Below are 102393 nucleotides of genomic sequence, written 5' to 3' on the forward strand. Positions count from 1 at the left end.
AAAAACATAAAAGATCTGTATCCGCAGAACTATAAACAAATTATGCTCAAATCAAACACGTAGTCCATAGGACGGATACAACATATCAGACCATGGTTGATCCATGGAAAGCGATGTCTCTCTCGTTCGGAAACCGCTAATATACCCACGAGAAGGCAAGTGATTCGCCCATTCTGAGGAGATTGTGTATCTTCGCAGATATATTCTGTCCAAAGGGGTGGGCTTCACTTAAATTCTTCGGGGGAACTCCCTGCCTCGCGTAGGTCGGGAGGAGGCTCTTAGCGGTGCCACGATCGAAGGATGTGAAGTCCACCTTTTTGTTTTTGCATCCAATATGAGACTCGTTAAGAACTTAACGAGTTATGAAAAGAAAACCTAATCCAAACCAACCTACCCAACGTTTCAATAAGTTAGAACGTTCACATTACTATTACTACATAGGCCAGTTACATTCCCGTAAATGCCTCTTCAAAAATATTATCCGTAAGCCTGAATAGCTCTGGTTAAAATCTCTTTGAATACCTAACAGGATTTTTAACCCAACCTATTCAATTTAAATGAACGATAAATACGTAACGGGCTTGCTATGCCTTAAGATTAAGCTTTTGAATATCATCAAAACGCTGATTAATAAATATTTACAAAATAAAGATAAAAGACATAACCGCTTGATGTTAGATTGTGTGCCTGCCGTGGGACGAATAACAAAGTCTAGGGACGAACAGCCTGTTTACAGTACTGATCTGGGACGAACGACTGCTAGGAGGGACGAACGACTTCTTTTGGCTGGCGCGCGAAGACGGACCTTAGTGATGAGTGATGAGTTATCAGTGAGGAGTTTGCCCGTTACCTACGCCCAGAGATGTTTAGGTAGGCTTCGGATATTTTCGTATAGGCACCTCCAATGGTTCGGCATAGCGACGTGGTACGTTGAGTGCGTTTGGTGGAATGCAGATAAAATAGGTCAAAATGCAGAAAAAGCACTCCAAATTGCAGAAAAACCAGGACAGAATGCAGAAAAAGCAGGATGGAATACATTAGCCCCTAGGCGAAATGCGTTGAATTTAAGCTGTGCATTCAGACGTTTGTTTTTCGTTTTTACGCATATGCTGGGACGAACTAACTCGAGCAGGGACGAACGACTTATTTTGGCTTGCGCACCGAGGCGGGCGCCCCTAGTGATGAGTGATGAGTTATCAGTGATGAGTTTGCTTCTGCCCGATGTAGGGCGAAATGTAGGTGAAATATGGCGAGATGCACTTACTGAAAGGCCAAATGCATCTGCTGGCAGGCGAAATGCAAAAAAAATACGGCGAAATGCAAAGAAGTTTAGGCGAAATGCACGATTCAGAGATGAACGACCTATTAAAGGCCAGGCCTTGCGCGCCCTTAAACCTTATGCCTTTTACCTTATAACCTTAAAGATATTGTTCTGTGTTTGTTTGGCACACGCCCAGCAGTCCTCCGCCCCGGAGGCTGCCCACGGCGTGGCTTTATCCTCAGATTCTATTAAGCCTTTGCAAATAGGAGATACCATTCCCGATGAATTATGGAACCTGCCGCTAAAAATAGTAGAAGTAGGGCAGGAGGGAAGTCCTACGATAACGCTTGCCGACTACAAAGGTAAACTCATCATCCTCGATTTTTGGGCCACTTGGTGCAGCAACTGTTTAGCAGCTATTCCAAAGGTTGAGGATTTACAAGAGCAGTTTCAACAGGTGTTACAGGTTTTACCTTTAACCTATGAGAATGCTGTCACGGCTTTGCCTACCATGCAACGAAACGAGTGGAAACTACCATCCATCATGAAGGGCGAAATCTTTAAAAAGTATTTTCCGCACCGCTTTATTCCGCACTATGTGTGGATAAAGGATGGATATGTTTATGCGATAACGGCAAGTGAAGAGTTAACCGCCAAAAACATACAGAAGGCATTACATTCTACAGCACCCGTTTTAAAAGAGAAGCGCGATCTAGCCCGAAACCCGTTCATACCTATTGATCGCTATGCCGCAGAGCAAGGTGCCAAGATATGGAAGCGTTCTGCTCTTACCGGCTTTATTGAGGGTACGGGTGGTTCCGGCCATCATATAAAGGCAGATACGCAGGTGTTCTACCAGTTTAACAGGCCTATTGTGGATATCTATCGTGGGGCACTGGCTTGTGATTACAACCGGATATTGATAGAAACGACCGATTCTGCAAAGGTGTTAAACCGTGACTTTAAAAAGGAAAATCTATACGCCTATCAATTACTGCTGCCACGTCAGGCGGATGGTCGATCAATTCAACAATATGCGGTGCATGACCTAAACACGGCCTTTGGTCTTCATGGGCATTGGGAGCCTAAAAAGCGAGCGGTTTACTCCATAAAGGAAATGAGCAATAGAAAGAGCACCGTAAAAGACGGGATGCCGCTGAGCAAGCTGTTAAAGCAATTAAATTATGCTCCGCAATGGCGTACTGACCTGCCTATATTTTTAAGTGAATGCGCTATAGATAGGCATGTTAGCTTACCAGAGGCTGGTTTCGTGTTGAGAGACAATATACCCAAATTGAAAGATGTGCTGGCTGCCAACGGCTTGATATTACTGGTGGAGCAGCGGCAGATACCGATGTTTATTTTAAGTGATAACCGTAATTAATTTATAACCCTAAACCATATGAAATTCTGGATACTATTTTTATCAATTTACTTAGCTGCTATGCACAATGCCGCTGCACAGCAGGAAATTGTAAGAGGTTTGGTGCTTGATAGCCTGAGCGGTGCTGCACTTCAGGGTGTAACGCTTCGCGCCGAACGCAGTAACACCACGGTGCTAACGGATAGCTATGGCCGCTTTTCTATAGGTGTTTCGCTGCCTGATACCATCCGCGTCAGTTTGGTGGGCTATGCGCCTTTTAAGTTGGGGATCGCTGGTCCGCATGAACTTTTACGGATTACACTTCTGGCGCAAACGGCTGTGCTTGATGAGGTGGCTATAGTAAGCACGGGCTACCAGCGTATACCAAAGGAGCGGGCTACCGGCAGTTTTGATTTGATAGACAATGAACTGCTAAACAGAAGCGTTTCGCCTGATTTTTTAACTCGCTTGGAAAACCTGAGCCCGGGATTGCAATTTAATAAGGGCGATGCGGCTGACACAGACCCTTTCCTGATCCGGGGAAGAAGCACTATCACAGCGGATGCCCAACCTTTGGTTGTACTGAATGATTTTCCTTATGATGGTGACTTGGCTAATATCAATCCCAATGATATCGAAAGTGTGAGTGTGCTGAAAGATGCGGCGGCGGCTTCTATATGGGGAGCCAGGGCGGCTAATGGTGTTATTGTCATTACAACAAAAAAGGGAAAAACGACTAAGCCGCGCATTGAACTGAATACCAATGTAACATTACAAGCTAAACCTGATGTCTATAATGTGTCTTGGATGAGCAGTGCCGATAGGATAGATTGGGAACAGCGCTTATTCGACCTGGGTTATTACGATGGTGCTAAATTAGGCAATACCTTAGCGCGGCAGGTAACCGCTATACCGGAGGCTGTTGAGCTTATGATAGCCAATGAAGCGGATTTAGCAGTTGCGTTGAACGAGCTACGACAGCAAGATGCCCGCAGGGATATCGAGCGGTATTTCTATCAAAATAGCATTAATCAACAGTATAACCTAAATATCAGTGGCGCGCAGGATAAATTGACCTATTTTTTCTCGGCAGGCTACGATGCCAACCGTTCAAATCTGGTTGGACAACATAACGAGCGGATATCGCTGCGTAATGCTACTACCTACCGCTTAACAGATAAACTGCAACTGCAAGCGACGATGCAGTACATCCAATCGGAGGAGGAGCTCGGCGATAACCCGGGAATGAACTCAGCAATTGGTTATGGCTTGAATGGCTTAAGCCCCTATACCCGCTTGGTGGATGAGCATGGCTTGGCCTTGCCTGTTCATAGTTATTACCGTAAAGGCTTTATTGATACAGCGGGTGCCGGAAACTTTCTGGACTGGAATTTTAGGCCTTATGATGAAATCCAGTTCCAACGAACGACGAACAATATCCGGGATATTTTAGTGAATGGTACAGCCCGCTACGAAATTTTAAAGGGCTTACAGGCAGAGGTACTTTATCAGTACCAATACCAGCAGGACAAAAATCAAACGGCTACGGACGAGCAGTCTTTTACAGCACGGAATCGTATCAATAGGTTTACGCAGATCAATCCTGCTACGGGCACCGTCACTTATCCGGTACCGCTGGGTGGTATGCTTCAAACGTCGGATAATGAAATCAGAAGTCATCAGGGCCGTGCGCAACTCAACTTTACCAAATCCTGGCATGATAAGCATCATGTGGATGCAATTGCCGGAGTAGAAATTAGAAGTAAGCAAACGGATGGGATGAGCTATTTTTATTATGGTTACCGCCCACAGTATAACGCGTTTAATGTAAATGTCGATTTTGTGAACACGTATCCTCTTACAATCTCAACAGGAAACTCGCGTATTCCCTCCGGTAGTAATGGACTGGTCAGGTTGACGGATAACTTCTTTTCTTTATACGCAAACGGGGCCTATACTTATCATGATAAATACACCTTCTCTGCCAGTATGCGAAAGGATGAGGCAAATCTTTTTGGCGTATCTAGTAACATGCGTGGTACACCACTCTGGTCGCTCGGTGCGAAATGGCAAATCAATCGAGAGGCTTGGTACACGTTGGATTGGCTGCCGGTACTTAACCCACGTGTAACCTATGGGGTGAATGGTAATATTTCAAGAGCTGCATCCGCTTTAACTACAGCTTATCTCTATTCCGGTGGTACCACGCATCGATACCCGACGGCTACAGTAGTGAGGCCTCCGAATGATCAGTTGCGCTGGGAACGGGTTAAGATGTTGAACCTGGGCCTGGATTTCAGTTTGAAAAGGAATGTTTTGTCAGGTAGTATAGAATATTATGATAAGACGGCGACCGACCTGTTGGCTCAAACACCTACAGACCCCACCTTGGGCTTTTCATCAGTCTTTGCCAATGTGGCCAGTATGAAGGGTAGGGGCTGGGATATACAGCTGAATAGTTTGAATTTGGACAAGGCTTTGCGCTGGCAAAGTAATCTAATTTATAGTTATTCCGTCAACAAGGTGACGGAATACCTGATGCCGGTAAGTAATGTTGGACGAAGCTATGTAACAGCTTTAACAGCGGTGCAACCCATCATTGGGATGCCGCTTTATACAGCTTATAGCTTCCCTTGGGCAGGCCTTGATCCGGAAACGGGTGCGCCGCGCAGCTACCTCAATGGGGAGGTGAGCATAGACTATAACGCTATCTATAATACTACAAGCTTAGATGAGTTGCAATATCATGGTCCGGTGCAACCTGTGCATTATGGTGCGCTCCGCAACACGTTTTCTTTTAAGGAATTTACGCTCTCTTTTAATATCAGTTACAAATTTGGTTACTATTTCAGAGCGCCTACGGTTATCAATAATGCTATTGTAGCAGGTTGGGATGGACATGGTGATTACGCTCTGCGTTGGCAAAAGCCGGGTGATGAACAGCAAACCCATGTGCCTGCCATGATTTACCCTGCCAATGTAAATCGGGATAACGTATATCGATATGCTTCGGTGCATATACTAAAGGGGGATCATATTCGGCTAGAAGATGTCAACTTTTCCTATACCTTCCGGCGAGCTAAAAAAATGCCTTTCCAATCTATGCGGCTCTTTGTGTATGCTGCCAATTTACCGGTGTTGTGGACGGCTAATAACCGCGGTATTGATCCTTATTTTAATAATGTGCCCAGAACAGCTGGCAGCTTTGCCTTGGGTATGAATTTAACCTTATAAAAATAAACAGATGAGTAATTTATATGTAATCGCCTGCCTACTCCTTTTAGCGGGATGCAGCAAATCTGAATTTTTAAGCGAGAATCCTAATCGCTCGCAGATTGTGCCGACAACTTTGGACGACTTTCAAGCCATATTAGATCGGGATATTGAAATGAATGGCGTGGGTAGTACCGCCCGTGGCCCGGTACCGGGGATAGGTGAAGCTGCGTCGGATAGTTATTACGTTACGGATGCAGATTTTAATGGAATGCTACAGCCTCAAATTCAAAATTATTACCTATGGGCTGCGGAGCCATACGTTGGCGATGCCGTGTACGATTGGGATTATCCCTACTTAGTGATTTTTTCTGCGAATGTGGTGCTGAAAGGATTGGAAAATTTGGCTCCTACGTCTACAGATGTTCGGCAATACAACATGGTCAAGGGCCAGGCTCATTTTCATAGGGCACATGCATATTTTCAATTGGCACAAATTTTTGCCCCTCCATATCACAAAGGCAATTTGACCGGTAAGTGGGGGCTCCCGCTGCGGTTAGAGGCAGATTTAAACGAACCCGTCAAAAGAGCTACATTGCAAGAAACCTACAATCTCATCCTTAATGATTTATCAGCGGCGAGAGAACTGCTAGCCGCTGATATCCAAGTGAAGACGAGGGCTTCTAAACAAGCCGCATTTGCGTTGCTTGCACGAACGTATTTAATTATGCAGGAATATGAATCTGCTTATACCTATGCTGATAGCTGTTTACAGCTTATGGGCAACTTGCTCGACTATAATGAAATAAACGCCGAGCTTTCGTATCCCTTCGTTGCCGGCAGTCAAGAGCATAGGGAAGTGATATTTTCGTGTAATATGATCAGCCGCCCATTAATGTCCTATCCTTTTCGCCCAACTTTTGCACGTGTAGACAGTGTTTTATATGCATCCTATGATGAACATGATTTACGGAAAAAAGTGTTTTTTAATCAGGAAGAGAATGGTGTGAGCTTTAAAGGCAGTTATGATGGCAGAGAATATAATTTTGCAGGATTGGCAAGCGATGAGGTTTATCTTATCCGAGCGGAAGCAGCGGCGAGGTTGGGCAACACTGAACAGGCCTTGAATGATCTGAACCGATTGAAGGCTGCCCGGTGGGAGAAAAATGTGGCCTTCCAGCCGTATTCGGCAACTAGCCAAGAGGAGGCGCTAGCCTATGTGCTGGCAGAGCGTAAAAAAGAATTGCTGTTCCGTGGCTTGCGCTGGTCGGATTTAAGGCGTTTAAACCTTGAGGGTAGAGCGATAAGCATAGAACGAATGATAGACGGCAAAATGTATGCGCTGCTCCCTAATGATCCGCGGTATACCTACCCGATACCGAATGAAGTGATTGCTTTCCATCCGGATATGCCGCAAAATGAACGGTAAAAAAGCGGCCGTTCTTGCCTGGCAAGACGGCCGCCGACCGGCATAGAGGACACTAAGGATTGGCTCTGTAAACGACATCCTGGGCCCCGCTTGCAGATGAATCATCCAGTTCAGCTGGATTCTGCGGCTCGGTAAAGCCAAGTGCACAGATTGTTGGACCAGTTGGGTTACAATCTTCATGCTCGTTCTGCATGTCTTCAGAATAGTTGCCGGCATTATCACGGATATACCAGTTCAATTCTTGAGATTGTTCAGCCACCCGTGGTTCTTCTGCTGTAAACGACATTAGCGTTACGGCAAAGGCAAGTGCACCTGCTCCTAAGAAGTAATTCTTCATAACTTAAGAATTAAGTGAGGGGTGAATGATGAATTAACAACCTATGCCGGCCCCTTCACCCTTCCGGTCGGCATAGATTATATTGTTGGTATGTTGTTTATTGATAAAGTATGTTGAAAGGCCCACAGCTGCTATAAGCAAAAAGGTGATGTTGAAGTATAGTTGCCCTTCCCAGCTGATATCTTTCACAATAGATATACAAGAGCACGGCAGGTATTCAAATAGGCCAAGCAGTACAGCGCTCACATAGCTTGTGAAAAGAACCATTAAAAGGGCGGCGCTGAGTAAACCAAAAAATCTCTTTTCTGGAATTGTCAGCAGGATAATCACAATAGTCAGCACTGACGGGATGACATAGCTCAGCACGCTAGACAATACCGGGCTGAAAACCTGCCGCTGCATTTTTGACTGAAATTGTTCGAAATGATGTATTTGGTCATAGAGAAAGCAGGCGAACATCGCAATCAATAAAAAACAGATAATGTTTATGATAGTCTTGTACTTTTTCATGTTTGCTTCTCCTTTCTTATTTAACCAGCGGCCGCCGATCGTTTTGTCATGCCCAGATCGGCAGCCGGCCGGTAATGGAACTATGTCTACAAGCGGTTTAGCAAGCCTTCGTTTCCATAGAAGCAAAACTACTAAGCTAATGGACTCAATATTGGTGCGTTATACACCATTATTGCTGTTTATTTTTTCGTAAGTAGTTCATGAGCGAGCGGTAGTAGGTTCTTTTGTTGATGTTTAAAAAGCGTAAACGTTGCTGCATGGTTAACGGGTGGATTTGTTTAGGTAAGTACTGCATGCTGACGTCAAAGCGTTGGTGAGGTTTCATCTTCATGATCTTGAGTAGTTGCGTACGCTGATTGATTTTATGTTGTTTCAGCACATGCAAAAGTTCGGCGAAAGCGGGCCGTGTACGTTGTGCATCCTGTAAATGGAAGATCGGTATTTCAAGGATTGAACTGTTTTCCAGAAAACGGATAGCAAGTTGGTTGCTCCGTTTACTGAATGGATGCTTCGTGCCGACAAAATAATCGTTCGCAGTGCTTACCCAATAGATGGTTTCCTGTGTATTGGGTGGAATGTCCAAGCCTGCCACCGTTCCTTCCAATACAAAGCACCACCGCAATTTTACTTCGCCCTTCATGATATAATACTCGTTTTTACTGTAGGTAAGCACACGGGCATGTTGCCGGATAAATTGCTTGTCGTCCCAGTTTAGGGTAACGTATTTCCGCCAGAAGGTAAAGAATCGTTCCATGCTGATTGATTTGCCTGTGAAACTAATGCTAACCTTCGGTTAAACGCTGGCCGCTGCGCAGCCTGCTGGATGGGCTGCGTGAATGGCCTTGTCGATTACGTGAACGTTTTCCGGAGGGCTTATGTGGCTAAGGGCTGTTTCTATGCACCGGTTCTGCCTTTTTGCGCTGTCGGTGAACTTTCTTTCCGTTTTTCTTGCAAATTCAAATCGTCGATCGCAGTAATGGTGCCACCGGCCGGGGTGCCCGGGCGTTTTGCCAACCCGCTAAGCTGGCAAGTACAACTTAAATTTTCAATAGGATGAAAAGCAATCAAAAATTAGCCTTTAGGCCCAACATCGCAGCGCTGACTGAGCCGCTGTCTTTAGCAGTTTTTATGGACCGCTTTGTTTTCCTCGACGATAATGACGATGACGGCGGATCGAAATGTGATATCGAGATTTTGTAAGGGTGAACGGGGTCATGCCCCTTTTTCGGGGCATGCCTCTTTGCTTAATTGATAACCGAATACGATGATAAAGCAATATAGAATTGAGAAAGCCATCATAGAAGAACGCTATGATAGCTTTAGCCTCGCCAAAGCCAATGACCGGACGCTGTACCATTACGCTTTTTTTAGTGCTAACTTGCACCGTTTTCTGCCGCACATCCCTTGGCATGAGCATGCGAGGCTCTTTAAAGAGATGGCTCTTAACCAGTCCCTCAGCTTGCTGGATATGCAATATGCAACGGTATTTGCCGATAATACGCTGCAGACGGCGGTGGAAAACTTAAGGGATCAACTACAGGCGCAGCCGGGGATTGTGGTGACTTTCCATACGGGCTCCTACCGCTTATTGAATTTCCTGTTGACTAAAGCGGGCGTGCCTATTTCTTTGGTGGTGTCTAAACACACTTATATGAAGGAGGGAGAGGCTTTCCGCGAAGCGTTCCGTAAATTAGGGAATGGGACCGGGCATTTCGACCTCATTGTGGCGGAACAGCCGCAAGCCTTGTTGAGGATGGTGCGTAGTTTGAAAGACGGCAATAATCTGCTGTTGTATATGGATGGCAATACAGGCATGCGGGCAAGGCTGAATCAGCTAGAGGAGATTAGTTGGTTCGGTAAGCCTCTTTTTGTCCGTCGGGGCGTTCCTTATTTGGCGCATGCTGCGCAGGTGCCGATTTATCCGGTGTTGAGCGAACGGGGGGCAACAGGCGTGGACTTGCTTATTTTGTCGAAAATTGATCCCGCAGGCTTCGTTCAGCGGACCGCCTTTATCGCAGAAACCTGTCAACATTTGTATGCTTTGTTGGAGGCTGTCTTGCAAAAGCAGCCGGAGCAGTGGACTTGCTGGCCCTATATTCACCGAAACTTAGGGCCTTCAATTTCAGGTAATCCCTTAAGCGAGCCGGAAAATCAGTTGTCTTGCTGGTCTGTATTTAAGTTTGGCTCGGACTGCTATCTTTTCGATAAAATAAATTATCAATTTTTCATGATTACGAGCGAAATGTATAAAGATTGTGTGGAAATGTGCTTATAAAGTGATATTATTCTCACTTTTTCTTTAATTTATTATCGATTTTGTGTTAATTAATCATTAAAAATCGATTTTATGAAACAATCTTTACGAATTTCTAAATCCAGACACCTGTTGTTTTGGTCTTGCTACGTCCTTATTTCTTGTTTAATCAATAAGTGGAAATTTCCTGCTACTTCTGTCTGGCCGGTACTGGGACTGAATTTATTTTTAGTGTTTTGTTTTTATGTATTGGTGCATGCTTTTGACCGTATCATGTCGGCAAGGCCTAATATCAAGGCTTGGCTCCTGTTGCTACGCGATATTTCGCTGCTGGCTGTGGGCGCTTTTGTGTTATTGGAGTTGCTGTTCCCAGCGCTTGGCCTAACCTTGGAAAGGCCGGGAGCGCGGGTGACCTGGTTGAAGTTTTTGCGCGAGGTGCTAATCGGTCTGTTTCGCTTTGGAATGTATGCTCTGGCTTATGTGTATATGAAACGAAGTGTAGAAAAGGAGAAAGATAAACGTTTGTTATTGGAAGTAAACCTGCGGCAAGCGCAAGAGAAACTGGAACTGGAGCGACTGAAACAGCAGGAGGAGAAGGAAAAATGGCTTTATGAGATGCGCTGGCAGTCGGCCCAGATTTATCCACATTTCCTGAAAAATAGCTTTTCACTTCTTTTGCTGCGTGCTATGAAGCATAATGATCCACCACTGGAACAGGCGGTACGTAGTTTGGCTGCTATTATGGATTATGCGTTGGAGACCTCGCGTACGCAAAGCCTGTTGGTTAGCGTAGAAAGGGAGTTGACTTATCTGGACTATATGTTGCGCTTGATCAGCTTGCAGCAGGGTAGTGAAGAGGTGGTGCAATGGCGGTATAATGGGATTTTCGCTGGCCAGCAGATTCCACAGTTTACTTTGCTGACCTTGATAGAAAATGCTTTGAAGTATGGTGAGATTTCGCGCAAGCATCCTTTGATGGTAGAGACGCGGCTTAGCAACGGACGGTTCTGTTTTTCGTGCACCAACCGGAAAAAGGCTGTAGTGCGCAGTGAAAAGGCTGGATTGGGTCTTGCCAATTTACAACGACGCGGTAATATGCTGTTACAGCAGGATTTCGATCTGCAGGTGACAGACGGAACCGAACATTTTACTGTTGAGTTGAGTATTGCCTATGCCAAATGAGAAACATGCCCGGGTAACGGTAATGATTGTGGACGATAATCTGCATGAGGTGCAGTTGCTAAAAGTGTATGTAGAAAGACAGGAGGAACTGGAGTTGGTGGCTATGGAAACCGATGCATATGAAGCGCGCCGTTTCTTACTGGAAAACCGGGTGGATTTACTTTTACTGGATGTAGATATGCCGGGAATGGACGGGATTAGGCTCTATGGCTCTTTGCCAGACCCACCTTTGGTGATTTTCTATACGGCGCATGACTGCTTTGCGGTGGATAGTTATGACTTAGGTGCCGTGGATTTCTTGGTGAAGAATATGCATTATGAACGTTTCTTGAAGGCAATTAAGCGCGCCTTGGCCGAATTGGGGAAGGTAAGCGAGCCAGCACCCATGCTGAAAGAGATACCGGGTGATTATCTGTTTCTCTATGACCGGGATTTAAAAATGGAATCGCGCGTACCCCTGAGCGAAATTGAGTATGTAGAGGTTAAGAATCATGCACTGGTTTTATATTTCAGGGAAAGTACACGTGTTTACAGTAGTTCGCTGAAAGCGAATCTGCCTATTTTGTTGGGTGCCGGTTTTATTCAGGTGAACCGAAGTTATGTGGTGCGCAAATCTGCCGTTTACTCAACGGATGGCCATGTTGTCCACTTGTGGAATAGGCCCGAAAGGCTTTCGCTTGGAAGAGCTTTTGCGAAAGCTTTTATGGAGTTTTATCATGGAAGATAGGACTGACGCCTATTGAAGTAAAAAGAGCAAATGATGTTCTTCCAAGTAGGCTGTCCATTCCCTGAACAGCCTTATGTCGAGGTATGCGGCGCTGATGGCCTTTTCGCGGGGGAGAGACAATAGCTCTTGAATATGGTGTAAGTTTAGGGTTTTGCAGCGTTTTATGAAGGCATCGCTTAGTGCGTGATCCGTAATGAGGCTGTGTTTGAATTGCTGGAGATTGAGGTATGCGGTCATGATAAAAAAAATAGCGGGTCATCGAATTTCCCGCTTCTGAACCGTTGCGACACGGCTTTACACAAAGAAACCGATGCCCGCATGCGCGGGCAATCAGTCTATTTTCCTTCGTGTAAAGTTTTATAAGTCGCAATATTTCAGAAACGAGTAAAATAGCTGTTGCTAAATATTATATGTTAAAAAAATACGTCTATATCATTCTTATCTATTAATTTCTTTGCTTCAAAGGTAGTCATATTTCGCATCGGAGGCAAGGGAGATTTTTTAAACCTAAGATCGTTATACCACTCATGATTACCCAAAAACTAGATATATTGATTGAAATTCTACAGGAAGTCCGGCGACTAATGGAACAGCTGGCTGACCGGCGTACAGTGTCCCAATCGACCAGCGAACCATTTTTGCCCATTAACCAACAGGCTTCGCCAAGCCGCGTATTGGACAACGCGGATATCAAACAAATGCTGAAAATAGGCGATACGAAGCTGTATTACCTCAAAAAGAAAAAGATCCTGAAGCCTTATAAGTTGGATGGTAAGGATGTTTATTTGGAGCATGAGGTAATTGAAGCGATAAGGGGAAGTGGTGGGTTTTGAGTTTTAAGTTCTAGGTTATGGGTTCTACGTTTTAAGTTCTACGTTGTAGGGTTTTAAGTTTTACGTTTTAAGTTCTAGGTTTTAGGTTTTACATTCGAGGTTGTAGGTTTTACGTTCTACGTTTTAAGTTCTACGTTCTGCGTTATAGGTTCTACGTTGTAGGTTTTTAAGTTTTACGTTTTAAGTTCTAGGTTTTAGGTTTTACATTCGAGGTTGTAGGTTTTACGTTCTACGTTGTAGGTTTTACGTTTTAAGTTCTAGGTTTTAGGGCGGTGGCAGAAGCAAGAGTTATAAGTAGCAGGGGCAGGAGCAGTGGTAGGAGGATAATCGTAGCAGGAGCACTAAAGAATTGAGAGTTGCCTGTTAGTAGTTGTTAGTTGTTAGTTGCTCTTGTGTTGTCAGTTGCCAGTTGTCTGTTGCCGGTGTGGGCATTGAGCAGTATTCCACTCTTTTAACGATATTAAAACAGCCGTTTTTTCTCCCTTATGGTTGCTCAAATATTGTACATTCATTGGTTCGAAGATAACATAAGATAGGACACAAGCCCTTTTTGACACTGGAAGCTACTGTAAACCTACTGAAATGGTACTGGTTGGTACTGCGTTCACACAGAAAAGCTACTGAGCAGGAACTAGCTTGACACTGGTTTGGAACTGCGCCGACACTAGCTTGGTTATACGAATAGACTTCTTTAACACTTCTTTAATACCAAAAGCGAATGGCGCGAGTTTGTTAACTCTTGGCAATTGGACGTTACACAACTTTTTCATAAAGCTTCTACTTTATTCATTTTTCTTCATGATTATTCACAAGGTGTTGATATCCATTGATTTATGTTGTTTTTTGTTAACCTTTGAATCGTAATCGACGCGATTGGTACCAAAAAGCGATTGCACAAATGGTTTAATTTTTAATTCTTTTAAAATTTTATGTTATGGCAAAATCCAGAAATAATGTGGTTATGCGTGGAGCAAGTGGTAAGGTCGGCAATATGCTTGTTTTCCGTCAAAAGGCGGGGAACACCATCATTGCTGATGTTCCGAAGATCGATCCCGATCGGGTACCTACGGATGGTCAGCGTACGGTCCAGGAACGTTTTGCCGATGCGGCCTTCTATGCAAAACGCGCGATCAGCGATCCTAATCTGAAGGAACGCTATCAGCAAAAGGCGAAACCGGGACAAACGGCTTATAATGTGGCTTTCAAGGATTATATGACGGACCCGGAAATCAGAAGGGTGCTTACCGATCGCTATGTGGGAGCCATTGGCGATGAGATCACGATACGTGTGCGGGATGTACTGGAAGTAAAGCAGGTGCATGTGGATATTGTGAATGGTAACGGTGAGGCGATTGAGGATGGCTTCGCAGTGGCTACCGATGATACGGCCACTGAATGGGTTTATACGGCTACGGCTAGTAATGAAGCCCTGAATGGCTCGGCTGTTACAGTCACCTTAGTGAATACCCCGGGTAATATGTCGTCGACAATTGTCGAACTGTAACATTCGTTAAAGCAGGCGGCCTTGGCCGCCCTGCTTTAATCGAATAATGAACTTGCCTACCGAACAGGTAGGTAACCAATAACAAGTAAAATAACGACTATGGAAAATTTCATCATCATTTATAGAAAGTATCTTTTAATAACGCTGCTGATAGCCAGTATTTTGGCTTACATCGCTTATCAACCGCTCATCCGCTTAGTGGACATCACAGCTGCACCCATCGATTATGGGGTACTGAGTGCCGTTTTAGTGGCGGCCATAGCTGTGCTGAGTTTCGTACAACTGTGCCTTTGGGTGCTCCATCAGCATTGGCCGTTTTTGGGGGAATATGCTGCCGAGCACTTTGAACGGAACTTTAAATCGCTGCTTTCCTGGCAGAAGATTGGTGTTTACTTGGGGCTCTTACTGGCTTTTTTGTATGCTTTTGTAATGGCTTTGGGAACGGTACTTTGAAGCACCAAAGTACCCAAAGTGCTTGGCTGGCTTACTACCTTGCAATTCGTGGCCACTTGTCCGTTCGCAAAAGGAGACACGCCCTGCAAAGGCTATCGCTTCGTTTGTCTTTTGCTTTAAGGTGTTAGCTACGCGTGAAAATATGTTTAGGGACAAGTCCGGCTGCCGATTGCTGTGTCCGTAAGCCTAGGCCATTTCGGATGATCAACGTTAATGCAAACTTGGCTCTGGTGGTAGGGCAGGACGGCCTCACGGAGTGAGCGTCAAGAAGATTTAGGATAGCCTAGGAAAAAATCATGTGAAGAAGCGAAGCATGGCCTGTGCTATGGCGCGGCTCCACAGGATTGAGGATTAGGCCTAAATCTTTAGCGAAATACGTGCAGCCTTGATCTTTATTCACTTGGGTTTATTTTTTCAAAGGTGTTCATGAGCTCGAAGCAAGCTTCTCGGTTTTGATTCTTTTTCCATCAAGTGGCTGTTGCACAACTCACGTTCGTTGATAACTTATTTTGATAAGGTTATGGAATAACAGTAAATTGGGATATGCAAGGAAAAAAGACCTATCAAGAGAAACTGTTCATCCAATTTCAACTTTCGGACTATGTTCCGGCGGATAATTTTTATCGGCGTCTAAAAGAGACTTTGGATTTTGAGTTTCTGTACGCGACTACATCTAAATACTATGGCAGCGAAGGCCAGAAAAGCATCGATCCGGTGGTTTTTATGAAACTGATGCTTGTAGGTTATCTGGAAAACCTCAACAGCGATAGGCGTATTATCTGTACCTCGAAGTTGCGCCTCGATATCCTTTATATCCTTGATTACGATCTTGATGAGGAGTTGCCATGGCACAGCACGCTGAGCAGGACCAGACAACTGTACGGCCAGGAGGTGTTCTCCGAACTCTTCAGGCGGGTGCTGGGCCAATGCATCGAAAAGGGAATGGTTTCGGGCAGGCGGCAGGCTGTTGACGGCGTCTATGTCAAAGCCAATGCCTCACTGGATAGTATGGTGCGCAAAGACATACTCGAAGATGCGGAGCGTTATGCAAGGGAATTAGAAGAAAACGAAGAAGTACACGCTCCCCGCAGCGTGGAAATGAAAAAGACAAAAGATCGTCACTACCCTTTACTCAGGCCCAAAAAGAATGCCCATAACGATACGCATATCAGTCCTTCCGATCCCGATGCAAAGATGGCGGTAAAGACAGGAAAAGCCATGGCCCTGAATTATCTGGGACAGGTGAGCGTGGATACAGCTTCGCATGTGATTACCCATATACAGGCCTTTACCGCAGACAAAAATGATAGCCAATGTCTTCCAATCCTTTTGCCGCAGCTTGTAAGGAACCTACAGGAACACGGGCTTGATCCGGAGGAGCTTGTGGCGGATACGGGCTATAGCAGCGGTGAGGCGCTTAAAGCCCTGCAGGAGAACAACATCCGGGGATATATTCCTAACAGACCTCATTTCATGTATGAAAGGGAAGGGTTCTCCTATAATCGGCAGGGGGATTTTTATACCTGTGGGAATGGCAAACAGCTTAAATATGTTGGGACCTTTAAGAACCAGCGCTCTTTCAACAGGGAATACCGTATAGGCGTCGGGGAATGTAGGGAGTGTCCGGTAAAAGAGATGTGTCCTGCATATAGGAAAAATAAGGGTACCTCCATAAAGTCAACCATAGACAAAGACTACTATGATCAGATGCATCTGCGCATGCAGACAAAAAAGGCGAAGATCCTGATGAGGAAACGGCAGAGCACCGTGGAACCTGTTATTGGCACTCTGGTCAATTACCTGGGCATGAAGAAGGTCAACACCAAAGGACTTGCACAGGCAAATAAGTGTATGACCATAGCCGCCATTGCCTACAATCTCAAAAAAATGCTCAAGTTCAGCCCGAAAAACTGGATTAGTAACCTGCAAAGAATAAAACTAGCCGGAAAAAGACTTTCACAGCTCATTTTCAATCCGTCCAGTATGTCCCTTATCCGCCCCGGCCTAGATACTTTGCCAACTTACTAAAATGTCAAAAGACACTAAATAAATATTCCTCAAGTCCCAATCCTTAAAATCTCAAAAGAAACAGGTAGCGCAACAGCCACTCAAGGGAAAAAGAATAAGAAATTTTTAATGTGTTAAAATGAAAAAGAAAATAAATCCTTTAATAATTATATTCAGTGTCTTGATTATAAAAACAGGGCTGTCACTATGGCTTCCATTGCTTGGTGATAGCAATAGGCATGCTACGCCCGATAGTTTGGCGAAGCAAGATGATATGCTTGCGGAAAAATTTCCCATAGAAACTACCCGTTTGAGGGTAAAGAAAATTTACGACAGTCAACTGGGGGTACGGGAGGCGACGGGCCGTAACGACGGGCCGCAAGTGGAAGCTTATCTAGCCTATACAGGCCTAGGAAAAGGGCATGCCTGGTGTGCGGCTTTTGTTTGCTGGGTGCTGGGGCGGGCGGAGGTAGACAACCCCAAGACAGCCTGGGCCGCCAGCCTTTTTCCGCAAGATAAATTGGTGTGGCCTCGTGCGAAGGCGCTGGCAAGGGGATCACGAACAACTAACAACGAAAAACCAATAACGAAAACAAGCTGTGTGTTCGGCCTCTACTTTCCCTCCCTCAAACGGATCGCCCACTGTGGCTTTATCGATAAATGGGGCGAAAAGGAGGTGATTACCGTAGAAGGGAATACGAACGATAATGGCAGCAGGGAAGGGGATGGGGTATATAGAAAGCGTCGGCCGATCAAAAGCCTCTATGCTGTGGCCGATTGGATAGGAGGGGAGACACGATGAAAATCTATATAGTCATTGGTGCAGGACTTCTACTTTCCTGTACTTCCTCGAAGCTTAAAACGAAGTATTCCACCAGCGAGACCACTTCTGCACGAAGTGATTCAGTGCGCAGTGAAACTAGCTGGCGCCGCAATAGAGCCGAAGGGTATGCAGAATATGACGCTTTATGGTGGTTAAATGGCAATGTCCGTTGGCATCCGGATAGTGGCCTCGCTGCCGATGAGATGCTGCTGCGGTATCGGGGCGAAGCTTGGCGGAAGGCGGATCTGCTGGATAGTCAGCAACGGTTCCATGGGATGCTCAATGTGGTGCAACAGGAGACTTCCACAACATCCCAGGAGAAGCAAAAAGGGCAAAAAAGCGGATTTCGTTTACCTTGGTGGGCGTATGTGTTGCTTTTGCCAATGTGTCTTTATGTATGGAGAAGGGTAAGTCGGCACTAGCTACAGTCGTAAGTCTTTGTGTTCTTTCGTGAAACTAATACATAAAAATGTTGTATATAACAAAAAAATGTACATAAAATAGTTATATATAACAAAAAGTCGTACTTGTTTTCGTATATTTGTGTATGAAAAGACAAGTGCTGACATATTTGCAGACGTGGAAAGACAGTTCCGACCGGAAACCACTTATTATCCGGGGCGCTAGACAGGTGGGTAAAACCTGGCTGATGAAAGAATTTGGAAGGCAGGCTTATGAGCAGGTAGCTTACGTGAATTTGGAAAGTAACGCCATTGCTAGAAGCCTGTTTGCTGCCGATTTTGATATACAACGTATTATTTCAGGGATACAGATCGATACCGGTGTGGTTATTAACGCTCAAAACACACTGTTGATTATAGATGAGATTCAGGAATTCCCAACTGCAATCACTGCGCTCAAGTATTTTCAGGAGAATGCCCCGCAGTATCATATTGTTTGTGCAGGCTCGCTATTAGGCGTTGCATTAAGCCGAAATACTTCTTTTCCTGTCGGAAAGGTGGATTTCCTTGATTTATATCCACTCAATTTTTATGAGTTTCTGGACGCGGTGCAGCAAACGTCTTTAAAAGAGCTATTGGTACAGGAAAACTGGGAACTCATTCAAACTTTCGCCCCGAAATATACAGAGCTGTTACGTAGCTATTATTATATTGGAGGTATGCCTGAAGCAGTTTTGGCTTATTCCAAAAGGCAGGACTTTATGGAAGTTAGGGCTATCCAAAAGCGTATCTTGTTAGCTTATGAACAAGATTTTTCTAAACATGCACCCAACGATATAGTACCCCGTATTCGAATGTTATGGAACTCAATTCCAGCACAGCTCGCAAAGGAGAATAAAAAGTTCATTTATGGAATCATCCGCCAGGGAGCCAGAGCCAAGGATTATGAATTGGCATTGGCGTGGCTTGTCGATTGTGGTTTGGTAAAACAGATCTTTAACGTTTCTAAGCCTGCGGTGCCGCTCAAGGCTTATGAAAATTTCGGTGCTTTTAAGCTGTTTATGGTCGATGTGGGGTTGTTGGGAGCAATGACAGACCTAGACGCGCGTACACTTTTGGAGGGTAATGCGATCTTTCAAGAATTTAAAGGAGCCCTTACCGAGCAGTATGTGGCGCAGCAATTGATCACACGCAGCGATTTGAGTATCTATTATTGGTCTCCGCAAAATGCCCGGGCCGAAATTGATTTTTTAGTGCAACTTGCGGGTGAAATCATTCCTATAGAAGTGAAGGTGGAGGAAAATTTACAGGCTAAAAGCTTACGGGTTTATTATGATAAATTTCAGCCTAAAATAGCCGTCAGAACTTCCATGAGCGATTATCGCAGAGAAAGCTGGTTGGAGAATATTCCCTTATATGCCATCCTTGGTTTTCATCGTTAAGCTTTAATCATAATTTTTAGCGTAAACTACTACATAAAATATCGTATATAACAAAAAATACGAATAAATGTTTCCAGCTTAACACCTTATACTTCGTTCGTTGTTGATTTTCATCACCGCCGTAAATCAAGGTTTTGTTTACTGATTTTGGGCTTGCTAGATCGCCGAAATAGTCCATATTGGCGAAGAGTTTAGGTGTAATGGTTTGGGCGGCTTTGACTTTGAATTTTGAAAATGCATGAAATTTATTTTGAATTTACATGGAGTAAACTTTGAAAATACATAAGATAAATTTTGAATTTGCATAGCAAATAGTGTGGTTTTTTCAAAAACACAAGCAAGTTTTGAAAGTGGGCCATTAATAAAAAAAGCTTTTAACCAAGACAGAATGAAAATTCCATCTGCCTTGGTTAAAAGCTATCGGCACCAACGTTTACTGTTATAAATCCCTATCGGTATTCAGTCTGCTTTTATTGCCGATGGGCTCTGCTTCCACATCGGTTTTACGTACGCTGTCCCGAATGGTCTCCTCTTTTTCTTCCACCTCTTTTTCTAGATTAACTTCTTCTACCACTCGGGCTTCCTTAGACACAACAGGGACTTCCTCGTGTTCGGTAATTTCTATCGAGCCTTCGGGGAAGGCGTTAAAATCGGCCTCAGTAGCCGGTCGCGTTAGCTATCGCTCCTGTTTTTCCAGCTCACCTTATATTTTGTTGTTTGTTCTCATCAGACTTGCTAGATCGCCGAAATAGTCCATATTGGCGAAGAGTTCAGGTGCAATGGCTTGGGTGGCTTTGACTTATGTTTTTCAAAAATATGAACAAATTTGAAAATACATGAAATTTATTTTGAATTTACAGGGAGTAAACTTTGAAAATACATAAGATAAATTTTGAATTTGCATAGCAAATAGTGTACTTGTTAATAGGTCATTCCGAACTGCCAAAGAGGGACGGTGTTCAAAAATCCTGATTCGATATCGTCTTTTACAATGTAACCTTTTTTAGCACCCTCGAGCTGTTTCTGGTTTTTGGTTTTTCCGCCGATTTCGAAGATCACATCACCGATTTGAAAGTCTCCCACAGTCGAAGCTAAGACGTCGTGCTTAACCCGTAGTTGGTTTAAAAAAAACGTTTCCCGGATATTGCCGATATTCGGAGAGCTTTCCGCTAAATTGTAAACGAGATTGGGATTATCCAAATATATTTTATCGACTTTACCTAAACCTCTTATTCCTCCGGTGTCATCCCGCAATTGGGCGATCATCCCGGCTTCTTCTATATACAGGCAATAATCAGCGATGTTGTTTCTGCTGGCGGAGAGCATAGTGGCAATACTGGAGAAATTGGGTTTGAAAGGAACGCTCTTCGCAATGATTGCTAAAAGTTGTTTCATTTTTCTTCCCGTTGCCACGTTCATATCGGCAAACAAAGGAATATCGGACTCCAAGGTTTGATTGATTGTCTGTTGCAGTCGTATATCAAAATCGCCTTCTAAAGCAAATGGGTAATATCCTCTTCTTAAGTACTGAGCAAAGAATTTTAAGGGATGTTTCAAATCCGGTATTTTTACCTGATGCGTGAGGATGTCTTCTAAAGAATATACATCTGCGGAAATTTGGTGAAACAGTTGTAAATATTCTCTGAATGACAGGCCTTGCATATGGTACATGACAGCCCTACGACTTAAATCGGAAGCGCCTTTATTAATATCCAATACAGAAGATCCTGTAAAGACAACCTGCAATTCGGCATAATAGTCATAAATTAACTTGAGCTCTTTTGACCAGTTTTTATATTTATGGATTTCGTCTATAAAAAGGTGTTTTCCCCCCTGTTTGACGAAGACGTCGGCTAAGTCTATTAACTTGTGATCGGCAAAATAAAAGTCCTCAGCGGTAACATAAAGTGCTTCTGCCGGATTCAAATTTTTCTTGATGTATTGTAGGATGAGCGTAGTCTTACCGACGCCTCGCGGTCCGGTAAGGCCGATCATTCGGCTTTCCCAATTTATTTCTGCATAGGTATAGCGAAGAAAGCTTGTATCAATAGCCTGTAAAAGCTTATGAAAATATTCCAATAATTTCTCCATAGCAGTTAATTTTCACAAAGATAGCTATTTTGCACTGTAACAGTGCAAATTTCAGTAAAAAGTGCACTGTAACAGTGCAGAACGAGTATGGCTATTTATATAATCTCATCACTACCGTAAATTAAGGTTTTCTTCACGGGCTGTGGGCTTGCCGGTTCATCGAAATAATCCACGTTGACGAAGGGTTTAGGTGTAACGGTCCGGGTGGCTGTTACTTCGAAAACCTCAAAACCATTAATATACCGCACCTTACAAAGATGGGGCAGGAAGGGGCCGATAAGAATAGAGGAATTGCCCGATGATTCGTGTTATTTTCCCGCCTTGGTAGCTTGGTGGAGCAGGGCCAGCTGTTTCTTATGTTAATAAGTCATTCCAAGTTGCCAAAGAGGGATGGTGTTTAAAAATCCTGATTCGGTATATTTTCTGAAAAATGATATTTCGTAATCAGCTTAAACCGATTACAAGTTTATAAACAAATTTTTGAGTGATATATTTAATAAAAAAATGTATTTTTGTATACAAAATGAAAGAAGATTCACTTGCAAATAAAGTGTATAATGAGATTCGTAAAAAAATTTTGGCGAATCAATTGGTAGGTGGTGCCCGCTTGAAAGAAAGCTCATGGGCGGAAAAGTTAAATGTTAGCCGTGTTGCCGTTCGTGAAGCGCTAATTCGGCTATCGGGTGAAAATCTAGTGGAATTCGGTGAAAAGGGTGGATGTTTTGTTAGAAATATGACCGCTGAAGATGTGCGTGACATCAGGGAATTGCGTGAAATTTTCGAAGTAGGGGCGCTGAAATTGCTGTTTAAGAAAATCGACAAAGATATTATTAAAGAGCTGGAAGCAATTTGTGATGATTTTACCTCCATGACAGAGCGGGGGTATTATAGTGGCGCCTGCGAAGCAGATGTGCGTTTTCACGAAACTATTATGGAGCGATCTGGAAATAAACGTCTATTGGCTCTGTATAAAAACAGTAATATTCCGTTGTTCCATTTGAAATTAGGTAATTCGCTGAGCCATATGGATGACTATAAGCAAACGGATACGGAGCATCGTAGAATTGTGCAAAGCCTGAAATCCGGAAACTTTGACGATGCGTTAAATACGCTTATTAACCACTTGGACCGAGGTGAAAAAGAAGCACTTGAACTAATCTAATATAAAAGCCTGAAAAAATGAGTTTGCGAACCGCTTCCATGAAGCGGTTTTTTCATTTAAAATAATCCCAAATATTTTTATGTATACAAAAATATTATATATTTGTATACAATTCTGCTTAACTGATTATAGCCAATAAACTGTCGGAAAACATTTTAAAAACAAACATGTGCCAAGCTATGCGTCCTTTTGTGCTTTTCAGCTTTCTGTCCATTATCTGTGGGTCTTGTCAAATTGGCAATTCCCCCTTGATGTCAGGCAAACTTGTAGGTGTCTATAGGCTTGATACGACCGCCGTTCGGATCGATGCCTTGGCCGAACATCTCGATGTTCCTTGGGAGTTATGTTACGTGGGGAGCGATGAACTTTGGTATACGTTGCAATCCGGTGAAGTTTGGCGTCTCAATTTGCGTGATAGCACAAAACAGCGTTTGTTGTTAATCCCTGAGGTTTACCGATACCGCACCTTGGGCCTGCTCGGAATGACGGTTCACAAGTCCGGGGAAAATACACAGGCTTATCTGATTTATAATAAACAATTGGACAGCGCACATATTGTCAGTCGTCTCGTGCAATATACATTGCGTGGGGATTCGCTGGTTCAACCAAAGAAACTATTGGAATGGCCGGGTAATACCGGACATAATGGTGCGCGCGTTGTTTATGGTGCCGATAACAACTTATACCTAAGTGCTGGGGACCGGGCAGAAGGCCTGCTTGCGCAAGACTTGCTTTCGCCGAATGGGAAAATTTTACGACTGAAACCGGATGGACAAATACCCGTTGACAACCCCTTTACCAATTCATATGTATGGAGTTATGGGCACCGAAACATTCAGGGATTAGCTATTGGTCGCAACGGAAAGCTCTACGCTTCTGAACACGGGGACGCAATTGAAGACGAAGTAAATTGGATTCAAAAAGCGAAAAACTATGGATGGCCCCTAAGAGAAGGGAAGGTTTACGCACCACAAGCGGATTCAAGCAGCAATCGGGATTTCACGGATCCGCTCGAAAGTTGGACGCCTACCGTTGCACCGGCGGCAATGACCTATTATAAAGACGGTCCAATTAAGGAATGGCGCAATTGTTTATTATTGGTGACATTGAAGGGGAGTGCTTTGTATGTGCTGCAGTTGAATGAGGAAGGGAACCGTGTTGTAAAAGAGCAGGTTTATTTCAAAAATAGTTTTGGCCGACTTCGCGGAATCTGTGTAGGCCCGGATGGGGCGGTGTATGTTACAACGAGTAACCGTGATTGGAACCCCGCACCGGGATATCCGAAAGTATACGACGACCGGATTTTGCGCATAGCTGTTGCACACACAAGTAGTTTGGGAGGTGTGATCAAGCCTGCCATGCAGGTAGTAGAAAAGCGCGTGGATGCTGCGGCACTTTATCGGAATTATTGTGCTTCCTGTCATAAAGAGAATGGATTGGGTGTGGAAGGGGTATTCCCTCCATTAAAAGGGAACCCGATTCTAAACCGCCCTACGGATTTGTTTCATGTGGTGTTTAATGGGAAATCGCCCGGTGGGAAGATTATGGGAAAAACCTATGATCAGGCCATGCCGGGCTTTTCCTTTTTAAAGGATGAAGAAGTGGCTGAGATACTCACTTACATTTCACAAACATTTGGCAATAACTCAAATGTCTTTTCTGCTACTCAGATAACAGAAGAGCGAGAAAAAAGGAAGAAATAAAATGAACAGACCTAATAATAAGCTAGTCCTAACCCCTTTTATATGAGAACTAATCAATTTATTTTGTTAATCGGCATATTCAGTATGCTGTTTGCGACAAACCTTCATGCATGGGCGCAAGGTACCCAGGTAGTGGAAGGATATGTCATCAGCGCAACGGATAAGGGTCCTTTGCTTGGTGTAAGTGTGCATGCTACCGGTACGGCCGTAGCAACCAAAACGAATGAGCAAGGGTATTTTTCGCTTCAATTGACGCTGCCAAGCGTCCTACGCTTTTCCTATTTAGGATATACAACGAAAGAACTTGAGGTGAAGGAGGTGGGTAATCCGCTTCGTATCCTATTGGAAAAAACTTTTGCTAATCTTGATGAGGCTGTGGTGGTGGGCTATGGAGCCGTTAAACGGAGCTCTTTGACGGCGGCTGTTACTAAAGTAGAAAACAAGGGCCTCGACGAAATTCCAACCGCCCGACCCGAAGTTGCACTACAGGGAAAACTAGCAGGTGTCAATATTTCGCAGACCAGGAATGCGCCCGGCTCAGCACCGATAATCCGCATTCGAGGTGCAGGTTCTATTTCGGCGGGGAATGATCCCTTAATTGTGGTGGACGGTTTTCCAGGTGCCAGTTTTAGCAACATCAACATGAACGACGTGGCATCAATTGAGGTGCTTAAGGATGCCTCGTCTGCTGCTATCTACGGATCGCGCGCGGCGGGAGGTGTAGTGATTGTAACCACCAAGTCCGGAAAGCAGGGAAAGCCTGTTCTATCAGTTAATGCGTTTGGCGGTTTTTCAAAGGCGAAGCTCCACAACGATTGGCTCAACGTGAACGAGTATTATGATGCTATCACGAAATACCAGAACCGCGAATATGCGTGGATTGGTGGCGACACATCAATTCCAGTGTGGGGCGATAGCAATCGTCCGGCGGGTTATCAGGTGAGTCCTGCCGTACTGAATGGTACGGATGTGAACTGGCAGGATGCGGTGATGGAAACAGCTCCTTTTCAAAATTATGATCTGGCGGTGAACGGAGGAAATGACAATATCAATTATTATATATCCGGCATTGTCAGGGATCAGCAGGGAACGCTACGGAATACTTGGTACCGAACCTATGGTGCCCGCGCCAGCTTAAATATCAAGGTAAATGAGCGTGTCGACCTGGGGCTAATGCTGAACCCCAATTATGCAACAAGCCGTATCGCACCCAATAATATGATCGACTATGCGAAATACCCTCCATTTGTGGCAATCCAAAACCCGGATGGTACGTACCCAACCGCTAGGAGTTATTGGGGTGCCGCGGTAACCAGTCAGGCAAATCCAATGGCCATACTGGAAGGGACCAATTATCGAGCTAATACCCTAAACACCATTGGTAATTTTTATGCTTCTGTAAAGCTGGCGGAAGGTCTGCATATCAAATCTACCATAGGTACAAATATGTCTTATAACATAACCGATCGGTTTCAAGCGTCCTGGGCGTCTAGCTCAAGTACATCGTCAGGTTCTGCCATTGATTCGCGTACCATTAGCTTAATCAATGAGAATACCATCAATTATCAAAAGACTTTCGGAGCTGATCACGATTTCGGCGCATTAGGGGGAGCTTCTTATCAACACAACTTCTCCAGGTCGATGACAACATTGGCCGTTAACGGCTCTTTCAATAATGACATTATCCAAACCTTGAATAATGCAACCATTAACCCGGTAGGTACCAATACCCTTAAATCAGAATGGGGCCTCGTTTCCTATTTCGGCCGTGTTAATTATGGCTTCAAAAATAAATACCTGTTTACTGCCTCCATCCGAACGGATGGATCGTCCCGTTTTGGCCCCGATCGTAAATGGGGATGGTTTCCTTCGGCCTCTGCTGCATGGCGTATTTCCGGTGAGCGTTTTATGGAAAACTTAACCGTGTTGAGCGACTTAAAGTTACGGGCGAGTTTCGGGACTACCGGAAATATGAATATTGGTGACTTTGCGTATTTAGGTACGATAGGCGGCGGTATCTATACGGTAAACGATCAGATTACCAACTGGCAGGCACAATCGACCTATGGCAACAGTAGGCTGGGATGGGAGAAAACACGGGAGCTTGACTTTGGTGTAGATATCAGTTTGTTCAATAACCGAGTGACCATTAATGCCGACTATTACCGAAAACGTACTGATGGATTACTTTATGCCGTATCAATTCCTGGTATTACAGGTTTTACATCTTCCCTTTCGAATGTCGGTGAGGTGGAAAATAAAGGCTTTGAGATTGAGTTGAACACCAAAAACCTAGTGGGTGATTTTAAATGGCAAACCAGCTTTAATGTGGCGGCTAACCGGAATAAGGTGTTGAGTTTGGGTGGCGTAAACGAACGCATCACAACGGATGGCTATGGGATGAGTTGGTTGCTACGTGTGGGCGAGCCGATGTTTTCTTACTATGGGTATAAACAAACGGGTGTGATCCAAACGGCCGAGCAGCTCACTTCGGTGCCCGTAATGGCAGGTTCTAAACTGGGGAATCCAATTTATGATGACCTCAACGGCGATGGAATCATCAACCAGAATGACAGGGCAGTGCTGGGTAATTTTATGCCCAAGGCTACCTTTGGGATGACGAACAGTTTCTCTTACCGAAGCTTTGATCTCTCTTTTACCATCCAAGCTTCGGTGGGTGCAAAAATATACAATTTCGAGAATCAGTTTTATCAAGGATCGGTACTGGGTGCCATGCGGCAATCGCTGATAGCAGATCAGTGGTGGTCTGTGGATGACCCCGGCGATGGTTTGCACCCTGCTGTGTCGTTGAGTCAGCTTTCGTTCAACGCAAATTCGGATTACTATATCGAAGATGCTTCTTTTCTGGCCGTTCGCAATATCAATGTGGGTTATAATTTTCCGGTGGCTATCAGCAGAAAAATTGGATCCAGTAAGCTCCGTCTATTTGCTTCAATTAATAATGCTTTGTTTTTGACGAAGAAAGAGTTTCATGGCTATAATCCGGAAGGTTATACGGCTGGAGAAGTGGCCGGAATAAATAGTAAGCCGGGCTATAATATTGGTTCAGAGCCTATTAACCGGGTATATACCTTTGGTGTGAACTTGGGTTTTTAAGAAGATAGAAATTAGATAATCAGCATTAAAATAAGCAATCCATGAGAACAAATTATATCATAATGAGCTTGTGTTTATCGCTGCTGGCGTTTAGCGCCTGCCATGATGAACTCTTAAATCCGGTGCCCGAATCATCGCTAACGAATGTGAATTTTTATCAGTCTGCGGATGATATAGATCAGGCGGTACTGGGTATTTACGGACAGCTGCAGTTGCGTAAACCTACGGATTATCAATTACTGGAGATTGGTACGGATAATCTCTATATGTCTACCAATACGGTGATTGCGGGAATTCCGGAAGTGGATGGACTAACGGTTTCTAGCAGTAACCCATTGGTACTAACTTTTTGGCAGAATACCTACAATGGTGTCTTTAGGGCCAATGCAGTATTGGCTAATATCGATACACCTATCGATTATCCTTCGGGTATGAAAGAGCAATATGTAGGTGAAGCGAAATTTATGCGGGCGCTTTTTTATTTTGACCTGGTGCGCGTTTTTGGATCGGTGCCGTTGGTGACAACGCCGATTTCGGCAGAGGAAGCGACAAATGTTGGACGAACTGATGCTGAGGCGGTGTATCAATTGATCATAGCGGATCTTACGGAGGCGGTAGATTTGCTTCCGCTTAAGGGCGCAATTGCGAGCGGACGGTGTAACCGCGAAACTGCATTAGGACTGTTAGCAAAGGTATATGTGACTAAAAATGATTGGCAGGCGGCAAAACAAACGTTGGATCGTTTTTTTACGGAGTTTGGATCAACCTTTAGTTTGGTGGAAAATTTTGGCAGCCTTTGGCAGGTGGCTACTGAAAATAACGCGGAAGTATTGTTTGCAATGAAATATACGGATGGAACCAATGGGCATAGTTTGTCTACGGCCTTTATCCCGAATGCCGGCGTACCGAACGTGGTGAGCAGGGGCGCAGAGATTGCACTTCCTTCCTGGAGTTTGCATAAACTGTTTGATGAAGAGGATAGTAGAAAAACGGCTACTATTGCAGAGCAATATGTGCCTGCATTATCGCCAAGTGATGACCCAATCTGGTATCCCTATGTCTCAAAATACGCAATAACACATACTTTTAATGCTTCCGGACTGGATTTACCAGTGTTACGTTACGCCGATATTATTCTCCTACATGCGGAAACCTTAAATGAACTGGGGCAGCTCAATGCGGCATTATCTGAGTTGAATAAGGTGCGGGTACGGGCTTTCGGGAATACAACACATAACTATACGGCCCGCGAGGTGGCAGGCCAGGATGAATTTACGGATGTGCTGCTCAAAGAACGTCAACTCGAATTTGCATTTGAAAATGAGCGCTGGTTTGACTTGGTGCGGAAGGAAAAATTTGTGCAGGTGCTGCAATCGGAAGAACGGAACTATAATCCTGCTAATGGGCAAGCACAGGTGGTTCCTTTACAGCCTGCTGCCTATATGCAGTTGTTCCCTATTCCGCAAGCTGAAATTGATCTGGTGGGTAGTAGTGTGCTTTCACAAAACCAAGGCTATTAGGTGTTTTGCAAATGCTTTAATTAATCAATCTAATAAAAATGAAAAAAATGCTACAGCGTATGCTGTTTTTCAATCTACTCTTACTACATGGTTTTGGTGGATTCGTGGCGCTCGCGCAAGAGGCTACGGTTAGAGGTACCGTCTATCACCGTGAAACCAGGGAGCCTCTTGCTGGTGTGAGCGTCAAAGTGGTGGGCAAAACGCAGGCTAGTAAAACGGACACGAATGGCACGTTTATGTTGCAGGCACTTCCTGCCGAAGCGCAGTTAAGTTTCAGTATGGTGGGTTTTGTGACGCAACAACTGCCTGCTAAAAGCAACATGGAGGTCTTTTTAGTTTCTGAGATGCAGGCGCTGGCAGAGGTGGAGATTGTGTCTGATGGCTACCGCACCAGTACCCGTGCGGCTAATGCCAGCGCTATTACTTCTATTGGTGGCGAGGCTTTTGAAAATAAGCCCTTTTCTACTTTTATGCAGTCGTTGCAAGGGCAATCTGCCGGAGTAACAGCGGTGCAGGCTAGCGGGCAACCAGGGTCAGATGTGGCCATCCGTATCAGGGGGCTGGGCTCCTTGTCGCTTTCTTCCAATCCACTAATTGTGGTTGACGGGATGATTGTGAATGCAGGTGTTTTAAGTTCTTATGCTAATTCTTCCAGTGCACTGGCAGGGATAAATCAGAACGATATAGCACGTATGGATGTTTTGAAGGATGCTGCTGCCACGGCCCTGTATGGTTCGCGGGGGAGTAACGGGGTAATTTTGATTACCACGAAAAGAGGTAATACCGGTAAAACGCAGGTGCGTTTGGATGCAGAACTGGGGGTGTCTAGCCCGATGGATCCTCCGGAAGCGGGTAAGCCGCTGTCGGCAACGCACTATGCGGAGCTTTTTAGAGAAACTTTATCGAATGGTGGTTACGCCCCAGAGCAAATCGAAACGTTGGCGGAGAGTTATGGCTTGAATAGCGGCCTGAGTAACCACTGGTATGATTTAGTGACGCGAACCGGCCGCCAGCAACAATACAATGTGAGCTTGAACGGCGGAAGCGATAAAGCGAAGATTTTTGCCTCTGCGGGTTATTTTGATCAGGAGGCCACTACCATCGGTTCTGATTTTAAAAAGATTTCCGGTCTATTTAACTACGATTACAGGATAAACGATAGACTTTACTTATCAACGGGGATTAATTTTTCTAATGTCGACCAAAATACACCAAATGGAACACAATATTCGGATAATCCGGTATGGGCTGCTCGGATGCTAAGGCCGTATCAACTGGCCTATAATGCAGATGGCTCGTTAAATACGGAGGTAAGCGGAAACACAAATTTTCCCGGTGTCTACAATCCTTTATGGATTGCTGCGCATGATAAAAAGCATTTAAGCGAGACACGCATATTGGGTAATACGCAACTAAAGTGGAATATCTGGGACAAACTGAATTATACAAGTTATTTTAGTATTGATTACAATACGGTAGAAGAGACCATCTTTTTGAATGGAACGATGGGCTTGGGCGCGTCTGTTGGAGGTTATGGAAGAAATTATTACAGGCGATATTTCAACTGGTTGTCGCGAAATCAATTAGACTATCGCTATGATATTCCAGGTTTTTCAGATTTTTACGTCACAGCGAGTGTGGGTTATGAGGCGCAGCGGTCTAAAGAATATTATCTTGCGGCCTTGGGTTATGGTTTCCCTTCCGGTCATGAAGACTTAACCGCACTGAGTAATGCTGCTACGCCTGCAGCCATAGTGGGGCAATACAGTAATTACGCATTCACTTCATTGTATGCTACAGGTGGAATTAATTATCAAAATAAGTATGCCCTGAACCTGTCTTGGCGACGGGACGGTAGCTCGCGCTTTCCAACTAATAACCAGCAGGCGAATTTTTATTCAATTGGCGGTACCTGGAACGTAGAAACGGAGGACTTTTTTAAGCGGCAAAACGTTTTTTCGTCCTGGAAAATTCGGTCTTCTTATGGTACAACCGGCAATGCTAATTTGGGTAATTATGATTGGCTCCCGCAATCCTCTTACAGCGGCAACTATGGCTACGCGGGCTACAACGGTCAGCAATACAATATCATCGGAAGCAGGAACCTCCGTTGGGAAACAGCTAAGAAATTTGATGTGGGTGCAGATATTGGTTTTGCCGAAGATCGTTTTGTGCTGACGGTAGATTACTATTACAATAACATCGATGGCTTGATACAGTCCGTACCTACTTCCTTAACCACGGGCTTTGCGTCTGCTAGTCAAAATATAGGAGCCATGGTAAATAAGGGTTGGGAGTTTACTGTAAAAGGTGACGTGTTGCGGGTGGGCAACTTCAAATGGTTCAGTAATTTTAATGTGTCGTTTAACCAAAACGTAATGAAGCGTACGGCAAATGCTGCAGGGCCAAGCGGTTTGTATTACTTGGGAGAGGGCTATAATTTTTATACTTATTATATGAAAGAGTTTGCCGGTGTGGATCCTGCAAACGGAGATCCCTTATACTACGTGGATGCTTCTCATGCGGAGACAACGAATAATTATGCCGAGGCACAGTTTTCTATTCTGGATAAACAATCTAACCCGAAGTCAACGGGTGGTTTTAATAATGTTTTTACGTATAAAGGCTTTTCACTGGGACTGGATTTTAACTACAGCTTCGGTAATTGGATTTATGGGGCTTCTGATTTGTATTTTACCTCGGGTGCAATCTATACTTATAATAAGTACCAGTTTGTGTATAACCGCCGTTGGACAACACCGGGTCAGGTAACCGATGTGCCGCGGTTCTCCACAACCACGGATTATTCTACCAGCACGTTCCGCTTGTATTCGGGCGACTATATCCGTTTGCGGAACGTGAGTTTGGGTTATGATTTTAAGAAATTGGCTATGTTTAATAAGTTAGGTGTTAGTAAGCTGCATGTATATGCAAGGGCTACTAATTTATGGACAATCCTGTTTGATGACCGCCTGCCTTTTGATCCGGAGGTGAGTTATGCGGGTAATGAGTATCAAAATATGTTGAAATATAAAACCTTCACCTTTGGTGTGAACATAGGACTTTAAGTTAAATATGAAGGAAATGAACGGAAAACATTTGATTGGCTATTTGCTGCTTTGCACGCTAACGCTTGCCTCTTGCAGTAAAAGTTTTTTACAGGAAGATCCCTCTACTTCGGTAGCGGTAGAAAGTGCTATCTCTTCTGAAACGGACATGCTGGAATCGGTAGCTGGACTGTACCGGTCTTTGGATAACTATTTTATATTCGGACGGAACTACCCCTTGTTTGGCGATCTGCTGGCCGATAATGTCTATCTGAGCAGCACCAACTCATCGCGCTTACTAATGCAGAATAATTATACCTGGACAATCGCTAATACAGAGCCGCGCACGTTTTGGTCGAATACCTATTATAGTATTCTGCAAGCGAATAGAATCATTGGTTCGAACCTTGATATAACGGAGAATGTGGCACAATTGAAAGGCGAAGCTTATGCCTTGCGGGCGCTTTGTTATTTATACTTGATAAATTGGTTTGCTAAACCTTACACGGTGGATCCAAATGCAGCTGGTGTGCCTTTGGTTACGGTTTCTACCAGTATTACCGGTCCATTAGTAAAACCGGAGAGGAATACCGTGGCTGAAGTGTATGATAAAATGATCAGTGATCTGGATAGCGCATTTCTGCTTATGCCGGAAACGACACCGGCAATCCATATAGCAAGTTCCAATTTTATAGCGAAGTACGCGGCCAAAGCATTGCAATCTCGTGTATTTCTGTATAAGGCAGATTATGAAAACGCACGGGACGCGGCTTTATCAGTGGTGCAGAACGGAGGTTATTCTCTAACAGATAGCCCGGGTGATTTTGCGGCGTATTGGGCGTCAACGGCGTCAAGGACCGATAAAGTGGAAACGATTTTTGAGCTCAACAATTCGGCTACGGCTAATAATGGCATTGAAGGATTAGATTTCATTTATGCGGCGCAGGGCCATGGTGATATGTTGGTCACAGATGATACGTATGCAATTTATCAGGAAACGGATAGCCGTAGGGCGCTTATACAGGATGGTACTCGTAATGGCATGCAGGCTTATTTTGTGAATAAATATCCAAATGTTACGGCAACGGATCGGGATGAAGTGAAGATGATCCGCTATGCGGAAGTACTGCTGACTTTATCCGAGGCTTATGGCCGTTTGGGTGATGAGGCGAATGCAAGGCTTTACTTGAATATGGTGGCACAGAACAGAGATCATAGCATCGCTCCTTACACCTATAGTGGCAATGAGTTGCTGGACGCGATTGTGTTGGAGAGGCGGAAGGAGCTGGCTTTTGAAGGTCTACGATTTTTTGACCTGACGCGGCTAAACCTTGATTTTACAAGACAGAATATGGGCACGAAAGCCTATTCTTATTACACCGACGTACTTCGTACGGATTTTAGGAGAATACAGCCCATACCGCAGGAGGAAATAAATGCCAATCCGAATATGACGCAGAATGCGGGTTACTAATAGCTATAATAAGGGAACAATATGAATAAAACGATTGCTTGTGCTTTGCTGTGTTTTGGGGTGGCGCTATGGCCACTAATGGCTCGTACACAATCTGTGTCCGTAAAGTTTTATAGTATGGAGCAGGTGCTGGTGAATAAAAAGCAGGTAAAGGTAGTTTCAGTAAACACGCGGTCTTTGAAAGAGCAGTGGGCACTTTCCAAAAGTGACGGTGGCCTAAGGTCTAAAATGGGGAAGCCTGACCTTGAGATTCCTGTGACAGTGCCTAAAGAGGGTTTGTATATTATCCGTACGAAGGCCATGCTGCCGGAGGGAAATCAAAAGGGCGAAACGGGAACTGCTTATTTGACTATGAAGTTAGCAGGTCAACGGCCTACCAAACGGATTCTTTTTGATAACTATAATGGTGGTGATCAGCGAGCGGGAATATTTGAATTGGAAGCAGGACGGCAGGTGCTAGAGCTTTGGTTGCCGCCAAAGGTACTCTTTGGTGGGATCAGTGTGGCACCTTATCAAGCGCCTGAAGTACCCGAGCCGGCACGTAGCTACGTGCCGAAGATACTACCTGGGGGTGGGCACCCGCGGCTCTGGTTTACAAAAGAATGCCTGCCTTTAATCCAGTCGCGGTTGAGCTTAGGAGAGAACCGGGCACGTTGGGAACAGGTGCAAGCACAGGCGAAAGAGCCGTTTCATTTTGCGATGGATCCGAAACAGGAGCAGTTTTACAATGAGGCTCTGGAAAAAGCAGCGGAGGCGAAAGCTTTTTATTATGCCATGACGGGAGATACAATCATTGGCCGAGAGGCGGTGCAATTAATGGCGGATTATTATACGGTATTGGAGTTTGGTAATGTGACCTACGGCGATATTAGCAGAGAAATTGGACGGGCGATTTATACGGGTGCTCTGGTATACGATTGGTGTTACCCTTTGCTGGAGCAGGGCGAAAAAGAGCTCCTACGTAAACATATGATGCGCCTGGCCCGGGATATGGAGATCGGTTGGCCACCCTTTTACGGAGTTGAAAGCATTGTAAATGGACATGGTAACGAAGCACAAATTTGTCGTGATTTATTAGCAATGAGTATTGCTATCTACGATGAAGACCCGCTTCCTTACCGATACACTTCCTATACCGTGCTGGAGCAATTGGTGCCCATGCGCGCTTTCGAATACCAATCGCCCCGACATAATCAAGGGGTAGATTACGGGGCCTATCGCTTTGGTTGGGAGATGCATGCGGTTTGGTTGCTATATCGAATGAGTGGACGACGGGTATTCGATGAGAATATTAAAAACCTGGCCTATTACTGGCTTTACATGCGTCTTCCAAATGGCGAAATGTTGCGGGATGGTGATATGTTCAGCCTTGTTAACAACAAAGGCCGCTTTTATTGGAAGCAGCCGCAGACAATGCTACTGGCTTATGCTTATGGCGATGACCCCTATATTAAGGGTGAATTTGAACGACAGGGAGGCCTGCCGGATAATCCCATACTTTTCCTATTGGTAAATGACCCAAACTTAAAGGCCGAGCACAATCTGCAAGCGCTGCCTTTAACGAAGACATCGGGCACGATCCTGGGCTCGATGGTGGTACGTACGGGCTGGGATAACCGGCCACAGAGCGGGGATGTCATCGCTGAAATCAAAGGAGGCGGCTATATTTTCGGTAATCATCAACATCCGGATGCAGGTGCCATCCAGCTATATCACCATGGTTTTTTGGTGGGCGATATAGGGTTGTATCTTTCCTATGGCCCGCCTTACGATTTTAATTTCAACAAGCGCTCCATCTCACATAGCATGCTTTTAGTACGGGATCCTAAAGAACCCTTGCTTTTCCGAACCGAGGCAAATGACGGTGGTGCACGTTTTAATCAGCGTTTTCCACGAACCCCCGAAGAAGTGACCTCAGATGCTTGGTTTGATAACGGTGTAGTATGTTCAAGCAGTTTCGGACCTTCCAGGATAAGTCCTCGTTTCAATTACTTTAAAGCTGATTTAACGGGGGCTTACACGAGTAAAGTTAGTTCTTATGTGCGAGGTTTTTGTTTCCTGAAATTGAACCGAAAGGACATCCCTGCCATTATAATCTTAACAGATGATATAACAAGTGCTGATTCAAGCTTTGCTAAGTACTGGCAGATCAATACATTGAACAGTCCGGATACGCTTGGCGATGGTTGGGTCTTACATAGCGAAGCGTCCGGTTTTCGAGGGAAAGCTTTTGTATCCATGCTCTTGCCAAAAACATCGGATCGGGAAGTTGATATTTTATCGGGTAAACGTGCCAACAGCACCTTTGAATTTCAATACGAGCCGAAATCGAGCAGACCCGAAGCCAATGCACACCGCATTATGGTTTCTCCCAAGAAAAAAGAAAAACACCATCGATTCATCGCCTTATTTCAGGTTGGCGGTGAGGAAACTGGAAAATTGCCCCTTCAATTTCAAGAGGAACAAGGACGTTATTCGCTCGTTATCGAAGATCAAGTGGTAAATCTAGGCGGTGGTTCTCACCTACAACAAGACCGGCTCGTGCTTACCGTTCCTTCGAAAAAATCACATTATCAGGTGTTGATTACGGATTTACAGGCAGGTTATTGGCATATAAAGACTGGAGCAGGTGATTTCTTTCGTAATGTGAAGGTGATGCCGGGAGAAAATACACTTCATTTTGAGGCGGACCCTGGTGTTTATCAGGTGATGCCCGGTAGATTATACCAAGAGGAGAAGTGATTCTCCTCTGTACTATATTAGGTTCTTTGAGCTATAATAGGGTATCGTATGGCCCCTTTCGCGCGACGATTTAGTTGCAACAACTGCCCTTTTTCCGCTTCGGTAACAATCAGGCCTAATTTACCTGATGGATCAAATGCGCAATTGGTTGGGTTGTTGCCGGGTAAAGGGATTCTTTCGATCGTGCTCCCTGTTGGGTCGAAAACGCGTATAGATCCGCTACCGTAAACCGCCACGTATAGATTGCCTTCATCGTCAAAGGCGATCCCATCGGGGCCAATAGGCCCGCCTGTGTTGGCAAATATCCGTGGGTTTTGCCAGCTGGCCGTTTCGCTGTGCCAGGTTCCTATCCAAAGGCGGTGCTTGGCAGTCTCGGCAATTACAAGTTGATTGCCATCAGGTGTGAAAGCCAAACCGTTTGGATATCGCAAGCTTTTTGCAACTATAAGGAGTTGCCCGTCTTGTTTGTAGCAACAGACGTAGGTATCGGCAGCATCAAGGCTTGATCCTGGGCAGGTAAATACCAAATTACCCAGATCATCAAAGGCGAGATCATTCGGCATGTTCAACGGTATGCCTTTAATGCTGCTGAGAACAGTTTCTAACTGCGTTGAAACAGGATCGTAAACCCGGATGGCGTTAAAACCCGCATCGCAGAACCATAAACGTCCCTGGGCATCGAAAGTTAAACCATTGGGCCGACCACCGGTATGCACGGTTATCAAGCCCTCGTTTGTATAGGCAAGTAATGATTCGCCCTGCTGTTCAACACACCAGAGGGTACCATCCGGCGCGAAAGCGGGGCCTTCCGGAAAACGGATGCCTTGTGCAAGTATATGTATTGAAAGCGGTGGATGTGCCATTTTTCTATCGATCGATTAAGATATTATAATGCTACAAAGAAAATAAAAATACAATTTTTTGTATACAAAAAAATAATATATTTGTATACAAAATTATTTTATCCCAATTGAAATATTAAAATCAATCATAAAAATAAAAAGATCATGGTAAATAAGAGGCAACGGTCTGCCGAGATACTGGAGACCAACGCGCAATGGATTCCCGGAGGAGTCGTGTCCCTTAATAGAAAATCAGAACCAAATATCTGTTTCGAAAAGGGAGTAGGTAGTAAAGTTTACGACGTTGATGGCAATGCCTATATTGATTACCAAGCAGGTTTTGCGGCTTCCTTTTTAGGCCATAATGACCAAGATATAAATGCGGCGGTAGCAGCTACCTTATCAAATGAGAGCCTGTTGATGGGTGCTGGGCCTACCGTACTTGAAGGCGAGTTTGCCAAACTTTTTTGTGAGGCAGTGCCAACGGTAGACAGCATTCAGATTACCACTACGGGTTCCGAAGCCACGTATCATGCTATACGCATTGCGCGGGCAGTTACCAAGCGAGACCATGTTATTGTGATGCAGGGAGGTTATAATGGTTGGCATAACGATGTTGCCTGTAATGTGATCAGCGCTAAACAGGATGTGGGGGTACGCGTGAGCCCGGGTGAGTATCCTTTTGATGCGGGCTCTGCAGGTATACCAAATGCGCATAAAAATTTAGTGCATATCGTTAATTACAACGACCTGGATTCAGTGCGTTACGTATTGAAACGTTATCCAATAGCTTGCATCATTCTGGAACCTATCTTACAGAACGTGGGAATAGTGAAGCCGCAGGCGGGTTATTTGCAGGGACTGCGTGCTTTGGCAGATGAAGAAGGTTTTCTGTTGATTTTTGATGAAGTAAAAACAGGTTTTCGACATGCTTTAGGAGGATATCAGTCTATCTGCGGCATTCAACCTGACTTGTCAACCTTTGGAAAAGCTGTAGCGAATGGTTACCCCATGGGAGTCATTGCCGGGAAAAAGAAATATATGGATTATTTTGTGCATCCAGAGAGAGCGGAGCGTGTATTGATAGCAGGTACGTATAATGCGTTTCCTTCTACCACCGCCGCAGGTATTGCTACGTTAAAAAAACTTGCATCACCCGAATTTGATGTTTATGGACATGTTAATGCTTTAGGGGATCTAATGGAAAACGGATTGAATGATATTTTGAGTAAATTAGGTCGACCTTTTTATGTGGCACGTCAAGGATCGGCTTTTTGTACCTATTTTATGGATCATCAACCGGTAGATTTTCATGATATTTTGGACCATCATGATTTTGACTTAGATAAACGCTATCGCCTTCAATTAATTGACAGAGGAGTTTACCATTTTCCGCTTCCAATTAAACAGGGTAGTATATCTTATGCGCATAGCCTGGCAGATATTGAACAGACATTAGAGGTTACAAAGCAAGTTATTGAAGCATTATATTAAAATGAAAATTACAAGAATTGAGACCTATGTTTGCCATGCGCGTATGCGTAATTGGATCTTTGTAAAGGTCTTAACCGACCAACCCGGTTTGTGGGGATGGGGCGAGGCTACACTTGAATGGCATACAAAAGCTGTTGTGGGGGCCATCGAGGATTTATCGCAATTACTTATCGGCGAAGATCCCCGGCGGATCGAACACCTTTGGCAGATGATGTACCGCCAGCATTTTTGGCATGGCAATGGCATCGTACGCGGTACCGCAATCAGCGGCATCGATATTGCGCTATGGGATATTGCCGGTAAAATACATGGTGTTCCCTGCCATGAGCTATGGGGTGGTCGCGTACGCGACTATGTACGTCTTTATTGTCATTTAGGTGGGGGACGCATGGAGGACTTTTATGAAACGAGCCCCGCTGATGCCAATCGTTTCGCAGCGCTTGCCGTTCAGGCTGTAGAACAAGGTTTTACGGCCTTCAAGTCAATGGCGGTTCCGGAAACCATGTCGTTGGAAGGTCTACAGCCGGTTAAGTATGCGGAAGCCTGTGTCCGCGCTATGCGTGACGCGGTGGGAGATCAGATTGATATTATGGTGGATTGTCACGCGCGTCCCAGCCCGCGTATGGGGTTGCTCTTTGCCAAAGCCTTAGAACCTTATAACCTTTATTTCTTCGAAGAGCCCTGTTGGCCGGAAACGATGGATGATATTGCGATGATTCAACGAGCGGTTAAGACACCAATTGCATCAGGCGAACGGTTGGTGGGCGTGTATGCTTTTCGCGAGATGCTCGAAAAACGCGCGGTTAGTGTTATTCAGCCCGACATTACCCATTGCGGTGGATTAACGGAGGCGCGTCGCATCACTGCATTGGCTGAAGCCTATCGTGTATCGGTAGCTCCCCACAATCCACAAGGACCTATCAGTACAGCGGCGTCACTTGAGCTGGGTTTTGCTACCTCATCTTATATCATTTGCGAGAGCGTTCATCAAGATGTTCCTTGGCGGAATGAAGTTGTAAATGAGGGGTTCTCCTTACAGGAAGATGGGCGATTGATCTTCCCTAACAAGCGACCTGGATTAGGCATCGAGATTAATGAAGAAGAGGTTAAAAAACATCCTTTCCAAACGGAAATTTTACAAAGAACTTTTTATAAGGATGGAAGTGTAGGCGATTGGTAAAATTGTTTCATGGAAAAAACAAAAGCATTTAAAGAACAGGTTGTCATGATTAGTGGCGGTCTTGGCGACATTGGACAGGCAATAGCAAAGGCTTTTGCCAGCGAGGGGGCCTACGTGGCTATAGGTGATATCCTTCCCGTAAACGAGGCCAATAAAGTACGCATCAACCTGGGCATTGCGGAAGGGTATTATCATTACCAACAAGTGGATGTGCGTGATGGGCAGGTGGTTGCAGATTGGGTAGAAGCGGTTACACAATATTGGAAATTGCCGAGTATCGCCATTGTCAACGCGGCCACGGTGACACTGAAGAATTTTCAGCAGCTAACGGATGTGGAATGGAATAATGAATTACAGGTGAACCTTTCGGGCGCTTATTTTTTTGCCAATGCACTTGCCAAGCGCCTGGAAGCTAAAGGGCAGCCCGGAAATATAGTGTTTTTGGGCAGCTGGGCAGCCCATGCGGTGCACAGCCATATTCCCGCTTACAGCGTCTCTAAAGCAGGGATCCGGATGCTGTGCCGTTCTATGGCCTTAGCCTATGCCTCTGTTGGCATACGGGTTAATGAACTGGCTCCGGGCTATGTAAATGCGGGCCTCAGCAAAGCTGTTTGGGAACGAGATCCTGATTTAGCAGCACAAGCGAAAACTAAAGTGCCTTTACACAGCTTGATCGAAACGGATGAGCTTGCATCGCAGGTATTATGGCTTTGTCATGCTCAAAATAAGCATATTACAGGAAGCACTTTTTTAATTGATGGCGGTCTTTCCTTGGTGAGCATAAGTGAAAAATGATGATCGAATAAGATGAAGAAACAGGAATTGGTAGATGCATGCCCCGGCTTGCAGGGTTTTTTTGGGCTAGCGGAGGCTGATATTACGCCCACACTAGATATCTATGCCCGTAATTGGGGTGCAGCAAAACAGGATCGATACCAAGAGATTCATCGGCCATTATGCATGCAATGCTTGGCCATTTCGACGACGAAAGATGCTAAAGCTCTTTTTTTGCTGACGGCTGATTTGGGCTGGTGGAAAAATGCAGCGGATGAACAGCGGATCAGGCAAGCAATTCTTTCAGCTTGTCAGCTCACTGAGGATCAGCTCTTGCTGTGTTTGTCGCATACGCATGCCGGACCTGTCATTTGCTCTACGGATTATGATAAACCAGGTGGCGAACACATTGTTCCCTACTTGCAATTATTAGTAGAAAAAGCCATTACCCTCATTAGACAATGCACTGAAAATAAGGTGTCGGCTAAACTGACATGGAAGTACGGAACCTGCGATTTAGCAGCAAATCGCGACCTGGACCTGGAAGGAGAAATGCTAGTGGGCTTTAATCCAGCGGGTGCCGCAGATCAGACCTTATTGGTTGGGCTCCTTGAAAAAGATAATGGTGAAAAGCTCGCCGTTCTGGTAAATTATGCCTGCCATCCAACTACCTTGGCGCATGAAAATATTGCGCTTTCACCCGATTATATAGGCGCTATGCGCGAGCTGGTAAGGGCGCATACAGGTGCCGCCTGTCTTTTCTTGCAAGGCGCCTCGGGCGAATTGGCTCCCCGAGAGCAATATGTGGCAGACCCGGCAATAGCAGATGCGCATGGACGTAAATTGGCTTATGCAGTTTTATCGACTTTAACGGGAATGTTGCCCGCCGGGGAAGCATTGCTTTATACAGGGAAAATACCATCCGGCGCTGACCTTGCTGTATGGACACGTGGTGAATACGAGATGCCGGATACGATAAAGGCTGTGCTGTTAACCGTTGATTTGCCACTAAAGCCTTTGGGTGCAGTGGAAGAAATAGAACAGGCCTGGACAAACTGTCAGGATCGGGTATTGAAGGACCGACTTTGGCGAAAATTGAACACGCTTCGTAGCCTAGGAAATGGAAATACAGCAAAAGCAAAGCTATGGATTTGGAAATTGGGAGCCGTGTTATTAGTTGCCCAACCCAATGAAACATATGCTTGCTATCAACAACAGTTACGGGCTGCTTTTCCGGATACAATACTAGCCGTGGTTAATATAGCCAATGGTTATATAGGTTACTTACCGCCCGCTAGCCTATACGCAAAAACGATGTATGCGGTGGAACAAACGCCTTATGCAAAGGGAGCACTTGAAATATTAATAAAATCGACCATTAGCGCCTTGCAAACCATTAAACCATGAACTTAAGCACACTGGATATAACCATCTTTTCTCTCTACATATTTTGTATTCTATTGCTCGGTTTGTATGCATCCAAGCAGAATAAACGAACAAAGCGGGATTACTTTTTAGCAGGGGATAAACTTCCGTGGTGGATGATTGGTGGTAGTATTATCGCGGCTAATATAAGCAGTCATCATCTGGTGGGTGCTATGGGTGCTGCCTATAGTCATGGTTTTGTGGCAGTTACCTTGGAGTGGGGGGCTATATTAATTGGTTTCAATGTGCTATTATGGGTCTTTTTACCCTTTTATATCCGTAACGGCTTTTATACGGTTCCCGAGTATTTGGAGAAACGATTTGGCCGATCTACCCGGGCTTTATACGGCATTCTTATTCTTTTCACGTATGTATTTGTTGAAATTGGCGCAGTACTCTATCTGGGCGCGCTCTCCTTATACGCTCTTTTTGATATTCCTATTTTATATAGTGTGCTCGCCTTAGCCATTTTTACAGGAATTTATACCATCATTGGGGGCTTAAGAGCGGTTATCTGGACCGAGATGGTGCAACTTTTAGTGCTGCTGGGTGGTGGCTTGGTATTGACTTTTGCAACGGTAAAAGCGGCTGGCGGTATTCAAACCATTGCTGCATCTTCTCGCCATTGGAAAATGCTGTATCCTGCTGATCATCCGGATTTTCCATGGACTATGTACCTTGGAGGACTATTGTGTATCAGTGTTTTTTATTGCGCAACCAACCAGTTTATTGTGCAACGTGTATTGGCTGCAAAAAATGAATGGCACGGGCGTATGGGTGTTGTTTTTGGCGATTACCTGAAATTTTTGGTACCGCTTATTATCACCGTACCTGCTTTGGTAGCACCGGCTTTTTTACCAACTTTAGAAAGGCCCGACTTACTTTTTGCGACACTTGTAGAGACATTGTTGCCAAGCGGTTTAATTGGATTGGTGATGGCAGGCTTAATTTCTGCTATTATGTCACATATCTCGGGTGCTATCAATTCTTGCACAACAATTTTGACGGTTGATTTCTATTTACCTTATATCAATAAAGAAGCAAACGATCGTACGGCCGTGCGGTTTGGCCGATTGGCGGGTATCTTGATTGTTTTAATCGGTATCGGTTGTGCGCTGCTGCTTATGCGGCATGCTGATAAGCCAGTTTTCCTTTACTTAATGAACTTATATGGACTGTTTACACCGGGTATCGCGACCATGTTCCTATTAGGTATTTTTTGGAAAAGAACCACTTCGTCAGGCGCGATGTCAGCGGGTATTTTAACTATCCCCCTTTCTTTATTGTTGGAATCCACATTTCCCGATATGCCATTTTTCAATCGTACGGGTGTTGTTTTCTGGTCATGCATGCTGCTATGCGCGGTAGTAAGTTGCTTAACAAAAGCGAAGCCTGCCGAACAGCTGCAAGGCTTGCTTTGGAAAAAAGAGGTGCTAAAACTACCAGAGGTAGAAAGGAAAAATTATGGCGGATGGAAAAATCCCTTTTATTGGTGGCTTTTAATTACACTCTTCGTATTATACTTCTATGTCCGATATGCATAAAAATAACTCAAAAAAAATAGTTGACATGAAAGCGCAGCCCTCTGGCCCCAAAGCGCTCAAATGGTTAAATGCCCTTGTTCCCGGTATTATTACAGCTGCCGTTGTTTTTGGTCCGAGTAAAATGACCATCACATCTAAAATGGGCGCAAGTTACGGCACATCCCTGCTTTGGATCGTTGTGGTAGCTATTGCGCTGATGGCTATTTATACCGGGATGGCCGCCCGTATAGGGCGGGCGAGTAAGCTTTCTTTTTTAGGACTTGTACGTCAAAAATGGGGGCAACCCGTTACCATGTTTATTGGTATTGGAATTTTTTTGGTAACTACTTCCTTTCAGGCAGGTAATGCCATCGGTGCGGGAGTGGCCATGGCTGAGCTAACGCATACATCTACAACAGCTTGGGTTATCCTCTTCAGTCTGTTAGCTATTACGATGCTCTTTTTCCGTTCTTTCTATAAGCTATTGGAAAAGGTGATGATCAGTATTGTCTTATTGATGTTATTTTCTTTTGTAACGACACTCGTGTTATCGCGCCCATCACCGGTGATTTTATTGGAAGGATTAAAGCCGAGTATTCCAGACGGTTCCATGCCCTTGGTTATTGCGTTTGTAGCGTCTTGCTTTTCGTTGGTTGGTGCGCTTTATCAATCGTATCTAGTGCAAGAGAGGGCTAAAAGCTTAAAGATGCAAGATAATCGGAAAGTGGAGGACAGAAGTTTACCCGGTGTTTTGCTGCTTGGTGTGATGAGTGCCTGTGTAATGATCTGCGCAGCGACGGTACTGCATACACGTGGAATGGCTATCGTGAGTGCAGCTGATATGGGTAAGTCACTTGAACCCTTATTTGGAAGTTTTTCAACCATTTTATTTTTAGTGGGGCTATTAGGGGCCGCTATTTCGTCGTTGATTGGCAATGCCACCTTGGGAGGGACCTTGTTGGGAGACGCTTTGGGTAAGGGTTATAGCATGAATGATGCAGGTATTAAAATGTACATCGCTGCCGTGATGCTTATCGGCGGAATCATAGCCATTTGTTTTGGTAAACTGCCCTTGGAACTGATTGTCTTTGCACAAAGCATCACCATTTTTGTGGTACCCACTATTGGCGTTGCACTATTTTCAGTAGCTAACGACCGACAAATCATGGGCGATCTGGTAAATTCGGGTTCAACTAAATTTTTTGCAGCCATCGGCCTGCTTGTTGTATTCTGTTTGGCGGCGATTCATCTTCAACAACTTATTTTCAATTAAATATATGGAAGCACTTAAACAACGGTACGAAACATTATTGGCACCTTCCGCTGCACTTATTAATGATCTAAAGGACATCGACGGAGATTTGCTGATTCTGGGTGTAGGCGGTAAAATGGGTCCTAATTTAGCACGTTTGGCCAGACAGGCACTGGACGAGGCGGGTAAAGCGGATGTACAGGTAATTGGAGTCTCTCGCTTTTCCGATACCCAACTGCAGCAGCAGTTGGAGGCTGAAGGCATTCGGACAATTGCTGCAGATTTGCTGAACGATAACGACCTACAAAGCTTACCTTTCGCGCCAAACGTGATTTTTATGGCCGGCAATAAGTTTGGAACTACCGGTAAAGAAGCCTTCACCTGGGCGATGAATGTCTTTCTTCCCGGTCGGGTAGCTGATAAATACAAAAATGCCCGAATGGTGGTGTTTTCATCGGGTAATATCTATCCATTTGTATCGGTTACATCGGGTGGTGCTTCTGAAAAAGTGGCTCCGGAGCCCATCGGTGAATATGCGCAATCTTGTTTAGGACGCGAACGCATTTTTCAATACCACGCACAACAGAATGGTACACCTATGTTGATCTATCGTTTAAATTATGCAAATGATGTCAGTTATGGGGTACTCGTAGAAATCGGAAAAGCAGTTAGAGACGGCCAGGCGGTTGATCTCACAACAGCCAATGTGAATGTCATCTGGCAAGGTGATGCAAATGAGTATGCCCTGCGAAGCTTGAAATACTGTAGTACACCGCCAAAAGTGCTGAACATCACTGGCCCTGAAACCGTATCGGTGAAATGGGTAGCTGAAATCTTCGGCGAATTTTTCAATCGTAAACCAACGTTTGAAGGTACAGAAGAAGGGGTGTCTCTGCTCAATAATGCGGCTGAGTCGTTTGCGCTTTTTGGTTATCCTCGTACGCCATTAAAAACCATGATCGGTATGATTGCGGCTTGGTTGGATGCGGGAGCACCACTACTAAATAAACCGACACATTTTCAGGAACGTGAAGGGAAATTTTAATTCATCGTATATGTTAACAAAGGAAAAAAGAGCGTTCTTACAAGAGGGAACAGTCATACCTGCACACCCCTTAGCTTTGACTGCCAAACTCGATGTGGACGAGGAAAAGCAACGGAATCTTACTCATTATTATATCAATAGCGGTGTCGGCGGCATTGCGGTAGGTGTCCACACAACTCAGTTTGAAATTCGTGATCCAAGGTTCAATCTATATGAAACCGTTTTGCGCTTTGCGGCCGAGGAAATAGCGGATGCAGGTTTAAACCGTCCTTTCATTAAAGTAGCTGGTATTTGCGGGCCTACGGCACAAGCGCTTCAGGAAGCTGAGTTAGCTATTAAATATGACTATGATCTGGCTTTGCTAAGCCTTGGCGGATTAAATGATTGGACGGATGACCAACTGATTACACATGTAAAAGCGGTTGCTGCCCGTATTCCGGTTATTGGATTTTACTTACAACCCGCCGTGGGAGGTCGTTTGCTTAGCTATCACTTCTGGGAGCAATTTGCGCAAATAGACGGGGTAGAAGCCATTAAAGTAGCTTCTTTCAATCGCTACCAGACTTTAGATGTGGTACGTGCTGTTTGTACTTCGCCTCGTAGTGAGGATATTGCCTTATATACAGGCAATGATGATAATATTGTAGCGGATTTGCTGACACCCTATAAATTTTTGATTGATGGTACCTGGAAAGAGAAGCGTTTTGTGGGAGGGCTGCTTGGACATTGGGCTGTTTGGACTGAAACGGCGGTGAAGCTTCATCAGCAGATTAAACATTGCATTGCCAATCAATACCAAGGTGTTGAAGATCTTTTAAGGCTAGGTGTGCAGGTTACAGATATGAATGCGGCGCTTTTTGATGTTAGCCATAATTTTAAAGGGAGCATCGCCGGCATTCACGAAGTATTGCGTCGAAACGGACTGATGGAGGGTATTTGGTGTTTGAGTCCAAAAGAGATTTTGTCTCCAGGACAGCTTGAAGAGTTAGATCGTGTTATAGCGGCTTACCCGCACCTTAGCGGTGCACAACCTTCGTATTGATAAGGTAGCCATGATAACAAAGCAGCAGATTGATCAACTGGTGGATCAGATTTTACCGCAGATGATCGGTATACGAAGACATTTTCATCAATTTCCGGAACTTTCTTTTGAAGAATACGAAACATCGGCTTTCATCAAAAACTATTTGAATGAGCAAGATATTCCTTGGAGACCGCTGGCCAATACAGGTATTGTGGCGACGCTAGATGGAAACAGGTCATCAGACAAAGTCATCGCCCTCCGTGCCGACATGGATGCCTTGCCTATTCAGGAAGAGAATGATCTGCCCTTCCGATCGGTTCGAAACCAGGTAATGCATGCCTGCGGACATGATATCCACTTGGCTTCTTTATTAGGCGTAGCGACCGTTCTTCGGCGCAATAGATCAAGGATGGCGGGCACGGTGCGCTTTATATTTCAGCCTGCAGAAGAAAAGCTGCCGGGCGGAGCGCAACAGATGATCAAGGAAGGTGCGTTGGAAGGCCCTGTACCAACTTGGGTGATTGGTCAGCATGTTATGCCCGAATTGCCTGTTGGCAGGGCTGCTTTTTATCCCGGTAATTATATGGCAAGTAACGATGAGATTTATATAAAAATCAAAGGGAAGGGAGGTCATGCCGCGCAACCTCACCAGAATATAGATCCGGTGGTAATTGCAGCACAATTAATTCTAAACCTTCAATCACTTGTAAGTCGCATTGCAGACCCCAGGATCCCCACAGTACTTTCATTTGGAAAAGTGATTGCTGAAGGGGCTGTGAATATTATTCCGGATGAAGTTTCCTTAGCGGGAACCCTGCGTACACTAGACGCCAGGTGGCGTATGCAGGCGCACCAGAAAATTAAAGAAATCAGTGAAGCTGTTACGAGTGCCATGGGAGGCCATTGTGAAGTACACATTGTGAAAGGTTATCCGGTGCTGCACAATGATCCCTCGCTTACAGAGAAGCTCAGCAAATTGGCTGAAAAGTACTTAGGCAAAGAAAACGTGGTGCCCATAGACGTATGGATGGCAGCCGAGGATTTTGCTTATTATGCGGAGCAGGTTCCTTCATCTTTTTTTCGCTTAGGGGTGCAGAGTGTTTCTGGTTTACACACCGCTACTTTTAATCCGGACGAAGGTGCCTTGCGCACTGGTATCGGGTTAATGAGCTTTATGGTTTGTAGTTTATTGGAAGGTCATGTCTCTTAATCGTCGGACTTTTATGCAGCAGGCCGCATTGCTGGGGTTTTATGCGGTGGCATCAAAGCCATGGATCAAAGCCATCCGGCAAACCGTTGATGGAAAGCGAATTGGTATCATCGGCCTGGATACCTCACATAGTATTGCTTTTACCAAAGCGCTGAATGCGGCTAATGCCGACCCGATTTATAAAGGCTTCCATATAGTGGCAGCCTATCCCTATGGCAGTAAAACAATCGCAAGCAGTGCAAATCGAATTCCCGCCTACATCGAAGAAGTGAAAGGAATGGGGGTGGAAATATTGCCTTCTATATGTACACTTTGTGAGGCGGTTGACTATATATTGCTGGAAACAAATGATGGCCGCTTACATTGGGAGCAAGCGAAAGAAGTAATTGATTTGGGTAAAACTTTGTTCATCGATAAACCGCTTGCTGCTTCTTACATGGATGGTAGCCGAATTCTTGCCTACGCTAAGCAAAAGGGTGTCCCCGTTTTTTCCGCATCTTCGCTCCGATGGGCAGATGGTATAGGCGAATTGCACGAAAACCGTAAAATCGGTGATGTCAAAGGTGCCGACACTTTTTCACCTTCACCCCTTGAACCCACGCATCCTGATCTTTTTTGGTATGGAATTCATGGGGTGGAGATGCTCTATGCTATCTTAGGTGCCGGTTGTACCGAAGTAAGCAGGATAACCACGGCGACTACCGATATTGTTGTGGGTAAATGGCCCAATGAATGTGTCGGAACTTTTAGAGGCATGCGGGAAGGGAACGCTTTCGGAGGCATTGCTTTTGGTGAAAAAGGTGTACAGCTAATAGGTGGTTATAAAGGTTACAACCAACTTTTACAGCAGATAGTCAATTTCTTTGAGACCGGTATTGCACCAGTCTCTGACCAAGAGATGCAGGAAGTACTTGCCTTTATGGAAGCAGCTGATTTAAGTAAGAGTGAAAACGGTCAGGCCGTGTCCTTGGCCGAAGTGTTAAAAAGATAAATCGAAATTTCGCGAAAACTTAATCGTATGTCGGAAACAGTAACTTCCGACGGATAAAAAGAATATGGGCCTCCCAAGATTTGAGTAGGCGCTAAAAGGTGTTTAACCAAACTATCCTTTTTGTGCTTGCAGCCGGCGTGTTGCAAACAGCGTTTCATTTCCGCAGGCAACTATTCCTGCTTCTTCTATATATCGGCAATGATCAGCAATATTGTTTCTGCTGGCAGAAAACATAGGTGCAATACCGTAAAAATTGAGTTTGAAAGGAACGTTCTTGGTTATGATCCCAAAAACTGTTTCATTTTTCTTTCCATGGCTACATTCATATCGGCAAACAAAGGAATATCAGATTCTAATGTTAGATTGATTATCTGTTGCAAACGTGTATCAAAATCGCCTTTAATGCAAATGGGCAATATCTTTTTCTCAAGTACTAAGCAAAGAACTTGAGCGGATGTTTCAAGTCCGGTATTTTTACCTGATGCGCCAAAATAGTTTCTAAAGAGTATACGTCCGCGAATATTTGATGAAGAGTTGTAAATATTCACTGAATGACAGCCCATTCATATGGCGCATGACGGCCCTGCGAATTAAACCCGAAGCACTCTTGTTAATGTTCAATACGTAGGGTGCTGTGGAGATAACTTGCAACTCTGCGTAATAATTGCAAATTAACTTGAGCTTTTTCGACCGGTTTTTATTTACAAAGCGTGCTATTCTGCACTCTTACAGTGCAAAATAGCACGCTTATGGATTTTATCCTGCCGGTTGAATGGGTTTAGGGATTTCCCGTACTTCTACCGTTCCGCCATATAACAAAACCGGGACGGATTTGGCTAGCTCCAGGGCCTGCTCTATACTTGCAGCACGTAGTACAACCTGGCTTACAACACGAAGATTGCCGGAAAGCACGCTTTCTTTTTTTACGGTTTCCCCTCCGGTACCTGATACAGTGTAGCTTTCTCCGGGAAAAGCAAAGCTGAGTACATACATGCCTGCTGCTTTCCATTGCTCTATCAAATTGTTCCATTGCACACCTGCCGATTTAACCTGCGCTTCACTATAGGTTTCGGGTACACGTACTAATAAACTGAATTGTTTCATTTCCTGGTCTTTTGCGGTTAACGTCAATGCTTGGGCTGACTGATTGAAAGTTCTGTAACTTATCAATGCCAGGCCTGCAAAGACGGCTAATAGACCTAGTTTCATATACTTTTTTATGCAAAGATGGCGCGTTGGAAAAAGCAATCCTTGTAAAAAATCATTGATTACCAAAAAGAAGGTGATTTGAAAAAATCAGTGGGTGTTTGCCCGGTAAATAGCTTGAAATCCCGGTTGAAATGGGGTTGATCGTAATAACCGTTTTCAAAGACCAGGTCAAGAAGCGATGCCGGATTAGGTTGATGAACAATAGCGTTCATTTTTATAATCTGCGAAAATTGTTTAGGGGAAGCTCCTGTTACTTTTCTAAACCGCTTTTCGAAGGCGTCTTGGCTGATGCATAAAGCCGCAGCAAGCTCCTTTATTCGGATATTTCCCCTTGTTGAATGGATTTTATGGATCGCTTCTGTTACCAATAGATCGGGAGTACGGTTAATCAGTATGGAGATTAAAAATTCCTCCATGCAGGCGATTCTCAATTGGTTGTTGCTCATTTCGGCTAGGCGCTCTTCCACAAGTGCTAGCGTGGCGGGTGGTATATAATGGTCTAAGGGAACGGTCTGCTCAAATAAGTCGTAAAGCGGTTGTCTGAAAAAGGCGGACAAGCCCTGTTCACTGAATGAGACAATAAGGGTGCCTGAGTTTTTCTTATAATGGATAAACCGAACGGACTTTCGCAATCCTGACAAGGCGATGTTTGGTAAATCGACGGAGCGGTCGTTGTTTATATACGATATTTGGCCGCTAAGACGAAAAGCTAAAGCAAATGAGGCATTAGGTACCACTTGGTTGGTTGTATCGTACTGGCTTTCAATGATTTTATAATCTTTTATAAATGGCTTTAATTGCGCCGTAGGTATGTACGTTGTGATTTTCATTATAGTGGTAGCCTGCGTCCGTTTTCGAATTCTATGATAAATATAGTGAATAGAAGGGAATTTACTCATTTCACAAACTCCTCACCGAATTGGCGGTTGCCGTTTTAATGGCTTGGAAGCCAACTGCGACAGTGCAAAAGGAGAAGCTACTTATAGCTTGCCGATATCCTTCCAACTTAATACGGTATATTTTGTGCGCTGTTGGTTCTCTTCACCGCCGTAAATTAGGGTTTTCTTCACCGGCTGTGGGCTTGCCAGTTCATCAAAATAATCCATGTTGGCGAAGAGTTTAGGTGTAACGGTCTGGGTAGCTTTTACTTCAAAAACTTCAAAACCATTGGCTTTTTTTAAGAGAAAATCAATTTCATGTTGATTACTATCTTGCCAAAAATAGGATTCCTGATGAAGATATTGATGTGCATTCTGCTTGATGAACTCCGCAATAACCATATTTTCAAAGATGTTACCTTTTAAGCGGTTCTCGAGCACTTCTTCTTGATGGCGAATACCCAATAGATGACACAATAAACCGCTGTCATAAAAATATAGCTTGGGACTTTTGATTAGCCGTTTGTTAAAATTTTCGTGATAAGGATTGAGTAAGAAGATAATATAGCTGCTTTCCAGAATAGAAAGCCAAGCTCTAGCTGTGGGTTGGCTAATATCGCAGGCGTTAGCCAATGCGCTGATATTAAGTAATTGGCCGGCGCGGCTGGCGCAAAGACCAAGAAAAGTGCGGAAGGTTTTTAAATCACGAATATTGATTAAGGTAGTTACATCCTTTTCAATATAGGTTTGGATGTAATTTGCATAAAATATATTCGGGTCGATTTCACGATCGAATATTGCCGGGTAAAAGCCCTTGAAACAGGCATCGGTATAGGTCTTGGACAATAACCGTGCGTTTTCCATTTCCTGTATATCAAAAGGTAATAATTTGAACAGCGCTACCCTTCCGGATAGGGTTTGCGTAATACTGTTCAGCAGGTGAAAATTTTGGGAGCCTGATAGGATAAATTGCCCCATTTTACCGGTTTCATCCACCTTTGATTGGATGTAAGAAAAAAGTTCAGGTGTTCGTTGTGCTTCATCTAAAATAACTTTTCCGTCATATTGTTGCAAAAAGCCGTTGGGATCTTCATTTGCAAAAGAACGGATGTCAGGATTTTCTAACGTTATATATTTATAATCTTTGAATAGATGCTTCAATAAAGTTGTTTTTCCTGATTGCCTAGGACCGGTAATTGCTAATACTGGGAACTTTTCCTTTTGGGCCATCAGGATACTTGAAACAGAGCGGTTTATGAATTTTTCCATCTTCTTGTTTTTTCAAAAATACGTAGTAATTTTGAAAATACATAAGATTAATTTTGAATTTACATGAATTAAACTTTGAAATTACATAGAATAAATTTTGAATTTGCATAGAAATCAACTATTGTAGTTCTTGCAAAAGTGAAATGTGAAAAATATACTTGCATATAAATCGTCTACTCATTTCGTAAGCTCCTCACCGGATTGGCGGTTGCTGCTTTAATTGCTTGGAAACCAACTGTGAAAAGCGTGATAATGAGCGCCAGTACGGCGGCGGCGATAAACACGAGCCAGCTGATCTCTACCCGATAGTCATAATTGCTAAGCCATTCGCCAAGATAGTACCAAGCCACGGGCACCGCGATGATGCAGGAAATGGTAACCAACAGTACAAACTCTTTTGAAAGCAGACGCAGTAAATTTGCGACGCTGGCACCTAATACTTTTCGGATGCCGATCTCTTTGGTCCGTTGCTCTGCCACAAAGCTGGCCATGCCGAACAGTCCGAGGCAGGAAATGAAGATGGCAAGTACAGCGAAATAAGAAGATAACTTGCCGATGCGTTCTTCTGTTTTGAACTTGTCGCCAAAAGCTTCATCGACAAATGAATACTCAATGGGAACGTCATCCACGTATTTCTTCCAAATATTTTCAATGGTGCTGATGGATTGGCTGGGGTTCTGTTTTGGATTTAACCTTAAGACAATGTTTACCATTGCGTCGTACGTGTCGAGGTGATAAAAGGTTGGCCGCACGGGGAAGAAAGGCGATTCTTGCAAGATGTCGTCAACTACGCCTATAATGGTAAAGCGGTCGTCACCTTGCCGAATCGTTTTTCCTACGGGATCTTTAAATCCCATAAACCTGGCGGCGGATTCATTGATGATAAAAGCCATGGAATCGGTAGCGAATGCTTTTGAAAAATCTCTCCCCGCCTTTATTTGCCATTGCACGGTTTTACCAAAATCAATGGATACCGAGTTGTTCGGAAAGTCGGTCGCCAAATCGGGGTCTTTGCCTTCCCAATCAAAACCACCGTTGCTATTCCATACCCCGGTAAGGAGTTGACACCCGGCCATTTCTTCAATGGCACCGGCGTTTTTCAGGTCTGTTCTGAAGGCTTCAAAATGTTTTCTCAGTTCACCTTCGAGGGGCAGGTTTATCAATCCCGTTTTGGTATAACCGACCGGTCGGCTTTTGGCATGCTGAATTTGCTGATAGACGATAATGGTACCGATGATCAGCATAATGGAAACCGTAAACTGTACAACCACGAGTACTTGGCGCGGCACCGAAGCAAATCGGCCAACTTTGAATGTCCCTTTCAGTACCTTCAAGGGTTGGAACGATGATAAATAGAACGCAGGGTAGCTACCGGCCAATAAGCCGGTGATGACTATAAAGGCCAGGCTGGTGCACCAGAATAGGGGGTTGAGCCAAGGGATTTCGATTTTTTTGTCGGCCACCTCATTAAAAGAAGGTAGGAATAAGATGACTAATAGCAAGGAGAGTACAAAAGCGATCAGCACGGTGATATACGATTCTGCAAAGAACCTGCCGATCAGTTGCAGGCGATGCGAGCCGACGGTTTTACGGATGCCCACTTCCTTGGCGCGCTTTTCGCTTCGTGCGGTCGTCAGGTTCATGAAATTAATGCAGGCCAATAGCAACACAAAGCCGCCGATGAGGCTAAACAATCGTACGTACTGGATACTCCCCCGGTATTGATACCATTGCGGAATTCATTATACAAATTCCATTTACGCATGGGATGCAAGAAAACCACCCAGTTAGTTTTCGCTTCGTCTTTCCCTACCTTATCTGACTTTACATGTTTGATTTTACGGGAAATATTCTCCATATCGCCCTGTTCGGTAAGCTGCACAAAGGTTTGGCTGAAGTTGCTGCCCCATGGTTTTTCCATTTTGTTGACCCAGGGGTTTTGAATAATCCATAAAGACCAGGGCAGGATAACTTTTACCTTATTGAAAGAGCTGTTGTTGGGTAGGTCTTCATAAACACCGGTTACCTTCACCTCTTGGCTGCGGTCTACCCTCAAGGTTTTTCCCATGGGGTCTTCCTCGCCAAATAGGGCTTGGGCCGCAGAGGCGGATAATAAAATAGAATGCGGATCATGTAAGCCGGCACGTGTTCCCTTCAGCATTTGTAAACTGAGCATTTCAGGGGCGTCTTCCTCGAAATAGATGCCTTCTTGGCTGATATGTTTGTCGCCCACAGAGAGCAAAGGGTTGAGTACCAGGATGCCTGTACCACATATTTGAAATCATTTCCGTATTTAGCCCGTAATTCCGGTCCCATCAATGCAGGGTTGGCGCTCTGTGTACCTATTTTACCGTTAAAATGGCATGTTGCATCACTTGCGCGATGCGATCATAGTTTTTGTGGTAGCTATTGTACGTGAGTTCGTCATATACCCATAAACCGATCAATATGACGACGGCCATCCCCACGGCAAGTCCCCCGATATTGATAGCGCTATACCCTTTGCTTTTAACCAGGTTGCGCCAGGTGGTTTTCAAATAATTTTTGATCATAGCGTTTATATTCCGCGACCGATTTCCGGTGTTTAGCAGAAGGCTATCATCAATTAAGCCAAAAATGTAAATGACTGATTTTGTGCTGTATAAGCTATTGATTGGTGGTCTAACTGTTCGATATTGAACACTCGCTGTTCATTTGTGGACGGATAGGTTTGATTGCATGATCTCATTCGATATTGGCAAACCGAGAACGGCCTCTTTATAAAAGGGTACATTGCACTATGATAGTGCAAAATGTTATAAAAAATGCACTGTCACAGTGCAAAATGGAGATAGAATCAATTCATAGAAAACTTAGCTACGGGCGAAAAGGCGAGCGAAATGATTATCAAGATGCTTTCGCATGGCATTCCGGAATACCTCGGGATTACCAACTTTTAAAATGTCAACCAAACCCCGATGCGAAATGAATGTTTTCGATTGAGAGGCTTTGGTTAATAAGCCGCTCGTATGTACATATTGAAACACCGGTAAAAGCATATGCTGGAAATCTTTCAGCATTTGATTGCCTGATATTTCATAGAGCTTCCCGTGAAAAGCGATTTCATCTATAATATTAAATAGGGTCGCGTCTGGATTCAAGGGCTCATTGGCAACAATTTTGTCCAATTCTTCCAGGTCGGTATCCGTAATACGTTCAAATAGTAAGTCCGCCATACCAACCTCCAGCACCAAGCGCATTTCAAATAAATCCCGTAAGGTTTTCTCAGCTAATATGCTCGGATGGAGCGATTTTTTTAAAGGTGAGAGCAAGTCCGGATTGGTGAGCACAGCACCACGATGCTTTTTCGAATCGATCAATCCTACCATGCGCAGCCGCAACATCGCTTCGCGGATAACCGTGCGGCTCACGCCCAAAATTTCAGCGAGCTCCACTTCTTTTGGAAGCGCATCCCCAACTTTCAAGCCCTTATTAATAAATAAGTCGATAATCTTCATTTCTACTCGATCGACCAGACTGGAAGTGTCTAATGTGCCAAATTGCTCTGAGATTGTGCTTTTACTGCTCATGGGGTGTTATGCTAAACTTGCAACAAAGATAATGAATTGCAATCGTTATTATGTTATACATATTATTGTTTTTTTCTTGCATATCATTTTTTAATCTCTATATTTGTGAATTATGTAATACTTAATACTTTTATACCTGAACTAGTAATTATGAGAGTAAACCTAAAAATCCACCTTGTAGCGATACTATGTACGCTGATAGTGGGCTATGAGCAAGCGTATGCACAGACGAAACGGATTGTCGGTCAGGTTGTTGATGCAACAACGAACGAAGTCTTGCCGGGCGTTACCATTACGCGCAAATCAACGGGAACAGCGGTACAGAGCGATCCGGAGGGGAAGTTTAGTTTAGATGCGGAGCCGCAGGATGTGCTGATGGTAACCTATACGGGCTACACGCCAAAGGAAATTATTGTGGGGAAAGAAACCCAGCTTCGCATTAGCCTTGAAGTGAATGTGCAAACAATGGATGAAGTGGTGGTGGTAGGTTATGGAACACAGAGCCGATCGAACATCACTGGTTCCATTGCTAAATTGGATAAAAAAGTACTTGAAAATGTACCGCGCGCAAACGTAGCTTCGGCCTTGCAGGGTGCTGTGCCGGGTTTACAAGTAGTTAATAAAACCGGGCAACCGGGTGCTGCTCCGATGTTGCGTCTACGAGGTGGCGCCTCCATCAATAATCCGGGAGGGCCCTTGGTTGTGGTTGATGGGGTTATACGCGATTTAAATGATATTGCTTCAGAGAATATCGAGTCGATGGAGTTATTGAAAGATGCTTCGGCCACCGCGATTTATGGCGCCAGGGCAAATAATGGGGTTTTATTGGTGACTACGAAAACGGGTAAGGCCGGTACGGCACAGATCACGTATAAGTTTACCGGTGGATTTAATCAACGGAGAAACGGTTATCGATATATGAATGCCGGTGACTATATCTACTACACGCGTTTGGGTTATTTGAATGCGAACAGAACGGAGGCACAAGTGAATAGCTCCCGTGGGCTTGGGCTGCTGACTGATCCGGCTAATTTAGGGACCTTTGATATTCGGCGGTATACACCGGAGCTTAACTATCTTGTAAACGAGGGCTGGGCTGTGTTGGATGACCCATACGGCGGCCAAATTATTTATAAAGATCACGGTGGTGAGGTGGAGGATATTTTATTCAGAAACACCACAACGCAGGATCATTATGTTAATGTTACGGGCGGGAATGACCGGGGTAAGTATTTTGCCTCCTTTGATGCCTATAATGAAAAAGGGGTGATTGTGGGTTCGGATTATAAACGCTACTCGGCAGACGTAAATGGCTCGTACAAAATAAAACCTAATTTGGAAGTGTCTACGGGTGTTACGCTATCTACTTCCTCTCAGTATGGTGTTGCGGGGTCAGAAGTAAATGCGCTATATCGGACACTGGCCATTTGGCCAACGTTCAATCCCTGGCTTGACGAAGCGAAGACTTTACCGAACCCCGGGAATGGGGTTAATGACGGGAACCCCTTGTATTGGTTATCACGTATCTCCCGAAAAAATGAAACCAATCGCGTCATTGTAAATGGCTCGTTGAAATGGGACATCCTTCCCGGCTTCTATTTTAAAGCTACTGCCAATGCTTATATGCTCGAGCAGTTTAATGAGTCCTTTCAGAAGTCTACACAAACCTATGCTAACATCTTTTCGGATCCGCCATCTATCGGTAGTACTTCCAGAGATGCTTATCGAAACTTGAATCGGGATTTACAGACACAGTTCAATGGCCTGTTCAATTATACCAAAACCTTTAACGATAAGCATAATTTCAATGCCATGGTTGGGGCGGAATACTACAATGTAAAAACGGATTACATGCAGGTGTACGGAAAAAATGCACCAACTGATGATATACCTACGGTAAATGCCTCGACGGTTTTTGTACCGGGAGATAACACCAGCACGCAGTCGGAATACCGCATTATATCTTCTTTGGGCCGCCTGGCCTATGACTTTGACGGTAAGTATTTAATTAATGCGGTCTATCGCTTGGATGCGGCGTCCAGCTTAGCGGCCGGAAATCGTAGCGGATTCTTTCCGGGGGTTTCAGCGGGTTGGAATATGCATCAGGAACACTTTTTTGCAGCATCGGCCCTATCGAAATATATCTCGACCTTCAAACCTAGGCTGAGTTATGGTGAGAATGGGAATATTTCGGGGCTGGGCAGGTACGAAGTGCAGGGAACCTACGGCCTGCAGACTAACTATAACGGTGTGGCCGGTTACTTAAACACCGAACCGGTTAATAGCAACTTGGCCTGGGAGAAGAGTAAAACAACAGGGGTAGGATTGGATCTGGGGCTATTCGATAATAGAATAACGCTGTTGTTCGATTATTACGATCGCCGGACGAGTAACTTGTTGACCGATTTGTCTCTTCCAAGTTATGTCGGGTTTTCTTCGATTACCACCAACCTGGGTACCTTACAAAATAAAGGATATGAGTTTGCTTTGAATGCGCAGCTACTGCGTAAGCCGGAAGGTATTAACCTGAATGTGGGTATCAATGCGGCTTTTGTTAAGAACAAAATTTTAGAATTACCCTATAATGGCAACGAGCATAATCGCCAGGGCGGCTTACAGGTCTATGATCCGAAATCAGGTCAGGTCGTTTGGGTCGGTGGTTATCAGGAGGGGCAATCGATGGGCGACATTTATGCCTATAAACAGGTTTCTATTTTTAAGGATGAACAAGAGGTGCAACAGTTAGCCGGTAATCGAACCGATGCTATCGCCGGGATTACCGGACCAAATTTGCCGGCCGGGCCGAATGGACGCATCACACCGGGCGACGTAAACTGGCTGGATGTAGATGGCAATAATATCATCGATTCGCGCGATCAGGTCTATATCGGTAATATTAATCCGAAATGGACGGGGGGATTTACAACCAATTTAAGCTATAAAGCCCTGAGCTTATTTACGAACTGGGAGTTTGCGTTGGGACATACCATCTATAACGATTTGGTAGCGCGTACCTTGGGAAATTATCAGGGAACTTTCAATTACATCGAGCTGCAGAAACAGGCTTGGTCTCCAACAAATACGGTAACGGATATTCCAAAAGTATATTTTGCCGATCAGGTGGCGGGTTCGAAACAGAATTATACGCGCGGAAATAACGCAAACCCGGTGTTGAACAGTAATAATTCCAGGTTCTATGAAAAAGGGGATTACCTGGCTTTGCGTGAAATCACCTTGTCGTACGATCTGCCCAAAAGCCTATTATCAAAAACGCATTTGCTTTCGCAGGCTAGAGCATATGTAAGTGCTAACAATTTGTTTTACATCACCGGGTTTTCGGGCCCGACGCCTGAGCCGCCGGTGAACGCGAGTAACCTCGCGACGGGAATATACAGTGGTACGTATCCAACGCCACGCTCTTTTGTAGTAGGTGTTCAGGTTTCATTTTAAGGCGATAGATCGGTGAGATCATCCTTTATCAAATGAACGAATGTAAAAAATAGTATAGCAACTTCATTGCCATTGAAAGAAAAAATTATTTAAATGAAAACTACAATGATCATATCGCTTATAGCGATCAGCATAGGTGCCACGGGCCTTACTTCGTGCAATAAAAAGCTGGATTTGGTACCGGTGAGTACCATCAGCGATGCCAGCTATTGGAAAACGCCGGATCAATTTGACGCCTTTGTTACGGGTTTGCATACCCGTTTCCGAGACCATGCGCAAGGTTTTATGTATCTGGGCGAACTGAGAGGCGATATTTTTGGAAATGATGCCGGTACCTCAGCCTCCTTTACCGGTGAAGCCTCGCAGGGCCTGGAACGGATGTGGTTACATAACCTTGACCTGGATAACCCCGGTGTAAGTAATTATGGAGATTTCTATAGTAACATCAATCAATTGAATTTATTGATCAGCAAATTGAATAGCACAAATGTTGTAACCGAAGCAACCAAGCAATATTATTTGGGCATTGCCCATGGTATGCGGGCCTTTTATTATTTTCAATTGTATCGTTCTTGGGGGAAGGCCATTCTGCAAACGGAGGCAATAGCGGATATTGATGTTGCTAATTTAGCAAAGGAAGCGAGCCCCGCTAATGAAGTATTGGACTTGGTGAGGCAGGATATTGAGACGTCGATAAGCCATTTTGTCTCGGATTATAGTATCCGAAGCAACAAAGCGTTCTGGTCAAAGTCTGCTTCGCTGATGCTGAAAGCGGAAGTTTTTTTATGGACCGCACACCGCGAGGGAGGGGCAGCAGACGCGGAGGTCGCTAAACAAGCGCTGCTTGAGGTACAAAGCAACTTGTCTTTGAACCTACTAACAAGCTATAGGGAAGTATTTGATGCCGCCAACAAAGGAAATGCGGAAATGATCTTTGTAATCAGGCATCAACTGAATGAAGCTACATTAGGGTTTATCGGCAATTTTGTTCCGCAAACGGGTTTGATTGCGAATTTCTATGATTCGCTTGAAAATAGGCAATTTAGTGTAACGGCCGATAATTATGGCGGTATACTGCGCGCCCCCACTAAAATACAGACCTATAGAAAATTTGAGGAGGACGATACGCGAAAAAATACCAGTATCCAGGCGGCCTATGAAAAGGATAACGAGGGAAAATACCGTATGGCGGGTTGTTTCCTGAGAAAATTTCAGGGCGAACAGAATGCAGGAATGAGGGCCTATACCAATGATTATCCGATTTATCGATACGCTGATTTACTTCTGTTGCTGGCGGAAGCGAAAGCGATCTTGGGCGAGAATCCGGCCGACGAAATAAATCAGGTCCGTCAAAGAGCCTATGGAAGTAATTATCAAGCTGCCGTACACGGCTATCCCAATCAACTTGTGGACACTAATCCTGCGGAGGCCATCTTGCAAGAACGCTTTTTTGAGTTTGTGGGAGAGGGGAAGCGCTGGTATGATTTGCGTCGTTTTGGTGATGCTTTTGTTTATAAGTACACCGGGCTTCCTGCTTCCGATGCGTATAAGTTATACTGGCCGATTGATCGGAATACCTTAACAAATAACCGATCGCTCGCGCAGACTGATGGCTATTCGCAATTTTAGATTGAGTGTACGAAATTAAATGATAACAAACATGAATAAACACTTAGCGGGTTTAATTGCTGCTCCTTTTACACCGATGCATGCCTCGGGAGCACTTAATTTAACGGGTATTGCCGATTATTATCGATTTTTGAAAGCCAATGGCGTTGCTGGTGCTTTTATTTGCGGTTCTACAGGGGAAGGGGCCTCGATGACCTTTGCCGAAAAGGTTGCTGTTATGGAGGCTTGGGCGGTGACCACCGCGGAAGACAATGACTTTAACGTAATGGCATTGCTAGGGGGTACCTGCCTGAGCGACTGCAAGGAATTGGCAAAGGAGGCTTATCGGCTCGGGCTCTATGGGGTTTCTTTCACGGCACCGTATTATTTTAAGCCGCCGCATGTAGCGGCGCTTGCGGATTGCTGTGCAGCGGTGGCTGCTGCGGTTCCGGACATGCCTTTCTATTATTATCATATTCCGGTGCTGACCGGCGTTGGTTTTCAAATGGCCGATCTTTTAGCGGCCGTTGATGGCAACATACCCAATTTTGCGGGCATTAAATACACGCATGAAGATTTCATGGATTTTTTAACCTGCTTACATTTTGCAGCGGGTAAATATGATATGCTCTGGGGGCGTGATGAAAATATGTTATCGGCTTTAGTGCTCGGGGCGAAGGGTGCGGTGGGTAGCACCTTCAATTATGCCGCTCCGCTTTACCACAAGCTTATCGCTGCTTTTGAATCGGCTAAGCTTGGGGACGCACAAAAGTTGCAGCAACAGTCGATCGATATGATTAGATTGCTCGGTAAGTATGGGGGCATCGCAACAGGCAAGGCCTACATGAAATTGGTAGGCATCGATTGCGGTGGTTTTCGTTTGCCGGTACAGAATATGGGTGAAGAGGAAACCGAGCGCTTTAGAAAAGATGTTCTGGCCCTGGGTTTTGACCAATTCCGGTCGGTTTTGCCTTGAGCACCAATTTTTTATAATGAACACAGGTTTTTATCGTATTATTTCTCTTATATTCATGACAATAGCCATATCGGTGAAGGGCCGGCATGAACAAAGGCAGCTTGATTGGTCGGTAGCCTTTTCAATACCCGGCGCAGCTAAGGGGACGGTACATCCAGGTTTGGCCGGCCCCATTGTGGGGGTGTGCGATTCGTTGCTTTTAATTGGAGGAGGTGCAAATTTTCCGGACAAACTGCCTTGGGAGGGGGGTGTAAAGGCCTATCACCGGCAGGTTTATGTTTATAAAAAGACAAAGAACGCGGAAGAGTTGATGGATCAGGTTGAACTGCCGGTTGATCTCGCTTATGGTGCGAGTTGGAGCACGGCGGATGGGATGGTAATTGCCGGAGGAGAAAATCGGGAAGGATTGAGCGATCAAACGCTCTTGCTGCAATACCGGAAGAAGGGCAAACACCTTCAAGTAAAAAAACTGCTACCACTGCCGTTTCGGTTAAGCAATGCAGCGATGACGTCTGTGGGCGATATCCTTTATTTGGCCGGTGGCGAGCTGGAGAAGGGCGTTTCTGATCAGTTGCTTGCCTTGGATATGCGGCAACCGGAGAAAGGATGGATAAGACAAGTGAATCTGCCCTACCCTGTTTCCCACGCTTATTTGTTTAGCCTGGGTGATGCTATCTATTTAATTGGGGGCAGAAAAAGGAATGAAGGGACGCTGAGTGATTTTTATCAGGGTGTTTGGCAATATCAAATCAAATCAAAAAAATGGATTGCTAAAGCGCCTTTACCAGAAGCTTTATCGGCAGGTACAGGGCTCGCAATGGGTGAAGATGAAATTTGGATATTCAGCGGCGATCAGGGCGCTACGTTTAAAAAGGTGGAAAGATTGCTGAGCGAAATTGCAGTGGAAGAAGATAGTGAAAAGAAGCGGGCATTGATCGACGAAAAGAATAACATACAGATCGCACATCCGGGTTTCGGGCGGAAAGTTTGGGCATACAATAGCTTAACTGATACTTGGCGGGTTAAAGAGGAACTTCCGATAAATGCACCGGTTACAACCACCGCAGTATGGTGGGGAGGGCAGGTATATATACCGAGTGGGGAGGTGAAAGCCGGCATTCGAACGCCGCTGGTGTTAAAGGGAAAGTTAAAATGATAAATGACCAATAGATAGACAAAACCAATGATAAACACCGCGCAATGAACCGAAAGAAATATTATCCTTGGTTAGTAGTAGCCTTACTGTGGGTAGTGGCTCTATTGAATTACCTCGATCGGCAAATGCTGGCCACGATGAAACCCGCCATGCAGGTTGACATCACGGAACTGAAACTGGCTACGAATTTTGGCCACCTCATGGCGGTCTTTTTATGGATTTATGGTATAATGAGTCCCCTTGCGGGTATGATAGCCGACAAAACGAATCGTAAATGGTTGATCGTTGGTAGCTTGTTTGTTTGGTCGGGCGTCACATTTGGTATGGGCTATGCAAGCACTTATCATCAGCTTTATGTTTTAAGGGCTATTATGGGGGTTAGTGAAGCTTTGTATATTCCTGCCGGTCTTTCGCTTATCGCCGATTATCATCAAAAGCGGACCCGCTCTTTGGCCGTAGGCTTACATATGACAGGGCTTTATTTCGGGCAGGCACTGGGAGGTTTCGGGGCTACAATTGCCAGCAATACCTCCTGGCAGGCTACTTTTCATACCTTTGGTTACATCGGTATGGCTTATGCGCTGGTGCTGGTATGGCTATTGAAAGAATATAGACCCACGGCAACGACACCACCTACCGTTACAAGAACACCTTTCAGTGGGCTGTCGGTTTTGTTGCGGAACGGCTCCTTCTGGATGATCTTACTGTATTTTGCCATTCCCAGTTTGCCGGGTTGGGCTACGAAGAATTGGCTTCCTACCTTGTTTTCGAATAATCTGAATATCCCAATGGCAGCGGCCGGGCCTTTATCGACGATTACAATTGCCGGGTCGTCTTTTGTGGGGGTCATTTTTGGTGGGATGCTATCGGATGCCTGGGTGAATAAGCATATAAAAGGACGGATTTATTGCAGTGCGATCGGACTGGGTTTAACGGTACCTGCGCTGCTACTTTTGGGCTTCGGAAACAGCTTGCTGTTTGTGCTATTGGCAGCGCTGGGTTTTGGCCTGGGCTTCGGTATGTTCGATGCAAACAATATGCCGATCCTTTGTCAGTTCGTCGACACCAAACATCGGGCAACGGCTTACGGCTTAATGAATATGGTGGGGGTATTTTCCGGGGCGTTTATTACGGATCTTCTGGGAAGATTTGTTGATTCAGGCCATCTGGGGCGTGCTTTCGCAGTGCTGGCTTTTATTGTTTTAGCTGTTGTACTCCTGCAATTATCACTACTAAAACCGACCACAAATGATTTTCAAGAAGAATAAGATAAAGCAAGGTGTTTGCTTTTTTATGATCTGCTGCTTGTATGTGTTTAAAAGCGGCGCTACCGAGGTGATGAAGGTAGCTTGTATGGGTAATTCGGTTACTTATGGATATGGTTTGCAGGACCCTTCTGTACAATCGTATCCGGCGCAATTACAGCAGTTACTGGGATCGAAATATCAGGTCGGTAATTTTGGCCATAGTGGGGCAACCTTATTAAAAAACGGACATAATCCTTATTTCAAGACGCAGGAATTTTTGGATGCATCGGCTTTTAAGCCGGATGTCGCCATCGTCCATCTCGGCTTGAATGATACGGATCCGCGTAATTGGCCCCATTACCGGGATCAGTTTGAGCGGGATTATCATTGGCTGCTTGATACCTTACAGGAGGTAAATCCAAAGGTAAAGCTTTATGTGTGCGTGTTAACGCCCATTTTTAGCGGTCATCCCCGCTTTAAATCGGGTACTTTTGAGTGGTATAAGCAAATTCAGAAACTGCTGCCCCTTATTGCCAAAACACATCAGGCTCAATTGATCAACCTAAAGGAACCTTTGCATAGCCGACCCGATTTGTTTCCGGATAACCTGCATCCGAATGAAGAGGGTGCTGAAATTATTGCCAAAACGGTCTTTAAAAAAATAACGGGAAATTACGGTGGTTTACAACTGCCAAGGGTATTTGCCGATCATATGGTGCTGCAGCGCGAAAGGCCTATTCATATTTATGGAATAGCGAATTCCGGGCAGCGCGTGGAAGTCCGTTTGGGCGAGGAGCAAGGCATGGCAGAAGCCGACGAGAACGGGTGTTGGACCGTATCATTGCGCGCAAGGGAAGCGGGAGGGCCTTATCAGCTGCTTGTGCGGAGTGAAAATCGAAATATCGTGCTAAGGGACATTTTAGTGGGTGATGTATGGTTGTGTAGCGGGCAATCGAATATGGCTTTTCCGCTGCGGGCTGCCCAAGGGGGAGCGATGCTTGCACAGCAGGCAGACAGCAGCATGAATTTACGCTTGTATCAGCTTCAAGGGGCCACGCCCACGAGTGATAAGGCCTGGTCTAAAGAAGATCTCAGGAAGACGAACGCATTGCAGTATTTTAACGGCATATGGAAGCGGGTGAACGCGGTAGATGCCGCGAGCTTCTCGGCCATTGGCTATGTCTTCGGTAACAGATTGCAACAGGAAACGGGCGTACCGATTGGCTTGATACAGCTTGCGGTAGGTGGCTCGGGGATCGAGTCGTGGATAGATCGCTGCAGCCTGGAGAATGATCCGCTGCTGGTGGATATGCTCAATAACTGGCGGAAATCTGATTTTATTATGGACTGGAATCGCGGGAGGGCTGATGTGAATTTAAAGTTTGCAACAAATCCCGGGCAAAGGCACCCTTACGAACCGGCCTATAATTTTGAAGCAGGTGTGGCGCTATTAAGGGATTTTACGATCAAAGGGGTTATTTGGTACCAGGGTGAAAGCAATGTGCATAATCCGGAGCTTTATACGAAACTTTTCAAGACCTTCATTCAGGGTTGGCGTCGGTTTTTTAATCAGGATAGCCTGCCTTTTTATTATGTGCAACTTACTAGTATAGGCCGGCCGGCATGGCCATATTTTAGGGATGTACAAAGGCGTCTTCAGCAGGAGATTCCGAATACGTGGATGGCTATCAGTGCTGATGTTGGTGATTCATTGAATGTACATCCGACCAACAAGATTCCGGTTGGCGAACGTTTGGCCAATTTGGCATTGGCGCATAGTTATGGTCGGGATATCTTGGCGGATGCACCTGAAGTAAAGGAAATGAACCGAGGGGGAGCGGTTTTGAATCTATATTTTACCACCGACTTGAAAACGGCTGACGGTAAGCCGGTAAAGGACTTTGAATGGATTGACACGAAAGGAAATGTGCTACCCACAGCGGTGGAGATACAGCATAATATAATACGGATCGAAGTACCTAAAGGTGTTTTTCCAAAGGCACTCCGTTATGCCTGGCAGCCTTTCACACGCGCGAATCTGGTTAGCGAGCAGGGGGTGCCGGTATCGACATTTAGCATGGATATAACTGAATAACATGATGTACACGATAGAAGAGCTAAAGGCATTGAAACAGTTTTATAAGAACCAACTGTTGCATGATACCGTTCCATTTTGGTTTCCGCGGTCTTATGATGAGGAAAATGGTGGTTTTCTGTTGATGCGCGATCAGGACGGTAGTTTAATTGATGATGATAAGGCGGTTTGGATTCAGGGACGGGCTACGTGGTTACTGGCGACACTTTACAATACAATAGAAAAGCGAGAAGAATGGTTGAAAGGCGCAAAGCTTGGATATGACTTCTTGATGAAGCATTGCTTTGATCAGGATGGACGGATGTTCTTCCATGTGACCCGATCGGGCGAACCGATTCGGAAACGCCGTTATTTTTTCTCGGAAACTTTTGCGGTGATTGCTTTAGCCGCTTACGCCAAAGCAAGCGGGAGTAAGGAGGCTGCTGATTACGCCCGCACGCTGTTCGGTAGCTGTTTGCGCTATGCTTCCGGTGAGCTTCAATTGCCAGCCAAGTTTATGAATACGCGACCTTCGAAGGGTATCGGCGTACCGATGATTATGATGAATACGGCGCAGCAGTTACGGGGAATTATCGGTGATGAACGTTGCGACCAAGCGATCAGTAATTGGATCAGTGAAATTGAATCGGATTTTGTGAAAGATGATATCCGATGTGTGATGGAGCAGGTGGCACCTGATGGTCGTATCATTGATCATATAGATGGCCGGACCTTAAATCCGGGGCACGCAATTGAAGGAGCCTGGTTTATATTGCATGAGGCGAAACACCGGAACAATGATCCGGCATTGATTCAGCTGGGATGTAGGATGCTTGATTATATGTGGGAAAGGGGATGGGATAAAGAACAGGGTGGTATTTTATATTTCAGCGATGTATATGGTAAACCGGTACAGGAGTATTGGCAGGATATGAAATTCTGGTGGCCACAAAATGAGGCCATCATTGCTACTTTGCTTGCTTACTTGATGACGGGGAACGAAAAGTATGCGCAATGGCACCGCATGATCCATGAATATGCGTATGGACATTTTCATGATCGGGTGCATGGCGAATGGTTTGGTTATCTTCATCGGGATGGCCGCCTTGCGCAGACGGCCAAAGGAAATTTGTTTAAGGGGCCCTTTCATCTACCTCGGCAAGAGTGGTACTGCTATTTACTGCTGGATGAATATTTACGTAAAACAAGATAAAATAAGAGAATATGATCAAAAAATCGATGGTGGTAGCCTGGTGTATGCTGCTATTGCAGCAGATGAGCTTTGCAAAGGAAAAGATTGAGGGATTGCCGGAAGATACTACTGCTGAAAAGGCAGTTTTTGTTTCTGAAAGGGAAGGATATCAAAGCTATCGGATTCCCGCCATTATTAAACTTAAAAATGGCGATTTACTCGCGTTTTGCGAGGGCAGGGTGGCTCATGCGGGTGACTTTGGGGATATCGACATTGTGATGAAACGGAGTGCCGATAACGGAAAAACCTGGAACACCTTGCAAAAGGTGGTCGATTACGGCGATTTACAAGCGGGCAATCCGGCGCCAGTAGTGGATTTAACGGATCCTGCTTATCCGCAAGGCCGTATTTTTTTGTTTTATAATACGGGTAATAATCATGAGGGTGAGGTGCGCCGGGGAAAAGGGGTACGTGAGGTATGGTATGTTACTTCCACGGATCACGGACAAACATGGTCTGAACCTGTGAATATTACACTGCAGACGCATCGACCCAATCAACCCGCTTTTAATCCTGCTTACCGTTTTAAGGAGGATTGGCGCAGTTATGCGAATACGCCCGGACATGCGGTGCAGCTCGAGGCCGGGAAGTTTAAGGGAAGGATCTTTATTGCGGCCAACCATTCTGCCGGCATGCCACAAGATGCGTTCAAAGACTACCGGGCACATGGTTATTATACGGATGATCATGGGAAGACGTTTAAACTGGGTGAGAGCGTTTCGTTTGAAGGGGGGAATGAGTCGATGGCGGCTGAGTTGACTGGAGGCAGGCTCTTGATGAACACCCGTAACCAGCAGGGACAGGTGCGAAATAGAATCGTGAGTATCAGTAAGGATGGGGGGGCGACTTGGGACACTACCTTTTATGATAAGCAATTGCCGGATCCGGTTAATCAGGGAAGTGTGCTTTCCTTTTTAGATAAGAGAAATCGGATACTGGCTTTCTGTAATGCGGCAGCTACGCAGAACCGCGACAGCCTGACCTTACGTTTGAGCAAAGATGATGGTCAACATTGGTTTTATAATAAGCGGGTTGCCACGGCCCCTCTTGCTTATAAAGGTGGTTATGCAGCTTATTCTGATCTTGTTCGACTTGGGAAGAGAACCGTTGGTATATTATACGAGAAAGACAACTATAAGTCGATTGTTTTTATTCCGGTTAAATGGAAATAAAGCGGCGCCAAATGAAGATGAACCGATTTAAAAAGTTAAGAACCTTATTCTTTTTCTTGTTTTATCTAACGGTAGTTAAGTCCGAGGTCGTGCAAGCAGAGTTGGCCTTAATACCTTATCCGCAGGAGGTGAAATGGACCAAAAGCCAGTTTACTTTAAATCGACCACTGACAATCGTCGTCGAGGATTCGCTCAAGTTCAGGCATGAGTTAACGCTATTAGCTCAATTACTTGCGTCGCATGGCTTTGATACCCGCTTTGCGCAAAGTGTAACGAATGAACCCTGTTTGGAGCTGCGGCTGGGAACGGTGGAGGCACCGATTAACAGTGAAGAGGCCTATGAACTTGAAGTTACCGGTAATAACGTGCGGATAGAAGCGAACCGGGCTAAAGGGATTTTTTATGCTATACAAACGTTCAGGCAACTTATCACAGATAAAGGGACTGTGCCGACCTGTAAAATAAAGGACTGGCCTGCATTTGCATGGAGAGGTTACTTGGTTGATGTCGGGCGAAACTACCAGACCATGAGGTTGCTGAAAAAGCAACTGGATGTGATGGCGGCTTATAAAATGAATATTTTCCATTTCCATTTTACGGAAGATATAGCCTGGCGCTTGGCAAGTGAAGCATTCCCTGTCTTAACGGATGCCACGAACATGCTGCGTTGGCCAGGGAATTACTATACGGAAGCGGAATTCAGGGAACTGATTGCTTATGCTAATGAACGTCATATTACGTTAGTGCCGGAAATTGATATGCCGGGACATAGCGGGGCTTTTGAAAGAGCGTTAGGGGTAAATATGCAGTCGGCACGGGGCATGCAATATATCAAACGCTTATTAACCGAATTTTGTGCAAACTACGATTTGCCGTATATCCATATTGGCGGGGATGAAGTAAAAATTACCAATCCGAACTTTCTGCCGGAGATGGTCGGTTTTTTGGATAGCTTGGGAAAGCGAACCATTGGATGGGAGCCGGGGGGGAATCTGCCACAGCAAACCATCCGCCAACTTTGGATGGGGGGTCCTCAGCCTGTAGCGGATACGGCTGCTGCCCGTTACATCGACTCAAGGCATCTTTACATTAATCATATGGATCCGCTGGAGTCTGTAACGACGTTATTCTTTCGTCGCATAGGAGAACAGGTGCAGGGAAATGATCGATTGTTGGGGGGTACCTTATGCTGCTGGCCGGACCGCGCAGTTGGGAAAGAAACGGCTGTACTATTGCAGAATGCGGTATATCTGGCCTTGCTAACTTTTGCTGAACGCAGTTGGAGGGGAGGGGGCACACCTGAATGGCGGTGCAATATTGACAATATAACGACGGCGGAGGGGCATGCTTTTGCAGGTTTTGAAGATCGGCTATTGACGCATAAAAAAAAGTACTTCAGAAATCTTCCTTTTCCTTATGTAAAGCAAAGTGATTTGATCTGGCAGTTTTACGGGCCTTATGAAAACGATGGAAACTCGGAGGCGCGCTTTGCGCCGGAAATGGCCAAGGGTTATGATCATCAAAAAGCTGCTTTTGAAGCCGTGGGAGGAACCTTAATCTTGCGGCACTGGTGGGCTGATATTCTTCAGGGATTGGTGCCGAATCCGCAGGAACAAACAACCTGGTATGCCCGCACGAAAGTTTGGAGTGATCAGGATCAAATACGGGCCTTTTGGATTGGCTTCAATGATTTGTCACGCTCTTATGCGTCCGATTCTCCGGCTTCGAATACCTGGGACGATCGCGGCAGTTGTCTTTGGGTTAATCATCAATTGATAGAACCTCCGCGCTGGATACAGGCGGGAATGAAAGGCGATCTGGAAAAGCCGCTGCGAGATGAAGGTTATACGTTCAGAGAGCCTACTAGGATTTATTTAAAAAGGGGTTGGAATGAGGTATTGGTAAAACTACCGGTTAATCGTTTCAAGGGAAAGGATTGGCAAAATCCGGTGAAATGGATGTTTACGTTTGTTCCGCTCCGTAAGGACTGATTTTTAAAAAAATGGAGATAAAATTAATTTATAGTCTCCCGATATCTCTCCAGCTTAATACCTTATATTTTGTGCGCTCTTGATTTTCATCACCGCCGTAAATTAAGGTTTTGTTCACGGGTTGTGGACTTGCCAGCTCAGCGAAATAGTCCATATTAGTGAAAAGCTTTGGTGTAACGGCTTGTGTGGCTTTTACTTTGAATTTTGAAAATACATGAAATTTATTTTGAATTTACATGGAGTAAACTTTGAAAATACATAAGATAAATTCCGAATTTGCATAGCTAATAGTGTGTTTGTTTAAAGTGCGCCATTAATAAAAAAAACTTTTAACCAAGGCAGACAGAATGGAAATTCCATCTGCCTTGGTTAAAAGCTATCGGCAGCGACGTTTATTATTATAAATTCCTATCCGTATTTAGTCTGCTTTCATTGCCGATGGGCTCTGCTTCCACATCGGTTTTACGTACGCTGTCCCGAATGGTCTCCTCTTTTTCTTCCACCTCTTTTTTTAGATTAACTTCTTCTACCACTCGGGCTTCCTTAGACACAACAGGGACTTCCTCGTGTTCGGTAATTTCTATCGAGCCTTCCTGGAAGGTCTTAAAATCGGCCTCGGTAGCCGGTCTGTCAACCGGAGTCCGATCAACAATCACATGTTCTCGCCTTAAGCGGATACTTTCTTCAACCGGTCGGTTAATAATTGTACTCCGTAAGCGCACACCGCCGGTTTCGACTTCCTGCTTTCCTACATGCATTTCTTCTTCAATAACCGGGATAGACGCCGATCCTGCAAGATCTGTTGATGTATCTGTCGTAGCACCCCGATATTTTTCGGCATATTCATTAACATCAACCGCTCCATAATTATCTAAAACGCGGCCGGCAACTTCGGCTTCGTCGGCGCTCATGGCATGCACGGTGACAACCGTACCATTACGGCTGGCTTCCGTGTAACGGGCAACGTCCTCCTCTTTATCACCAAAGAGATTCGTAAAAAAATCGCCCATTTTATCAAAAAAATCTTCATCCCTTTCTGGTTCTTCGCCTGCTTGGGAATAGTTAGTGGCGATATCGATATTCGCTTCAGTAAATCCGTTGGCAAGTAAATATTTTTTTGCCTCTTGTGCTTCACTCGTATACTGAAATACGCCTATTACTGTATGTGACATAACTTTTCTTTTTTAATGTTTCCAACTTCAACTTTACCACTGATCTTGATGATCAGTACCGTAATGAATAGGCCAATACCTGTGCCATTATTTTTGTCTTTTCACTGTGACCTCTTCTTTTTGAAGGCTTTCTTTTACTTCCACAATCTCTTCCGTTTTCTGCTTGGTAATATGTATTTCTTCGGTAAGCATCAGCCGTTTTTCTACCACTAGCACCTCTCTGACAACCGAAATGATCGTTTTATCACCTTCTTGTCTAATAGGGGGAGGTGGGGTGTCTATATACGTGTTGAAGACTTTTTTTTCTACGATAACTTTTTCCTTACTTACCGGCACTTCAATAATGGCCTCATCTTTGTATGTGCTCTTCGAAATGTGTACACTTCCGGTCTTTACTGTCTTCTTTTCTACACGTAGCTGTTCTTCAATTACGGGCAGGCTTATCTTTTGATCTTTAGCTAAGTTGACGGAGAAGATTTTATGCTCGCTCTTATCCTCGCTTTTATTTTTTTCGTCCATTTTCTTATATTCCTTCCTTCGGCGCTAACCGATGTTTATACTTGATGGCTTTATTGCTGTTTTTAAAACTGGATAGCATCGGAAAAGTTTGAGGTGGAAACCGCATTTTTAGTGGTTAGCCAGGAGGCTTTCTTTTTGGAAGAAGGTCTGCCTCAACCGAGGCCCAGAAGTTTATTTATCTGAGACAGCCTAGTTAATTGGGGATGAATGATCGTTATATCGTTTGTCCGAAAGTTAGTAGATTGTTATCCGGATCTAGCAGTGAAAATTCTTTTTGTCCCCACGGCTTTGTTTGAAGATGGCCTGCGGGATGTATGGCGACCTTGTTCCTTAATAGCTCTTCGTATAATGCTTCAATATTGTCGGTCCGGATATAAACCTGTCCGTAATTCGTTTTCGGATCAAGTGCTTCAAATGCAAAAAAATGAATTTGGATACGATCTTTTTCAACCATGAGATACTCTTGGTAGTCGGCATGCCCGAATTCCTTAAAACCTAACCGGTTTAGGTAGAAATCCTTTGTTGCGGCTTTATTTCGCATCGGCAGCTTTGGGTTTATATCGGTTAGCATATACTACGTTTTTAATTTTGTTTTCTAAATCTTCAAGGATACATAGAAATTGAAACTGCAAGATAATATAAAGTGTTGTTCCAAGCAAGCATCTTTTCCGGTGCCGCTACTAGGAGGTATCGATAAACCTGTACATGATCAAACTCTTGCCGGCGTGGGTCAATTATTTAGTTGGCGACAAATAGGTCATACCACCATCAACAAGGAGTTCAGCACCAAGCATAAACGAAGAATCATCAGAAGCTAGAAAAACTGCTGTTTTACCAATGTCAGATGGTTGCCCAATTCTGCCTATCGGCATTTCGTCTGCCCAGTATTTTTTTACAGCTTCAAGTTGTTCCGTAGGAACAAACCTCTCAAATACCGGTGTATCTGTTGTGCCTGGCGTTATTACGTTTACTCTGATTTTTCTGCCTAAAAGGTCGTTCGAAAATCCTTTTGCAAAATGGATTACAGCCGCCTTGGTAGCGCCATAAAGCGTAAAATTGGAATATGCCCGATGCGCTGCGTTTGACCCGAGAAGAATAATAGAACCACCATCATTCATATACGGCAGTCCTTTATGAACAGTGAAATAAACACTTTTCAGGTTTAAATTCATCGTCTTGTCATAGTCGGATTCGCCAATATCTTCCACAGAACCAAATGCTGCTCCTGTAACTGCACCGCCGGCATTGGCTACGATCACGTCTATTTTACCAAACTTTTCAGATGTTTCTTTAAATACTCGTTCCAAGTCGGCAAGGTTGGTTACATCGGCATTGATCGCTATAAAGTTATCTCCAAGCTGAGCTACAGAACGATCTAATGTTTCCTGATTTCTGCCAACAATAACTCCTTTAGCACCTTCATTTTTAAATTCTTGGGCAATGCCAAACCCAATGCCACTATTACCACCTGTAATAACTGCTACTTTGTTTATTAATCTACTCATTACTATATATTTTTAAATCTGTTCGCAAAGGTATTATCAATAGTTTATCTTTGTAACTATTATAGTATATTCTGGTTACTATTGGGTAACTACAATTTTTTATATATGAGAGACGACAGGTTTTGCAATTCGCATTGCCCATTTACGCGAGCTATTGGCACTATTGGCAATAAATGGAAACCAATAATCATAGATGTTATTGGCAATCGTACCATTCGTTTTGGTCAGCTAGATTCCATTATACCACTCATTTCAAGGAAAGTACTGACCGAACAACTAAAAGAGTTGGAAGAGGATGGACTATTGGAAAGATTGGCCTATAAGGAGATACCGCCAAGGGTAGAATATAAGCTGTCTGAAAAAGGCTTAGCTTTTTTGCCGATTTTAGAAAATATAAAAGAATGGAACTTAAAATATGAAGTAGCTCCAATGTCTCTCAATGGGCCGACATAAAAAAAAGGCCATCCGTTTGGATTGGCCTTTTTGTACTGAAGGCGGGAATCGAACCCGCACTCGCTTTTGGGCGAACAGGATTTTAAGTCCTGCGTGTCTACCAGTTCCACCACTTCAGCAGCTATAGTAGCTTTTAAAATTAAAATCCTTTCCCGAGAGAAAGGATTCGGAGCGAAAGACGAGGTTCGAACTCGCGACCTCAACCTTGGCAAGGTTGCGCTCTACCAACTGAGCTACTTTCGCTTGTTTTGACCTTTTTGAGGTCGTTTTTTCCGTTTTGGTGATGCAAATATAGGCAGTTTTACATTTCCAGCAAATTATTTTTTAAAAAAATGTAAAGTATTTTATAAGTTATTGTGACTCAGGATATCAAAAATCAGGTCGTTTTCGTAGCCTTTGGATAGCGCATATTGCACGAGTTTATTTTTCCTTTTATAGGGGTCGGACTCTTTCAAAATCGCTGCTTTTTTCTCCAGCAAGGCCTCTAATTTCTCCAGATACTCCTCGGGGGGGATGGCCTTCAGGGCATCCTGAATGAGTCGTGGCGATACCCTATGCATTTTGAGTCCCTGCTTAATCCGTATTCTTCCCCATCCTTTGAGCTTGAATTTTCCGGAGGTGTAGGCTAGGGCAAAGCGCTCCTCATTTAAAAAGTTCTCGGTAATCAGGTCGGCAATGGTTTCTTCCACCTCACCCTGGTGCAGTCCCCAGGCATAGAGCTTATCGCGCACTTCCTGCTGACTGCGTTCCTGATAAGCGCAGTAGCTTTCTGCTTTTAATTTTGCTTCGCGCTTGGTATAAATCTTGGGTTTTATCGCTCGCTCATCATCCATGCTTCTAAAATCGCAAAAAATTGGCGTATTCCTAAAAAATACTCAATTTTGGACAGTCCGGTGAAGAGGATAAAAGACATTCAGTCCAAGCAGATGAGCAATAAGGTTTACAATATAAAAGAGATCGCCGATGTTATTGGCGCGACGTCTATCCAATTGGTCGACCCCGCTGCCGTGATTAATACCTTAGCATACGATAGCCGTAAAATAACGAACTCCAGGCAGGCGCTGTTCTTTGCGCTCGTCGGCAGGAGAGACGGCCACCAGTTTTTACAGGAGGCCTATCGGTCGGGAGTGCGGAATTTTGTGGTGCATGCGGAGGCTTTTGAGATTGCGGACTGCCCCCACAGCAATTGGCTTGTCGTACCGAATACCTTGCACGCGTTACAGTTGCTAGCCGCCTATCATCGCAGGCAATTCGATTATCCCGTGATTGCCATTACGGGAAGTAATGGTAAAACCATTGTGAAAGAATGGCTATATCAGCTGCTGTCGCCGGAATACGAGATCGTTCGGAGTCCGAAAAGCTACAACTCCCAACTGGGCGTGCCGCTGTCGCTCTGGCAAATGGATGCGCAGCATAACCTGGCTATTATTGAGGCAGGGATCAGCAAAGTCGGCGAAATGGAAGCTATTGAGGTGATGGTGAAGCCGACGCTGGGCGTGTTGACGAATATCGGCCATGCGCACGACGATGGTTTCGCTTCAATCCAAGAGAAAACACGTGAAAAGTTGAGGCTTTTTAGCGTTGCCGACATGGTGGTGTATAATCCAACATACGTGGATGCCACAATAGCGGTACCCGGCAGGCAGCATTTTACCTGGACGATCGGGGAGGGAGCCACGTTATCGGTTGATGCGCATTGGCAGGCGAAAGCCCAGCGATATGTGCTGGAAGCAAATGTTGAGGGACAAGCGCAGCGCTTAACGGTGCCCTTTACGGATAGGGCCTCCATAGAAAACCTGATTTGCTGTTGGGCGGTGATGTTGGTAATGGGCTATGAAATGCCGGTTATTATGAGCCGTTTGCAGACGCTTCTGCCGATAAGTATGCGCTTGGAATTGAAAAAGGGAATCAATAACTGCTCTATCATCGACGATTCTTATAGCAATGATTTATCGTCTTTATTGATTGCTTTAGATTTTCTGAAGCAGCAGCGGCAGCATCCTCATCGAACGGTGATACTCTCGGATTTGCCGATAGCCGCACAGGATACAAGGGCGCTTTATGTTAAGATTGCAACGATGCTGGAGGGAAAGGGAATCGATCGGTTGGTCGGTGTTGGCGAGCACCTTCGGCAACAGGCGGCCTTATTCCAGATGGACGCTCAGTTTTTTGACACGACGGAGGAGCTACTTGCGCATCTCCCACAGCTCGGGATTCAGAACAGTACCGTGCTGATCAAGGGAAGCCGTGTTTTTGGCTTCGAAAGGGTAAGCAGGGCGCTTACTTTACAAACGCATGAAACGACGCTCGAAATTAACTTGAATGCCTTAGAGCATAACCTTAATACCTACAAGACGCTGTTAAAGCCGGGTACGAAATTAATGGTGATGGTAAAGGCTTTTTCCTACGGAAGTGGCAGTTTTGAAATTGCCAATCTGTTGCAATTTAATAAGGTGGATTACCTGACTGTTGCCTACGTTGACGAAGGGATTGCGCTTCGGAAAAGTGGCATTACGCTTCCGATTGTGGTGATGAGTCCGGGGCCGGAGACTTTCGAGCAGCTGATTGCTTACCAGCTGGAGCCGGAAATATACAGCTTTGCAGAACTGGAAGCCTTTATGAGCAGCTTGTCGCCTGCAGGGCCAGCGCCTTATCCGATACATATTAAGGTCGATACGGGGATGCATCGACTGGGATTTGAGCCGGATGACCTGAGCGAACTGCTGACAAAGTTGAAAAGCAGCGATAAAATCATCGTAAAAAGTGTATTTTCGCATTTAGCGGCAAGCGGTAGCCCGGAACATGACGCTTTTACGCTGGAACAGATCGGTTTATTTGATTCGTTTACAAAAAACTTAGCCTCTGGCCTGGGATATCATTTTGTCAGACATATAGCGAACACGTCTGCGATTTCCCGTTTTCCGCAAGCGCAGTTCGATATGGTGCGTTTAGGGATTGGATTGTACGGCGTATCTGCCGACGATTACCGTGCCTTGCCGCTACAGTCTGTAGCTCGCCTTCGCACCGGAATTACACAGATTAAGCGGATAAAAGAAGGCGACACCGTGGGCTATAACAGAAAAGGGCGTTTGAACGGGGAAGGGACGATTGCTACGGTAAAAATCGGTTATGCGGATGGTTATAGTCGGCGCTTCGGAAATGGCGTAGGCAAAATGCGTATAAAAGGGCATCTGGTGCCTACCGTAGGCGATATTTGCATGGATATGTGCATGTTGGATGTTACTGGCATTGATGTTGCAGTGGGTGAAGAAGTGTTGGTGATGGGAGATGAGCTGTCGCCGGAATACCTGGCAAAGGCAATTGGCACCATCCCGTACGAAATCCTGACGGGTATTTCGCAACGTGTAAGACGCATATATTACTATGAATAAATTCTAAACCATAAAAATGTCGAATAGAGCATTAGTGAGATTGTTGTTTAACTACCTGATTAAAGGGGTGTTGTTTTTAGTGCCATTAGCGGGCGCCTTACTGTTGATTTTCTGGATTGTAGCGACCATTGATTCTGCGTTAAACCTTAGCTGGCTGATTCGCGACGAAACCGGACAGCCGCTGTATATACCGGGTTTAGGCATTGTGATCATGGTGCTCATCCTAATCTTGGCGGGCGTGGTGGTGACAAACTTTATTACAGAACCGTTCTATAACCGTTTGTACAAGTTGCTGAATCGGGTGCCTTTGTTTAATACCTTGTACTCTTCGATCAAGGACTTTACCGAGGCCTTTGTGGGCGATGAGAAAAAATTCAATGAACCGGTTTTGGTGGAAGTGAATGAAACGGGCCTTAAAAAGATCGGTTTTTTAACACAGCATGACCTACGCAAGATTCATTTGCCTGAAGATGTGATTGTTTATTTCCCGTATTCTTACTCTTTTGCGGGACAGGTATGTGTGGTGAAAGCCAAGCGCGTTACACCGCTCAAAATGAGTGCGACCGACGCCATGAAGTTGGTAGTTTCGGGCGGGGTAAGTGGATTGGAACACGATGATGACCTGAAAAATGTGAAACCTTTCGCCGCTGATTAATCCACCTTCTTGCAGGAGACAACCAACAGTTGGTTGTCCGGCCCGGTGCAGAAAAATAGATACCGATTGCCACCGTCCTTGATTTTATGTCTTTTTTTTAACTCCTCGGGTTTTAGTGGAAAGTTGCGGGTAGATACATTGCCCTGAAGGGGCTTTTTGTTCTTTTTGAAGTCGCTATACGCTTCGGTCGTTTCGATTTCAAAACTACGGCCGATGAAGTCTTTATTAAGCTCCTTGGAGGTGTAAAGGTGGGTATGCTGATGCAGCTTGGATAAACCGAAACGGACGGCGGTATACCGGAAACACCCCGCTTTTAGGAGCGCAGCATCGGGCTCATATAAGTACTTTTCCGGATCTTGAAAGCTAGGATGACTTGTTTTTTCAAGTAGCTCATCGAACTCCAAAACCTGCACTGCTGGTCCGTTTAATGCGGCGCAATGAAAGGTGATGGGATGGTCGTCCTTTTTTTCGTCTATGACAAAAAGTAGTTCTTTACACTCATTGCGCACGCTGATGATGTAGATAGCGCTTAAGTCCGCAAGCTCGTTAATGGCAGCCTGAATGTCTAAAAGCGGTGCTGCTTTGATGATGAGCGTTTTGCCTTTCTGCTTAAGCAGGGAGCTGTTCTTTACGACATCGGGTTCGCAATCGCTCAATTTAAACACCTTTTGCTGTTTGACCCTTCGGGACGGGTCGATGTAAATGAAGTCGAAAACCTCGTCGGTCGACCGTAGGTATTCCAGGCCATCCTTGGCGAGAAATTCGATATTCTTTGCTTGCAGCTGCCTTGCATTCTGTGCAGCGATGGCCGATAGCGATTCGTTGATTTCACAATGAACCACCCGTGCGGCACGCTGAGCGAAATAATAGCTGTCGACACCAAAGCCGCCGGTGAGATCAATCACGGAGCTGCCGGAGGTAATTAATTCACTTTTGTAATGCGCTGTAAGCGCGGAGGAGGACTGTTCGATCGCTAATAAGCTTGGGTAATAAATGCCTGCAGTTTCAAACCACAAAGGAAGCTTCTTACGGCATCGTCTCATGCCATCCAATTGATTGGCTAACTCCGCCGGACTGACCTCCGGAAACGGGCTTTTCTGCAAAGCAAGTGCCGCCGGCGCTGTGTCAATACGTGCCCGTAAAAAATGCTGTACTGCTGCTGTTAAAATCGCTTCATTCATTTTAGCTTTCAGATATCAGCAATCAGCCCTTACTCCACCGAGCGAATAAGCATTTGGCAGGTGTAATTGTCCTGTAGCTGCATAATAACCTCTTTATTTACCAATACCCGCTCGATGGTTTGCGGATTGTGGTAGCGGATAGTCACCAGTTCCAGATCACGTTTAAAGTCTACATCATACTGCTTTTTCAACTCCTTAATTAAGGAAACAATGTTCTGTTCATCGTAATCTACACTGACCGAAAAACTAACGGCACTATTGTGCATCATGTTGATTTTCAATCGGTGTTTAGCAAATACGTCGAATATATGACTGAAATTGTCTTCCACAATAAAAGAGAAATCCTTCGGTAAGATGGAGATGAGTACCTGGTTTACCTTAAAGATAAAAGAGGAAACAGGCAGCGTGCTATTGGTTGCCCGTATGAGGGTCCCCTTGCTGTTTGTGTCGAGAAAAGAGCGTACGGCCAAGGCGATGCCCTTGTTTTGTAGGGGTTTAATCGTTTTGGGGTGGATAACGGTTGCACCATAATAGGTGAGTTCGATCGCATCCAGATAAGAGAGCTCGGGAATTAATTCGGTGGCGTCGAACCACTTCGGGTCGGCATTCAGTACGCCCGGTACATCTTTCCAGATGGTTACCAGTTCGGCATCGAGCGAGGCGGCGAAAATAGCGGCGGTATAATCGGAGCCTTCCCGGCCCAGCGTCGTGGTAAAATTCTCCGACGTACTGCCGATGAAACCTTGGGTAACCAATAGGTTTTTTTCCAATAAAGCGGGGATGGACGATTCCATAGCCCGTTGCGTTTTTTCCCAATTTACGTTTGCTTCCCGGAAGTTATTGTCGGTATGGATATAATTCCGGGCATCGATCCATAAGCTCTTGACGCCTACAACTCGTAAGTAAGCGTCGATGATCCGGGATGAAATGAGTTCGCCAATCGAAACAATTTGGTCGTATAAATAATCGTATGCATCTTGCGGCTCTTCCTCGATAATCCAATCGATTTCTACGAAGAAGTTGGCCACATCGTCAAAAATGGGGTTGTTCTTGTCGTCAAACAACTCGTCCAGCATCTGTTCATGAAAGGATTTCACTTTTCCGAACAAATCCGGTAGTATAGGGTCTTGCTTATAATAGGCCTTGGTTACCTTTTCTAATAAATCCGTAGTTTTCCCCATGGCAGAAACTACGATGATAAGCTGTTGATCTTGAAAGTTTTCTATGATACGGGCAATATTTCTTACCCCTTCTGCATCTTTTACCGATGCGCCTCCGAATTTAAATACCTGCATTAATTTGTTATATATCTTGTTCTAGCTGGGCACGTATACGCTTGCCCTCGGCGCTCATCAACGAGTCGATTTGCGCGTAGGGCAACATCAATTTGGTTATGCCAGCTGCATAAGGCTTGATTTCATATACATTATACAAAAATAGCAAACCTTTTGGGGTTAGGCTAAAGTTATTATTTAAGTGGAAGGTATTATCTTCGAAAAAGTAGGATTCATCCAATGCCTGTTCGGGAGATAGGCCTTCCTGTTTCCGGAAAATCTGTTCGGCCACTTTGGTGAGCGACGCCTGCTTTTTTACCGGAATAATCTTTTCCAAGCCGATGGTATCAACTTTAACGGGATCATAATTGAAAAAAAGGGTCGTATAGTTGCCATGGGCGCCTCCGGTATAGTCGCTAAGCTCTAAAGACACGCATAGGTAATCGGGTGTGTTCTGAATGACCTTGGCATACATTTCTGAATACCAGGCTCGCGGATATTCATCTAGTTTGACGAAATCTTCATAGGTCTCGATAAAGGCTTTTGCTTCCTCTTCAATGGAGTTGTATTGCGTGTCGGGTTGCCGGTTGGCGGTAAACTGCCGTTTAACTAAATCGTTTATTTGCTTGTTTTCGAATTCCGGAAAGATCGCGTTAAAATAGGTCGTGTCTTTATTTCCCTCATTGTCTACAACCTCCTTGCTGGATACGCGGTAATGCTCGTAGCTGTAGTGCAGGGTGTCACTCTTTATAGCAGATTTTTGCTCTGTTCCAGATTGGCATGAGGCGGCCAAAATGAGTATGAAGGCTGGCCATAACATTGGTTTCACAGAAGGTGACTTTCTTGTTTTTAGCATGTTGGAGCTTTGTTAAACGTAAAAAAGGAACAAATTGGCAATTTAAACTATAGTAACAAGGTAGCTAGGTTAATTGTTTATGGAGACGTTGATCCACCCGGAGTCGAACGTGGCTTGGTACTTTTTATAAAAGTTGATGGCCGGTTCGTTCCAGTCCAACACTTGCCACACCATGCCGCTATAGCCTTTGCTTCGCGCCTCTTCAACCACCTGATCGAATAAAAGCTTGCCGATCCCTTTACCGCGCATTTTTTCGGTAACGATTAAATCCTCTAAGTAAATTCTTCTCCCTTTCCAGGTGGAATAACGTATATAATACAAGGCAATGCCGTGTATGGTACCATCCAGTTCGGCTACGTAAGCTTCCCATACCGGCTTGTTGCCAAAGCCGGCTTCTTCCATCTCTTCCAAGGTAACCGTTACCTCTTCCGGTGCTTTCTCGTACAGCGCCAGTTCCTGTATCAATTCCAAAATTCGTGGACAATCTTCTTTTCGTGCTTTACGGATATTCATGCGTATCTGTCGTTGGTTTAGTTTTATGACCAATTTTATCGTGCTCCGAAGATGGTGCTCCCGAGCCTGATCATCGTACTTCCCTGTTCAATGGCGATTTTGTAATCGGAAGACATCCCCATAGATAATTCCTTAAAGTAATCATCTTTTCGGAAAAAGCTCGACTTGATGCCCTTAAATAAGGTTTTCAGTTCGTAAAACTCTTCCTTGACTACCTTTTCGTTATCCGTATTGGTGGCAATTCCCATCAAACCGACAATGCGGATATTCTTAAGATCGGAGAAATCGTCGGATCGTAACAATTCAATGGCCTCATCATAGGCCAGGCCAAACTTGGTTTCTTCATCGGCAATGTAAATCTGCAAAAGGCAGTCGATCACCCGCTCATTTTTTAAGGCCTGCTTGTTGATTTCCTGCAAAAGTTTTAAGCTGTCTACCGAATGGATGAGTTTGATAAAAGGCGCAATGTATTTGACTTTATTGCTTTGCAAATGGCCAATCATATGCCAGTCGATATCTTTTGGTAGGGCTTCGTATTTTTCCCGCAGTTCCTGCACCTGGTTTTCGCCAAAAACGCGCTGCCCGGCATCATATGCTTCCTGAATGGTTGTTACTGGTTTGGTTTTTGAAACCGCAATCAGGGTCACGCCAAGGGCTTCTATTTCTTGCTTGATTTTTAATAAATTATCACTAACACTCATTGCTGTATGTTTCGCTTTTCGTTATGTTTGATAAAGTAAATGCCTGCCTGCTATGGACATATGACCGCACAAATTGCATATGAAAAGCATTTTATCTAAGTTTGTGCGAATTTAAAGAAATGACTCGGTTATTAATAGTAATTCTTTCAGTGTTTTTGTTGGTGGCTTGTAATAAAGAGGAGGTGCCTGATGGAGTTATTGCTAAAAAGCAGCTGGTTCCACTTTTGTGTGATTTCCATTTAGCGGAGGGCTATATCTCCTCCTTACCGATGGATTCATCCCGCTTAATGGCTAAAAACTATTATGCGTCGGTCTTTAAGAAATATAATACGGATTCTGCCGGATTTCATAAAACTTTAATTTTCTATTCCAGAAAACCGGGAGAGCTGAACCAAATTTACGCAGAGGTACAAAGAAGGTTGCAGCAATATCAAACACGAGAACAAGCTATTGTAGACGCTAAGATGAAAGAGGCTTTCGTGGCTGATTCCATACAGAACGCTTCGGTTAGGGATAGCGTGGATAAGATACAAAGCGATTCGTTGAATTTGCAGCTAACTAAGCATTTGCTTTACTGGAAAAATGCCGACTCCACTCAATTAAAGCCGAAACCTTGGTCGCTACCCCTCGAAAACGCCCTCGTAAAACGCTGGCTCTATATCCCCGACGGAAACAACGAATTAACCGAATTGTTGATGCCAGTAGATTCGTTGATAAATTCGGATCCGGTTGAATAAATGATTTTTTTATGTGGCTTCAGCAACTCGCTGTCATTGTAGAGGTGGCTGAATACCTATAGGAAGGATAACATGATATACCCTGAAAATGCTGTTGATAAATTAGGTTTTACCGAAATCAAAGCACTTATAAAAACATATTGCCTCAGTGAGATGGGAAGGCAGATGGTGGACAAGATCCAGCCGATGCATCAGTTTGACCAGATCAATAAATTTATGCGCCAAACGTATGAATTTAAGGAGATCTTACAGAACGACGCTCCCTTACCAATTGAACATTTATACCCCATGCGGGCCCTGGCGGAGAAGGCCCGGGTGGAGGGTGTTTTTTTGACTGAGGAGGAATTTTTTCATGTACTGCTATCGCTGAAAACGGTATTTGCGGTTATCCGCTATTTCAACGACCGCAGTGGACTTTACCCCAATTTGGAAGCTTTATTTGAGCATTTGCCCATTGAAAAGGGGATCGTGAATGCGATCGAGCGGGTTATTGACGTTAAAGGTAAGATTAAAGCGACGGCTTCGCCTGAGCTGGCCGATATTATTGCCAGTATTGCCAAAGCCGAACAGGAGGCGCGTAAACGGATTGATCAGGTTTTTAAAAGTGCACAGGGAAGCGGTTGGACTGCCGATGGGAACCTGACGGTGCGCGATGGACGTTTATGTATTCCTTTATTGGCCGAGAATAAGCGGAAATTGAAGGGCTTCATCCACGATGAGTCGGCTACCGGACAAACAGTTTTTATAGAGCCGGAAGAGGTGTTTCATTTGAATAACCGGGTGCGCGACCTGGAATTTGATAAGCGACGAGAGGTTGTGCGTATTTTGATAGCACTTACCGACAGTCTTCGGCCGAATATTCCGCTCTTATTATCTTATCACGGATTGCTCAGTAAACTGGATTTTGTACGCGCGAAGGCACTGTTTGCCATGGAGCTGGAAGCGGATATGCCGCAATTGTCGAAAGAAGCTTCGCTCGAACTGATTAATGCCCGGCATCCACTCTTGCTGCTCAATTTTAAGAAGGAGAAGCAAACCGTGGTGCCGCTGAATGTGAAAATAGACCAGCAGCAGCGGGTAATTGTGGTGTCTGGACCGAATGCCGGTGGGAAGTCGGTGGCCATGAAAACGATCGGACTGCTGCAGCTTATGGCTCAGGCCGGCCTGTTGATTCCTGCGGATGAGTCGTCTACCGTGGGGATTTTTAAACAGTTCTTTGCCGATATTGGCGATGATCAGTCGATTGAAAGTGATTTGAGTACCTATAGCGCGCATCTCTCGAAGATGAAGTACTTTACGGAACATGCCAATGGCAGAACCTTAGTCATCATCGACGAATTTGGTACGGGAACCGATCCGCAATTCGGAGGGCCGATTGCAGAGGCGGTGCTTGAAGTGCTAAACCGCAAAAAAATAAGAGGGGTGATCACTACCCACTACTCCAACCTGAAGAACTTTGCAAATGCCACAGAGGGCTTGGAAAATGCATCGATGCTTTTTGATAATGCTGCGATGCGCCCGCTTTATATATTGGAAATTGGTAAGCCGGGCAGCTCTTACGCCTTTGAAATTGCACAAAAAATCGGACTGCCAACGGAGGTACTGCAGGCGGCGAAACAAAAAATTGGTGCACAGCAAAAACGGGTGGATACCTTATTGGTGGATTTGGAGCGGGAGAAGAAAACAATTTTGGATACCAAGCGATCGGTAGAAAAAAGGGAATCGGCGCTTAATAAGTTACAAGCGGATACGCAGGCCATACAGCGTTATTTAGATGAGAATAAGAAGGCGATTCTTAAACAGGCGAAGCTGGAAGCGCAGGAGATTATAAAAAGCGCCAATAAGTTGGTGGAAAATACCATCGCTGAAATTAGGGAGAGCAAGGCCGATAAGGAAAAGACGAGAGCGGTAAGGCAACACTTGCAGCAGGAGTTGCAACGCCACCAGGTAGCGGAACCAAAAGCGAAAGAGGCGCCGCAGGCGGCCGTTAGTCAGGAAATCAAAGCGGGCGATTGGGTGAAGATTGTGGAATCAGGGAATGTTGCCCAGGTGTTGGAGGTGGCGAAAGACAATTTAATTTTGGCGATGGGCGATCTGCGATCGGTGGTAAAAAGAAAGCGGGTGGAGAAGGTAGCTTCGAAGGAGGTGCCGAAGGCAATCCGTAAATCGCATAGCAGCACAGCGACGGAAGAGCTAAGCGGCTTTTACCCCGAACTGGATGTGAGAGGAATGCGGACGGAAGACGCTATTCAGGCCATTGAGAAGCATTTGGATAAAGCCATTATGTTGGGCTATCCGAGCTTAAAACTTATCCACGGAAAGGGCGATGGTATTCTGAGAAAAATGATACGTGATTATCTGCGGAAGTATACAGAGGTAAATCGGATGGAAGATGAACATGCGGATCGTGGGGGAGATGGGATCACCTACGTTTATCTGAATTAGCCTCTTTTTATAAGGGGCTAATTACTTACCTATCTGGGCACTTTTTGCAACGTTTTCCCTTTTTGTATTTTTTACAACATTTTTTGAAATCGCAGCAGGTGTAGGGATTGAATCCCTTGTGGTTTTCCGGGTCTAAGGGACAGCCATTTTGCACCTCATTCAGCTCAAAAATATTCAATACCTTCATCTTCATCAATTTACGGCTTCAAAGGTAAGTATTATTTAAAATAATTCTAAATGTTTTTTGAGAAAGGTTGTTAGTTGCCGGTTGTGGGTTGCCGGTTTTCAGTTTTCAGTTGTTAGTGTCATGCCTAAAGCTTACAGCCTATTGCATATAGCCTACTGCCTACTGCCTACCGCCTAAAGCCTATGGCTTAAAACAACGCTTCCCTTAACCGAGCAGAAATTTCGTCGGTAACCCGTATCATCATCGCCGTATCATCTTCGTTGTTTTCGATGACCTGGTCGCATGCTGCTTTGTAAGGAAATAGATAGGTCTCGAAACTAGGGAGTACATGGTTATACCATTTGTATTTGACGTCTTCTTCGGAATAGCCTCGTTCGATCAAATCTCTTTTGAGTCGGCGTTGAAGTGCGATATGTTCATCTGCATGGAGGAAGATGCGCTCATCCAACAGGGTATTGATTTCATCAAAATGAAAGATAAACAGTCCTTCAACAATGAGCAAAGGAGCGGGCTTAATCTCCAGCATTTTCGGTGTGATGGCCGGATTATTAAAGGTATATTCTTCTTTGAAAACTGTTTTACCTGCAATTAAGGCACTGATGTCTTGGTAGAAAAGATCTAGGTTGATCGCTTCAGGAACATCGAAATTATAAAGTTTATTTTCTTCCTGCGTTTTGGTATTGGCGGGTATATAATAGTCGTCCTGCGAAATTAAGGTTACTTCGTGTTCTTTGAAATGATTGAGGAAACATTTTAGAAAGAACGTTTTTCCAGAACCGCTGCTGCCAGCTATACCGATAACGTAAGGTTTTTTCGCCATTTTTTGTGCTTTGCGCCTTTGATATGTTGATTTTTATCGCGCAAAAATAAATAAAACTTTGTAATTTTTAGTGTCAAAACGGCAAATGGGATGTTTAAGACTATTCAGTTTGTTTCATTTTGAGCGAAGTCGAGCAAGCTATTGTATTTACCGAAATCTCTCCCTGCCCAGCGAGCGGGGAGAGATGTGTGTCGGCTTAAAACTTATGCCGTATGATGCAATAAGCGGCTCCGTTAATAAGAAATATTTACCCGAAACCTTCTGTCGATTACGCCGATGAGCGATGCTACGGACTTTGAGATAACGATGATCGCATCTTTGTTTTCGGAAGTCTCGTTATATTTACCTACTACCTTGGCATAGGTAGTTCGGTTGGTCATGGGATTGGTTATTTTTACCACCGTGCCTACCGGAGCTGAATTATGTAGGGCAAGCATCTTACCGGTCTCACCGTTCAGGTCGTCCATCCAGATGCCGATGCCGCTGGCATTTACTTGCTTGATGCCATAGCGATTGGCCGGCGTACTGTCTTCTTTCGCGGTTTCGGTCGGCTCAGGTTCCATTGCCTCGGAGCTGTTACTAGCTACTTCTTGTCCGGTTTCTCCCGATACACTATTTAATTCTTCATTGCTGATCACTTTTTTGGCTACCGACGGATTGGCTGCTGCTGCTTCCACCGAGGTATTCGGGATTTTGATCAACTGCCCGGCTTGCAGTGCATTATCGGTTAAGCTGTTTGCCTGTTTGATGGCATCAACGCTTACTCCGAAGCGCTTGGAGATGGAAAAGAGGGTTTCTTTGGTGCCCACCTTGTATTCGATAAAATCGGTTGCTTGTGTGCTGATCGTCGCTCCACCATCCACGGGCGGATTTGAAGCCGGCGTTTGGCTGCTTGCAGTACGCGTTACAGCGCCTTCAAATGACTTATTGGTGGGTATTTTAACCACATCGCCCGCCTTAAGGGCTTTGTTGGCATTGAAAGCAATAATCTCCTTCGCGTTTAAGTTGTATTTACGACTAAGTGAATAATAAGATTCCTTAGGCTGCAATTTATGTAAGATTACTTTTTTACCATTCTGATTTTCAACCCCTATCGAATCCCTTGTGACTGGATTTGCAAAAACAACACTACCGGTAAGGACACAGGCAACGGTTAGGCCGAGTCCTTTAACTATTTTCTTATTCTTCATATGCAATACAATTATACAAAATACGAAACAATTTCCCGTTTATTATTCCGGATAAAAAACAATTGTTGGTTTACGACAAAAAACACTTCCGGCAACAAATAACGCAGCTGATCTACCAAACAGCTTTGATGAAGAATCAGGCCGTTCTGGACGACTGCTAACATGAGGCGGAAATGTGCGTCTTTTTTTTCGTGATAGCCCCAGAGCTCTTTTCCGTCCTGTTCCAGGTAAAAATAGGGGCCTACTAAATCGCTTGTTAGCGGAACAGTGGGGGCCGTTGTTACGGCCGAGGCGGAGCGTACGGTTCTTGGTAGGGCTGTTAAGGTTTCGAGGGAGAGGTTGTGCTGAAGCAGTTGCCCGGAGGAGGTCTCGAGGAGATTGACCTTATTGATGTTGGAGAAGGCTTGCTTAACCGCAATTCCTTCTTTTGTTAACTCGATAAAGTGGACGTTAAACTGTTCCCACAGCACTTCCTTCGTATGGACATCGATCGCAATAAGTCCCTGCGTTTGTCCCTGTTCCGGTTGCGGATAATGTTGGAGAAGGAGTTGCTTGTCGCTTACGGCCGCCAGGGTCCACCACCGATCGCCGTATTGAATATGATCCGATAATACCCTGCCGCTTGGGTAGTGAATGACCGAAAAATAAGGTGACCCCTCTTGATCGCGCCATTCGATGGCAAATAAACCCGCCGCTTCCTGTATGTCCATTTTCCAGATGGAACCGTCGTATATATGAGAGAAAGCTTTTGTCATGATATGAAGTCGTTTGTGAAGCTACTGGTAAATCGCTTTATTTAACTCGGCTAAAATAAGTATCTTTATAGACAAATCGCTTTGAAAGACCATGCGAAAATGCTTTTGCCAATGATTAACGGAATAAATAAAGAAGACATTTTATGATAAGAAAAGAAAGCGTATTAAGGTGGCTTCCACTTGGGTTACTAATGGTTCTGTTTTTACCCGTTTTTAGCTTGGGGAACGTACTTCAAGCGCCAACAGTTTATCAGTATCACCTAAATGACGAAATAGGACCTGCAGCTTGGCGTAAAACGGAAAGAGCCTTTGCTGAAGCGCAGGAAAAGGGAGCAAGCTATATCTTAATTGAAATCAATACCTATGGGGGGATGCTGAATTATGCCGATTCCATCCGCACCAAGATACTCGAATCAAAGATGACTACCATTGCTTTTATTAATCACAATGCCGCGTCCGCCGGTGCTTTGGTGGCGATAGCCTGCGATAAAATCTATATGGTGGCGGGTGCCAGTATGGGGGCGGCGAGCGTTGTTAATCCGCAAGGTGAAGTGATGCCGGAGAAGTATCAATCGTATATGCGCAGTTTGATGCGGGCAACGGCAGAAGCAAAGGGGAGAGACCCACGTGTGGCGGAAGCCTTTGTGGATCCGGATGTGGTATTGCCGGAATTAAAGGAACCCGGTAAAGTGTTGACATTAACAACAGATGAAGCCTTGCGAATCGGTATAATCGATGGAGAAGTGGCCGGTTCCACCGAAATATTGGCTAAAGAGAAGCTGCAGGGAGCGTCGTTAACGCGCTACCAGCGCACTTGGGTGGATACGGTCATTGACTTTCTTATTAATCCCGCTGTTAGCAGTGTGCTGATATTGCTGATTATTGGTGGCATCTATTTCGAGATGCAGACACCGGGAATTGGTTTTGCTTTGGTCGTAGCCATTGTTGCTGGCCTTTTATTTTTCGCCCCACTTTATATACAAGGTTTAGCAGACCATTGGGAAATTGCCTTGTTTGCAGCAGGTATTGTGTTGCTCTTGCTCGAAATCTTTGTGATCCCGGGCTTTGGTGTGGCAGGCATTCTTGGTATAATCGCGGTGCTGTGCGGTCTGACTTTCAGCATGGTGCCCAATGAAAATTTCAACTTCCAACCCGTAGAACCTAATCAAGTTATGTCATCGTTTATTATTGTTATTGCGGCTACGGTTGCCGCTATTATTCTTTGCGTCATTTTCGGCAAAAGCGTTTTACGGTCGAGCGCCTTCCGACGACTGGTATTGACCGACGAACAGCAGTCGGGCCGAGGCTATGTCTCTTCCGTGAAAAACGTCGATTTGATCAATAAAGAAGGCCTCACCAAAACGGACTTACGCCCGTCGGGCAAAATAGAGATCGAAGGAAAATGGTACGACGCGGTGGCCTTGGATGGATTTATTGAGAAGGGTAGCGTTGTTTATGTAGAAAAGCACGAGAACTATAATTTATTTGTCAGAAAGAAAAAGGAAGACCAGGTGTACTAAACAAATGTGGGAATAAAACGTTATAATCGTGTTTCTGTTAGTCTGGCTCCGAATCCTCATAATAGAACGACAATAATAAAAATACACACGTTATGAATGCAAACGCAATAAGTTTAGAAGAAAAAAAATTAAGACCGGTTGTAGATCACTTAAATGATTTGTTAGCAAATTACCACGTACATTATCAAAAGCTACGTGGCTGCCACTGGAATGTAAGAGGTTCGCACTTTTTTACGCTACATGCCAAGTTCGAGGAGTTATATAATAATGCTATTACCACAATTGATGAACTTGCAGAGCGCATTTTGACTTTAGGTAAATCGCCCCTCAGCAGATATCAGGATTATTTGGAAACGGCCGAAATCAAAGAAATCGATACCATTGGTATGTCGGATGTGGATTTGGTAAAAGCGGTGGTTGAAGACCTGGAAGTGTTGATTGGCTTGCAGAGAGATTTGCTGGAAATCACAGACGCTGCGAACGACGAAGGATCAAACGATATGGTGAATGCTTTTATGCAATTCAACGAAAAGCAGAATTGGATGCTGAGAGCCTTCCTTAATAAAAGATAAGTGCCGGTTGGTCGAGCATTTGACTGGAACGCAGAAGCGTCCCTGCCTAGTACAGGCAGGGACGCTTTTTATTATCTATTTTCCCTATCTGAAAGCTTAGGTACTGCAATCGTCTAGGATTAATAGGCCTGGCCTCGTCCTCGGGATTAAATTAGCGTACAGGAAAAGCTTGATAAATGCACTCTTAGGGCGTTTTAGTTAGCAGATGTTCAACGAAACAAGCCAAAATATAATCCCAGCCTTCAGGGGCATCCATCATTTCCTGGTAAGCGCCGCCTTTTTCGCCGTGTTTTGCGAAGTTTCTGTGTGTTAAAATCATCGTCGTATAACCATCATCTTCACTAAAGGAAATCTCCACTTCGCTGGCCTTATCGGGGTTAGGTTCAGGTACGCGGTCGGGGCCCATCTGCCAAAGAAAAGTAAAGGCCTGTTCCTCAAAGTTAATAATTCGGCCCCAATCGCACTGAAATCCATAGGGGCCGATTTCGGTAAAGAATCCGTTTACGGTTGGGTTCACTTTTAGGGCTACCAGCTCTTCTTTTGACCAGGTATATTCCTTCGGCCACCAGCTGCCTAGGTCACTTAAAAAGATCTCCAAGGACTTCTTTAAGGAGGCATCAAACATGATCTTCTTTTGGATATCTCTCATATCAATTGCTGCAGGTACGTAAATAACTTGAACTTATCTCTACTTATGCTAACAAGTGAGGGCATAATTGGTTTGGAGGCTTTAATAAGCTGTTGATAGGTTATCGTCTATGTTGGGTGTCCGAGTTCTATCAACGGAAGAGGGCTAGCCATTTCCGTGGCTAGCCCTCACTGATACCTGATGAGTATATTTTAAAACTTAGCGCCTAAGGTTAAAAATACGTTGTTGCGTGTGTTTTTAACGCTGGCTATAGGGGAGGAGACGTAATAATCAGCCGCTAAGGCATATGGCGTTGTGTCGTATTCTTGCCGCCAATTTTGATAGGTAGCATCGACGTAGTAGTTGCCAAAACGAAAACCTATACCGCCGGTAATTGACTGCGCCTTATAATCTATATTCTCGTAAGGATTCCCAGTATGGTTGTAGCCCGCACGTACCATAAATTGAGGAGTTACTACGTATTCACCACCTACTTTTAGGTTAACGGCGCCTTTATAGGTGTTTTTTATATCTTCCGCATAACTCATATCAAGATCGGCGATATCTGTAGTGATCTTCATGCTTTTATAATTGATGAATTCGACATCAGCACTGATTAGCCCTTTACTAAATACAGCAGAGATGCCACCATTTACACGGTAAGGTGTCCTCAGGTTGTAGTCGTATGAGTTATATTCCGGTTCATATTCATACCACGAGATTTCGGCGCCCGTTTCGGGGTGGAAGTTCGTTATACCATAGTAATCTGAATAATCGGTTGACATGTTGTACCAAGTTGGTGTCGTAGCAGAAAGTCCGATGCGTATAATGTCTGTAGGACGATAAATTAAGCCGAGTTTCACATTGACACCTGCACCTCTTGTATGCCCTTCAAAGTCATCGTCATAATAATAATCAGAGTTTAATAGCTCGTTGTAAAAACGCGGATCGTTAGAACCTTGCTGTGGATTAAGGAAACGAGAGCCTGCGTCAACCACATTATCTTCAGCAGCGTACAGGTACCCATCTTCTTCAAAGCGCCTGTATGATCGCTGGTCGATTGAAGAAAAGGCTACGGAAGCACCGAGGTACAATTTGTTGCTGTAGTTAGCGCCAAACGATAAATTTGTTTCCGACTGCGATCCCTTAGTTTGGGTGAAAGAGCGCTGTGTATTGTTCGGAACGCCCATGGGGAAATAAAGATTGTCGGCTCCAATGTCAACCAAACCAGCATCCCAGCCAAAATCGTGAGCGACACCCGTCCTGGGATCTGCCATATAATCTGCAATAGTTGACTCGTTGTTTTGTCCGGAATAATTTAAATTCGAGATAAAGCTGTTGGTTTTATTATAACTAATCCCGATATTGAAGTTGAGCCAGCCTTGATCGAGATTCGCTCCTCTTGCGCGCATGGACGGCATGTTGAAAACTATACCTAATTGATTCAAACCAAAGCGATCTCGGGTGCTTTCGGTTTGAGAACCAAAATAAGTGGCTTTATTTTTATCACCAAAATAATCCAGCGATAAACTTATGTCTGAATTGGAGAAAAAGCCAAGTCCGGCGGGGTTGCCGGCGATATTGCTAATATCTCCTCCGAGCGCCGTTTGTGCATTTCCCATCGCTTTAAATCGGGCCGTAGCGCCTTGCTCATATTGAGAGAATAAAAGCGACTCGTCCAAATTTTGGCCCCTAGAAGCAACTGCCATGCATAAAAACAGACAAAAAGTTGCTAATTTCTTATTGTTCATGAGAAGTAAATTTTTAGTAATAAATGGAATGCTATTAAGTTGTATAATAAAGCCGACTATTTTTGAATCGCTTGCTCAAAAAAGGTCGGCTTTACTTTAGATTACCGTCCACCACGACCTCTGGATGAACTGGACGACCCACCGCCGCCTCTGCTCATTCCACCGCCACTAAATCCTCCTGAGGAACGACTTGGAGCTGGTGTATAAGATGGTCTTGTTGTAGGACGAGACGACTCGTTTGGTCTGGCAGTCGGCCGAGCAGGTCTGGAATAAGATCCGGACGGTCTGTTGACATTAGGCCGAGAACCTGTTGTAGCTGGACGAGAATAACCAGGCCTAGATGATCTTTCAGATGTTCCATAACCGGGTCGGCTAATTGCGGGTCTGCTACCTTGGCCTCTAGCTGAACCGTTGTAGGACGTACCTCTCGAAGTATTAACATTTGCGCCGGATGCTGTTCGACCGCCTCGGCCTCTATAACTTGAAGCCGATCCGCCAGAAACTACTCCTCTAGCCGATCTCGAGCCGCTGGATGCAACTCTTCCGGTGACACCTCTGTTAACTCGGGTTATAGACGATCTTGAGCCTCTGTAGTTGTCAGCATAGGATCTTGGTGCGTAGTTTCTACGGCTTATGTAGCCAGCACCCCAACCTGGGTAGCCCCAGCCGCCACCCCAATAGCCTCCGCCCCAGCCCCAGCCGGCGCCGTAATAGGAGTAAGGGCCCCACCAAGGGGAATACCAGCCACCCCAGCCGCCGGCATAGTATGGGTTGCCCCAATAGCCGCCCCAGCCGAAGCCACCGCCCCAACCCCAGCCGCTTCTCCAGCCAAAACCTAAACCGAAACCGCCACCCCATCCGGCGTAGCCGAACCATGGGTCGAAAAACGGATCATAATAAGTCATGCCCGGCGTGGCATAGTAAAAACGGTTGATACGATTGGCATACTCCGAGTCGCTATATTCGTCCGCATAGGCGTCGCCGTAGCTGTCCGCATACTCGTCGTCGTAATACCTTTCATTTTGATCTTCATATTGGTCAGCATAAGCGTCGGTATCCGTGTCTGCATATTCATCGTAACCTTCTGCTGGCTCGGCATACTCATCGTAGTAGTCTGGACTACGATAGGCTATTTCTTTGGCTTTTGTCTTCCCTCCGTAAACATCATCCTGAAAAGTATTTTGTGCATATTGACTGGTAGCGCAAGCTCCTAATGACAGCGCGCCCACCAATATGGCACCTTTGGTTATTAATGGTTTACTTTTCATTGCTTTTCCTTTCAAATAATCTTGTGGTCTTTACAATTTAGACACCGTTCAAACAAAAAGGTTTAATAGGTAAACGGTTGTAAAAATGCGTCTGCTACAAAAATAATTTAATAATCCTTACATTCGCAAAATGGAAGTAACTTTATAGCGATTTTAACATTTTTAACAAATTTTAACAATTCCTTTTGCTTTCTATATTAAAGCACAATTTTTATTCCAAACATACAACAATGAGTAAAGGTATAACCAGCAGAAATGAAGATTATTCACAATGGTACAATGAGCTAGTAAATAAGGCCGATTTGGCAGAGCATTCCGCTGTACGCGGATGTATGGTAATTAAGCCATACGGCTATGCTATTTGGGAAAAAATGCAGGCCGCACTGGATCAAATGTTTAAAGATACGGGACACAGCAACGCTTATTTTCCGCTTTTCATACCAAAGTCATTTTTTTCAAAAGAGGCGTCTCATGTCGAAGGTTTTGCCACGGAATGTGCCGTTGTGACACATTACCGGTTGAAGAACGACGGAAGCGGGCAGATCGTTGTAGATGAGGAAGCGAAATTGGAAGAAGAGCTCATTGTGCGTCCGACTTCGGAAACGATTATATGGAATACTTATAAAGGGTGGATTCAGTCTTATCGCGATCTTCCTATTCTCGTGAACCAGTGGGCCAACGTTGTACGGTGGGAGATGCGCACGCGGCTATTTTTACGCACAGCAGAATTTTTATGGCAGGAAGGGCACACTGCACACGCCACCAGCCAAGAAGCCGTTGAAGAAACAGAACGCATGTTAAATGTATACGCCACTTTCGCTGAAGATTGGATGGCATTACCCGTAGTGCGCGGTAAAAAGACGGAAAACGAACGTTTCGCCGGTGCCTTAGATACTTATTGTATTGAAGCACTTATGCAGGATGGGAAAGCCTTACAGGCCGGAACGTCCCATTTTTTAGGGCAAAACTTTGCCAAGGCTTTTGACGTTAAGTTCACTTCTAAAGAAGGAAAGCTCGATTATGTTTGGGCTACTTCATGGGGGGTGTCTACCCGCTTAATGGGAGCACTCATTATGGCACATTCGGATGATGCGGGTTTGGTATTGCCTCCGAAATTGGCACCTATACAGGTGGTGATTGTACCGATTTATAAAACGGAAGAAGAGAGCCAACAAATCGGTGCGCTGGCCGACGACCTAATTGCGCAGTTGAAGCAAAAGGGAATTTCGGTTAAATACGATGATCGGGATACACAACGGCCCGGATTTAAATTTGCCGAGTGGGAACTTAAGGGGGTGCCGGTTCGGGTAGCGGTAGGTGCCCGCGATCTACAGCAGGGTACGGTGGAGCTTGCCCGAAGAGATAAGCAGACAAAAGAAACCGTATCGCAGGACGGCTTGGCAGATACGATCGAACAGCTGCTTAGCAATATTCAGAAAAATATTTATGAAAAGGCTTTAAGCTACCGCGACACGCATATTACCGAAGTAGATTCCTATGAGGAATTCAAAAAGGTATTGGAAGAGAAAGGCGGCTTTATTGCGGCCCACTGGGACGGTACTGTCGAAACAGAAAAAAGAGTAAAGGAAGAAACGAAAGCCACCATCCGTTGTATTCCCCTGAACAATAAAGAAGAGGAAGGAACGTGTATATTTACAGGTAAACCCTCTAAACAAAGAGTGTTGTTTGCCAAGGCTTATTAATTAGTTGTCAGTTGTCCGTTGCCTGTTATGAGTGATAGACAGGTAACTCACAACCCATAACTCACAACCAAAATAAAATGAAATTCGCAACAAAAGCTATACATGCGGGGCAACACCCCGACCCAACGACCGGGGCGGTGATGACACCGATTTATCAAACATCCACTTACTGGCAGCAGTCGCCGGGCGAACATAAAGGCTATGAGTATTCCCGTGGTACCAATCCTACCCGAAAAGCTTTGGAAGATTGCCTTGCTGCTTTGGAAAATGCCCGCTTTGGTTTGGCTTTCTCGAGCGGTATGGCGGCTACGGATACGGTGCTCCGTCTGTTACAATCTGGCGATGAGGTTGTTACGGGTAACGATTTGTATGGTGGTTCTTACCGCATTTTCACCAAGGTATATGAGCAACTCGGCATTAAATTTCACTTTGTTGATTTAAGCAATCCGGAAGCTATTCGATCGCATTTGAATGAGAACACAAAACTCATATGGATCGAGACGCCTACGAATCCGACGATGCAGATCATCGACATCGAGGCGGTAGGTGCGGTGGCTAAAGAGGCGGGTGTTTTATATGTGGTTGACAATACCTTCGCTTCTCCTTATCTGCAAAATCCCATTGATTTGGGGGCTGATATTGTCATGCATTCGGTTACCAAGTATATCGCTGGGCATAGCGACGTGGTGATGGGTGCGTTGGTGACCAACAACGAGGAACTCTATAAACGACTGTTTTTTTACTATAATGCTTGCGGCGGCACGCCCGGGCCGCAGGATAGCTTTTTAGCGCTTCGTGGAATTAAGACTTTACATCTTCGTATGAAGGCGCATTGCGAGAATGGGCGACAGGTAGCACATTTTTTGCGAAATCATCCACGAATTGAAAAAGTATACTGGCCGGGCTTTGAAGATCATCCGAACCATTTGGTGGCAAAAAAGCAGATGCGTGACTTCGGTGGGATGATTTCCATTGTATTAAAGGACGCTTCTCTGCAGGATACTTTCAAAGTGGCCTCGTCTTTCAAGGTATTCTCCCTGGCGGAATCACTTGGTGGAGTAGAGTCCTTGATCAATCATCCCGCTACCATGACGCATGGTTCGATTCCACGGGAAGTGCGGGAGAAGGTCGGGGTGGTCGACAATCTAATTCGGATCAGCGTAGGGGTGGAGGACATCGAAGATTTATTGGAGGATTTGAAGCAAGCTCTTGCGTTATAAGTAGCAAGTTATATGTTTTAAGTTGAAACGAGATTAGCTAAATAAAAACGAGAATAACTGATAACTGAAGACTGAAAGCTAACAAAAGGGCTAATAGCTAATATATGTTAAACTTGAAAGACTTCCTCGATCGTAAGGTGGAGCAATATAATCAGCCCGGCTTCATTGAGAACGATCCTATTTGTATTCCCCATCAGTTTTCAATGAAGCAGGATAGGGAGATCATGGGCTTTTTTGCGGCGATATTAGCTTGGGGGCAGCGGAAAACCATTATCAATAAATGTCGTGAGTTAATTGATCGCATGGATGGGAAGCCCTATGAATTCATTAAAGGGCATAGCGACAGCGACCTCAAACAATTAATAGGTTTCAAACACCGTACCTTTAACGATACGGATCTCCTGTATTTTGTCAGCTTTTTCAGCGCGCATTATCAACGTTGTGATTCTTTGGAAGATGCTTTTTTGCCTGGATCAAGGAGCGCTGAATTTAACGATGCTTATCTAATGGAGGAACGGACCGATTTAGAGGCTGAGGTAACGTCTACTAACGTTTGCTATCAAGCCGAAATAACGCGGTTTCCGCTAAAAATAGAGAGCGCGCTGAATCGGTTCCGAAGCTATTTTTTCAGTCTGCCCGACTATCCCACCCGCACGAGAAAGCATATCAGTTCGCCTGCGCAAAAGTCGACTTGCAAGCGATTAAATATGTTTTTACGGTGGATGGTTCGTCAAGATCAGCAAGGCGTCGACTTCGGTATCTGGACGCGGATACGGATGCACGAACTTATTTGTCCATGTGATGTGCATGTTGAACGGGTCGCTAGGCATCTCGGACTGATTGCGCGTAAGCAGACGGATTGGCAAACCGCTGTAGAGTTGACCAACAACCTTCGTTTATTGGACGCCAGTGACCCTGTGAAGTATGATTTCGCTTTATTCGGACTGGGAGTGGAAGGGGAATTATAGTTGTTGGTTGTTTGATGATAGTTGTTCGTAGAACTGTATTTGATGACCGGCAACTGATAACTGGCAACTGATAACTATATTAGATGACGAACAACAAATAACTACACCTTCACCGCCCGTAACATTTCCCTTTTCCCGGGTGCCCCGGGTGCTTTTTCAATGGAGAAACCGATACTTTTCATGATGCGTTTCAGGTTGCCGGTGATGGCATAGGTTACAAACACCCCGCCTCGGTTTAAAAACGAGCATACATGTGCCAGCGTTTCCAAGCCCCACATCTCGGGTTGATGAACGGCGGCGAAGGCATCAAAATAAATAATGTCAAAACGCTGCTGGCTATCAAAATCGAGGGCGCGTTTGTGGGCTATTGACCAGGTGATGCCATTTGCCAAGTGCTGGGGAGTCGTTAAAGCTTTCGTATACTGATCCGAAAAAGATTGCCAAAGAGTGGTTTCCACTTCCTTTTCGTATCCCGTTTGTTTGATCATATCCGGTTCAAGCGGAAAGGCTTCTATACCGGTATAGCTTAATGTGAGACTTTTTTGGTAACAGTAGTCGGCCGTCAACAAAAAATTGAGTCCGGTGCCAAATCCCACTTCTAAGATGGAAACGCTGTCTGTCGAGCGGTTTTCCGTCTGTTCCAAAAAGTATTTGAGTCCCGAACTTAAAAATACATGCTTACTTTCCTGTACCGCTCCGTGTTTAGAGTGATAATGTTCGCCTATCGCTTCATGGAAGATGGTTTTCGAACCATCGGCTGTTGTTACAAAATTCATGTTGTCAGGTTACGCCAATGGGCGACTGGATGTTTATGTAAACTCGTTTACTGCCGTGCTCAAATCATATACGGGAACGCCTACGCTAGGGGCAATAATACTGGAGCCGATAGCCGAGCGATAACCTCCGGCGCAATGTACCACAATTGGCTTGTCATCCGGAATTACCGGTAAGGATTCGCGTAATCGGGGCAAGGGTATATGGATGGCCTCTTTGAATAAGGAACCTTCGCTTACTTCGCTATCGTTGCGGATATCAATAATGGTAAACGCATTTTCATTTTTCCGAAACGAAGATAGATCGAAAGTTGGACTCGTTTTACTCGCGGTAAAGCTGGTGAGGTAACCCTTACATTGGCTTTCATAACCTATTTTTGCCAATTTACGTAGCAAGGTGTTCGCTAAGCGTTCCTGCTCGACAAGCAAATAAAAGGATTCGCCCGGCGCGATAATGCTACCCACCCAGGTTTCGAATTTAGTGCCATCGGGAATGTTGATGGCCTGCGGATAATGGCCGGCTTTAAATGCGCCGGCGGGCCGAGCGTCTATGATTAAGGCTGTTGTGTTTTCAATTTCGGATTCCTCCGTTCGTATAACGTGGGATAGACTGGCTTCTAAATCGGGGGCTCCTAAGCGATTCAATGCAACGTCGAGCATGAAATATTTAGGAATAAAGGGCTGATCAGCGGTTAAGAACTTAATAAAGTCCTCTTCTTGCATTTCTTGCAGGGCCGGGTTGTCCTTCAGTTCTTTACCGATTGTACTCTCTAATTCTGTACTCATATTTTTGCCACAGAGCGAGCCGGCGCCATGGGCAGGATAAACCCTTACATGTGGCGGTAGTGTCATGATCTTATCGCGCAAAGAAAGGTACATCGCTTTGGCTAGCTCCGCTGCTTTTGCATGCATATTTCCAACATTTTCGCGCAGATCAGGCCGTCCTACGTCCCCCACAAATAGCGTGTCGCCGGTAAACAGAGCCTGTTCGTTTCCATCCTCATCGGTTAGCAGCACGCAAATACTGTCGGGTGAATGTCCGGGTGTATTCAGGGCGCTTAACTTATGATGACCGATGCGGATACTATCGCCTTCATCGAAGGGCTGATGTGGATAGTCGGCACCTACCAGTTTACTTGTATAAATAGGAGCGCCTGTACGGTTATAGAGTTCCAGGTGGCTGCTTACAAAATCGGCATGGGGATGCGTTTCAATAATACCGATAATTTTGGCATGGTTTTCTCTCGCAAAGGCGAGGTATGGCTCGGGATCTCTAGCGGGGTCAATCAGTACGATTTCGTTGTTGCTGCTAATAGCGTATGAAGCCTGGGCCAGTCCGCTGTCGTAAAATTGTTTTATATGCATGTCAACCAAGATATTTGCAAAGGTACAAAAAATGATCAGGGTGGGCAGCCGTTAAATTGTCAAATAAGAGTGCAATGCGACTAATTATTCATATGATCGGTATCTCTTTCTTGCTGGCGGTATTTTGCCGGGTGGAGGAAGGGGAGTTCGGAAAAGCCATCGACAAGGGGCGGGTCGATTATGACGCTATTGATGAAGCTTCCGGTTTGGTATGTAGCGTCAATCACCCAGGTTATTTTTGGACGCATAACGACAGTGGGGATGAAGCCCGTCTGTTTTTGCTGGATAGTAGCGCTGCTTATCGGGCGACTTATTATTTGGAGGGCGTGGAAGCGCGCGATTGGGAAGATATTGCTTCGATGAAAGAAGGGGAAAAATCTTATTTATTAGTGGGCGATATTGGCGATAACCTGGGACGGCATGCTAACATTTACGTGCATAAGGTCGAGGAGCCTCTTTTTGAAGGCCAAGGCCGCACGATCGACACGATCCCTGCCCAATCAATTACTACCTACACCCTACGTTATGAGGACGGCCCCAAAGATGCGGAGTCTTTGTTTTTCGACCCCGTCGATCAAAAGCTTTATATTATTAGTAAGCGCGACCTGCATGTGGGGCTGTATGAAGCCGTGCTGCCTAATAAGCAGGCTGCCGACACAATCACCTTAAGAAAGCGCATTTCCATTCCTTATACGTTTATTACAAGTGCAGACATCTCTTCTGACGGCAATGAAGTTCTCATCAAAAATCTGTTAAATGTTTATTACTGGAAGCGTAAACCGGGGCAATCAATTCCCGAAATGTTCCAACAGGAAGGAGCGATACAACCCTATGAAGCCGAAGCGCAAGGTGAGGCCATCGCCTTCGCCCGGGACAGTTCCGGTTATTTCACCGTAAGCGAGCGGCCTTTCGGTTTACCGGCACACCTCTATTTTTATGAGAGAAAGACAGCTATTGGCAATAGGCAATAGGCCTTAAATTCCTCTTTGTCATGTCCTAAAAAAAGTAGACACTTTTATTGTTGTTGATTAAGATGTTGGAATGTGGGAAACTCCAGAGGAGTT

84 protein-coding genes, 2 tRNA genes and 1 pseudogene are annotated in these 102393 nt (G+C 44.9%); 51 read left to right on the plus strand and 36 right to left on the minus strand.

Features of this window, described 5'->3' with window-relative positions:
* Positions 1 to 557 precede the first annotated feature (557 nt).
* The 3 genes from EPX21_RS16685 to EPX21_RS16695 are packed head-to-tail and all read left to right on the plus strand — an operon-like array spanning position 558 to position 7266.
* Positions 558 to 2645 (plus strand): TlpA disulfide reductase family protein, encoded by a 2088-nt coding sequence (locus EPX21_RS16685; RefSeq protein ID WP_134090834.1) that lies wholly within the window; start codon positions 558 to 560, stop codon positions 2643 to 2645.
* 18 nt (positions 2646 to 2663) lie between these two features.
* Positions 2664 to 5858, plus strand: coding sequence for a SusC/RagA family TonB-linked outer membrane protein (locus EPX21_RS16690; protein WP_134090835.1), 3195 nt, complete (start codon positions 2664 to 2666; stop codon positions 5856 to 5858).
* 10 nt (positions 5859 to 5868) lie between these two features.
* Positions 5869 to 7266, plus strand: coding sequence for a RagB/SusD family nutrient uptake outer membrane protein (locus EPX21_RS16695; RefSeq protein ID WP_134090836.1), 1398 nt, complete (start codon positions 5869 to 5871; stop codon positions 7264 to 7266).
* 52 nt (positions 7267 to 7318) lie between these two features.
* Here the strand turns inward: EPX21_RS16695 and EPX21_RS16700 are convergent, their stop codons facing one another.
* The 3 genes from EPX21_RS16700 to EPX21_RS16710 all read right to left on the minus strand — a co-directional run bounded on the left by EPX21_RS16700 (position 7319) and on the right by EPX21_RS16710 (position 8867).
* Positions 7319 to 7603 (minus strand): hypothetical protein, encoded by a 285-nt coding sequence (locus tag EPX21_RS16700; protein WP_134090837.1) that lies wholly within the window; start codon positions 7601 to 7603, stop codon positions 7319 to 7321.
* Between the two features lie 33 nt (positions 7604 to 7636).
* A complete protein-coding gene (locus EPX21_RS16705) occupies positions 7637 to 8113 on the minus strand; it encodes a MauE/DoxX family redox-associated membrane protein (RefSeq protein ID WP_134090838.1) in 477 nt (158 codons plus the stop codon).
* Between the two features lie 169 nt (positions 8114 to 8282).
* Positions 8283 to 8867, minus strand: a complete 585-nt coding sequence (locus tag EPX21_RS16710) for a Crp/Fnr family transcriptional regulator (RefSeq protein WP_134090839.1) — start codon at positions 8865 to 8867, stop codon at positions 8283 to 8285.
* Positions 8868 to 9166: 299 nt separating this feature from the next.
* On the opposite strand from EPX21_RS16710, the gene EPX21_RS22770 reads away from it, so the two are divergent.
* The 4 genes from EPX21_RS22770 to EPX21_RS16725 all read left to right on the plus strand — a co-directional run bounded on the left by EPX21_RS22770 (position 9167) and on the right by EPX21_RS16725 (position 12276).
* Positions 9167 to 9313, plus strand: a complete 147-nt coding sequence (locus tag EPX21_RS22770; RefSeq protein WP_166670794.1) for a hypothetical protein — start codon at positions 9167 to 9169, stop codon at positions 9311 to 9313.
* A 64-nt stretch (positions 9314 to 9377) separates the two neighbouring features.
* Complete coding sequence (locus EPX21_RS16715) at positions 9378 to 10388, plus strand: hypothetical protein (protein ID WP_134090840.1); 1011 nt, start codon at positions 9378 to 9380, stop codon at positions 10386 to 10388.
* 72 nt (positions 10389 to 10460) lie between these two features.
* Positions 10461 to 11549, plus strand: a complete 1089-nt coding sequence (locus EPX21_RS16720) for a histidine kinase (RefSeq protein WP_134090841.1) — start codon at positions 10461 to 10463, stop codon at positions 11547 to 11549.
* Positions 11539 to 12276 (plus strand): LytTR family DNA-binding domain-containing protein, encoded by a 738-nt coding sequence (locus EPX21_RS16725; RefSeq protein WP_134090842.1) that lies wholly within the window; start codon positions 11539 to 11541, stop codon positions 12274 to 12276. Before EPX21_RS16720 ends, EPX21_RS16725 begins: the two co-directional genes overlap by 11 nt.
* Before the next feature lie 9 nt (positions 12277 to 12285).
* Here EPX21_RS16725 and EPX21_RS16730 read toward each other — a convergent pair whose 3' ends face one another.
* Entirely contained in the window at positions 12286 to 12513 is a 228-nt protein-coding gene (locus EPX21_RS16730) for a hypothetical protein (RefSeq protein WP_134090843.1), read from the minus strand.
* A gap of 290 nt (positions 12514 to 12803) precedes the next feature.
* Between EPX21_RS16730 and EPX21_RS16735 the strand changes: the two genes are divergently transcribed.
* The 7 genes from EPX21_RS16735 (at position 12804) to EPX21_RS16765 (ending at position 19739) form a co-directional block, all read left to right on the plus strand.
* Positions 12804 to 13109, plus strand: coding sequence for a hypothetical protein (locus EPX21_RS16735; protein ID WP_134090844.1), 306 nt, complete (start codon positions 12804 to 12806; stop codon positions 13107 to 13109).
* A gap of 934 nt (positions 13110 to 14043) precedes the next feature.
* On the plus strand, positions 14044 to 14613 hold the full coding sequence (locus EPX21_RS16740) for a hypothetical protein (protein WP_134090845.1): 570 nt from the start codon (positions 14044 to 14046) through the stop codon (positions 14611 to 14613).
* Between the two features lie 99 nt (positions 14614 to 14712).
* Positions 14713 to 15066, plus strand: a complete 354-nt coding sequence (locus tag EPX21_RS16745; RefSeq protein WP_134090846.1) for a hypothetical protein — start codon at positions 14713 to 14715, stop codon at positions 15064 to 15066.
* A 543-nt stretch (positions 15067 to 15609) separates the two neighbouring features.
* Entirely contained in the window at positions 15610 to 17094 is a 1485-nt protein-coding gene (locus EPX21_RS16750) for an IS1182 family transposase (protein ID WP_134090847.1), read from the plus strand.
* Positions 17095 to 17212: 118 nt separating this feature from the next.
* The gene (locus tag EPX21_RS16755; RefSeq protein ID WP_240768706.1) at positions 17213 to 17875 is read left to right on the plus strand and encodes a hypothetical protein; all 663 of its coding nucleotides are present in this window, start codon (positions 17213 to 17215) and stop codon (positions 17873 to 17875) included.
* A complete protein-coding gene (locus EPX21_RS16760; RefSeq protein WP_134090848.1) occupies positions 17872 to 18318 on the plus strand; it encodes a hypothetical protein in 447 nt (148 codons plus the stop codon). The genes EPX21_RS16755 and EPX21_RS16760 overlap by 4 nt, the downstream gene beginning before the upstream one ends.
* A 125-nt stretch (positions 18319 to 18443) precedes the next feature.
* Positions 18444 to 19739 (plus strand): ATP-binding protein, encoded by a 1296-nt coding sequence (locus EPX21_RS16765; protein WP_134090849.1) that lies wholly within the window; start codon positions 18444 to 18446, stop codon positions 19737 to 19739.
* A 439-nt stretch (positions 19740 to 20178) separates the two neighbouring features.
* Here EPX21_RS16765 and EPX21_RS16775 read toward each other — a convergent pair.
* Both EPX21_RS16775 and EPX21_RS16780 read right to left on the minus strand, forming a co-directional pair.
* Positions 20179 to 20400 (minus strand): annotated as a pseudogene (locus tag EPX21_RS16775) (DUF2382 domain-containing protein); the annotation flags it as partial.
* Positions 20401 to 20660: 260 nt separating this feature from the next.
* Positions 20661 to 21830 carry an ATP-binding protein gene (locus tag EPX21_RS16780; protein ID WP_134090851.1) on the minus strand — a complete coding sequence of 390 codons (1170 nt, stop codon included), beginning with the start codon at positions 21828 to 21830 and terminating at the stop codon, positions 20661 to 20663.
* 523 nt (positions 21831 to 22353) lie between these two features.
* Between EPX21_RS16780 and EPX21_RS16785 the strand changes: the two genes are divergently transcribed.
* The 7 genes from EPX21_RS16785 (at position 22354) to EPX21_RS16815 (ending at position 36595) form a co-directional block, all read left to right on the plus strand.
* A complete protein-coding gene (locus tag EPX21_RS16785; RefSeq protein ID WP_130855016.1) occupies positions 22354 to 22992 on the plus strand; it encodes a GntR family transcriptional regulator in 639 nt (212 codons plus the stop codon).
* A 251-nt stretch (positions 22993 to 23243) separates the two neighbouring features.
* Positions 23244 to 24695, plus strand: a complete 1452-nt coding sequence (locus EPX21_RS16790; protein WP_166670795.1) for a PQQ-dependent sugar dehydrogenase — start codon at positions 23244 to 23246, stop codon at positions 24693 to 24695.
* 42 nt (positions 24696 to 24737) lie between these two features.
* The gene (locus EPX21_RS16795; RefSeq protein ID WP_134090853.1) at positions 24738 to 27812 is read left to right on the plus strand and encodes a TonB-dependent receptor; all 3075 of its coding nucleotides are present in this window, start codon (positions 24738 to 24740) and stop codon (positions 27810 to 27812) included.
* 41 nt (positions 27813 to 27853) lie between these two features.
* Positions 27854 to 29332, plus strand: coding sequence for a RagB/SusD family nutrient uptake outer membrane protein (locus EPX21_RS16800; RefSeq protein WP_240768707.1), 1479 nt, complete (start codon positions 27854 to 27856; stop codon positions 29330 to 29332).
* A 38-nt stretch (positions 29333 to 29370) separates the two neighbouring features.
* Positions 29371 to 32400, plus strand: a complete 3030-nt coding sequence (locus EPX21_RS16805) for a SusC/RagA family TonB-linked outer membrane protein (RefSeq protein ID WP_134090854.1) — start codon at positions 29371 to 29373, stop codon at positions 32398 to 32400.
* Between the two features lie 16 nt (positions 32401 to 32416).
* Positions 32417 to 33853: a RagB/SusD family nutrient uptake outer membrane protein gene (locus tag EPX21_RS16810; protein ID WP_166670796.1), complete on the plus strand. Its 1437-nt coding sequence runs from the start codon at positions 32417 to 32419 to the stop codon at positions 33851 to 33853.
* Between the two features lie 21 nt (positions 33854 to 33874).
* Positions 33875 to 36595: a hypothetical protein gene (locus EPX21_RS16815; protein WP_134090856.1), complete on the plus strand. Its 2721-nt coding sequence runs from the start codon at positions 33875 to 33877 to the stop codon at positions 36593 to 36595.
* Positions 36596 to 36612: 17 nt separating this feature from the next.
* On the opposite strand, the gene EPX21_RS16820 is transcribed toward EPX21_RS16815, so the two are convergent.
* Positions 36613 to 37458: an SMP-30/gluconolactonase/LRE family protein gene (locus EPX21_RS16820; protein ID WP_134090857.1), complete on the minus strand. Its 846-nt coding sequence runs from the start codon at positions 37456 to 37458 to the stop codon at positions 36613 to 36615.
* A 144-nt stretch (positions 37459 to 37602) separates the two neighbouring features.
* On the opposite strand from EPX21_RS16820, the gene EPX21_RS16825 reads away from it, so the two are divergent.
* From EPX21_RS16825 to EPX21_RS16870, 10 genes are read left to right on the plus strand one after another with little or no spacing between them, the layout of a single operon-like run.
* Complete coding sequence (locus EPX21_RS16825; protein WP_134090858.1) at positions 37603 to 38931, plus strand: aspartate aminotransferase family protein; 1329 nt, start codon at positions 37603 to 37605, stop codon at positions 38929 to 38931.
* A gap of 1 nt (position 38932) precedes the next feature.
* A complete protein-coding gene (dgoD, locus tag EPX21_RS16830) occupies positions 38933 to 40111 on the plus strand; it encodes a galactonate dehydratase (protein WP_134090859.1) in 1179 nt (392 codons plus the stop codon).
* A 9-nt stretch (positions 40112 to 40120) separates the two neighbouring features.
* On the plus strand, positions 40121 to 40906 hold the full coding sequence (locus tag EPX21_RS16835; protein ID WP_134090860.1) for an SDR family NAD(P)-dependent oxidoreductase: 786 nt from the start codon (positions 40121 to 40123) through the stop codon (positions 40904 to 40906).
* 12 nt (positions 40907 to 40918) lie between these two features.
* On the plus strand, positions 40919 to 42292 hold the full coding sequence (locus EPX21_RS16840) for a hypothetical protein (protein ID WP_134090861.1): 1374 nt from the start codon (positions 40919 to 40921) through the stop codon (positions 42290 to 42292).
* A complete protein-coding gene (locus EPX21_RS16845; RefSeq protein ID WP_134090862.1) occupies positions 42289 to 43854 on the plus strand; it encodes an SLC5 family protein in 1566 nt (521 codons plus the stop codon). The genes EPX21_RS16840 and EPX21_RS16845 overlap by 4 nt, the downstream gene beginning before the upstream one ends.
* 25 nt (positions 43855 to 43879) lie before the next feature.
* Positions 43880 to 45106 (plus strand): NRAMP family divalent metal transporter, encoded by a 1227-nt coding sequence (locus EPX21_RS16850; protein WP_134090863.1) that lies wholly within the window; start codon positions 43880 to 43882, stop codon positions 45104 to 45106.
* 4 nt (positions 45107 to 45110) lie between these two features.
* Positions 45111 to 46130 carry an NAD(P)-dependent oxidoreductase gene (locus tag EPX21_RS16855; protein ID WP_134090864.1) on the plus strand — a complete coding sequence of 340 codons (1020 nt, stop codon included), beginning with the start codon at positions 45111 to 45113 and terminating at the stop codon, positions 46128 to 46130.
* A 10-nt stretch (positions 46131 to 46140) separates the two neighbouring features.
* A complete protein-coding gene (locus EPX21_RS16860) occupies positions 46141 to 47172 on the plus strand; it encodes a dihydrodipicolinate synthase family protein (RefSeq protein ID WP_134090865.1) in 1032 nt (343 codons plus the stop codon).
* 10 nt (positions 47173 to 47182) lie between these two features.
* Positions 47183 to 48364: a M20 family metallopeptidase gene (locus tag EPX21_RS16865; protein ID WP_134090866.1), complete on the plus strand. Its 1182-nt coding sequence runs from the start codon at positions 47183 to 47185 to the stop codon at positions 48362 to 48364.
* Complete coding sequence (locus EPX21_RS16870; RefSeq protein ID WP_134090867.1) at positions 48354 to 49355, plus strand: Gfo/Idh/MocA family protein; 1002 nt, start codon at positions 48354 to 48356, stop codon at positions 49353 to 49355. Before EPX21_RS16865 ends, EPX21_RS16870 begins: the two co-directional genes overlap by 11 nt.
* Before the next feature lie 278 nt (positions 49356 to 49633).
* Here EPX21_RS16870 and EPX21_RS22945 read toward each other — a convergent pair whose 3' ends face one another.
* From EPX21_RS22945 to EPX21_RS16900, 8 genes are all read right to left on the minus strand, one after another.
* Positions 49634 to 49918, minus strand: a complete 285-nt coding sequence (locus EPX21_RS22945; protein WP_206106092.1) for a hypothetical protein — start codon at positions 49916 to 49918, stop codon at positions 49634 to 49636.
* A gap of 193 nt (positions 49919 to 50111) precedes the next feature.
* Positions 50112 to 50564: a YciI family protein gene (locus tag EPX21_RS16880; RefSeq protein ID WP_134090868.1), complete on the minus strand. Its 453-nt coding sequence runs from the start codon at positions 50562 to 50564 to the stop codon at positions 50112 to 50114.
* Between the two features lie 59 nt (positions 50565 to 50623).
* Positions 50624 to 51394, minus strand: coding sequence for a helix-turn-helix domain-containing protein (locus EPX21_RS16885; RefSeq protein WP_134090869.1), 771 nt, complete (start codon positions 51392 to 51394; stop codon positions 50624 to 50626).
* A 150-nt stretch (positions 51395 to 51544) separates the two neighbouring features.
* The gene (locus EPX21_RS16890) at positions 51545 to 52711 is read right to left on the minus strand and encodes an ATP-binding protein (RefSeq protein WP_134090870.1); all 1167 of its coding nucleotides are present in this window, start codon (positions 52709 to 52711) and stop codon (positions 51545 to 51547) included.
* 173 nt (positions 52712 to 52884) lie between these two features.
* Complete coding sequence (locus EPX21_RS23125) at positions 52885 to 54354, minus strand: ABC transporter permease (protein WP_240768708.1); 1470 nt, start codon at positions 54352 to 54354, stop codon at positions 52885 to 52887.
* Positions 54351 to 54944, minus strand: coding sequence for an ABC transporter permease (locus tag EPX21_RS23130; RefSeq protein ID WP_240768709.1), 594 nt, complete (start codon positions 54942 to 54944; stop codon positions 54351 to 54353). The genes EPX21_RS23125 and EPX21_RS23130 overlap by 4 nt, the downstream gene beginning before the upstream one ends.
* A 109-nt stretch (positions 54945 to 55053) precedes the next feature.
* Complete coding sequence (locus EPX21_RS23135; protein ID WP_240768710.1) at positions 55054 to 55263, minus strand: ABC transporter permease; 210 nt, start codon at positions 55261 to 55263, stop codon at positions 55054 to 55056.
* A 300-nt stretch (positions 55264 to 55563) separates the two neighbouring features.
* Positions 55564 to 56280 carry a FadR/GntR family transcriptional regulator gene (locus EPX21_RS16900; protein WP_130855037.1) on the minus strand — a complete coding sequence of 239 codons (717 nt, stop codon included), beginning with the start codon at positions 56278 to 56280 and terminating at the stop codon, positions 55564 to 55566.
* A gap of 150 nt (positions 56281 to 56430) precedes the next feature.
* On the opposite strand from EPX21_RS16900, the gene EPX21_RS16905 reads away from it, so the two are divergent.
* From EPX21_RS16905 to EPX21_RS16945, 9 genes are all read left to right on the plus strand, one after another.
* Positions 56431 to 59730 (plus strand): TonB-dependent receptor, encoded by a 3300-nt coding sequence (locus EPX21_RS16905; RefSeq protein ID WP_134090871.1) that lies wholly within the window; start codon positions 56431 to 56433, stop codon positions 59728 to 59730.
* Between the two features lie 93 nt (positions 59731 to 59823).
* Entirely contained in the window at positions 59824 to 61359 is a 1536-nt protein-coding gene (gene nanU, locus EPX21_RS16910; RefSeq protein ID WP_206106093.1) for a SusD family outer membrane lipoprotein NanU, read from the plus strand.
* Between the two features lie 31 nt (positions 61360 to 61390).
* On the plus strand, positions 61391 to 62314 hold the full coding sequence (locus EPX21_RS16915; protein WP_130855039.1) for a dihydrodipicolinate synthase family protein: 924 nt from the start codon (positions 61391 to 61393) through the stop codon (positions 62312 to 62314).
* Between the two features lie 55 nt (positions 62315 to 62369).
* Positions 62370 to 63470 carry a hypothetical protein gene (locus EPX21_RS16920; RefSeq protein ID WP_134090872.1) on the plus strand — a complete coding sequence of 367 codons (1101 nt, stop codon included), beginning with the start codon at positions 62370 to 62372 and terminating at the stop codon, positions 63468 to 63470.
* 44 nt (positions 63471 to 63514) lie between these two features.
* Positions 63515 to 64738, plus strand: a complete 1224-nt coding sequence (locus EPX21_RS16925) for an MFS transporter (protein ID WP_134090873.1) — start codon at positions 63515 to 63517, stop codon at positions 64736 to 64738.
* On the plus strand, positions 64719 to 66812 hold the full coding sequence (locus EPX21_RS16930) for a GDSL-type esterase/lipase family protein (RefSeq protein WP_134090874.1): 2094 nt from the start codon (positions 64719 to 64721) through the stop codon (positions 66810 to 66812). Before EPX21_RS16925 ends, EPX21_RS16930 begins: the two co-directional genes overlap by 20 nt.
* A 1-nt stretch (position 66813) precedes the next feature.
* Positions 66814 to 68004, plus strand: a complete 1191-nt coding sequence (locus EPX21_RS16935) for an AGE family epimerase/isomerase (RefSeq protein ID WP_130855043.1) — start codon at positions 66814 to 66816, stop codon at positions 68002 to 68004.
* 11 nt (positions 68005 to 68015) lie between these two features.
* A complete protein-coding gene (locus EPX21_RS16940) occupies positions 68016 to 69215 on the plus strand; it encodes an exo-alpha-sialidase (protein WP_240768711.1) in 1200 nt (399 codons plus the stop codon).
* 11 nt (positions 69216 to 69226) lie between these two features.
* Positions 69227 to 71206 carry a beta-N-acetylhexosaminidase gene (locus EPX21_RS16945; protein WP_240768712.1) on the plus strand — a complete coding sequence of 660 codons (1980 nt, stop codon included), beginning with the start codon at positions 69227 to 69229 and terminating at the stop codon, positions 71204 to 71206.
* Between the two features lie 28 nt (positions 71207 to 71234).
* Here the strand turns inward: EPX21_RS16945 and EPX21_RS23295 are convergent, their stop codons facing one another.
* The 5 genes from EPX21_RS23295 to EPX21_RS16970 all read right to left on the minus strand — a co-directional run bounded on the left by EPX21_RS23295 (position 71235) and on the right by EPX21_RS16970 (position 74402).
* A complete protein-coding gene (locus EPX21_RS23295; RefSeq protein WP_255502217.1) occupies positions 71235 to 71360 on the minus strand; it encodes a hypothetical protein in 126 nt (41 codons plus the stop codon).
* Positions 71361 to 71604: 244 nt separating this feature from the next.
* Entirely contained in the window at positions 71605 to 72378 is a 774-nt protein-coding gene (locus EPX21_RS16955) for a YsnF/AvaK domain-containing protein (protein ID WP_134090875.1), read from the minus strand.
* An 87-nt stretch (positions 72379 to 72465) separates the two neighbouring features.
* Entirely contained in the window at positions 72466 to 72897 is a 432-nt protein-coding gene (locus EPX21_RS16960) for a YsnF/AvaK domain-containing protein (RefSeq protein ID WP_134090876.1), read from the minus strand.
* Between the two features lie 214 nt (positions 72898 to 73111).
* Complete coding sequence (locus EPX21_RS16965) at positions 73112 to 73468, minus strand: VOC family protein (RefSeq protein WP_134090877.1); 357 nt, start codon at positions 73466 to 73468, stop codon at positions 73112 to 73114.
* Positions 73469 to 73631: 163 nt separating this feature from the next.
* The gene (locus tag EPX21_RS16970; RefSeq protein WP_134090878.1) at positions 73632 to 74402 is read right to left on the minus strand and encodes an SDR family NAD(P)-dependent oxidoreductase; all 771 of its coding nucleotides are present in this window, start codon (positions 74400 to 74402) and stop codon (positions 73632 to 73634) included.
* A gap of 105 nt (positions 74403 to 74507) precedes the next feature.
* On the opposite strand from EPX21_RS16970, the gene EPX21_RS16975 reads away from it, so the two are divergent.
* Positions 74508 to 74855 (plus strand): helix-turn-helix domain-containing protein, encoded by a 348-nt coding sequence (locus tag EPX21_RS16975; protein WP_134090879.1) that lies wholly within the window; start codon positions 74508 to 74510, stop codon positions 74853 to 74855.
* Between the two features lie 33 nt (positions 74856 to 74888).
* Here the strand turns inward: EPX21_RS16975 and EPX21_RS16980 are convergent.
* The 3 genes from EPX21_RS16980 to EPX21_RS16990 form a co-directional block, all read right to left on the minus strand.
* A tRNA-Leu gene (locus EPX21_RS16980) sits at positions 74889 to 74974 on the minus strand.
* A 51-nt stretch (positions 74975 to 75025) separates the two neighbouring features.
* A tRNA-Gly gene (locus EPX21_RS16985) sits at positions 75026 to 75098 on the minus strand.
* Between the two features lie 101 nt (positions 75099 to 75199).
* Positions 75200 to 75688: a regulatory protein RecX gene (locus EPX21_RS16990; protein WP_134090880.1), complete on the minus strand. Its 489-nt coding sequence runs from the start codon at positions 75686 to 75688 to the stop codon at positions 75200 to 75202.
* A 93-nt stretch (positions 75689 to 75781) separates the two neighbouring features.
* Between EPX21_RS16990 and EPX21_RS16995 the strand changes: the two genes are divergently transcribed.
* Entirely contained in the window at positions 75782 to 78247 is a 2466-nt protein-coding gene (locus EPX21_RS16995; RefSeq protein WP_134090881.1) for a bifunctional UDP-N-acetylmuramoyl-tripeptide:D-alanyl-D-alanine ligase/alanine racemase, read from the plus strand.
* 16 nt (positions 78248 to 78263) lie between these two features.
* Complete coding sequence (locus tag EPX21_RS17000) at positions 78264 to 78902, plus strand: DUF502 domain-containing protein (protein ID WP_134090882.1); 639 nt, start codon at positions 78264 to 78266, stop codon at positions 78900 to 78902.
* On the opposite strand, the gene EPX21_RS17005 is transcribed toward EPX21_RS17000, so the two are convergent.
* From EPX21_RS17005 to EPX21_RS17025, 5 genes are all read right to left on the minus strand, one after another.
* A complete protein-coding gene (locus EPX21_RS17005) occupies positions 78899 to 80083 on the minus strand; it encodes a class I SAM-dependent methyltransferase (protein WP_134090883.1) in 1185 nt (394 codons plus the stop codon). The two genes, EPX21_RS17000 and EPX21_RS17005, sit on opposite strands and share 4 nt — an antisense overlap.
* Before the next feature lie 29 nt (positions 80084 to 80112).
* Positions 80113 to 81378 carry an aspartate kinase gene (locus tag EPX21_RS17010; protein WP_134090884.1) on the minus strand — a complete coding sequence of 422 codons (1266 nt, stop codon included), beginning with the start codon at positions 81376 to 81378 and terminating at the stop codon, positions 80113 to 80115.
* Positions 81379 to 81385: 7 nt separating this feature from the next.
* A complete protein-coding gene (locus tag EPX21_RS17015; protein WP_134090885.1) occupies positions 81386 to 82213 on the minus strand; it encodes a DUF3298 and DUF4163 domain-containing protein in 828 nt (275 codons plus the stop codon).
* 69 nt (positions 82214 to 82282) lie between these two features.
* The gene (locus EPX21_RS17020) at positions 82283 to 82726 is read right to left on the minus strand and encodes a GNAT family N-acetyltransferase (RefSeq protein WP_134090886.1); all 444 of its coding nucleotides are present in this window, start codon (positions 82724 to 82726) and stop codon (positions 82283 to 82285) included.
* Between the two features lie 35 nt (positions 82727 to 82761).
* Positions 82762 to 83427, minus strand: coding sequence for a YggS family pyridoxal phosphate-dependent enzyme (locus EPX21_RS17025; protein WP_134090887.1), 666 nt, complete (start codon positions 83425 to 83427; stop codon positions 82762 to 82764).
* A gap of 119 nt (positions 83428 to 83546) precedes the next feature.
* On the opposite strand from EPX21_RS17025, the gene EPX21_RS17030 reads away from it, so the two are divergent.
* Positions 83547 to 84164, plus strand: a complete 618-nt coding sequence (locus tag EPX21_RS17030; RefSeq protein WP_134090888.1) for a DUF4296 domain-containing protein — start codon at positions 83547 to 83549, stop codon at positions 84162 to 84164.
* 72 nt (positions 84165 to 84236) lie between these two features.
* Positions 84237 to 86609: an endonuclease MutS2 gene (locus tag EPX21_RS17035; protein WP_134090889.1), complete on the plus strand. Its 2373-nt coding sequence runs from the start codon at positions 84237 to 84239 to the stop codon at positions 86607 to 86609.
* Positions 86610 to 86983: 374 nt separating this feature from the next.
* On the opposite strand, the gene EPX21_RS17040 is transcribed toward EPX21_RS17035, so the two are convergent.
* The 3 genes from EPX21_RS17040 to EPX21_RS17050 form a co-directional block, all read right to left on the minus strand.
* Entirely contained in the window at positions 86984 to 87616 is a 633-nt protein-coding gene (locus EPX21_RS17040) for a uridine kinase (protein ID WP_134090890.1), read from the minus strand.
* A 233-nt stretch (positions 87617 to 87849) separates the two neighbouring features.
* Complete coding sequence (locus EPX21_RS17045; RefSeq protein WP_134090891.1) at positions 87850 to 88806, minus strand: LysM peptidoglycan-binding domain-containing protein; 957 nt, start codon at positions 88804 to 88806, stop codon at positions 87850 to 87852.
* Positions 88807 to 88817: 11 nt separating this feature from the next.
* A complete protein-coding gene (locus EPX21_RS17050) occupies positions 88818 to 89561 on the minus strand; it encodes a DUF4905 domain-containing protein (RefSeq protein WP_134090892.1) in 744 nt (247 codons plus the stop codon).
* 143 nt (positions 89562 to 89704) lie between these two features.
* Here EPX21_RS17050 and EPX21_RS17055 point away from each other — a divergent pair, with 143 nt between their 5' ends.
* Together EPX21_RS17055 and EPX21_RS17060 are read left to right on the plus strand one after the other, a co-directional pair.
* Positions 89705 to 91081: a nodulation protein NfeD gene (locus tag EPX21_RS17055; protein ID WP_134090893.1), complete on the plus strand. Its 1377-nt coding sequence runs from the start codon at positions 89705 to 89707 to the stop codon at positions 91079 to 91081.
* Between the two features lie 92 nt (positions 91082 to 91173).
* The gene (locus EPX21_RS17060; RefSeq protein ID WP_134090894.1) at positions 91174 to 91653 is read left to right on the plus strand and encodes a Dps family protein; all 480 of its coding nucleotides are present in this window, start codon (positions 91174 to 91176) and stop codon (positions 91651 to 91653) included.
* 184 nt (positions 91654 to 91837) lie between these two features.
* Here EPX21_RS17060 and EPX21_RS17065 read toward each other — a convergent pair whose 3' ends face one another.
* From EPX21_RS17065 to EPX21_RS17075, 3 genes are all read right to left on the minus strand, one after another.
* On the minus strand, positions 91838 to 92302 hold the full coding sequence (locus EPX21_RS17065; protein WP_134090895.1) for an SRPBCC domain-containing protein: 465 nt from the start codon (positions 92300 to 92302) through the stop codon (positions 91838 to 91840).
* 191 nt (positions 92303 to 92493) lie between these two features.
* On the minus strand, positions 92494 to 94032 hold the full coding sequence (locus EPX21_RS17070; RefSeq protein ID WP_134090896.1) for an OmpP1/FadL family transporter: 1539 nt from the start codon (positions 94030 to 94032) through the stop codon (positions 92494 to 92496).
* A gap of 101 nt (positions 94033 to 94133) precedes the next feature.
* Positions 94134 to 95300, minus strand: coding sequence for a hypothetical protein (locus EPX21_RS17075; RefSeq protein ID WP_134090897.1), 1167 nt, complete (start codon positions 95298 to 95300; stop codon positions 94134 to 94136).
* A gap of 230 nt (positions 95301 to 95530) precedes the next feature.
* Between EPX21_RS17075 and proS the strand changes: the two genes are divergently transcribed.
* From proS to EPX21_RS17090, 3 genes are all read left to right on the plus strand, one after another.
* Positions 95531 to 97003: a proline--tRNA ligase gene (proS, locus tag EPX21_RS17080; protein ID WP_134090898.1), complete on the plus strand. Its 1473-nt coding sequence runs from the start codon at positions 95531 to 95533 to the stop codon at positions 97001 to 97003.
* A gap of 56 nt (positions 97004 to 97059) precedes the next feature.
* On the plus strand, positions 97060 to 98223 hold the full coding sequence (locus EPX21_RS17085) for a cystathionine gamma-synthase (protein ID WP_255502218.1): 1164 nt from the start codon (positions 97060 to 97062) through the stop codon (positions 98221 to 98223).
* A gap of 104 nt (positions 98224 to 98327) precedes the next feature.
* Positions 98328 to 99191, plus strand: a complete 864-nt coding sequence (locus EPX21_RS17090) for a TIGR02757 family protein (protein WP_134090900.1) — start codon at positions 98328 to 98330, stop codon at positions 99189 to 99191.
* A gap of 101 nt (positions 99192 to 99292) precedes the next feature.
* On the opposite strand, the gene mnmD is transcribed toward EPX21_RS17090, so the two are convergent.
* Together mnmD and EPX21_RS17100 are read right to left on the minus strand one after the other, a co-directional pair.
* A complete protein-coding gene (gene mnmD / locus EPX21_RS17095) occupies positions 99293 to 99967 on the minus strand; it encodes a tRNA (5-methylaminomethyl-2-thiouridine)(34)-methyltransferase MnmD (protein ID WP_134090901.1) in 675 nt (224 codons plus the stop codon).
* Between the two features lie 33 nt (positions 99968 to 100000).
* Entirely contained in the window at positions 100001 to 101329 is a 1329-nt protein-coding gene (locus EPX21_RS17100) for an MBL fold metallo-hydrolase (RefSeq protein ID WP_134090902.1), read from the minus strand.
* Positions 101330 to 101403: 74 nt separating this feature from the next.
* On the opposite strand from EPX21_RS17100, the gene EPX21_RS17105 reads away from it, so the two are divergent.
* Positions 101404 to 102300: a hypothetical protein gene (locus EPX21_RS17105; RefSeq protein WP_134090903.1), complete on the plus strand. Its 897-nt coding sequence runs from the start codon at positions 101404 to 101406 to the stop codon at positions 102298 to 102300.
* Positions 102301 to 102393: the final 93 nt, after the last annotated feature.

The organism is Olivibacter sp. XZL3 (assembly GCF_004368405.1).
Classification (GTDB): Bacteria; Bacteroidota; Bacteroidia; order Sphingobacteriales; family Sphingobacteriaceae; genus Olivibacter.

Excerpts from the sequence above, each read along its gene's own strand:
- EPX21_RS16755 (WP_240768706.1), top strand. The coding sequence starts at position 17,213 with ATGAAAAAGAAAATAAATCCTTTAATAATTATATTCAGTGTCTTGATT.
- EPX21_RS16810 (WP_166670796.1), top strand. The coding sequence starts at position 32,417 with ATGAACGGAAAACATTTGATTGGCTATTTGCTGCTTTGCACGCTAACG.
- EPX21_RS16970 (WP_134090878.1), bottom strand. The coding sequence starts at position 74,402 with ATGAGTAGATTAATAAACAAAGTAGCAGTTATTACAGGTGGTAATAGT.
- EPX21_RS16930 (WP_134090874.1), top strand. The coding sequence starts at position 64,719 with ATGATTTTCAAGAAGAATAAGATAAAGCAAGGTGTTTGCTTTTTTATG.
- EPX21_RS16960 (WP_134090876.1), bottom strand. The coding sequence starts at position 72,897 with ATGGACGAAAAAAATAAAAGCGAGGATAAGAGCGAGCATAAAATCTTC.
- EPX21_RS17000 (WP_134090882.1), top strand. The coding sequence starts at position 78,264 with ATGTCGAATAGAGCATTAGTGAGATTGTTGTTTAACTACCTGATTAAA.
- EPX21_RS16820 (WP_134090857.1), bottom strand. The coding sequence starts at position 37,458 with ATGGCACATCCACCGCTTTCAATACATATACTTGCACAAGGCATCCGT.
- EPX21_RS16690 (WP_134090835.1), top strand. The coding sequence starts at position 2,664 with ATGAAATTCTGGATACTATTTTTATCAATTTACTTAGCTGCTATGCAC.
- EPX21_RS16900 (WP_130855037.1), bottom strand. The coding sequence starts at position 56,280 with ATGAGCAGTAAAAGCACAATCTCAGAGCAATTTGGCACATTAGACACT.
- EPX21_RS16705 (WP_134090838.1), bottom strand. The coding sequence starts at position 8,113 with ATGAAAAAGTACAAGACTATCATAAACATTATCTGTTTTTTATTGATT.
- EPX21_RS16805 (WP_134090854.1), top strand. The coding sequence starts at position 29,371 with ATGAAAAAAATGCTACAGCGTATGCTGTTTTTCAATCTACTCTTACTA.
- EPX21_RS17105 (WP_134090903.1), top strand. The coding sequence starts at position 101,404 with ATGCGACTAATTATTCATATGATCGGTATCTCTTTCTTGCTGGCGGTA.
- EPX21_RS16730 (WP_134090843.1), bottom strand. The coding sequence starts at position 12,513 with ATGACCGCATACCTCAATCTCCAGCAATTCAAACACAGCCTCATTACG.
- EPX21_RS17015 (WP_134090885.1), bottom strand. The coding sequence starts at position 82,213 with ATGCTAAAAACAAGAAAGTCACCTTCTGTGAAACCAATGTTATGGCCA.
- EPX21_RS17045 (WP_134090891.1), bottom strand. The coding sequence starts at position 88,806 with ATGAAGAATAAGAAAATAGTTAAAGGACTCGGCCTAACCGTTGCCTGT.
- EPX21_RS17035 (WP_134090889.1), top strand. The coding sequence starts at position 84,237 with ATGATATACCCTGAAAATGCTGTTGATAAATTAGGTTTTACCGAAATC.
- EPX21_RS17030 (WP_134090888.1), top strand. The coding sequence starts at position 83,547 with ATGACTCGGTTATTAATAGTAATTCTTTCAGTGTTTTTGTTGGTGGCT.
- EPX21_RS16945 (WP_240768712.1), top strand. The coding sequence starts at position 69,227 with ATGAAGATGAACCGATTTAAAAAGTTAAGAACCTTATTCTTTTTCTTG.
- EPX21_RS16890 (WP_134090870.1), bottom strand. The coding sequence starts at position 52,711 with ATGGAAAAATTCATAAACCGCTCTGTTTCAAGTATCCTGATGGCCCAA.
- EPX21_RS22945 (WP_206106092.1), bottom strand. The coding sequence starts at position 49,918 with ATGGGCTGTCATTCAGTGAATATTTACAACTCTTCATCAAATATTCGC.
- EPX21_RS16860 (WP_134090865.1), top strand. The coding sequence starts at position 46,141 with ATGTTAACAAAGGAAAAAAGAGCGTTCTTACAAGAGGGAACAGTCATA.
- EPX21_RS16935 (WP_130855043.1), top strand. The coding sequence starts at position 66,814 with ATGATGTACACGATAGAAGAGCTAAAGGCATTGAAACAGTTTTATAAG.
- EPX21_RS16920 (WP_134090872.1), top strand. The coding sequence starts at position 62,370 with ATGACAATAGCCATATCGGTGAAGGGCCGGCATGAACAAAGGCAGCTT.
- EPX21_RS16800 (WP_240768707.1), top strand. The coding sequence starts at position 27,854 with ATGAGAACAAATTATATCATAATGAGCTTGTGTTTATCGCTGCTGGCG.
- EPX21_RS17005 (WP_134090883.1), bottom strand. The coding sequence starts at position 80,083 with ATGAATGAAGCGATTTTAACAGCAGCAGTACAGCATTTTTTACGGGCA.
- EPX21_RS16965 (WP_134090877.1), bottom strand. The coding sequence starts at position 73,468 with ATGCTAACCGATATAAACCCAAAGCTGCCGATGCGAAATAAAGCCGCA.
- dgoD (WP_134090859.1), top strand. The coding sequence starts at position 38,933 with ATGAAAATTACAAGAATTGAGACCTATGTTTGCCATGCGCGTATGCGT.
- EPX21_RS16815 (WP_134090856.1), top strand. The coding sequence starts at position 33,875 with ATGAATAAAACGATTGCTTGTGCTTTGCTGTGTTTTGGGGTGGCGCTA.
- EPX21_RS16840 (WP_134090861.1), top strand. The coding sequence starts at position 40,919 with ATGAAGAAACAGGAATTGGTAGATGCATGCCCCGGCTTGCAGGGTTTT.
- EPX21_RS16925 (WP_134090873.1), top strand. The coding sequence starts at position 63,515 with ATGAACCGAAAGAAATATTATCCTTGGTTAGTAGTAGCCTTACTGTGG.
- EPX21_RS16940 (WP_240768711.1), top strand. The coding sequence starts at position 68,016 with ATGATCAAAAAATCGATGGTGGTAGCCTGGTGTATGCTGCTATTGCAG.
- EPX21_RS16760 (WP_134090848.1), top strand. The coding sequence starts at position 17,872 with ATGAAAATCTATATAGTCATTGGTGCAGGACTTCTACTTTCCTGTACT.
- EPX21_RS16975 (WP_134090879.1), top strand. The coding sequence starts at position 74,508 with ATGAGAGACGACAGGTTTTGCAATTCGCATTGCCCATTTACGCGAGCT.
- EPX21_RS17075 (WP_134090897.1), bottom strand. The coding sequence starts at position 95,300 with ATGAAAAGTAAACCATTAATAACCAAAGGTGCCATATTGGTGGGCGCG.
- nanU (WP_206106093.1), top strand. The coding sequence starts at position 59,824 with ATGAAAACTACAATGATCATATCGCTTATAGCGATCAGCATAGGTGCC.
- EPX21_RS17070 (WP_134090896.1), bottom strand. The coding sequence starts at position 94,032 with ATGAACAATAAGAAATTAGCAACTTTTTGTCTGTTTTTATGCATGGCA.
- EPX21_RS16725 (WP_134090842.1), top strand. The coding sequence starts at position 11,539 with ATGCCAAATGAGAAACATGCCCGGGTAACGGTAATGATTGTGGACGAT.
- EPX21_RS17055 (WP_134090893.1), top strand. The coding sequence starts at position 89,705 with ATGATAAGAAAAGAAAGCGTATTAAGGTGGCTTCCACTTGGGTTACTA.
- EPX21_RS23295 (WP_255502217.1), bottom strand. The coding sequence starts at position 71,360 with ATGGACTATTTCGCTGAGCTGGCAAGTCCACAACCCGTGAACAAAACC.
- EPX21_RS16780 (WP_134090851.1), bottom strand. The coding sequence starts at position 21,830 with ATGGAGAAATTATTGGAATATTTTCATAAGCTTTTACAGGCTATTGAT.
- EPX21_RS16990 (WP_134090880.1), bottom strand. The coding sequence starts at position 75,688 with ATGGATGATGAGCGAGCGATAAAACCCAAGATTTATACCAAGCGCGAA.
- EPX21_RS17090 (WP_134090900.1), top strand. The coding sequence starts at position 98,328 with ATGTTAAACTTGAAAGACTTCCTCGATCGTAAGGTGGAGCAATATAAT.
- EPX21_RS16765 (WP_134090849.1), top strand. The coding sequence starts at position 18,444 with ATGAAAAGACAAGTGCTGACATATTTGCAGACGTGGAAAGACAGTTCC.
- EPX21_RS23135 (WP_240768710.1), bottom strand. The coding sequence starts at position 55,263 with ATGATCAAAAATTATTTGAAAACCACCTGGCGCAACCTGGTTAAAAGC.
- EPX21_RS16710 (WP_134090839.1), bottom strand. The coding sequence starts at position 8,867 with ATGGAACGATTCTTTACCTTCTGGCGGAAATACGTTACCCTAAACTGG.
- EPX21_RS16825 (WP_134090858.1), top strand. The coding sequence starts at position 37,603 with ATGGTAAATAAGAGGCAACGGTCTGCCGAGATACTGGAGACCAACGCG.
- EPX21_RS23125 (WP_240768708.1), bottom strand. The coding sequence starts at position 54,354 with ATGAACCTGACGACCGCACGAAGCGAAAAGCGCGCCAAGGAAGTGGGC.
- EPX21_RS22770 (WP_166670794.1), top strand. The coding sequence starts at position 9,167 with ATGAAAAGCAATCAAAAATTAGCCTTTAGGCCCAACATCGCAGCGCTG.
- EPX21_RS16750 (WP_134090847.1), top strand. The coding sequence starts at position 15,610 with ATGCAAGGAAAAAAGACCTATCAAGAGAAACTGTTCATCCAATTTCAA.
- EPX21_RS16740 (WP_134090845.1), top strand. The coding sequence starts at position 14,044 with ATGGCAAAATCCAGAAATAATGTGGTTATGCGTGGAGCAAGTGGTAAG.
- EPX21_RS17040 (WP_134090890.1), bottom strand. The coding sequence starts at position 87,616 with ATGGCGAAAAAACCTTACGTTATCGGTATAGCTGGCAGCAGCGGTTCT.
- EPX21_RS17050 (WP_134090892.1), bottom strand. The coding sequence starts at position 89,561 with ATGACAAAAGCTTTCTCTCATATATACGACGGTTCCATCTGGAAAATG.
- EPX21_RS16855 (WP_134090864.1), top strand. The coding sequence starts at position 45,111 with ATGGAAGCACTTAAACAACGGTACGAAACATTATTGGCACCTTCCGCT.
- EPX21_RS16745 (WP_134090846.1), top strand. The coding sequence starts at position 14,713 with ATGGAAAATTTCATCATCATTTATAGAAAGTATCTTTTAATAACGCTG.
- EPX21_RS16995 (WP_134090881.1), top strand. The coding sequence starts at position 75,782 with ATGAGCAATAAGGTTTACAATATAAAAGAGATCGCCGATGTTATTGGC.
- EPX21_RS16915 (WP_130855039.1), top strand. The coding sequence starts at position 61,391 with ATGAATAAACACTTAGCGGGTTTAATTGCTGCTCCTTTTACACCGATG.
- EPX21_RS16835 (WP_134090860.1), top strand. The coding sequence starts at position 40,121 with ATGGAAAAAACAAAAGCATTTAAAGAACAGGTTGTCATGATTAGTGGC.
- mnmD (WP_134090901.1), bottom strand. The coding sequence starts at position 99,967 with ATGAATTTTGTAACAACAGCCGATGGTTCGAAAACCATCTTCCATGAA.
- EPX21_RS16850 (WP_134090863.1), top strand. The coding sequence starts at position 43,880 with ATGAAAGCGCAGCCCTCTGGCCCCAAAGCGCTCAAATGGTTAAATGCC.
- EPX21_RS17010 (WP_134090884.1), bottom strand. The coding sequence starts at position 81,378 with ATGCAGGTATTTAAATTCGGAGGCGCATCGGTAAAAGATGCAGAAGGG.
- EPX21_RS16695 (WP_134090836.1), top strand. The coding sequence starts at position 5,869 with ATGAGTAATTTATATGTAATCGCCTGCCTACTCCTTTTAGCGGGATGC.
- EPX21_RS16700 (WP_134090837.1), bottom strand. The coding sequence starts at position 7,603 with ATGAAGAATTACTTCTTAGGAGCAGGTGCACTTGCCTTTGCCGTAACG.
- EPX21_RS16720 (WP_134090841.1), top strand. The coding sequence starts at position 10,461 with ATGAAACAATCTTTACGAATTTCTAAATCCAGACACCTGTTGTTTTGG.
- EPX21_RS16790 (WP_166670795.1), top strand. The coding sequence starts at position 23,244 with ATGTCAGGCAAACTTGTAGGTGTCTATAGGCTTGATACGACCGCCGTT.
- EPX21_RS16685 (WP_134090834.1), top strand. The coding sequence starts at position 558 with ATGAACGATAAATACGTAACGGGCTTGCTATGCCTTAAGATTAAGCTT.
- EPX21_RS16885 (WP_134090869.1), bottom strand. The coding sequence starts at position 51,394 with ATGAAAATCACAACGTACATACCTACGGCGCAATTAAAGCCATTTATA.
- EPX21_RS17020 (WP_134090886.1), bottom strand. The coding sequence starts at position 82,726 with ATGAATATCCGTAAAGCACGAAAAGAAGATTGTCCACGAATTTTGGAA.
- proS (WP_134090898.1), top strand. The coding sequence starts at position 95,531 with ATGAGTAAAGGTATAACCAGCAGAAATGAAGATTATTCACAATGGTAC.
- EPX21_RS17025 (WP_134090887.1), bottom strand. The coding sequence starts at position 83,427 with ATGAGTGTTAGTGATAATTTATTAAAAATCAAGCAAGAAATAGAAGCC.
- EPX21_RS17060 (WP_134090894.1), top strand. The coding sequence starts at position 91,174 with ATGAATGCAAACGCAATAAGTTTAGAAGAAAAAAAATTAAGACCGGTT.
- EPX21_RS16880 (WP_134090868.1), bottom strand. The coding sequence starts at position 50,564 with ATGAAACTAGGTCTATTAGCCGTCTTTGCAGGCCTGGCATTGATAAGT.
- EPX21_RS17100 (WP_134090902.1), bottom strand. The coding sequence starts at position 101,329 with ATGCATATAAAACAATTTTACGACAGCGGACTGGCCCAGGCTTCATAC.
- EPX21_RS16845 (WP_134090862.1), top strand. The coding sequence starts at position 42,289 with ATGAACTTAAGCACACTGGATATAACCATCTTTTCTCTCTACATATTT.
- EPX21_RS16865 (WP_134090866.1), top strand. The coding sequence starts at position 47,183 with ATGATAACAAAGCAGCAGATTGATCAACTGGTGGATCAGATTTTACCG.
- EPX21_RS17065 (WP_134090895.1), bottom strand. The coding sequence starts at position 92,302 with ATGAGAGATATCCAAAAGAAGATCATGTTTGATGCCTCCTTAAAGAAG.
- EPX21_RS16735 (WP_134090844.1), top strand. The coding sequence starts at position 12,804 with ATGATTACCCAAAAACTAGATATATTGATTGAAATTCTACAGGAAGTC.
- EPX21_RS16785 (WP_130855016.1), top strand. The coding sequence starts at position 22,354 with ATGAAAGAAGATTCACTTGCAAATAAAGTGTATAATGAGATTCGTAAA.
- EPX21_RS16955 (WP_134090875.1), bottom strand. The coding sequence starts at position 72,378 with ATGTCACATACAGTAATAGGCGTATTTCAGTATACGAGTGAAGCACAA.
- EPX21_RS16870 (WP_134090867.1), top strand. The coding sequence starts at position 48,354 with ATGTCTCTTAATCGTCGGACTTTTATGCAGCAGGCCGCATTGCTGGGG.
- EPX21_RS16795 (WP_134090853.1), top strand. The coding sequence starts at position 24,738 with ATGAGAACTAATCAATTTATTTTGTTAATCGGCATATTCAGTATGCTG.
- EPX21_RS16905 (WP_134090871.1), top strand. The coding sequence starts at position 56,431 with ATGAGAGTAAACCTAAAAATCCACCTTGTAGCGATACTATGTACGCTG.
- EPX21_RS16715 (WP_134090840.1), top strand. The coding sequence starts at position 9,378 with ATGATAAAGCAATATAGAATTGAGAAAGCCATCATAGAAGAACGCTAT.